The 114,946-nt window shown below is 63.6% G+C and carries 97 protein-coding genes, 4 pseudogenes and 1 riboswitch; of the genes and pseudogenes, 52 read left to right on the top strand and 49 right to left on the bottom strand.

From position 1 onward, the window contains the following. Positions 1-459 precede the first annotated feature (459 nt). The 7 genes from AC0L3D_RS13920 to AC0L3D_RS13890 all read left to right on the top strand — a co-directional run bounded on the left by AC0L3D_RS13920 (position 460) and on the right by AC0L3D_RS13890 (position 9,355). Positions 460-3,627, top strand: coding sequence for a hypothetical protein (locus AC0L3D_RS13920; RefSeq protein ID WP_473644686.1), 3,168 nt, complete (start codon positions 460-462; stop codon positions 3,625-3,627). Between the two features lie 326 nt (positions 3,628-3,953). Next, a riboswitch (guanidine-I (ykkC/yxkD leader) is annotated at positions 3,954-4,068 on the top strand. 100 nt (positions 4,069-4,168) lie between these two features. Beyond that, a complete protein-coding gene (locus AC0L3D_RS13915) occupies positions 4,169-5,233 on the top strand; it encodes a putative urea ABC transporter substrate-binding protein (protein ID WP_473644684.1) in 1,065 nt (354 codons plus the stop codon). Between the two features lie 105 nt (positions 5,234-5,338). Beyond that, a complete protein-coding gene (locus tag AC0L3D_RS13910; protein ID WP_473644682.1) occupies positions 5,339-6,151 on the top strand; it encodes an ABC transporter permease in 813 nt (270 codons plus the stop codon). Continuing rightward, the gene (locus tag AC0L3D_RS13905; protein ID WP_473644680.1) at positions 6,148-6,957 is read left to right on the top strand and encodes an ATP-binding cassette domain-containing protein; all 810 of its coding nucleotides are present in this window, start codon (positions 6,148-6,150) and stop codon (positions 6,955-6,957) included. The genes AC0L3D_RS13910 and AC0L3D_RS13905 overlap by 4 nt, the downstream gene beginning before the upstream one ends. Before the next feature lie 13 nt (positions 6,958-6,970). Beyond that, positions 6,971-8,179 (top strand): agmatinase family protein, encoded by a 1,209-nt coding sequence (locus AC0L3D_RS13900; protein WP_473644678.1) that lies wholly within the window; start codon positions 6,971-6,973, stop codon positions 8,177-8,179. Between the two features lie 2 nt (positions 8,180-8,181). Further along, positions 8,182-8,715, top strand: coding sequence for a hypothetical protein (locus AC0L3D_RS13895; RefSeq protein ID WP_128171905.1), 534 nt, complete (start codon positions 8,182-8,184; stop codon positions 8,713-8,715). 37 nt (positions 8,716-8,752) lie between these two features. After that, entirely contained in the window at positions 8,753-9,355 is a 603-nt protein-coding gene (locus AC0L3D_RS13890) for a HupE/UreJ family protein (RefSeq protein WP_473644676.1), read from the top strand. Positions 9,356-9,512: 157 nt separating this feature from the next. Here the strand turns inward: AC0L3D_RS13890 and AC0L3D_RS13885 are convergent, their stop codons facing one another. After that, positions 9,513-10,226: a GntR family transcriptional regulator gene (locus AC0L3D_RS13885; protein WP_023800160.1), complete on the bottom strand. Its 714-nt coding sequence runs from the start codon at positions 10,224-10,226 to the stop codon at positions 9,513-9,515. Between the two features lie 261 nt (positions 10,227-10,487). On the opposite strand from AC0L3D_RS13885, the gene AC0L3D_RS13880 reads away from it, so the two are divergent. The 7 genes from AC0L3D_RS13880 to AC0L3D_RS13850 all read left to right on the top strand — a co-directional run bounded on the left by AC0L3D_RS13880 (position 10,488) and on the right by AC0L3D_RS13850 (position 17,702). Continuing rightward, positions 10,488-11,576, top strand: coding sequence for an ABC transporter ATP-binding protein (locus tag AC0L3D_RS13880; protein WP_128171907.1), 1,089 nt, complete (start codon positions 10,488-10,490; stop codon positions 11,574-11,576). 33 nt (positions 11,577-11,609) lie between these two features. Further along, the gene (locus AC0L3D_RS13875) at positions 11,610-12,899 is read left to right on the top strand and encodes an ABC transporter substrate-binding protein (protein WP_473644674.1); all 1,290 of its coding nucleotides are present in this window, start codon (positions 11,610-11,612) and stop codon (positions 12,897-12,899) included. A 223-nt stretch (positions 12,900-13,122) separates the two neighbouring features. Continuing rightward, positions 13,123-14,007, top strand: coding sequence for an ABC transporter permease (locus tag AC0L3D_RS13870; RefSeq protein WP_287171755.1), 885 nt, complete (start codon positions 13,123-13,125; stop codon positions 14,005-14,007). 4 nt (positions 14,008-14,011) lie between these two features. Then, complete coding sequence (locus tag AC0L3D_RS13865) at positions 14,012-14,830, top strand: ABC transporter permease (RefSeq protein ID WP_128171910.1); 819 nt, start codon at positions 14,012-14,014, stop codon at positions 14,828-14,830. Positions 14,831-14,839: 9 nt separating this feature from the next. Then, a complete protein-coding gene (locus tag AC0L3D_RS13860; protein WP_128171911.1) occupies positions 14,840-15,586 on the top strand; it encodes an aspartate/glutamate racemase family protein in 747 nt (248 codons plus the stop codon). A gap of 4 nt (positions 15,587-15,590) precedes the next feature. Beyond that, positions 15,591-16,421: a GNAT family N-acetyltransferase gene (locus AC0L3D_RS13855; RefSeq protein WP_128171912.1), complete on the top strand. Its 831-nt coding sequence runs from the start codon at positions 15,591-15,593 to the stop codon at positions 16,419-16,421. A gap of 354 nt (positions 16,422-16,775) precedes the next feature. Beyond that, the gene (locus AC0L3D_RS13850; protein ID WP_473644672.1) at positions 16,776-17,702 is read left to right on the top strand and encodes a manganese catalase family protein; all 927 of its coding nucleotides are present in this window, start codon (positions 16,776-16,778) and stop codon (positions 17,700-17,702) included. Positions 17,703-17,796: 94 nt separating this feature from the next. On the opposite strand, the gene AC0L3D_RS13845 is transcribed toward AC0L3D_RS13850, so the two are convergent. Continuing rightward, complete coding sequence (locus tag AC0L3D_RS13845) at positions 17,797-18,336, bottom strand: Lrp/AsnC family transcriptional regulator (protein WP_123146884.1); 540 nt, start codon at positions 18,334-18,336, stop codon at positions 17,797-17,799. Between the two features lie 48 nt (positions 18,337-18,384). Here AC0L3D_RS13845 and AC0L3D_RS13840 point away from each other — a divergent pair, with 48 nt between their 5' ends. Both AC0L3D_RS13840 and AC0L3D_RS13835 read left to right on the top strand, forming a co-directional pair. Then, a complete protein-coding gene (locus AC0L3D_RS13840) occupies positions 18,385-19,563 on the top strand; it encodes an MFS transporter (protein ID WP_128171914.1) in 1,179 nt (392 codons plus the stop codon). A gap of 125 nt (positions 19,564-19,688) precedes the next feature. Beyond that, positions 19,689-20,114: a GNAT family N-acetyltransferase gene (locus tag AC0L3D_RS13835; protein ID WP_128171915.1), complete on the top strand. Its 426-nt coding sequence runs from the start codon at positions 19,689-19,691 to the stop codon at positions 20,112-20,114. On the opposite strand, the gene AC0L3D_RS13830 is transcribed toward AC0L3D_RS13835, so the two are convergent. The 3 genes and pseudogenes from AC0L3D_RS13830 to murQ all read right to left on the bottom strand — a co-directional run bounded on the left by AC0L3D_RS13830 (position 20,115) and on the right by murQ (position 22,337). Continuing rightward, complete coding sequence (locus tag AC0L3D_RS13830) at positions 20,115-21,245, bottom strand: anhydro-N-acetylmuramic acid kinase (RefSeq protein ID WP_473644698.1); 1,131 nt, start codon at positions 21,243-21,245, stop codon at positions 20,115-20,117. Positions 21,246-21,251: 6 nt separating this feature from the next. After that, a pseudogene (locus tag AC0L3D_RS13825) lies at positions 21,252-21,379 on the bottom strand (esterase); the annotation flags it as partial. Between the two features lie 34 nt (positions 21,380-21,413). Further along, positions 21,414-22,337 (bottom strand): N-acetylmuramic acid 6-phosphate etherase, encoded by a 924-nt coding sequence (murQ, locus tag AC0L3D_RS13820; protein WP_287171727.1) that lies wholly within the window; start codon positions 22,335-22,337, stop codon positions 21,414-21,416. A 197-nt stretch (positions 22,338-22,534) separates the two neighbouring features. Between murQ and AC0L3D_RS13815 the strand changes: the two genes are divergently transcribed. Then, entirely contained in the window at positions 22,535-23,644 is a 1,110-nt protein-coding gene (locus tag AC0L3D_RS13815; RefSeq protein WP_473644670.1) for a carbohydrate kinase, read from the top strand. Positions 23,645-23,691: 47 nt separating this feature from the next. Then, positions 23,692-24,618, top strand: coding sequence for a pseudouridine-5'-phosphate glycosidase (locus AC0L3D_RS13810; protein WP_128171917.1), 927 nt, complete (start codon positions 23,692-23,694; stop codon positions 24,616-24,618). An 83-nt stretch (positions 24,619-24,701) separates the two neighbouring features. On the opposite strand, the gene AC0L3D_RS13805 is transcribed toward AC0L3D_RS13810, so the two are convergent. From AC0L3D_RS13805 to AC0L3D_RS13780, 6 genes are read right to left on the bottom strand one after another with little or no spacing between them, the layout of a single operon-like run. Beyond that, on the bottom strand, positions 24,702-25,943 hold the full coding sequence (locus tag AC0L3D_RS13805; protein WP_128171918.1) for a VWA domain-containing protein: 1,242 nt from the start codon (positions 25,941-25,943) through the stop codon (positions 24,702-24,704). Continuing rightward, entirely contained in the window at positions 25,936-28,194 is a 2,259-nt protein-coding gene (locus AC0L3D_RS13800) for a DUF5682 family protein (RefSeq protein ID WP_128171919.1), read from the bottom strand. Before AC0L3D_RS13800 ends, AC0L3D_RS13805 begins: the two co-directional genes overlap by 8 nt. Positions 28,195-28,200: 6 nt before the next feature. Further along, the gene (locus tag AC0L3D_RS13795) at positions 28,201-29,280 is read right to left on the bottom strand and encodes an ATP-binding protein (protein ID WP_077381511.1); all 1,080 of its coding nucleotides are present in this window, start codon (positions 29,278-29,280) and stop codon (positions 28,201-28,203) included. Positions 29,281-29,298: 18 nt separating this feature from the next. Further along, entirely contained in the window at positions 29,299-30,744 is a 1,446-nt protein-coding gene (locus tag AC0L3D_RS13790) for a DUF5691 domain-containing protein (protein ID WP_473626271.1), read from the bottom strand. After that, positions 30,741-32,129 (bottom strand): SWIM zinc finger family protein, encoded by a 1,389-nt coding sequence (locus tag AC0L3D_RS13785; RefSeq protein ID WP_287171730.1) that lies wholly within the window; start codon positions 32,127-32,129, stop codon positions 30,741-30,743. The genes AC0L3D_RS13790 and AC0L3D_RS13785 overlap by 4 nt, the downstream gene beginning before the upstream one ends. Continuing rightward, complete coding sequence (locus tag AC0L3D_RS13780) at positions 32,116-32,565, bottom strand: hypothetical protein (protein ID WP_473644667.1); 450 nt, start codon at positions 32,563-32,565, stop codon at positions 32,116-32,118. The genes AC0L3D_RS13785 and AC0L3D_RS13780 overlap by 14 nt, the downstream gene beginning before the upstream one ends. A 25-nt stretch (positions 32,566-32,590) precedes the next feature. Between AC0L3D_RS13780 and AC0L3D_RS13775 the strand changes: the two genes are divergently transcribed. From AC0L3D_RS13775 to AC0L3D_RS13730, 10 genes are all read left to right on the top strand, one after another. Further along, the gene (locus AC0L3D_RS13775) at positions 32,591-33,565 is read left to right on the top strand and encodes a sugar-binding transcriptional regulator (RefSeq protein ID WP_027152561.1); all 975 of its coding nucleotides are present in this window, start codon (positions 32,591-32,593) and stop codon (positions 33,563-33,565) included. Between the two features lie 44 nt (positions 33,566-33,609). Next, the gene (locus AC0L3D_RS13770) at positions 33,610-35,055 is read left to right on the top strand and encodes an ABC transporter substrate-binding protein (protein WP_128167495.1); all 1,446 of its coding nucleotides are present in this window, start codon (positions 33,610-33,612) and stop codon (positions 35,053-35,055) included. Positions 35,056-35,239: 184 nt separating this feature from the next. Then, a complete protein-coding gene (locus tag AC0L3D_RS13765) occupies positions 35,240-36,163 on the top strand; it encodes a carbohydrate ABC transporter permease (RefSeq protein ID WP_091599904.1) in 924 nt (307 codons plus the stop codon). Positions 36,164-36,172: 9 nt separating this feature from the next. Next, entirely contained in the window at positions 36,173-37,030 is an 858-nt protein-coding gene (locus tag AC0L3D_RS13760) for a carbohydrate ABC transporter permease (protein ID WP_023800184.1), read from the top strand. Between the two features lie 6 nt (positions 37,031-37,036). After that, on the top strand, positions 37,037-38,155 hold the full coding sequence (locus AC0L3D_RS13755) for an ABC transporter ATP-binding protein (RefSeq protein WP_473626274.1): 1,119 nt from the start codon (positions 37,037-37,039) through the stop codon (positions 38,153-38,155). Continuing rightward, positions 38,152-39,276, top strand: a complete 1,125-nt coding sequence (locus AC0L3D_RS13750; protein ID WP_473626275.1) for an ABC transporter ATP-binding protein — start codon at positions 38,152-38,154, stop codon at positions 39,274-39,276. Before AC0L3D_RS13755 ends, AC0L3D_RS13750 begins: the two co-directional genes overlap by 4 nt. After that, positions 39,276-40,829 (top strand): FGGY family carbohydrate kinase, encoded by a 1,554-nt coding sequence (locus AC0L3D_RS13745; protein ID WP_473626277.1) that lies wholly within the window; start codon positions 39,276-39,278, stop codon positions 40,827-40,829. Before AC0L3D_RS13750 ends, AC0L3D_RS13745 begins: the two co-directional genes overlap by 1 nt. Before the next feature lie 10 nt (positions 40,830-40,839). Continuing rightward, positions 40,840-41,880: a 2-hydroxyacid dehydrogenase gene (locus AC0L3D_RS13740; protein ID WP_473626278.1), complete on the top strand. Its 1,041-nt coding sequence runs from the start codon at positions 40,840-40,842 to the stop codon at positions 41,878-41,880. A gap of 49 nt (positions 41,881-41,929) precedes the next feature. After that, positions 41,930-43,447, top strand: a complete 1,518-nt coding sequence (locus AC0L3D_RS13735) for a glycerol-3-phosphate dehydrogenase (protein WP_473626279.1) — start codon at positions 41,930-41,932, stop codon at positions 43,445-43,447. Then, complete coding sequence (locus AC0L3D_RS13730) at positions 43,447-44,388, top strand: sugar phosphate isomerase/epimerase family protein (RefSeq protein WP_473644665.1); 942 nt, start codon at positions 43,447-43,449, stop codon at positions 44,386-44,388. Before AC0L3D_RS13735 ends, AC0L3D_RS13730 begins: the two co-directional genes overlap by 1 nt. 43 nt (positions 44,389-44,431) lie before the next feature. Here AC0L3D_RS13730 and fba read toward each other — a convergent pair whose 3' ends face one another. Next, on the bottom strand, positions 44,432-45,496 hold the full coding sequence (gene fba / locus AC0L3D_RS13725; RefSeq protein ID WP_473626282.1) for a class II fructose-bisphosphate aldolase: 1,065 nt from the start codon (positions 45,494-45,496) through the stop codon (positions 44,432-44,434). 289 nt (positions 45,497-45,785) lie between these two features. Here fba and AC0L3D_RS13720 point away from each other — a divergent pair, with 289 nt between their 5' ends. From AC0L3D_RS13720 to derI, 3 genes are all read left to right on the top strand, one after another. Then, positions 45,786-46,553, top strand: coding sequence for a DeoR/GlpR family DNA-binding transcription regulator (locus AC0L3D_RS13720; RefSeq protein WP_473626284.1), 768 nt, complete (start codon positions 45,786-45,788; stop codon positions 46,551-46,553). A gap of 80 nt (positions 46,554-46,633) precedes the next feature. Next, positions 46,634-47,419: a triose-phosphate isomerase gene (locus tag AC0L3D_RS13715; protein WP_473626286.1), complete on the top strand. Its 786-nt coding sequence runs from the start codon at positions 46,634-46,636 to the stop codon at positions 47,417-47,419. 188 nt (positions 47,420-47,607) lie between these two features. Beyond that, positions 47,608-48,051, top strand: a complete 444-nt coding sequence (gene derI / locus AC0L3D_RS13710) for a D-erythrulose-4-phosphate isomerase (RefSeq protein ID WP_027152577.1) — start codon at positions 47,608-47,610, stop codon at positions 48,049-48,051. A gap of 112 nt (positions 48,052-48,163) precedes the next feature. On the opposite strand, the gene dhaL is transcribed toward derI, so the two are convergent. From dhaL to oiaX, 8 genes are all read right to left on the bottom strand, one after another. Further along, positions 48,164-48,802, bottom strand: a complete 639-nt coding sequence (dhaL, locus tag AC0L3D_RS13705; protein ID WP_473626289.1) for a dihydroxyacetone kinase subunit DhaL — start codon at positions 48,800-48,802, stop codon at positions 48,164-48,166. Positions 48,803-48,814: 12 nt separating this feature from the next. Continuing rightward, positions 48,815-49,822: a dihydroxyacetone kinase subunit DhaK gene (locus AC0L3D_RS13700; protein WP_091599882.1), complete on the bottom strand. Its 1,008-nt coding sequence runs from the start codon at positions 49,820-49,822 to the stop codon at positions 48,815-48,817. A gap of 173 nt (positions 49,823-49,995) precedes the next feature. Beyond that, complete coding sequence (locus AC0L3D_RS13695) at positions 49,996-52,281, bottom strand: xanthine dehydrogenase family protein molybdopterin-binding subunit (RefSeq protein ID WP_473644696.1); 2,286 nt, start codon at positions 52,279-52,281, stop codon at positions 49,996-49,998. 9 nt (positions 52,282-52,290) lie between these two features. Beyond that, a complete protein-coding gene (locus AC0L3D_RS13690) occupies positions 52,291-53,277 on the bottom strand; it encodes an FAD binding domain-containing protein (protein ID WP_473626290.1) in 987 nt (328 codons plus the stop codon). Positions 53,278-53,280: 3 nt separating this feature from the next. Beyond that, the gene (locus tag AC0L3D_RS13685) at positions 53,281-53,934 is read right to left on the bottom strand and encodes a 2Fe-2S iron-sulfur cluster-binding protein (protein WP_473626292.1); all 654 of its coding nucleotides are present in this window, start codon (positions 53,932-53,934) and stop codon (positions 53,281-53,283) included. A 90-nt stretch (positions 53,935-54,024) separates the two neighbouring features. After that, positions 54,025-54,909 carry a helix-turn-helix domain-containing protein gene (locus tag AC0L3D_RS13680; RefSeq protein WP_473626293.1) on the bottom strand — a complete coding sequence of 295 codons (885 nt, stop codon included), beginning with the start codon at positions 54,907-54,909 and terminating at the stop codon, positions 54,025-54,027. Between the two features lie 168 nt (positions 54,910-55,077). After that, complete coding sequence (locus AC0L3D_RS13675; RefSeq protein ID WP_473626294.1) at positions 55,078-56,409, bottom strand: four-carbon acid sugar kinase family protein; 1,332 nt, start codon at positions 56,407-56,409, stop codon at positions 55,078-55,080. Positions 56,410-56,413: 4 nt separating this feature from the next. Further along, complete coding sequence (oiaX, locus tag AC0L3D_RS13670; RefSeq protein WP_473644663.1) at positions 56,414-57,664, bottom strand: 3-oxo-isoapionate-4-phosphate decarboxylase OiaX; 1,251 nt, start codon at positions 57,662-57,664, stop codon at positions 56,414-56,416. 141 nt (positions 57,665-57,805) lie between these two features. On the opposite strand from oiaX, the gene AC0L3D_RS13665 reads away from it, so the two are divergent. Then, positions 57,806-58,519: a transcriptional regulator NanR gene (locus AC0L3D_RS13665; protein WP_419696137.1), complete on the top strand. Its 714-nt coding sequence runs from the start codon at positions 57,806-57,808 to the stop codon at positions 58,517-58,519. 1 nt (position 58,520) lies between these two features. Here AC0L3D_RS13665 and apnL read toward each other — a convergent pair. The 6 genes and pseudogenes from apnL to AC0L3D_RS13635 form a co-directional block, all read right to left on the bottom strand. Next, positions 58,521-60,357, bottom strand: a pseudogene (gene apnL, locus AC0L3D_RS13660) (D-apionate lactonase). After that, on the bottom strand, positions 60,354-61,388 hold the full coding sequence (locus AC0L3D_RS13655) for a Gfo/Idh/MocA family protein (RefSeq protein ID WP_473626296.1): 1,035 nt from the start codon (positions 61,386-61,388) through the stop codon (positions 60,354-60,356). Before AC0L3D_RS13655 ends, apnL begins: the two are co-directional and overlap by 4 nt. 3 nt (positions 61,389-61,391) lie before the next feature. Then, entirely contained in the window at positions 61,392-62,456 is a 1,065-nt protein-coding gene (locus AC0L3D_RS13650) for an ABC transporter permease (RefSeq protein ID WP_023800208.1), read from the bottom strand. Further along, complete coding sequence (locus AC0L3D_RS13645) at positions 62,449-64,005, bottom strand: sugar ABC transporter ATP-binding protein (RefSeq protein WP_473626297.1); 1,557 nt, start codon at positions 64,003-64,005, stop codon at positions 62,449-62,451. The genes AC0L3D_RS13650 and AC0L3D_RS13645 overlap by 8 nt, the downstream gene beginning before the upstream one ends. Continuing rightward, the gene (locus tag AC0L3D_RS13640) at positions 64,002-64,646 is read right to left on the bottom strand and encodes a DUF2291 family protein (protein WP_473626298.1); all 645 of its coding nucleotides are present in this window, start codon (positions 64,644-64,646) and stop codon (positions 64,002-64,004) included. Before AC0L3D_RS13640 ends, AC0L3D_RS13645 begins: the two co-directional genes overlap by 4 nt. Positions 64,647-64,739: 93 nt before the next feature. Next, the gene (locus AC0L3D_RS13635) at positions 64,740-65,681 is read right to left on the bottom strand and encodes a D-ribose ABC transporter substrate-binding protein (RefSeq protein WP_031255363.1); all 942 of its coding nucleotides are present in this window, start codon (positions 65,679-65,681) and stop codon (positions 64,740-64,742) included. Positions 65,682-66,359: 678 nt separating this feature from the next. On the opposite strand from AC0L3D_RS13635, the gene AC0L3D_RS13630 reads away from it, so the two are divergent. The 3 genes from AC0L3D_RS13630 to AC0L3D_RS13620 all read left to right on the top strand — a co-directional run bounded on the left by AC0L3D_RS13630 (position 66,360) and on the right by AC0L3D_RS13620 (position 68,861). Further along, positions 66,360-66,902 (top strand): polysaccharide biosynthesis/export family protein, encoded by a 543-nt coding sequence (locus tag AC0L3D_RS13630; RefSeq protein WP_473644661.1) that lies wholly within the window; start codon positions 66,360-66,362, stop codon positions 66,900-66,902. A 301-nt stretch (positions 66,903-67,203) separates the two neighbouring features. Beyond that, entirely contained in the window at positions 67,204-68,040 is an 837-nt protein-coding gene (locus AC0L3D_RS13625; protein WP_473626638.1) for a hypothetical protein, read from the top strand. A gap of 62 nt (positions 68,041-68,102) precedes the next feature. Then, entirely contained in the window at positions 68,103-68,861 is a 759-nt protein-coding gene (locus AC0L3D_RS13620; RefSeq protein WP_473626301.1) for a hypothetical protein, read from the top strand. Positions 68,862-68,913: 52 nt separating this feature from the next. On the opposite strand, the gene AC0L3D_RS13615 is transcribed toward AC0L3D_RS13620, so the two are convergent. The 3 genes from AC0L3D_RS13615 to mtnK form a co-directional block, all read right to left on the bottom strand. Continuing rightward, complete coding sequence (locus AC0L3D_RS13615; protein ID WP_287119751.1) at positions 68,914-69,741, bottom strand: phosphogluconate dehydrogenase C-terminal domain-containing protein; 828 nt, start codon at positions 69,739-69,741, stop codon at positions 68,914-68,916. Positions 69,742-69,968: 227 nt separating this feature from the next. Continuing rightward, a complete protein-coding gene (gene mtnA, locus AC0L3D_RS13610; RefSeq protein ID WP_473644659.1) occupies positions 69,969-71,063 on the bottom strand; it encodes an S-methyl-5-thioribose-1-phosphate isomerase in 1,095 nt (364 codons plus the stop codon). Further along, a complete protein-coding gene (gene mtnK, locus AC0L3D_RS13605; RefSeq protein WP_473508876.1) occupies positions 71,060-72,331 on the bottom strand; it encodes an S-methyl-5-thioribose kinase in 1,272 nt (423 codons plus the stop codon). The genes mtnA and mtnK overlap by 4 nt, the downstream gene beginning before the upstream one ends. A gap of 135 nt (positions 72,332-72,466) precedes the next feature. Here mtnK and AC0L3D_RS13600 point away from each other — a divergent pair, with 135 nt between their 5' ends. The 3 genes from AC0L3D_RS13600 (at position 72,467) to AC0L3D_RS13590 (ending at position 76,165) form a co-directional block, all read left to right on the top strand. After that, entirely contained in the window at positions 72,467-73,993 is a 1,527-nt protein-coding gene (locus AC0L3D_RS13600; RefSeq protein WP_473644657.1) for a sugar ABC transporter ATP-binding protein, read from the top strand. Positions 73,994-74,027: 34 nt separating this feature from the next. Continuing rightward, complete coding sequence (locus AC0L3D_RS13595) at positions 74,028-75,047, top strand: ABC transporter permease (RefSeq protein WP_287171745.1); 1,020 nt, start codon at positions 74,028-74,030, stop codon at positions 75,045-75,047. A gap of 62 nt (positions 75,048-75,109) precedes the next feature. Continuing rightward, on the top strand, positions 75,110-76,165 hold the full coding sequence (locus tag AC0L3D_RS13590; RefSeq protein WP_473626304.1) for a substrate-binding domain-containing protein: 1,056 nt from the start codon (positions 75,110-75,112) through the stop codon (positions 76,163-76,165). A gap of 84 nt (positions 76,166-76,249) precedes the next feature. Here the strand turns inward: AC0L3D_RS13590 and AC0L3D_RS13585 are convergent. The 5 genes and pseudogenes from AC0L3D_RS13585 to AC0L3D_RS13565 all read right to left on the bottom strand — a co-directional run bounded on the left by AC0L3D_RS13585 (position 76,250) and on the right by AC0L3D_RS13565 (position 80,357). After that, positions 76,250-76,511 (bottom strand): annotated as a pseudogene (locus tag AC0L3D_RS13585) (type II toxin-antitoxin system ParD family antitoxin). 104 nt (positions 76,512-76,615) lie between these two features. Continuing rightward, a complete protein-coding gene (locus tag AC0L3D_RS13580; protein WP_023800221.1) occupies positions 76,616-76,888 on the bottom strand; it encodes a type II toxin-antitoxin system RelE/ParE family toxin in 273 nt (90 codons plus the stop codon). A gap of 1 nt (position 76,889) precedes the next feature. Continuing rightward, positions 76,890-77,147 carry a type II toxin-antitoxin system RelB/DinJ family antitoxin gene (locus AC0L3D_RS13575; RefSeq protein ID WP_023800222.1) on the bottom strand — a complete coding sequence of 86 codons (258 nt, stop codon included), beginning with the start codon at positions 77,145-77,147 and terminating at the stop codon, positions 76,890-76,892. A gap of 109 nt (positions 77,148-77,256) precedes the next feature. Beyond that, positions 77,257-79,311: a bifunctional aldolase/short-chain dehydrogenase gene (locus tag AC0L3D_RS13570; RefSeq protein ID WP_473644655.1), complete on the bottom strand. Its 2,055-nt coding sequence runs from the start codon at positions 79,309-79,311 to the stop codon at positions 77,257-77,259. 80 nt (positions 79,312-79,391) lie between these two features. Next, on the bottom strand, positions 79,392-80,357 hold the full coding sequence (locus AC0L3D_RS13565) for a sugar-binding transcriptional regulator (protein ID WP_128171948.1): 966 nt from the start codon (positions 80,355-80,357) through the stop codon (positions 79,392-79,394). A 181-nt stretch (positions 80,358-80,538) separates the two neighbouring features. Here AC0L3D_RS13565 and AC0L3D_RS13560 point away from each other — a divergent pair, with 181 nt between their 5' ends. Then, positions 80,539-82,176 carry an acyl-CoA synthetase gene (locus AC0L3D_RS13560; RefSeq protein ID WP_473644653.1) on the top strand — a complete coding sequence of 546 codons (1,638 nt, stop codon included), beginning with the start codon at positions 80,539-80,541 and terminating at the stop codon, positions 82,174-82,176. A gap of 303 nt (positions 82,177-82,479) precedes the next feature. Here AC0L3D_RS13560 and AC0L3D_RS13555 read toward each other — a convergent pair. Next, positions 82,480-82,670 (bottom strand): annotated as a pseudogene (locus AC0L3D_RS13555) (VOC family protein); the annotation flags it as partial. 134 nt (positions 82,671-82,804) lie between these two features. Here AC0L3D_RS13555 and AC0L3D_RS13550 point away from each other — a divergent pair. From AC0L3D_RS13550 to AC0L3D_RS13540, 3 genes are all read left to right on the top strand, one after another. After that, positions 82,805-84,328: an MFS transporter gene (locus tag AC0L3D_RS13550; protein WP_128245527.1), complete on the top strand. Its 1,524-nt coding sequence runs from the start codon at positions 82,805-82,807 to the stop codon at positions 84,326-84,328. Positions 84,329-84,410: 82 nt separating this feature from the next. After that, a complete protein-coding gene (locus AC0L3D_RS13545; protein WP_473644651.1) occupies positions 84,411-84,740 on the top strand; it encodes a hypothetical protein in 330 nt (109 codons plus the stop codon). Then, positions 84,728-84,913, top strand: coding sequence for a DUF417 family protein (locus AC0L3D_RS13540; RefSeq protein WP_473644649.1), 186 nt, complete (start codon positions 84,728-84,730; stop codon positions 84,911-84,913). Before AC0L3D_RS13545 ends, AC0L3D_RS13540 begins: the two co-directional genes overlap by 13 nt. Before the next feature lie 133 nt (positions 84,914-85,046). Here AC0L3D_RS13540 and AC0L3D_RS13535 read toward each other — a convergent pair whose 3' ends face one another. Continuing rightward, a complete protein-coding gene (locus AC0L3D_RS13535; protein ID WP_473644647.1) occupies positions 85,047-85,940 on the bottom strand; it encodes a PhzF family phenazine biosynthesis protein in 894 nt (297 codons plus the stop codon). A 69-nt stretch (positions 85,941-86,009) separates the two neighbouring features. Then, entirely contained in the window at positions 86,010-86,363 is a 354-nt protein-coding gene (locus tag AC0L3D_RS13530) for a VOC family protein (RefSeq protein ID WP_473644645.1), read from the bottom strand. 302 nt (positions 86,364-86,665) lie between these two features. Here AC0L3D_RS13530 and AC0L3D_RS13525 point away from each other — a divergent pair, with 302 nt between their 5' ends. The 4 genes from AC0L3D_RS13525 to AC0L3D_RS13510 all read left to right on the top strand — a co-directional run bounded on the left by AC0L3D_RS13525 (position 86,666) and on the right by AC0L3D_RS13510 (position 93,455). Continuing rightward, positions 86,666-87,274: a TetR/AcrR family transcriptional regulator gene (locus AC0L3D_RS13525; protein WP_473644643.1), complete on the top strand. Its 609-nt coding sequence runs from the start codon at positions 86,666-86,668 to the stop codon at positions 87,272-87,274. A 74-nt stretch (positions 87,275-87,348) separates the two neighbouring features. Further along, positions 87,349-88,488, top strand: a complete 1,140-nt coding sequence (locus AC0L3D_RS13520) for an efflux RND transporter periplasmic adaptor subunit (RefSeq protein WP_473644694.1) — start codon at positions 87,349-87,351, stop codon at positions 88,486-88,488. 249 nt (positions 88,489-88,737) lie between these two features. Then, positions 88,738-91,893 carry an efflux RND transporter permease subunit gene (locus AC0L3D_RS13515; RefSeq protein ID WP_473644641.1) on the top strand — a complete coding sequence of 1,052 codons (3,156 nt, stop codon included), beginning with the start codon at positions 88,738-88,740 and terminating at the stop codon, positions 91,891-91,893. A 68-nt stretch (positions 91,894-91,961) separates the two neighbouring features. Continuing rightward, positions 91,962-93,455: an aldehyde dehydrogenase family protein gene (locus AC0L3D_RS13510; protein ID WP_287136867.1), complete on the top strand. Its 1,494-nt coding sequence runs from the start codon at positions 91,962-91,964 to the stop codon at positions 93,453-93,455. Positions 93,456-93,568: 113 nt separating this feature from the next. Here AC0L3D_RS13510 and AC0L3D_RS13505 read toward each other — a convergent pair whose 3' ends face one another. The 4 genes from AC0L3D_RS13505 to AC0L3D_RS13490 form a co-directional block, all read right to left on the bottom strand. After that, a complete protein-coding gene (locus AC0L3D_RS13505; protein WP_473644639.1) occupies positions 93,569-95,278 on the bottom strand; it encodes an APC family permease in 1,710 nt (569 codons plus the stop codon). Between the two features lie 363 nt (positions 95,279-95,641). Beyond that, complete coding sequence (locus tag AC0L3D_RS13500; protein ID WP_473644692.1) at positions 95,642-98,011, bottom strand: DUF1989 domain-containing protein; 2,370 nt, start codon at positions 98,009-98,011, stop codon at positions 95,642-95,644. A gap of 264 nt (positions 98,012-98,275) precedes the next feature. Next, complete coding sequence (locus AC0L3D_RS13495; protein ID WP_128167458.1) at positions 98,276-98,905, bottom strand: sarcosine oxidase subunit gamma; 630 nt, start codon at positions 98,903-98,905, stop codon at positions 98,276-98,278. Next, entirely contained in the window at positions 98,898-101,876 is a 2,979-nt protein-coding gene (locus AC0L3D_RS13490; protein WP_473644690.1) for a sarcosine oxidase subunit alpha, read from the bottom strand. The genes AC0L3D_RS13495 and AC0L3D_RS13490 overlap by 8 nt, the downstream gene beginning before the upstream one ends. Before the next feature lie 82 nt (positions 101,877-101,958). Here AC0L3D_RS13490 and AC0L3D_RS13485 point away from each other — a divergent pair, with 82 nt between their 5' ends. Further along, entirely contained in the window at positions 101,959-102,165 is a 207-nt protein-coding gene (locus tag AC0L3D_RS13485) for a hypothetical protein (RefSeq protein ID WP_473644637.1), read from the top strand. Between the two features lie 44 nt (positions 102,166-102,209). On the opposite strand, the gene AC0L3D_RS13480 is transcribed toward AC0L3D_RS13485, so the two are convergent. The 8 genes from AC0L3D_RS13480 to AC0L3D_RS13445 form a co-directional block, all read right to left on the bottom strand. After that, complete coding sequence (locus tag AC0L3D_RS13480; RefSeq protein ID WP_473644635.1) at positions 102,210-102,485, bottom strand: sarcosine oxidase subunit delta; 276 nt, start codon at positions 102,483-102,485, stop codon at positions 102,210-102,212. Between the two features lie 16 nt (positions 102,486-102,501). Next, positions 102,502-103,755 carry a sarcosine oxidase subunit beta family protein gene (locus AC0L3D_RS13475; RefSeq protein ID WP_287341445.1) on the bottom strand — a complete coding sequence of 418 codons (1,254 nt, stop codon included), beginning with the start codon at positions 103,753-103,755 and terminating at the stop codon, positions 102,502-102,504. A gap of 92 nt (positions 103,756-103,847) precedes the next feature. Beyond that, a complete protein-coding gene (gene glnT / locus AC0L3D_RS13470) occupies positions 103,848-105,155 on the bottom strand; it encodes a type III glutamate--ammonia ligase (RefSeq protein WP_023799483.1) in 1,308 nt (435 codons plus the stop codon). 37 nt (positions 105,156-105,192) lie between these two features. Next, positions 105,193-106,521, bottom strand: coding sequence for an FMN-binding glutamate synthase family protein (locus AC0L3D_RS13465; RefSeq protein WP_473644632.1), 1,329 nt, complete (start codon positions 106,519-106,521; stop codon positions 105,193-105,195). Positions 106,522-106,527: 6 nt separating this feature from the next. Then, complete coding sequence (locus AC0L3D_RS13460) at positions 106,528-107,274, bottom strand: protein GlxC (protein ID WP_473644631.1); 747 nt, start codon at positions 107,272-107,274, stop codon at positions 106,528-106,530. A 4-nt stretch (positions 107,275-107,278) separates the two neighbouring features. Continuing rightward, positions 107,279-108,175, bottom strand: a complete 897-nt coding sequence (locus AC0L3D_RS13455; RefSeq protein WP_287182912.1) for a class II glutamine amidotransferase — start codon at positions 108,173-108,175, stop codon at positions 107,279-107,281. Positions 108,176-108,309: 134 nt separating this feature from the next. Continuing rightward, on the bottom strand, positions 108,310-108,528 hold the full coding sequence (locus tag AC0L3D_RS13450) for a hypothetical protein (protein WP_128245540.1): 219 nt from the start codon (positions 108,526-108,528) through the stop codon (positions 108,310-108,312). Positions 108,529-108,565: 37 nt separating this feature from the next. Continuing rightward, positions 108,566-109,963 (bottom strand): ammonium transporter, encoded by a 1,398-nt coding sequence (locus AC0L3D_RS13445; RefSeq protein WP_287182909.1) that lies wholly within the window; start codon positions 109,961-109,963, stop codon positions 108,566-108,568. Between the two features lie 165 nt (positions 109,964-110,128). On the opposite strand from AC0L3D_RS13445, the gene AC0L3D_RS13440 reads away from it, so the two are divergent. The 5 genes from AC0L3D_RS13440 (at position 110,129) to AC0L3D_RS13420 (ending at position 114,765) form a co-directional block, all read left to right on the top strand. Further along, positions 110,129-111,262, top strand: coding sequence for an aminomethyl transferase family protein (locus tag AC0L3D_RS13440; RefSeq protein WP_473644628.1), 1,134 nt, complete (start codon positions 110,129-110,131; stop codon positions 111,260-111,262). A gap of 14 nt (positions 111,263-111,276) precedes the next feature. Next, entirely contained in the window at positions 111,277-111,873 is a 597-nt protein-coding gene (locus tag AC0L3D_RS13435; RefSeq protein WP_473644626.1) for a dimethylamine monooxygenase subunit DmmA family protein, read from the top strand. Beyond that, entirely contained in the window at positions 111,870-112,835 is a 966-nt protein-coding gene (locus AC0L3D_RS13430) for a PDR/VanB family oxidoreductase (RefSeq protein WP_473644624.1), read from the top strand. The genes AC0L3D_RS13435 and AC0L3D_RS13430 overlap by 4 nt, the downstream gene beginning before the upstream one ends. A gap of 9 nt (positions 112,836-112,844) precedes the next feature. Further along, on the top strand, positions 112,845-113,885 hold the full coding sequence (locus AC0L3D_RS13425; RefSeq protein ID WP_473644688.1) for a heme-dependent oxidative N-demethylase family protein: 1,041 nt from the start codon (positions 112,845-112,847) through the stop codon (positions 113,883-113,885). Between the two features lie 133 nt (positions 113,886-114,018). Then, positions 114,019-114,765, top strand: a complete 747-nt coding sequence (locus tag AC0L3D_RS13420) for an SDR family oxidoreductase (RefSeq protein WP_128167759.1) — start codon at positions 114,019-114,021, stop codon at positions 114,763-114,765. Positions 114,766-114,946 lie beyond the last annotated feature (181 nt).

The raw sequence follows: 114,946 nt of genomic DNA, 5'->3' as shown, positions 1-114,946 counted from the left end.
GATGGCTACATATCCAGGTTGACGTTTTCGCGCGGGAATACCTGGGTTCGGCCGCCGGAGGGGCAGGTGATGCTGGAAATACGGGTGGAGCACGGAATGCGCGGCGGCCGGCTCACCTGGCTCGCCGACGGGACGGAATTGGACCGTGTGATGCCATGAGCTGCGGTCAGTAATCTCTCATCGTGTGATGACAACGGTCACGCCGAGCAGGCCATGGAGAGCGTCGAATCTGCAGGCTGAATCGTGCGGGTGAAACCCGCTTATTGTTCACGACCGACTTTTTAGTAGGGTCAGCACGGCTGGCTCACCCGAAAGTCCGATATCCGGCATAAGATGAGCTCGGGAAGGTCCGACGACTGTCACAAGTACTGGTTCCGGCCAATGTCGGCTTGCGCTTCTGACGATGGGGACAATCCCGCAAGGAATCCCGGAGGGTGTGAGCCATGTGGAGGATAGGCCATGAAGTGGAAGTCGCTTCGATCAACTGCGCTCGCCGGCCTCACCGTGGCCGCGATTCTCCTGGAGGCGCGGGCTGGGTTCGCCCTCGACGAAGAACCGTTGAACCTGCTGCGGCTCACGTCGGCGAAGGTCGAATCGACCACTTCTCCCGCCGACGTGACTGCGATCGCGCGGTTGACAGACGGCGACGCGAAGACGGTCGCGGAGATCAACGCGACGGAAGCCACACCGCTGGACGTCACGTTCACGTTCGGTGGAGGCGTTGTGGCGCCGGAGGGGATCAGGGTCACGCTGCCGGAGGGCTCGGGCGGCGCGGCAGCTCGCGTGGAGATCCTCGTCTCGACGGCGTCGGCGCACGCCGGGTTCCGGTCCCTTCGCACTGACCCGCTTGCGGCGGAGGGCAAGCCGCAGACGTTCGAGTTCCCCACCACCGCGGCGCGCTGGATCATCGTGCGGCTCGCGCCGCAGCCCGGGGCGCGCAAGGTAGCGGCGGCGGAAGTGGAGGTCATCGGTCGGGAGGGTGAGCCGAAGAGCCACTACGCGTTCGCCGAGTCTCCGGCGAAGGCCTTGGACGTGCTCACGCGCCTCGAGAAGACGACATCGCTCAAGTTGGCGGTCTCTGACGACGAGAAGGCGATGTTCGCGAAGGCGAAGGCGGGGCGCTTGACGCCCGTGGAGTTCGCCGAGGCCGCGCTGCTGGCGTCGGGCGTAGTCGACGCGGGGAAAAGGAAGGAGTACCTGAAGCGCCTGGACGCGTTGGAGCAGCAGGCCCGCGCGGCGGTGGCGAACACGCGCACTCCCGCGGCCAAGGGCGAGGCGCTCCTCGAGTGGCTCCACAAGGGCCCGATTTCGAAAGGCTACGTGGCGCGCCAGACCGGCCTCTCGGTGATCTTGGATACGGGTACGTTCAATTGCGTGTCGTCCGCCGTGCTCTACAACGTGCTCGCGCTGCGGCTCGGGCTGGACGTGCGCGCGATCGAGGTGCCCGACCACGCGTTCTCGATCCTCTACGACGGCACGCGGCACATGGACGTGGAGACAACGAACGCCAAGGGGTTCAACCCCGCTAGGGACAAGGCCGCCATCGCCAAGTTCGAGCAGATGACGGGCTTCCGCTACATCCCCGACGCGCACCGCGACCAGCGCCGAGAGGTCGAGGAGGCGGGGCTGGCGGCGATCATCTACTACAACCAGGGCGTGTTGCTCTCGGAGGCGAAGCGCTACCACGAGGCGCTCGTGGCGAATTTCCGGGCGATGAGCCTCGACCCCGAGTTCGGCTCGGCGGTGAAGAACGCGCTGGCCGTGCTCGCGAACTGGGGAGCGGAGCTTTCGCGCGACGGCAAGTTCCAGGAGGCCCTGGAAGTCGTGACGACCGGCCTCGCGCTGGCGCCGAAGGACGCGGCGCTCGTCAATAACCATTCGGCTGTTTGGAGCCAGTGGGCGCTCAGCGCGGTGGACGCCGGCAAGCCGTCCGAGGCGCTCGCCATCCTCGAGCGAGCGGCCGCCGCGGTGCCCAGCGGGGGGTTCGAGGGGATGCAATCGCTCGTGTACATCCGGCCGGCGGACATACGGATGCGGGAGGGCCGGTGGGAGGACGCGCTCGCGGCGGCCGTGCCGGGCTTCGAGGCGCTCGCGGGCGAGCCGCGCAAGGAGCTCGAGAAGTGGCTCGGCTACTTCGGGCAGGAGTGGTCCGCCGCGCTGGCCAAGAAGGAGGGTGAGGCGAGGGCCCTTGGGGCACTGCGCGGTTTCGTGGCGCGCTTCCCCGGCAACGAGCACGTGACTTCGGCGGCGGACAGCCACGTACGCCGGATGGCGTTCGGGTTGGCCGACGCGGGGAAGTTCGAGGAGGCGCTCGCGGCGATCCAGGGGGCCAAGGATTTGATGAAAGACACAGCGGGCGTCCGCGAGGCGTCGCTTTACGTCTACGACGACTGGGCGAAACGCCACATGAAGGACGGTCGGTGGGAAATGGCGGCGGATGTGTACGTGAAGGGGTTGGCGGCGTACCCGGGCGAGGGGCTGTTCAAGGGCAACGTGGCGTATCTTGCGCAGGAGTGGACGAAAGCCGCCTACGCGAAGGGCGGCGCGAACGCGGCGGCCGAGGTGATGAAGTCAATGGCGGAGCGGTTTCCGGGGCTGACGGGCCTGTCGAAGAGTGGCGGGAATGAACTGCAACGGGCCGTAAACGCGCGCGTCGAGGAGGGGAAGTACGAGGAGGCGCTCGCGGCCTTGGAGAAGGGGCGGCAGCTGCTGGAGGATAGCGACGCGGAGCAGACGTACCTGTACGTGTACGACTTCTGGGCGAGGAACCGCATGGAGGCCGGCGCGTGGGAGGAGGCCGCGGACGTGTACCTGAAGGCGCTCGCGCGATTTCCAGAGGCGGGCATGCTCAAGCAGAACGTCGCGTACCTGGGCCAGGAGTGGACGAAAGCCGCCTATGCGAAGGGCGGAGCCCCGGCGGCCGCCGCGGTCGCGAAGGCCCTCGCGGCGAAGTTCCCTGGAGTCGAGTCCATCGGGAAGTCCGGCGGCCAAGGGGTGGCCCGTGTAGTCCATGACTCGATTGGAAACGGGAAGTTCGAGGCCGCGCTCGCGGCCGTGGACCAAGGGAAGGAGTTCCTGCCGGGAAACGAGGCGCAGGAGCTCTACTTCGCGGCGTACGACGGCTGGGCCAAGCGTTACATGCAGGACGGCCAGTGGGAGAAGGCGGCAGACGTCTACGAGGCGGGTCTCGGGCGGTTCCCCGCGATGGAAAAGCTTCAGGGGAACATCGGGTGGTTCGCGCAAGAATGGGCGAAGGAAGTGGCCGCTGGGCAGGGGTCGGACAAGGCCGTGGAGGTTCTGCGAGCGTTGAAGCAGAGGTTCCCGGGCCTGCAGGACGTGGCGCGATCGTCGAAGAACTACCTGAACAACGATGTGAACGCTCTCGTGCGGGACAACAAACACGAGGAGGCGCTCGCTGTGATCGAGAGGCTGAAGGACCTCGCGGAAGGGGAGGCGGACGTGGAGAGACTCGCAGTGTTCGCGTACGACCGGTGGGCGAGGAGGTTCATAGACAAGAAGGACTGGGATGGGGCGATTGCGATCTACGACAAGGGCCTCGCGCGGTATCCGGACCAACGATTGTTCGAGCAGAACAAGGCGTATTGCATCGAGCAAAAGAGCAGGTAGGAGCGGGCTGTCCGCTCACGGGTGGATCCGGCGCCCGTATGCCTCCCAGAGAGGACCCGGGTGTAGGGGGCAGGGACGGGGAGTTGCTAATGGCATCAAGTCCAGTCCCGCACAAACTGGACGAGAAAACCAAGCAATCTCGGGGCCGTGTGTTTTGGGGGAATGACGTGAGGTGACCCCTAGCAGCAATCAGGCAAACTGCCCAATCCGTCGGCGATGCGATGATTTTCGCGTCACTCGGGCGAACGCTCGAAGCCGCACAGTTCCACAAATGCCGGCCTTTTTGGCCTATTCGGCATTGGCATGCTCCTTGCTTAGTTGGTGATGTGCAGAGCGTCTAGGGTTCCGGCCGCAACACAGCGGTGCTGGTCCAAGAGATGCGACCGCCAGGGATGCACTGAGGCATCCGGCGGAACACGGCGGGCCAAAATCCCGGGAGAACCCTGCACGGGTTTGCTGGCGCGAACCTCTCCCGGATGCGCGCTCGCAAAACCCCAACATCAAGTCCGGTCGCAATCCGGATCGCGAACAGGGGTACGCAATGCTTCGCAAGCTGGCCGCAATCATCCTAGCCGCATCACTCGGCCTTCCCATCGCTTCCGCCGCCGACGCGGCGCCCAAGAAAGACTTCAAGATATGCTGGTCGATCTATGTCGGCTGGATGCCGTGGGGCTATCTCGCCGACAGCGGCATCATGAAGAAATGGGCCGACAAAAACGGCATCAATGTCGAGATCACCCGCATCAACGACTATGTCGAAAGCATCAACCAGTACACCGCCGGCGGTTTCGACGGCTGTTCGATGACCAACATGGACGCGCTGTCGATCCCCGCAGGCGGCGGCGTTGACACCACCGCCTTGATCATCGGCGACTTCTCCAACGGCAACGATGCGGTGATCCTCAAGGACAAGGCCGCGCTCGCCGACATTGCCGGCCAGAAGGTCAATCTCGTCGAGCTCTCCGTCTCGCATTACCTGCTGGCGCGGGCACTGGACACGGTCAAGCTCGCCGAGAAGGACATCACCGTCGTCAACACGTCCGACGCCGACATGGTCGCCGCCTACGGCACCAGCGACGTCACCTCGGTCGTTACCTGGAACCCGCTGGTTTCCGAGATCGTCGCCATGCCGGGTGCGCACAACGTGTTCGATTCCGCGCAGGTTCCCGGTGAGATCATCGACATGATGGTCGTCAACACCGAGACGCTGAAGGACAATCCGGCATTGGGCAAGGCGCTTGTCGGTGCGTGGTACGAGGTGATGGACCTGATGATCTCCGACACGCCGGAAGGAAAGGCAGCCAAGGAGGAGATGGCCAAGGCGTCCGGCACCGACCTCGCCGGCTTCGACGCGCAGCTTGCCTCGACGGCAATGTTCTACGACCCCGCCAAGGCGGTCGAGTTTACCGAAGGCAGCGAATTGCCGAAGACGATGGATCTGGTCCGCAACTTCCTGTTCAGCCACGGCATTCTCGGCACCAATGCGACGAGCGTCGACGTCGTCGGCATGAGCTTTGCCGACGGATCGACGCTGGGCGACGCCAAGAACGTCAAGCTGCGTTTCGATCCAGCGTTCATGGCCGAGGCGGCAACCGCAACGCCCTGACCCGACATGCTGGCCAAGGGAATGAGTGCCAGGGATGAAGCCTCCGCGACGGGCGGTGAGGGCACCACGCGCCCTTCCCGGCCAAAGCCGAGGGTGCGCCTTCGCATGATCAATGCGAAAGTTTCGCGCGGCGGCGCCTTGTTCCTCGGCGGCTTGCCGTTCCTGTTCGTGGCGATCGCCTATCTGATCGCTTCGGCGCAACGACTGGCGGTCAATCCCAGCGACAAGCTGCTGCCTTCGCCGGTACAGATGTGGTCGGCCTTTCTTGACCTTGCCACGGTGCCGGACAAGCGCTCGGGCGACCTCATCCTGTGGGTCGACACCTATGCCAGTCTCCTCAGGCTGTTCGCGGGCGTGGGCGTTGCCACGGTCGCCGCGCTTTCGCTCGGCATTGCCATCGGCTTCATCCCGCGGGTGCGGGCGTTCCTGCTGCCCTTTGTCACCGTCGTTTGCGTCATCCCTCCGCTGGCGCTGCTGCCGATCCTGTTCATCGCGCTCGGCCTCGGCGAAACGGCCAAGATCACGCTGATCGCCGTCGGCGTCGCGCCGGTGATGGTGCGCGACATCGCCAACCGGGTGATGGAGTTGCCACCAGAACTGGTGGCCAAGGCGCAAACGCTTGGCGGCAACAGCTGGACCACGGTCTTGCGGCTGGTGCTGCCGCAGATCATGCCACGCCTCATCACTTGCGTGCGGCTGGCGCTCGGGCCGGCCTGGCTGTTCCTGATCGCCGCCGAAGCCATCGCCTCGACCGAAGGGCTCGGTTACCGCATCTTCCTCGTCCGCCGCTATCTCTCGATGGACGTCATCCTGCCCTATGTCGCCTGGATCACGCTGCTTGCCGTGATCACCGACTGGCTGCTGGTGCGGCTGTCGCGGGGAATTTCCCCTTGGGCGCATCCGGTGGAGGCCAGATGAGCCGCATCGTCGTTCACGGGCTGGAAAAGTCTTATGGCGATGCCCGCGTTCTCGAGCGGGTCAACGTCACCGCCGAAGCCGGCGAATTCCTGTCGCTGGTCGGCGCCAGCGGCTGCGGAAAATCGACGTTCCTGCGCATCCTGCTCGGCCAGGAGCAGCAGAGCAGCGGCGTCGTCATCGTCGGCGATGGCCCGATCGTGCCCGAGCCGACGCCGCAGCGCGGCATCGTCTTCCAGCGCTATTCGGTGTTTCCGCATCTGACCGCCATGCAGAACCTGCTGCTGGTCGAAGACTTTCGCTCGGGTGGGCCGTTTGGCCGCGTCTTCGGCGCCAGGCGCAGAAACGCCAGGCAAAAGGCCGAAGCCATGCTGGCGCGGGTTGGCCTTGCCCATGCGCGCGACCTCTATCCGGCATCGCTCTCCGGCGGCATGCAGCAGCGGCTGGCGATTGCGCAGACCTTGCTCGGCCGCCCGAAAATCCTGCTTCTCGACGAGCCGTTCGGGGCGCTCGATCCTGGCATCCGCGTCGAGATGCACGACCTGCTGACCGAGCTCTGGACCGAGCACGGCATGACGGTGGTGCTGGTCACCCACGATATCGGCGAGGCCTTCAAGCTCGGCACCCGTGTGCTGGTGTTCGACAAGGTGCGCCACGATCCGCAGTTCCCGTCGGCTTACGGCGCGACGATCACCTACGATTTGAAGCTCGATCGCAAGACCCGGGCTTCCTCTCATCACTTGGCCAAGGTGGCCGCGATGGTCGGGACGACCCGGCCGGATACAGCAATGGCGACGACGGCGTCGTAACGGAGAACCGTGAATGTCCAGAAATATCCCCGAACGCAGCCACCGCCGGGCAGGGCTCGTCCCCCGGGCGGCCAGGGAACGCTTTCACCACCCCGATTTCGACGCCCGCGGCACGCAGGGCTGGAAATCCATCGAGGCTGAGGGCAAGCTGCCGGAAAGCGGCTGGCGCAAGGAGCAGCAATGGGCGCTCGACATGGGCCTGCCAGGGTCGGAGTCGATCGTCGACAAGTCGATCCCGACATTCGCGCGCGGCGAGCTGCCGCATTTCGCCGGCATCAACACCTTTCTCAAGGCGCCCTATGTCGAGAACGTCCGCGACGTCGGCAAATATGATGCTGCCGTCATCGGCATTCCTTTCGACAGCGGCACCACCTACCGGCCGGGAACCCGCTTCGGCCCGCAAGGCATACGCCGCATCTCGGCGCTGTACACGCCGTACAATTACGAGCTCGGCGTCGATCTGCGCGAGCAGATGACGCTGTGCGACGCCGGCGACGTCTTCACCATTCCCGCCAACCTCGAAAAGAGTTTTGACCAGATCACCAAGGGCGTCAGCCATGTCGCTTCGTCCGGCGCGCTTCCGATCATGCTGGGCGGCGACCACTCGATCGGTTTCCCTTGCGTGCGCGGCATCGCCGATGTGACCTCGAAGCGCATCGGCATCATCCATTTCGACCGCCATATCGACATCCAGGAAAAGGATCTCGACGAGCGCATGCACACCACGCCCTGGTATTGGGCGACCAACCTGCCGAACGTCTCGGCGACCAATCTCGTGCAGCTCGGCATCGGCGGCTGGCAGGTCCCGCGCTACGGCGTCGCCGAGGCGAGAAAACGCGGCACCAACGTGCTGACCATTGCCGACATCGAGCAGATGGGACTTGAGAAGGCGGCGGAAATCGCGCTCGAGCTCGCATGGAAGGACACCGACGCCGTCTACATCTCTTTCGACGTCGACAGCCTCGATTGCGGTTTCGTGCCCGGCACGGGCTGGCCTGAGCCGGGCGGCTTCCTGCCGCGCGAGGCGCTCAAGCTGCTTGGGCTGGTGACGGCACCCGGCATTTGCGGACTGGAAGTGGTCGAGGTCTCGCCGCCCTACGACACGTCGGACATCACCGCGCTGTTCGGCGTGCGCGTCGTCGTCGAGGCGCTTGGCTCGATGGTCGCCCACGGCAATCTCGGCAAGCACAAATCGATCATCGACAAACCGGTGAGTTTTTGACCATGCACGACGATCATCACCACAGTCATGGCCATGACGGCGGCCACAATCATCACGGGCCGAACGGTCATCATGACCATCCGCACGCCCCCGGCCACAATGGGCCCGCTGGCAAGCCGCTGCAATGGCAGACGCCGCATCTGCCGGAGCAGGCTCACGAGCTGCCGGTTGATCCCGCATCGGTCGATCTCGACCTGGTCGAAACCGCCTTCCTCGAAGGCTTTGCGCGGGCGCCGGACCCATCCAGCTTTCTGCGTCTGGCCGGCATACCCTTTGTCGGCGAGAGGGCCGACGGCGTGCGGCTTCATCTCTTGCGCGTCGAGACTGAGGATCTGGTCGACGTCGGCGCGGTCATGCCGCTCGTCGGCGGCACCGGCGTTGCCTATCACCCGCTGCCGGCGCGCCTGACATCGCACCGCCGCCGCCTCGCTTTCATCTATCACGATGGCAGCGAGCAAAAGCCGCTCGGCTTCGCCGCCGCGCGCTCCCTAGCAGACCGTTCCGCCGCTTCGCAATTCCCCGTTCCCGGGCACTGAAACCAGAACCCGTCATTCTCATCAAACAGGTGCAACCATGAAAACTTTCGCAAGCATGAAGACATTTGCAAGACTTGGCATCCTTTCAGCTCTCGCCGCCGTCACACCGTCGCTGGCGTTTGCCCATAGCGGCGGCGCTCACGTCCACGGCTTTTTCGCCGGCCTCGAACATCCGCTGTTCGGCATGGATCATCTGCTCGCAATGGTTGCAGTCGGCATGATCGGCGCCCGTGCCGGCGGGCGCAGCATTGTCCTTGTGCCGCTGTTCTTTGTCTCGGCCATGGTCGCAGGGGCCTTGCTCGGCATGGCCGGCATCGGCCTGCCTTCGCTTGAAACCGGCATCGCGCTGTCGCTTGTGGTCTTCGGCGCGATGGTCGGCCTCGCCAAGCCACTGCCGCTGGCCGCCGCGGCGGCACTGACGGCCCTGTTCGGCCTCTTCCACGGCAACGCCCACGGCCTTGAGAGTCCCGAGAGCGCCGGCGGCCTCGCCTACGCCGCTGGCTTCATGCTCGCCACGTCGATGCTGCATGCGATCGGCATTCTGTCCGCTGTCAAGCTGGCTCGTTGGCCGACGACGGTCCGCACCGCTGGAATCGCCACCTCGCTGGTTGGAATGGCCATGGCGGCCCAAGCTTTTTGAGACGTAGGCAGTCGGCGAACAGAACTGGAAAGCAGATGAGCCAGAAATGGTCGATGAGGCTGCGGCGCGTCCGCGATTTGCTGTACCAGATCCTGAAGGTCCGAGCCCAACGGCTTTGAGGGGTGCGGTATTCGCGTCCCTCCGGTCGAAATGAGCGTCAGAACTCGAGCGCCTGCCTGAGCGCCGGACCGCTCCTGACACGCAGATCGAGGTCGGCCTCGATATGGTCGATGTGGTGCAGCATCAGGGCGCTGGCGCGTTCGGAATTGCCATTTTCCAGCGCCTCCAGGATATTCATGTGCTCGCTATGGCCACAGCTCGAGACGCCCGAGCGGCCGTAGAGCGCGATCACCAGCGATGACCGCGCCACCAGTTCTTCCATGAAGCGCTGGAGGATGGCGTTTCCGGCAACCGAAGCCAGCAGCAGGTGAAAATCGCCCGAAGCCTTGATTTCCGAGCGTCTTGCATTTGGTCCGCGTTCGGCAATGAAGCGGCCCTCTTCATCGAGCTGCGCCTTGAAGGCAGCGACATGGTCCGGCGTCATCCGCCCGGCTGCGGCAATCGCTATGCCGGGCTCGATCAGCCGGCGCGAAGCGAAGACCTGGCGCGCTTCCTCCGGCGACGGGTTGGCGACGAAGGCGCCACGATTGCGCTCGGTCCGCACCAGGCCTTCGAAGGAGAGCATCTGCAGCGCCGCGCGCGCCACGGTGCGGCTGACGTCGAATAAAGTGCCGACCTCGCCTTCCGACAGCTTGGTTCCGGGCGCCAGCCGGCGGTCGACGATCGCGTCGCGCAACTGGTCGCGGATCGCCTGGGCGCGATCCTCGTTGGCACTGTCGACAGCAGGGAAAGTCTGGTCGGCTATATTCATGATGGTGGTCCCTGCGCCTTTCTACCCTGAATCGGGTCGCTTGCACGAGGGCCAAAGTGGATACGATGCCGGAAAAGATTGCATACGATTTTTTGCGAGAATCGCTGCCGATCGCCTATAATTTGTGCATTCTCAGGCATGCCGTTTCGAGGGGCAGCCGGAGGCAATTCTGATTTTCCCAAGGAATCAATCGTTTGAGGCCGATCTAGGGCAACTGGCATGCATGATGCTTTGCTTAAGTTGATTTAGAGAGGAAGCCGGATGTCCAAAGCCGCCGAAATCGACATCGTGTCCGTTTCGAAGATCTATGGCGCAACGACTGCCGTCGAAGACATCAGCTTGAAAATCCCCGCGGGAACCTATTGCTGCCTGCTCGGGCCGTCCGGCTGCGGCAAGACCTCGACGCTGCGCATGATTGCCGGGCACGAAAGCATATCGAGCGGCGACGTGCGTCTCGGCAACACGGTGGTCACAGACTTGCCGCCGGCCAGGCGCGGCACCGCCATGATGTTCCAGTCCTACGCACTGTTTCCGCATCTCGACCTGGTCGACAATGTTGCGTTCAGCCTCAAGATGAAGGGCGTCGGCAAGGAAGAGCGCCGCGCCAGGGCGCTCGATATGCTGAAGCTGATGCAGATGGAGGGCTACGCCAGCCGCCGCCCGGCGCAGCTTTCGGGCGGACAGCAGCAACGCGTCGCTCTGGCCCGCGCGCTGATCACCGACCCCGAAGCGCTGCTGCTCGACGAGCCGCTATCGGCACTCGATCCATTCCTGAAGGTCCGCATGCGGGCGGAACTGAAGAAGCTGCAGACGTCGCTCGGCATCACTTTCGTCCACGTCACCCACAGCCAGGAGGAGGCGATGGCGCTCGCCGACCTGATCGTGGTCATGAATGACGGCCGTATCGAGCAGGCGGCGCATCCGCGCATCGTCTTCGAGCGGCCGGCCACCGCGTTCGTCGCCCGCTTCATGGGCGATCACAACGTCGTCTCCGGCCGCGTCAGCGGCAGCCGCGACGGCATGGTTGTCTTCGATGTGCCGGGTGGCGCCTCGCTTGCTGCCAGCGGGCAGGGCAGGGCGATCGGCGAGCCAATCGATATCGCCATTCGCACCGACCACGTGCGGATCGGCGACCCGCCGGCCACCGGGCTCGGCTTCACCGGCATCGCCTCCAACATCGAGTATCGCGGCTCGACCGTAAAACTCTCGGTCAATGGCGCCGGCATCGAGGATTTTACCGTCATCGTCGACGACACCAGCTTCTTCGCCAAGCCGGTCGCCGTCGGCGACGCGGTGCCGATCGCCTGGGACGCCGAGGACGCGATCGTCCTTGGCGGTCTCGATTCCTGAACCAGAACCACCAATCAAAACAGGGGAACTGACATGACCAACACCACCGACAACAAGACAGGAATTTCCCGCCGCTCGCTGCTCAAGACCGGTGCTGCCGCCGTCGGTCTTGCCGCCGGTTCGGGTACCATCACCGGGTTCCCGACGATCTGGGCGCAGAACCCGATCACGCTGCGCCAGTTCGGCACCGGCGTGTCGAACCTCAACGCCATTGCCGACAAGTGCAAGGCCGACCTCGGCATCACGCTGGAAATGACTGCGACCGATTCCGACGCCGCCGCCCAGCGCGCGGTGACCCAGCCGGACAGCTACGACATCGCCGACATCGAATACTGGATCGCCAAGAAGGTCTATCCGTCCGGCGTGATGCAGCCGATGGATGTCAAGAAGCTGAAATATTACGACAAGATCGTACCGCTGTTCATCACCGGCAAGCTGACGCCCGACAGCGTCATCGCCCAGGGCACCGCGCCGCATACGGTCGGCTTCGTCGAGGCGCAGGACGCCAAGACCTTCGCCAAGCAGCCGACCCAGTGGATGACGATGGTTCCGACCATCTACAACGCCGATACGCTCGGCATCCGCCCCGACCTTGTCGGCCGCGACATCACCACCTGGGCCGACATCATGGATCCGGCCTTCAAGGGCAAGGCCGCCATCCTCAACATCCCGTCAATCGGCATCATGGATGCGGCGATGATCATGGAAGCCATGGCCAACATCAAATATGCCGACAAGGGCAACATGACCAAGGAGGAGATCGACAAGACCATCGACTTCCTGATCAAGGCCAAGCAGGACGGCCAGTTCCGGGCGTTCTGGAAATCGTTCGATGAGAGCGTCAATTTGATGGCTTCGGGCGAAGTGGTCATCCAGTCGATGTGGTCGCCGGCCGTCGCTGCGGTGCGCTCCAAGGGCATCGCCTGCAAGTACCAGCCGCTCAAGGAAGGCTATCGCTCGTGGGGCGGCGGCCTTGGCCTGGCGGCGCACCTCAAGGGCGCCGAACTCGACGCCGCCTACGAATACATCAACTGGTACCTGTCCGGCTGGGTCGGCGCCTACCTCAACCGCCAGGGCTACTACTCGGCCGCCATGGATACGGCCAAGCAGTTCATGTCCGAGGACGAATGGGGCTACTGGGTCGACGGCAAGCCGGCCAAGGGCGACATCATGGCGCCGGACGGCAAGATCATGGAGAAGGCAGGCGCGGTGCGTGACGGCGGCTCCTTCGTCGAGCGCATGGGCAAGGTCGCCTGCTGGAACTCGGTCATGGACGAGGACCGCTACATGGTGAGGCGCTGGAACGAATTCATCGCGGCGTAGTGCCTTCTTGCCTTCTCCCCTTGTGGGAGAAGGTGGCCGAGCGAAGCTCGGTCGGATGAGGGGTGTTGGACGGATCGCCAACGCTGAGTTTCTTCCAACACCCCTCATCCGTCTTGCCGCTGCGCGCCAATCCACCTTCTCCCACAAGGGGAGAAGGGACGCAGCTCCGGCCGCCTCGCAGCCTACCGAGATATTGATGACAGCAGTGCTCGAACGTCCTGGAATGATCAAGGCCAAACCGGCCAAACGCCGCCGCGTCTCGGTCGCCCGCTTCGTCCCCTACCTCCAGGCGGCGCCGCTGGCGCTGATCCTTGGCGCATTCCTTTTGCTGCCGATCCTGATGATCGCCGTGGTCTCCTTCTGGGATTACGATTTCGCAGCGATGTACCCGGATTTCCTGACCATCAACTACGCCGACACGCTCGGCTCGTGGGTCACCTGGAAAACCTATCTGAACACTCTGAAATACGCCGCCATCGTCTGGGCGCTGACGCTGTTCATCGGCTTCTGGGTCGCCTATTTCCTCGCCTTCCATATCAGGACCTCAGCCATGCAGATGGTGCTGTTCCTGGTCTGCACCGTGCCGTTCCTGACCTCCAACATCATACGCATGATCTCGTGGATTCCGGTGCTTGGCCGCAACGGGCTGGTCAATTCGACGCTGGTTGAGATCGGGCTGATCCCGAGGCCGATCGAATGGCTGCTCTATTCCGAATTCGCCGTGGTGCTGGCCATGGTGCATCTCTACACGCTGTTCATGGTGACGCCGATCTTCAACACGCTGATGCGCATCGACAAATCGCTGATTGAGGCCGCGCGTGACGCCGGCGCGTCCGGCTGGCAGGTGTTGTGGAACGTCGTCATCCCGCTTGCCAAGCCCGGCATGGCGATCGGCACCATCTTTGTCGTCACGCTGGTGATGGCCGACTTTTCGACGGTGCAGGTGATGTCCGGCGGACAGAGCGCCTCCGTCGCGCTGATGATGAAGAACCAGATGTCGCTGCTGCAATATCCGGCAGCCGCCGCCAACGCGGTCGTGCTGCTGGTGCTGGTGCTGCTGATGGTCGCCGGCATCCTGCGCATCGTCGACATTCGCAAGGAGCTATGAGGCGATGAGCCGGGACAAGCGCACCCTTGAATTCTACGTGCTGGCGGCATTCTTCGCCCTTTTCGTGCTGTTTCTCTACGGCCCGCTCTCGGCGATCCTGATCCTGTCCTTCCAGGGCGAGAATGGCGGGCTGACCTTTCCGCTGAACGGCGTTTCGCTGCACTGGTTCGCCAATCTGTTCGAACGCCAGGCGGTCGGTGATTTCGGCGGCAGCTTCAAACGCTCCTTTATCCTTGGCCTGATGGTGATGATCGTCACCGTTGTCGTGTCGCTGCTCGCCGGCCTGGCATTCCGGCAAAAATTTCGCGGCGCCACCGCTCTGTTCTATCTGGCCGTCGCCAGCCTGGTCGTGCCGTCGATCATCATCTCGCTCGGCATCGGCGTCGTCTTCCAGCAGATCGGCTTTCGTCCCGCCTGGTACACGTCTGCCTTCGGGGCGCATCTGACCTGGACCTTGCCTTTCGGCGTGCTGATCATGTTCGCCGTCTTCAACCGGTTTTCGCCGGCCTATGAGGAAGCCGCGCGGGACTTGGGCGCGACCTCCTGGCAGACCTTCGCGCATGTCGTCCTGCCGATGATCGCGCCCAGCCTGATCGGCGTCGGCCTGTTCGGCTTCACCCTGTCCTATGACGAGTTCGCCCGCACGCTGATGACCTCGGGCACCTTCAACACGCTGCCGCTCGAAATCTACGGCATGACGACGAATGTGACGACGCCGGTGCTCTATGCACTGGGCACCGTGACGACGGTATTTTCCTTCCTGGTGATTTTGGCGACGCTCGGCGCAATCGCCTATGTCGGCGGCCGTCGGCCGCGAGCTTGAGAGAACGCAGTGCAGATCCTCGTCGTTAATCCGAACACCACCGCCAGCATGACCGAAACCATTGCAGCGGCGGCGCGGCTCGTGGCCGGCGCCGGAACGGAGATCGCCGCCGTCACCTCGTCGATGGGACCTGTGTCGATCGAAGGCTATTACGACGAGGCGCTTGCCGTGCCTGGCCTGCTGGTCGAGATCGCCGCCGGCGAACGCTCGGGCGCGCAGGCCGCAATCGTCGCCTGTTTCGACGACACCGGCCTCGATGCGGCGCGCGCCATGGCCAACATTCCGGTCATCGGCATCTGCGAGGCAGCGCTCAGCACGGCCTCGTTCATCGCCCAGCGCTTCACCGTCGTCACCACGACCGAGCGCTCGCGCGTGCCGGTCGAAGCGCTGGTGCAGCGCTATGGCATGGCAGGACGGGCACGCGTGCGCGCGGCCGACATTCCGGTTCTTGCGCTCGAAGACCCAGCCTCCGATGCGATCCTGAAGCTGCGCGGCGAGATCGCGCGCGCGCTCGACGAGGATCGCGCCGAGGCCATCGTGCTTGGCTGCGCCGGCATGGCCGATCTCGCCGCCGCGCTGCGGCGGGAGTTCGGCGTTCCGGTCATCGACGGCGTCGGCGCCGCGGTCAAGCAGGCCGAGGCACTGATCGCGCTTGGCCTGTCGACGTCCAAGCGTGGCGCCTATGCAAACCCGCTGGCAAAGCCCTATCTTGGCGCATTGAAGTCCTTCGCCCCCGGTACCGTAGCCGCCGAGTGAGGCAATGCGCCGAACGATCAGAACGCTCGCACTTGAAGACGTAAATATCCTTGTCGACTGGGCGGCAGCGGAGGGCTGGAATCCCGGCCTCGGCGATGCCGTGGCGTTTCAGGCGGCGGATCCAGAGGGCTTCATCGGCGCCTTTGTCGATGGCGAGATGGTGGCCGGTATTTCGGCCGTCGCCTATGGCGAGGATTTCGGCTTCATCGGCCTCTACATCTGTCGGCCGGACAGGCGCGGTGAGGGCTATGGCAAGGCGGTGTGGGATGCCGGCATGGCGCGGCTCGGCGACCGCACGATCGGCCTCGATGGTGTCGTCGAACAGCAGGCCAACTACCGCAGCATGGGTTTTGCGCCGGTCTACCGGACGATCCGCTTCGTCGGTACGCCGAACGCTCCGGCAGCTGCCGACAGCGATATTTGCGTCATAGGCCCGGAAGCCGATGTCCTGGACTACGACAGCCGGTTCTTTCCCGCTCCGCGGCGATCCTTCCTGGAACACTGGCTGCGCCCGCCGCACGTCGCGCTTGCGATCGTCAGGGATGGCGCCATCAAGGGGTACGGCGTCGCCCGCCGCTGCCGGGACGGCTGCAAGATCGGTCCGCTCTTTGCCAACAGCCTGGACGCGGCAAGCCGCCTGTTCGCGGCGCTCGCCAACGCCTCGGGACCCGGAAATATCCATCTCGACGTCCCCGAGACCAGTGGAAGCTTTGCGGCTTTCCTGTCGTTCGCCGGCCTTCAACCGGGCTTCGAAACGGCTCGAATGTACAAGGGAAAAGCGCCGCAGCTCGCGCAGTTCGGCGTCTTTGCGATCACGACTTTGGAGCTTGGTTGAGACGGCGTCAGCTTTTTGTGCGCAGATCATCGATGCGAAGTTCCACGCCTTTTGGCTGGTCTCCTCGCGAAAAAACGTAAATGCCCAAGGCGATGGACTGCGACAACCAGAGCGCCGACGGCGAGGTACAGATTGTTCTGCCTCATCCAGTCGGTCGCGTGTCATGTGCCATAGGGATGATGGCACCGCCATGTTCCCGCATGAGCTAAAAAGTTAGCCCGCCTGCATGTGCAGCGTTCAGGTCGCCAACGCATCAATTGGGAAAGCCCGGTCGACGGGAGAAATACTCCTCTGAGAGGCGGGAACAATACCGTCGAAGTGCTGTTAGGTCCGTTCCTCTAACGGAGATAGACCATGTTTTTGCGCGTCGACAAGCTTCAGATCGAATTACCGGCACCGGCCCAACAGGATGTCAATGCCGCTTCAGCGCTCCAGGAGTTGCTTGGCGGGAAATACGGAGAAATGTCCACACTCGGTAACTACCTCTTCCAAAGCTTCAATTTCCGATCAAAGAGCAAGTTGAGGCCGTTCTACAGCCTGGTCGCGGCCATCACCGCCGAAGAGCTTGGCCATGTCGAATTGGTCAGCAATGGGGTGTCGATGCTTGCGAACGGTCCTGATGAACCCGGCGCTGACACGGTAGGTCCGACAGATATCACCGGCGCGCCGTTCGATATGATGAAGGACGCAAGACTGGCTGCCGGATTTTTGTCGCATGGTGGTGGCGCCGTGCCGATCGATTCAAATGGCCTGAGCTGGAACAAGGATTTCGTTACAACGACCGGCAACGTCATTTTTGACCTCCTCCACAATTTCCACCTCGAATGCGGAGCCCGCCTTCACAAACTGCGGGTCTACGAAACCTTGTCGGACCCGACCGGACGGGAGGTCTGCGGATATCTGTTGGTAAGGGGATCGGTGCATGCCCACGCCTATGCCCTCGCGCTCAAACAAATAACGGGTGTCGAAATCGAAAAGATGCTTCCAACGCCCAACATTCCGCTGGCAAACATCCCGGAGAGCCAGAAATATCTTGAGGAAGGCTCGCACCGACGCCTTTATACATTCAGTCCCGAAGATTACCGTGAGATAGCTGGGATCTGGGGCAATGGCGAAATGGCTCTCCCGGACGATCCTCCAGGTGAATTGGAGGTTGTCGAAGGAATGCCGGATGGCGGAAAGATCCAGGAGTTGGTGGGAGAGCCATCAGCTTTCACACCGGATTACGCGCCTGAGGAAATGAACGAGATTGCATCCAAGCTTTACAACGCGTCTCGGTAACGAGCCTCGATCGGTTAATGACGATGCCGTCGTTGCAGGCAAAGCCCGCGATCAGGCCGGGCCCAGCCGGACACCGTCCCGACTCGCGCTCCGGCTAATACAGCGGCTTGGCCATGTGCCGGGGCGCCGGCCATTCCGTCGTGATCCCGGGCTGCACCGGCCGCTCGAGATAGGTCGACAGAACCACATAGCTTCGCGTCGAGGTCACGCCAGGCGTTTCGTAAAGCCGCGACAGCAGGCCTTCGAGCGCCCTTGTGTCCTCGGTGCGGACCTTGATCAGCATGCATGTGTCGCCGGCCACCGAATGGATCTCCTCGACTTCGGGATGCTCGGAAATCGCCATCAGTTCGGGGGTCTTTCCCCAGCCCTTGGTGTCGATGTGCACGAAGGCAAGCAGCGGCTTGCGCACCGCCTTGGGATCGATGATCGCCGCAGTGTTGCGAATGGCGCCGCTGCGCCGAAGCCGCTTCACCCGTTCATGCGCGGCCGGCGGCGACAGGCCGACGCGATCACCGAGCTCGGCATAGCTGACCGTGGCGTCGTCGACCAGAACGCCTAATATTTTTCGGTCGGTTGCGTCGACGTCCCGGGCAGCGGGCCTGTTCTGCAGAATGCCATCTGTTTCTTCATCCATGGCGAAATTCCTTGTTGATACAGAACTTAGTACGGCCATTATCGCCTTATGACGAACAGTGATCAAGTCGCAACATTGACGGCAAGGCCGCCTATCCCGGCGCTCGCCTATCTCCTCACCGGATGCATCGCGGTGATCGGCTCGAACTCGCTGGTTCTCGGTCCGATAGCACCGGCGGTGGCGGCGTCGTTTGCGACGAGCGTGCCGGCCGTCATGATCGCGTCCGCTGCCTTCGGCCTCGGCACATCGGCAAGCGCCTTGTTCCTGGCCCGCTATATCGATCGGCTCGGCGCCCGCCGCATGCTGCAAGGGGCCTTGCTGCTGCTGGCGGTCGCGCTCCTCGCCAGCGCCGCCGCGCCGACGGTAACGGCGCTGGTTGCAGCCCAGCTTGTCGCCGGCATCGCCGCCGGCGTTGCCATGCCGGCAATCTATGCCAGCGCCGCTGCGATCGCGCCGCCTGGCCGCGAAAGCGGAACCATCGGCGTCGTGCTGACCGGTTGGACCCTGAGCATGGTCGCCGGCGTCTCATTGTCGGCGGTGCTTGCCGACCTCGTCCATTGGCGCGCCGTTTTCGCGGCGGTCGCGGTGCTTGCGGCGCTCGCGTTGACCGGCCTTACGCTGACCTCGCTCGGCGATGTCAGGAAAAGCGGCCCGGCGCCGACGCCGCTCGGCGCTTTGGCCGTTCCCGGCATAGTGCCGCTCCTGGTCGCCTGCGGCGCCTTCATGACCGCCTTCTACGGCGTCTATGGTTATCTTGGCGATCACCTTCACAATGGCTTGGGACGGCCGGTCAGCGCCAACGGCTTGGCGGCGCTCGCTTATGGCGCCGGCTTCGGCATGGCGGCACTGCTTGACGGCGTGATCGATCGGCTTGGCGCGCGACGTGTCATGCCGTTCGCCTATCTGCTCGTCGCGGCCGTCTATGTCGCGCTGGCCGCGGCAGGCAGCAGTTTCCATCTGACCATCGCGATGGTCGCAGTCTGGGGCCTTGCCAATCATTTCGGGCTGAACGTCCTGGTGATGCGCCTCTCGGCGCTCGATCCTGCGCGGCGCGGCACGATCATGGGCTTGAACAGCGCGGTGACCTATCTCGCGGTGTTTGTCGGCACCACGGCCTTCGGACCGCTTTATTCCAGCTTCGGCTTTGCGGCATCTGCAATGGTCGCCGCGCTGCTCATGCTGGTTGCCGCTTCGGCGGCGGCGTGGCATTCGCCGCGGCCCGTGTAGTCGCGGAGCCACGCGGCGGCAGCGCTTGCGCTCCCCGCCTTTCCTTCGGTAAATGCAAATGAAAGTGCCACGCGTCCGGAAGCGCTGTATACGGGTATCCGGCTGTGAGCCTGTCTGGACAAGCGATGAACATGACGCTTGAAACCACCGCCGACCCTTCGCCGAAAGAACTCGCTTTTCTCGGGGAGCGGCTCAGCGCGTTCAACGACAGCGAAGTCGGTCCGGCCAACAGGAAGGTGCTCGCCGTGTTCGTGCGCGATGAGCACCGTGCGGTTGTCGGCGGCATCTCGGGATATACCGCCTGGGGCTGGCTCTATGTGCAATGGCTCTGGGTTGATGAGCGACTGCGCGGCCAGCGCATGGCCGGCAGGATGCTGGACGCAGCCGAACAGGAAGCCGTCGCACGCGGCTGTCATGGCGCCTTGATCGACACGTTCAATCCCCAGGCGGTCAACGCCTATGAGCGTCAGGGGTATCGGCTGTTCGGCGCGCTTCCCGATTTTCCCGTCGGCCGCAGCCGCGTCTTCCTGCAGAAGAAACTGCTGGCTTGATCAGCCGGCAAGGCGTCCGCCGCGCATCGGCTGTGGCACACCGGTGGTGGTTGGAAAACTGATCGGCAGGCCCCTGAGCACGCGGACCGCAAGGAAGGCAAAGCACTCCGCCTCGACCGCGTCACCCTTCCAGCCGAGCGCCTCCGCCGGCACCGCTTCGACGCCGGCGCGGCTGGCGAGCATGGCCATGATCGTCGGGTTGTGGCGGCCGCCGCCGCTGACCACCAGCCGCTTCGGCCGGTGCGGCAGGAGGTCGAGCGCCTTGCCGACGGCTGCGGCGGTGAAGGCCGTCAGCAGTGCGGCGCCATCCTCAGCGTTCATCCCATCCGCCATGGCTGCGCCGAAATCGAAGCGGTCCAGTGACTTTGGATAGGGCTTGGCCAGGTAGGGATGTTGCAGGAGCTTGGCCAGCCGCGCCTCGTCCACAGTTCCGGCACGGGCAATCGCGCCGTCGCGGTCCATCTCACCCAAACCGTTCGACTTGATGAAATCGTTCAGCGGCGCATTGGCCGGTCCGGTGTCGAAGGCGATGACATTGTCCTTGCCGTCCCACCAGGTGATGTTGGCGACGCCGCCGAGATTGAGCACCGCCGTGTCGCCGCTGATATCGGCATCGCGCAGCAGCGCAGCGTGATAGGCGGCCGACAGCGGCGCCCCTTGCCCGCCGGCGCGCATGTCGGCCGACCGGAAATCATAGGCGACCTTGGTCCCCAGTATGGCATGCATCAATGCCCCATCGCCGAGCTGGCGGGTCTGGCCGAGTCGGCCGTTTTGCGGGGCGCGATGCAGCACGGTCTGGCCATGGAAGCCGACGACGCCGATATCGGCCATCGTCAGCCCGTAGCTTTCGACCAGGTCCTTGACGGCTGCCGACTGGGCGCGCGTCAGCGCTTCTTCAGCTTCGCAAAAGATCGCCGGTTCCGGCCCGGCAAAATTCCACGCCCTGGCCTGATCCAGCGTCTCCTCCAGCAGCGTCCGGATCGATCCGGGGTAAGGCGCCAGCGTGTAGGTGCCGAAATCCTCGATCCGCTCGCCGTCGGTCTTGATCAGCGCAACATCGATATTGCCGTCCAGCACGGTGCCGGTCATCAGGCCGACGGCCCAGATTGGTTCGCCACTTTTCGCAATCATCATTTGTTAGGCTCCGTTGGCGAGATCGCCGACCGATGGGCGAATCTCGATAATCCCGCTGTCGAAATGATGTGTCGGATGGATCCGTTTGGTGAGCAAGGTCCCCATGCCCTGCCTTTGTCGAAGTCGGTCCATCCTGGATACTGGTATACCGGTATCCAGACAGCTTCACAGCGTCTTTTCGCCGATCGCCTTTCGCAAAAAACCGCCCGCATCGTCGAGCGCCTTGCGCGCCTCTTCGATGCCCATCCCGGTGATTGTCACCAGTATCGCCAGCTTGACGTCTTTGCCGGTCTGGTCGAGCGCCCGTCGTGCCTGCTGCGCTGTGCAGCCGGTGGTCTGCATCACGATCCCGACCGCCCTGGCGACCAGCTTCTTGTTGCTGGGATTGAGGTCGACCATCAGGTTCTGGTAGCTCTTGCCGCTCCGGATCATGCTGGCTGTCGTCAGCATGTTGAGAACCAGCTTTTGCGCGGTTCCCGACTTCAACCGGGTCGAGCCGGCGAGAACCTCGGGGCCGACAAGCGGAGAGATGGCAATGTCGGCAATGCCGGCAATGACTGACCTGGGGTTGCAGGAAAGTGCCACCGTCGTTGCTCCGACCTGCCTTGCATAGGTCAAGCCGCCAATGACGTAGGGTGTGCGGCCGCTGACCGCGATGCCGACCACCACATCGTCGGCGGTCAACTTGATGCCCTGCAGTGCCTTGATGCCTTGTTGCGGATCATCCTCGGCGCCTTCCACAGCCCGCACCAGCGCATTCGGGCCGCCGGCGATCAGGCCGAGCACCATGCCCTCGGGCACGCCAAATGTCGGCGGACACTCCGAGGCGTCGAGAACCCCCAGCCGGCCGCTCGTGCCGGCGCCCATATAGACAAGCCGCGCGCCTTTTTGAAACGCACCAACGATCCGGTCTACCGCGGCAGCAATTTCCGGAATGACCTTCTCGACGGCGGCCGGAACGCCGCTGTCCTCGTCATTGATCATGCGCAGGATATCGATGGTCGGCAGCAGGTCGATATCCATCGTCCTCGGGTTCCGATCCTCGGAAACCAGCCGCTCCAGTTCCCCCATCAACTCCTGTTCGTTCATCCGCCTGCTTTCAAACTTCTTGCCATCGGCAACAAGTTCAAACTTCTTGCCATCGGCAACAAGTAATGTGATGCGGCGCCAGATGTTGACCAGTACCAGCGACTGGCATTGATAAGCTCGCCAGCCAAACAAATGTTGACAACATCATCTGTTGTTGATCAAAGTTCAGCATGAATTGCGCGGACCGGGGTGAGGCGATGGACGACCTTGGAGCACAGGAACAGGCAGTGCTGGATCTGATCGCGGCGAACCCGTTCGCCGGCCAGCAGGATATAGCGACCGCGCTCGGCATTGCCCGCTCGACCGTCGCGGCCCACATCGTGCAGCTCGTCAACAAGGGCTACATTCTTGGCCGCGGCTATGTCTTGCCGGCGTCCAAGCGCATGATCTGCATCGGCGGCGCCGTCCTCGACCGCAAGTACCACGCCAGGAAGGATCTGATCTTCGGGACGTCGAACCCGGTCGACGGCTATCGCAGCTTCGGCGGCGTCGCCCGCAACGTCGCCGAGAACCTTGTCCGCCTCGGCGTCGACGTGAGCTTCGTTTCGATCGTCGGCGACGACGAGACCGGCCGCTCGCTGGTGCGGCACCTGCGCGACCTGGGCGCCGACGTCAGCCAGGTCATCACCACCACGGAGCGGCCGACGGCGGAATATGCGGCGATCCTCGACCTCAACAACGATCTCGTGCTCGGCATCGCCGACATGGAGATCTTCGATCTGTTTTCGCCCTCCTGTCTCGACCGTTTCTGGCCGCATCTGGCTTCGGCGAATTGGGTGATCATCGACTGCAACCTGCCGGCCGCGACGATCGCAGCGCTGATGTCACGAAAGCAGGGCGCGCGCTTCAAGCTCGCCCTCGACACGGTGTCGTCGCCGAAATCGGCGCGCCTGCCGAAGGACCTGACCGGCATCGACCTTTTGTTCACCAACCATGACGAGGCCAATACGATGCTTGGCATCACCGATGCCGACAAGCGGCTAAGGCCGAAAGAGGCTGCGGCGGCGCTGCGCGCGGCCGGCGCCAGCGAGGTGATCGTGACCATGGGCGCGCATGGATTTGCGGTCGCGACCGAAGGCGGCGTGGCAACGATGCGTTCCGTCCCGGCCCGCGCCGTCGACATCACCGGCGCCGGCGACGCGATGATTGCCGGCACCATGTACAAGGTGCTTTCGGGCGATCCCGTGCTCGATGCAGTGCGCACCGGCGCGCTGCTCGCCACGCTGACCACCGAGAGCGAATCCAGCGTCCATCCCGACCTGTCGCCGCGCTTCCTCACCGCCGGCATGTACCGCATTCCCGCCTGAAGCCAGACGACCCTGAACGCGAGCCGAACCCTGAAAGCGAAATAACGATGAAACCTTCCCTTCTCCATCTGAACGACGAAGTCGCGGCAGCACTTCGTGAAGGCCGCGCGGTGGTGGCGCTGGAATCGACGATCATCACCCACGGCATGCCCTATCCAGCCAATCTGGAGACTGCCCGCGGCGTCGAGACCGTGGTGCGCGAGAATGGCGCCGTGCCCGCCACCATCGCGGTGGTCGCCGGCAAGATCAAGGTCGGGCTCGACGACCGCGAGCTGGAGCAGCTGGCAGCGGCAAAGGACGTGGTCAAGGCGTCCGGGCGCGACCTCGCCGCCATTATGGTGGGCGGCGGCTCGGCCGGAACCACGGTTTCGGCGACGATGCGGATCGCTGCATTGGCGGGCATCGGTATTTTCGCGACCGGCGGCGTCGGCGGCGTGCATCGCGGCGCCGAAGCCAGTTTCGATATCTCGGCCGACCTGACCGAACTCGGCCAGACCGGCACGACCGTCGTCTGCGCCGGCGTGAAATCGATCCTCGATATTGCAAAAACGCTGGAATATCTGGAGACCCAGCGCGTGCCGGTGATTGCCTACCAGAGCGACGACTTTCCGGCTTTTTATACGCGCTCCAGCGGACTTAAAGCCGATCACCGCCTCGATACGCCGCAGGACATTGCGCAGGCCATGCTGCTGCACGAGCAGATCGGCTCGGGCACAGGCATCCTCGTCGCCAATCCAATTCCGCAACTGGATGCGCTCGATCCAGCCTTCATCGATGGCACGATCGCCGCGGCGGTGGCGGAAGCCGAAAAACGCGGCATCGGTCGCAAGGAACTGACGCCGTTCCTGCTCGCCCGCATCAACGAGCTTTCGCAGGGCCGCAGCCTGAAGGCCAACATCGCGCTGGTCCGCAACAACGCGGCGCTCGCTGCCCGCATTGCCGTGGCGCATGCGGGATTGAAGGACATTAAATAGCGGAACTGCCGGCCACAATCGCTGACCTGTCCAGCCGCTTTCCAGCCGCGACAGGAGTTCGGCAACCCTCTGGAACATGGGGCTCAGTCGTCCGCCCTGGGCGCCTCGGTCTCGGCGCGAACCAGCTTGATGTCGGCTCCCGCCGCCCAGGCGCCGATCTCCTCGCGGCGCAATGCCGCCGCCATCATGTCCGGAAACAGATCCGGCGTGCAGGCGAAGACCGGAATGCCAAGTGCGGCAACCGAACCTGCCATTGCCGGATCATAGCCGGGCCGGCCTTGGTCGGTCAGTGCCAGAAGCACGACGACATTGACGCCGGATCGAACCAGCGCCGCCAGCCGCCGCAGCAATTCCTGGCCATTGCCGCCCTCGTAGAGGTCGGTGACCAGCACCAGATGCGACTTGGTTGGCCGCTCGATACGGTCGGCGCAATAGGCGACGGCCTGGTTGATGTCGGTGCCGCCGCCAAGCTGCACGCCGAACAGCACTTCGACGGGATCGCTGAGTTCTTCGGTAAGGTCGACGATGGCCGTATCGAAACAGACGAGCTTGGTGCGCACGACCGGCAGCGAGGCCATCACTGCCGCGAAGATCGAGGCGTAGACGACCGAGCTTGCCATCGAGCCGGACTGGTCGACGCAGAGAACGACTTCGTCAAGGTCGACTAGCCGACGCTGCTTGCGCATGAAACCAACCAGCTTCTCCGGCACGATAGTTTTGTGCTCGGGCTGGTAGTGGCGAAGGTTCGCCGAGATGGTGCGCTGCCAGTCGATATCGCGCGCACGCGGACGTTTGGTGCGCTTCGATCGGTCGAGCGCGCCGCGTATCGCCTCGGCGGTCTTCTGCTCCAGCTTCTGCATCAGCTTGGCGACGATGTCGGCGATGATCGTGCGGGCGATGTCCTTGGTCTTGGCCGGCATGACTGAACGCAGTGAAATCAGGTCGGCGACCAGGTTGACGTCCGCCTCGATCGCCTTGAGGAACTCCGGCTCCATCAGCATCTGCTTCAGGTCCAGCCGTTCGAAAGCGTCCTTCTGGACGATCTGAACGACCTGCGCGGGAAAGAAGGAGCGAATGTCCCCCATCCATTGCGCAACGCGCGGTGCCGAGCGGCCAAGTCCGCCACGCCGCTTGCGCGGGTCACTGGCCGCCGCGCTGGCACCATCGCCGTAGAGAGCATCGAGTGCCGCCGAAAGTCGTTTGTCGTCGCTGGAAAGTGCCCCCGACGCCTCGTCATCGGCGCCGATCGCCAGGCGCCAGCGGCGCTCCCCTCCGGCATCTGCAGTGAGTCGGCCGAGCCCGTTCATTTCGCCCTCGTCATCCATTGCCGCTTCCTCCCCTCAGCAATGGTCCAAGCCGTTCCAGGTGTCGGCGCCATGCCTCGCCGCCATCCGGCGTCGGCGTCAGGCCAGCCGGCAAGCGCGCGGCACGGCCGAGAACCGCTTCGATCAGTCGCCGGCGCTCCATGCTGTCCAGATTGGAAAAGACGCGGCGCAGCAACGGCAGGTGCGCGATGAAAGCATCTTCGTCGAGAGATTTGAGCCAGGAATCGACCGCGCTGCGGAGACCTTCGTCATAGATCAGCCGTTGACCCGCTGTGCTGAAGAAGCCCTCGAAGAACCCCGCCGCCTCGGCGACTGGCGTGCCCGGCGACAGGCGTCGCCCGAGCAGCTCGGCTGCGGCTTCGGCGGACAGGCGGCCGGCCTCGTAGAGCAGGTGCGCGGCGCATCCGGCCAATAGCGCCGTCGCCCGCGACCCCTCGAGAACGGCAGCCAGCCCGTTGCGCCATCCGTTCAGCACGTCTTCCCCCGGCTCCACCAGCCTGATCGCCTCATCGGCCTTGCGCATCGCTCTTACCAGCGTCGCGGCGGCCTGCTCATCCAGGTCGCGTGCCGCATAGGGAAGCGCGATCGCACCTTCGACGATCAGCCGCTCCATGAGGCCGGAAAGCCGGTTCGTCTCGGTTTTGCGCGCCTCGCCGTAGCGGATGATGTCGGCGAGCGGCGGCACCGAGGCCAGAATCTCCAGGCATTCGCTGCTGCGCGCCGCGCGCGCCTCCAGGGCCGCGAGACCGGCGGTCGATGCTTCCGACAGGCCTGCCGTGATGGCGCCCTGGACCAGTGCCGCAAGCGTATCGAGGGTTGCTGCGGCTTCGATCATCTGTATCAGGCGGCCGTTGGCAGCCTTTTCGATGGTCGGCCCGTAGATCAGGTTCTCCACCAGGCGAACGGCATATTCCGGCTCCCAGGCCAGGGTCCACCGCTCGCGGAACGTGCCACGGCTGCGACCGGCGTCCGTCAACTTGCCCCAATGCACACCAAGCACGTTCAGCCGATGCAGCAATGTCGAACGAAACAGCCCGCTGTCGCTTCGCAGGTCGACGGATAGTTCCCGCTCCAGCGCTTCAGGTTTCAGCCGCGCCGCCTTCTGGTTGCGCTGCAGATCCTCGATCAACGGCGCCAACGGCGTGTCGGGTGGAATTTCGCCGACGTCCGCACCTAGAAGCAGTTCGGCCTCGACCACGGCCCACAGCAACGCTTCGCCGTTGAACAGAGCCGCAATTGCGGCGTCGCGCAATTCCTCAAACCCGGGTTTCGGCCGCTCGCGAATCGCGGCGAGCGTGCGGGCGAGCCGCTCCGCTTCGATCAGCGAAGCGGTCGAGACCAGGTGACCCTTCACCCGCAGCACCGCTGCAATCATTGCAAGCCACAAGGTTGCTGCATCGCGCCGGCCGCGCGTGCGCCAGAGATGCTTGCACCAGCCGGGTGCGACGACGCCCGCGCCATAGCCGTAGCCCAGCGCCAGACGCGGTCCCGTCCACGGCGCCCATGTCATCGTGCTCTTGCGCCTCGCAATCCCCTTAAGCAGGGCTTGATCGTTTTTCTGCATGTGTGTCGCCTGCAGTGCCGGCACATGCCACGCCCCGCAGACGACGGCGATAGGTCCGTCGAATTCCTTGCGCGCCGCAGCGATTTCGAGCCGCATATGCGCTTCGCGCTGGGCCTCGAACTGCGCGATCGAGCCTTCACCATCCCTCAGCGTTATCATCGCGTCGGAGATGGCGGCGAATATGGGGCCTGGTTCCGGATTCTGCTCGATGATGTCCGACCACCAGCTTTCGCCATCCTCATAGCCGGCGGCGCGGGCCAGCGTGCCTATCGGATCACGCCGATGCGGAGCCACATCATCACGCTTGCTTGACTCCTTCGCATCGTCAGCATCGACTTTTTCCGCGCCGTCGACCGCCGCTTCCGAGAAGCGCGCCGACGACGGCAGGTCGATGAAGCGCAACGCCGCCTTGTTGTCCACGGCCCAAAGGACCGCCTGATATTCCGGCGAGAACTCGGCGAATGGCCAGAAGCTTGTCGAAGCCGGATCCTCCTCCGGATAGCAAAGCAGTGCTACCGGCGGCTGCATCTCCGGGCGGGCCAGCAACGGCAGCAGCGCGGAGGCATCGATAGGCCCCTCGATCAGCACGGCGACCGGCTGCAAATCCTGCAATGCCTGCACAAGGCTGTCGGCGGAACCCGGCCCGTGATGGCGTATGCCGAAATAGGCGACCTCGCTGTGCCCCATGGCGCGTCAGATCGCTGCGTTCAAGGCCGCATAGTAGCCGGCGTAGTCAGGCCGCTTCTTGAGCACTGTTTCCAGATATTCTTCCAGCACTGCCTTGTCCTGGACCGGGTCTTTCACGATCGCCCCGACAAGGCTGGCGGCGAGACCTTCGGCGCCGAGCTTGCCGCTGTCGAACCACGCCGCCTGGCTCAGACCGCCAACCATCGTCGCGATCGCCTCGGCGGTCGACAGCGAGCCCGAGGGCGTTTTCAGCGTCACCTTGCCGTCGGCGGTCGCACCGGACCGCAATTCACGGAAGATGGTCAATACCCGGGCTATCTCCTCGCCGACATTTTTCGGCACCGGCAGGTCGAGCCCGCCGGCCATCTCGTCGACCCGCTTGGAGACGATCGCCACCTCTTCAGCCATGTCTTCCGGCAATGGCAGCACCACGACATTGAAGCGACGCTTGAGTGCCGAGGAGAGTTCATTCACACCCTTGTCCCGATTGTTTGCCGTGGCAATGATGTTGAAGCCGCGCTGGGCATAGATCGATGTGTTCAATTCCGGGATCGGCATCATCTTTTCGGAAAGTACGGTGATCAGCGTGTCCTGCACATCCGAGCCCATGCGCGTCAGTTCCTCGAGCCGGCAGAGCTTGCCGGTCTGCATGGCGCGGTACAGCGGCGTCGGCACCAATGCTTCCTGGCTCGGGCCCTTTGCCAGAAGTTGCGCATAGTTCCAGCCATAGCGGATCTGGTTCTCGTCGGTACCGGCCGTGCACTGCACGATCAGCGTCGAGTCGCCCATGATGGCGGCGGCCAGATGTTCCGACACCCAGGACTTGGCCGTTCCGGGAACGCCGAGCAGCAGCAGTGCGCGGTCGGTGGCGAGCGTTGCCACCGCGGTCTCCATCAGTCGGCGGCGACCGACATATTTTGGCGTTACCGGCGTGCCGTCACCGGCCTTCCCGCCCAGCAGATAAGTCAGCACAGCTTGTGGCGAGAGGCTCCAGCCGGCAGGCTTTTGCCTGTCGTCACCGCGCGCCAGCGCCTGCAATTCAGAGGCATAGGCCTGCTCGACCGGGAGACGGATGGCAGCGTTCATATGAATTCTCCGGATTGATCATGTGTCGGTTCTAGACTGATGTTCGGCCAGCGCCGCGTTGAGACGCAGGACACTGAGTGATGGGGCTGCGGGCGGCATGCCGGCTGCGACGACCTCGTCGATCAATTTTGCTGCCGTGGTCGCCGTGGCAAGGAAGCAGATCGTTTCCAGTATATCGTCGGCGCCTCGGCGCATGGCGTCGTCGGTTCCCGCAACGGCGGAACGCAGCGCCGCAACAGCCGACCCATTCGAAAGATCGTCCCATTCCAGCCAGCCAGCATCAATGCCTTCCGCCAGATTGATCGCGTTGAGGTAATTCGCTTGCTTGAGGATCAGCCGGACGAGGGCTCGTTTTCTGCGACTGTCCAGGCGCGGCGTGAGGTGCAGTACGAACAGCGCTGGCTTGCCGCCATCGGCGACAAGTGCGTCGGCCATATGCGTCACCGCGGCGTCGCTCCCCGAAGCGGCGACCATTCGTGCGATCAGGATGTCGGCATTGTTGTCGGCGCCGAATTGCCAGGCGCCTATGAACTCAGGTTCGGTAGCACTGAACCGCGCGGCCAGGTCGACGAGATTGCAGGTCTCGAACAATTCGGCGCGACGCGTTTCCTGCGCCGGCGATTTCAACTTCGCCGGCGTGTAGATGCTGCGGCGGCGGATGAAGCCGGATTTGCCTTCGCTGATGAAAGCGGCGAGTTCAGCTGCGGGATCACCCGGTCCGCCATCGTCTGAACGGCCGTGCTCTCCCAACCTTGCCAGCAGCCGGCCAGCCAGTTCGCGCACCTTGCCGGACCTGTCGGCGGAGAGGCTTTTAAGGAACGGCGCGTCCTCAGGATTCAGGCCGAAGCGCATGAGTTCGACGAGCGCAAGCCTGACCTCGGCGGGCTCGCCCGACGCCTTGGTCTCGATCAGCAGTCGAGCCGAAGCCGGTTCACTGCGGCGCATGTCTGCCAGCGCGATGCGTCGCGCGGCGGGATAGAACTCATCCCAATTTTCCGACGTCAGTTTCTCTTGCGGGGCATGTCTCTCCCCGTCCACGCTTGCTTGCCAGTCGATCCAGGGGGCGTAGACGTCCGGACTGTTCTGATCCGACGCGACGGGCATCCAGTCCATCGGATGGAGCACAAAGCCGCGGCTGGCGACAAGCGTCACCACGCGCGTCTTGCGTCGCGCGTCGACGGCATGTTTCAGAGCGGCTCTCAACAGCGGCCGCAACCGCTCCGGCAGCATCGGGAGCGCAAGCCTGGGCAGCGGCGGCCGGCGCTTGAGCGTCTTCGGCGCCGCCGGCCGCAGGGCGACGTCGAGCGCTTGTGCTGCGATTGCTAGGAGCCGGCGCTCCTGCTCGTCGGGACTTGCACCGCCGGCGATCGTCTTCCAGGCGGTCGGAGCCAGATCGAAGGTGGCTCCGCCGGTGATCCAGCAATCGCGCATTGTCGCCAGGCCTGTTTGCTCGCCCTCGTTCACGACAGGTCAAGCCTCCCGAATCCGCTTTGAGCCGCCAGAAGGTCAAGCCGGGCGCCATCCCAGAGCGCTGCCGTGGCCGCAAGGTCGAGGCCGAGCAATGTTTGATTGACAGCGCCTGCGATCGGCAAGGCGATCCCTTGCGGATCATCCGCGGCCTGCCACCAGCCTGTGCCGCGGTCATCGACCAGGATCGCACCAGGCGGCAGTATGAGAGGACAATCGGTAATCCAAGGCGCAGCATCCTGATAGGAAGCATGCGTGGCGAGTGGGTCCTTTGCAGCGCCAAAGCTGAAATCAGGCCACGCGCCGGACGTCACTTCACCCATGCGTTCTGCCACCAGTGCGCGCAGCGGCTTGCGTGATGGATAGAAGACCAGCCGGGCATCGAAACGATCGCCCGGCGCAAAAGCGTTGGACCGGCGTCCGGCAGAAGCCGGAAAATAATCAAGCAGCACGGCAAATTGCGGGGTAGCGCACTTCAGATCGAGCAGCCAGGTCGAATGGCTGACGAGACCGTCACGGCGGCTCTCGATCTTCTCGCCCAGAACCTCCCAGAAGCTTTCGACCTGTCTTGCATCCGGATTGGCCAGAACCTGTTCGCGGGTTTCAGAGGTCGATACGAGGCGCTTCAGCTCTGGGTCGTCGGGCGACGCCCGCCATGCCTTGGCCAGCAGCACAAGCTTGCCAAGCTCACGGATCGCCGCATCCGGTTTTTCTTCGCTGCGCAGCGCCATCAGCCGCGAAGGGATCTCGTCGATGCGACCGGCAAGCGCGGTTGCCTTCATGTCGACCAGCCGCGCGGCAATCCGGCGGCAACGGTCGCTGCTGCCGTCGACAAACCCGGAAAGACCAAGCCGCAACTGGTCGGCGATCCATTGATCGAGTTCATCGAGCGCCGCCGACACTGCTTGTCGTGTGTCTTCCGCCCGCTTGCGCTGCGCAGCCTCACGACGCTCCACCGCCGCACCGTCTTCGACGGCGGCGCTGTCGTCCGTCCGTGCAGCCTCATCAATGCTTTTGGCTGCCACACCTTCTATCGGTTGCGCTGGCGGTGGCGTCGTCTTCCTGCGCCGGCCAAGCCAGTCATTCACCCATTCAGGCGAGGATTCAGCGGCTGCAAAACTGGCTGGCGCGGTGGCGGCAATCCACATCAGCGCCAGCGTGTGCTTGCACGGGAATTTTCGCGACGGGCAGGTGCATTTGTAGCCGTGATCGCCGGTGTCGACCACCACCCGATATGGATTGGAGCCGGAGCCCTGGCATTCACCCCAGATGAGCGCCTGGGGCTCATGCTTTTCGAGCCGCGGCCAGTTCGATCGTTTGGTCAGCTTGGAGGCGGCGCTCAGCGACGCCTGATCGGGAGCAAGCGCCTCAATGGTCTTCAAATCGAATTCCAAGCCGCGCCCCTCGTGACTCGAACCAAACACCTGTCGGAAGGATAGATAGCCGTTCGTGAAGAATTATTGTAGCTCTCGCAATGTGAAGATCGATACTTCTCGGCCCCCTGTCCTCCTTGCCCGAATTCGCCTGATCCGCAAGCGAGCTCCACCGCCATTCGGCGGGCAGAGCATTTTCAGCAAATCGGCGGTTGGCGTCGGTCAGCCCAGTTATGCGCTCATTGAACGGGAGCAGGCCTTTGCGGCCATGCAACTGGTTCGCTTGGAGCGAGCCGTTCAGCCCTTCAGGTCGACAGGCATGGGATTTCAGACTGGCACCGCCCTGCACGATGGCTGCTTCAGCAGGCCTTTTTTGCCCTCTCAAGGTGATTTGAACGCTGCGACGCTTGACTCCTGCGACACCTTGTGAAAAATTTTGCATCACCTGATAAAAATATCTTAGGGCGGAAATGGTTGGTTTTGGAAACGGCCTCCTGCGCGACGATGAAACCAGTATGGCGACGCGCGCCGCCTGGCTCCATTATGCTGGCGGGCTGACCCAGTCGGAGGTTGCCAAGCGGCTTGGCCTGACCAGCCTCAAGGCGCATCGCCTTATCACCAAGGCCAATCAGGAAGGGCTGGTCAAAGTCTATATCGACGGCGAAGTGTCGGAATGCGTCGCGCTTGAAGACGATTTGTCCAGCCGCTACGGCCTCGATTATTGCGAGGTCGTTCCCGACTTCGATGGCGAGGACTTGCCGCTCAAGGCGCTCGGCATCGCCGGCGCGCAGTTCCTCAAGCGTGAGATCGAACGCGGCGAGGATACGCTGATCGGCGTCGGCCATGGCCGCACGCTCGCCGCCTGCGTCGAATATCTGCCGCGCATATCGGCCGAAAAGACCCGATTCGTCTCATTGCTCGGCGGCCTGACGCGCAAGTTCTCGGCCAATCCGCACGACGTCATTCACCGCCTGGCCGAACGGACCGGCGCCGAAGCCTATGTGATGCCGGTGCCGATGTTCGCCAACACGGTCGAGGATCGAACCGTGCTGCTTGGGCAGAAGGGCATCAGCGAGGTTTTTGATCTCGGCAAGGCCGCCGACCTGCTCATCGCCGGCATCGGCACTGCCGAGCGCGAGGCGTCGCTGGTCGCTACCGGAATGATCGAGAAGGGCGAAATGGAGGAGATCCGACGCAACGGCGGTGTCGGCGAACTGCTCGGCCATTTCTTCGACGATGCTGGAAAGGCGGTCGAGACGACGCTTTCCAACCGCGCGCTGGCGCTGGCGCGCGAAGACATCAGCAATCGCAGGATTGTCGCCGTTGCCGGCGGCAAGGTGAAGGTTCGTGCCATCAAATCGGTGTTGGAGGGCCGCTATCTCAAGGGCCTGGTCACCGATGAGCGGACGGCGCGAAAACTCGTGGAGCAGACGCCGGTCGGGTAGCCGGCAGCCATTCGATTGAAACTACCCTGTGGAGGAGAAGACAAATGCATGAGAAAGAAAAAGACCTGATCGACGCGTTCCTGCGCGGACAAGTCGATCGTCGTGGGCTGATCAAGGGCCTTGGCGCGATGGGCCTTGCCGCCGGCACCGCCGGAACGCTGCTCAACCTGGGGCAGACCCGTGCGCTGGCGGCGGATTTCGACTGGCAGGCGCACAAGGGCAAGACCATCAAGCTCTTGCTCAACAAGCATCCTTACGCGGATGCGATGATCGCCAACCTTGAAAACTTCAAGAAGTTGACCGGCATGGAAGTCGTCTACGACGTCTTCCCGGAGGATGTCTATTTCGACAAGGTCACCGCTGCGCTGTCGGCCAGCTCGCCTGAATACGATGCCTTCATGACCGGCGCCTACATGACCTGGACCTATGGCCCGGCCGGCTGGATCACCGACCTTAACGAGTGGATCAAGGATCCGACCAAGACCAACGTGAACTATGCCTGGGACGACTTCCTGCCCGGTGTCAGGAAGTCCTGTGCCTGGAACGGTCAGCCCGGCGGCGTGCTCGGTTCCGACGACGCCAAGCAGTGGTGCATTCCGTGGGGCTTCGAACAGAACAACATCACCTACAACAAGGGCATGTTCGACAAGGTCGGGGTCAGCGTTCCCGGCAATATGGACGAGATGGTCGCTACGGCGGCCAAGCTCACCAAGGATGTCGGCGGCGGCGTCTACGGCATCGGCGTGCGCGGCTCGCGCTCCTGGGCGACGATCCATCCCGGCTTCCTGTCGGCCTATGCCAACTTTGACCAGAAGGACCTGAACGTCTCGGCTGACGGCAAATTGTCGGCCGCGATGAACACCGCCGAATCCAAGGCCTTCCACAAGCAGTGGGTCCAGATGATCCAGGAGAGCGGCCCCAAGGACTGGTCGACCTACACCTGGTATCAGGTCGGCACCGACCTTGGCGCCGGCGCCTCGGCGATGATCTTCGACGCCGACATCCTCGGCTACTTCATGAACGGCGGCGACAACAAGATGGCCGGCAAGCTCGCCTTCTCTGCCTTCAAGGCCAATCCCGCCGCCAAGGCTCCGACGCCCAACATCTGGATCTGGTCGCTGTCGATGTCCAATTTCTCGAAGGACAAGGACGCCACTTGGTACTTCATGCAATGGGCATCAGGGCCCGAGCATGCACTGTTCGGTGCGACTGAGATGGACTTCGTCAATCCGGTGCGTCAGTCGGTCTGGAACGACCAGATGTTCCGCGAGAAGCTGAACAAGAGCTATCCGGGTTATGTCGAGATGTTCGACGTTTCGGCGCCCGGCGCCAGCATCAAGTTCACCCCGCAGCCGCTGTTCTTCGATCTGACCACCGAATGGGCGGCGACGCTGCAGAAGATGGTGGCCAAGGAAGTGCCGGTCGACGAAGGCCTCGACATGCTGGCCAGCAGCGTCGACGGCCAGCTCAAGGAAGCCGGGCTCGGCTGAGTCCTGGCGGCCGGCCGGCCCGCTGCTGCGGGCCAGCCGGCCATTCCACTGCGAAGCGGCGCCTGGAGCATCGGACCCAAATTCCGATGTTCAAACAACGGCGGTGCCGCCACTCGCCCAACCGGCCGCCTAGCTCCCTGGGCGGCCGGCAGGGCGAAGCAACAGAGATGACGGGTGAGCCGCGATGACTACGGCGACAATGCAAAGAAACAGGCCTTCCGGCTTCAGGATCAGCAAGAAAGTGCTGCCCTATGTGCTCAGCCTGCCGGCCTTGCTCGTCTGCATCGGCATCCTGATCCCGTTCTTCACGTCGGTCGTCTACTCGTTCCAGCGCTACCGGCTGAGCCAGCCCTGGGCGCGGCAGTTCAACTGGGGCGACAACTACATCTCGTTTTTCACCGACCCGAGATTCTGGAACACGCTGGAGATATCGCTGCTCTATGCCGGCATCACCGTGCTGCTTGAACTGCTTCTCGGTCTCGGCATCGCCATGCTGCTGCAGAAGCGCTCGACGCTGAACAACTTCATCTCGATCATGCTGTTGATGCCGCTGATGACGGCGCCGGCGCTTGCCGCGCTGATGTGGAAGCTGATGACCAATCCCGGCTTTGGCGTGCTGAGCTACCTCGCCAGCCTGATCGGATTGCAGGATTTCCGCTGGGCTTCGTCGCCGTCGACCGCGCTTTTCACGGTGGTGCTTGTCGATATCTGGGTCTACACGCCCTTCATCATGATCCTGCTGCTTGCCGGCCTGCGCAGCCTGCCGACGCAGCCCTTCGAGGCGGCGGCACTTGACGGCGTGCCGCGGAGTTTTGTGTTCTTCCGCATCACCTTGCCGATGCTGACGCCCTACATCCTGACGGCGACGCTGTTTCGCCTGCTGGATTCCATCCAGCAGTTCGACATCATCTATGCCATGACCCAGGGCGGTCCGGGCGACACGCTGACCGTCTTCCAGGTCGAGGCCTATCTCAATTTCTTCCAGTCGACCAATGTCGGCCGCTCGGCGGCGCTGATGATCATCCTGTGGGCGATCACCTATTTCCTCTCCAACATCTTCATCAAGAACTGGCTGCGGCTGCGCGAACGCGCCCGCGGCCTGGCATAGGAGGCCGGGATGGAACACACCTCGCTTCTCGAACGCATCCTGCGTGGCATAGCCCTGACGTTGGTCGTGATCTTCTTCATGTTCCCGATCGTCTGGATCCTCATGATGTCCTTCCAGACCAACGAGACCATCCTGCGGATTCCGCCGCAGCTTGTCTTCAAGCCGACTCTGGCCAACTACACCGCGCTGATCACCGGCAAGCTGACCACGGCGGCCGGCACACTCGACATCGCCTTCATGCGCAACCTGTGGAATTCGGTATTCCTGTCGGTCACCTCGGTCGCCGTCGCGCTGCTGCTCGGCGTCCCCGCCGCTTACGCCTTTGCCCGGCACAAATTCCGCGGCTCGGAGGACATCGCCTTCACGCTGCTGTCGTTCCGGTTCGCGCCGGCGCTGCTGGTGCTGCTGCCGCTCACCCTCTATTTCCAGAAGCTTGGACTGGCCAACACCTATATCGGGCTGATCTGGGTCTATCAGCTGATCTGCCTGCCGCTGATCCTGTGGATCGTGCGCGGCTATTTCGAGGACATCCCGGCCGATATCGAATACGCCTATCGCATTGCCGGCCATTCCTGGTTCGCCACCTTCCGCAAGATCGCGCTGCCGCTCGCCGGCCCCGGCATCGCGGCTGCCGGCCTGCTCGCCTTCATCTTCGCCTGGAACAATTTCATCTTCGCGCTCGTGCTCGCTTCGGCCGACAAGCAGCCGGTGACGGTCGGCGCGCTCGCCTTCATCACCTCCTCCGGCATCCAGTACGGCCAGATCTCGGCAGCGATCGTGCTGTCGATCACCCCGACGCTGGCGCTCGCCCTTTACGCGCAGCGCTATCTCGTCGAAGGCCTGTCGCTCGGTGCGGTGAAAGGATAGCTCCCGATGGCCAGCCTCGAATTGCGAAATGTCGTCAAGCGCTACAAGAGCCAGACTGTGCTCGACAATCTGTCGTTGAGCGTCGCCGACGGCGAAACCCTGGTCCTGTTCGGACCGTCCGGCGCCGGCAAGACGGTGCTGCTGCGGCTCGTCGCCGGCGTCATCGACCCTGATGAGGGAAAAATCTTCATCGGCGGCGAGGACATGACCGATCTTGACGCCGAGTTCCGCGGCGTCGGCATGGCATTCCAGAATTTCGCGCTGTTTCCGCACATGACCGCCTTCGACAACATCGCCACGCCGCTTCAGGCCAAGCGATCGTCGCAAAGCGCGATGAAGGCGGGTGTCGAGAGCGTCGCCAAGCTGCTGAAGATCGGCCACGTGCTCAGCCACAAGCCACGGGCGCTGTCCAACGGCCAGAAGCAGCGCACCGCGCTCGCCCGCGCTCTGGTCGGCTCGCCGCCGGTGCTGCTGCTCGACGATCCGCTGCGCAACGTCGATGCCAAACTGCGCTTCGAGATGCGGCTCGAACTGCCGAGGCTGCTGGCAGATCGCGGTGCGACCGTCGTCTACGTCACCCAGGACTACAAGGAGGCCATGGCGCTCGGCGATCGCATCGCGGTGATGTCGCAAGGCGTCATCAAGCAGCTCGGCACGCCCGAGCAGATCTATCGCGAGCCGGCCAACATCGAGATCGCGCGGCTGTTCGGCGATCCGACAATCAACCTGCTCGACGTCAAGCCGTCGCGCGATGCCAAGGGCATCTATGTCGGTCTGTCGAATGTCCAAGTCCATTTGACCGGCGCCTATGACGCCACGGTCGGCCGCGATTGCGTGATCGGCTTGCGGCCCGAAGCGCTGCGCTTCGTCGACGAAGGAACACCCGCGGCCATTCCGGTGACCGTCGAGGCGGAGACGCCGCTCAACGAAAAGGTCGTCACGCTGGTGCGCACCGCGCGCGGTCGCGAAATCCTGGTCTCCCGGCCGGCCGGAACAGCGGGTCAAACCGAGGGCAGGGCCCATATCGCCGTCGACGGCAAAAGCGCCCTGCTGTTCGATCGTGCCAGTGGCGACCGTATCGGCTCGAAAAACGTCGTCAATTTGCGCAGCGGAGAAGCGGCATGAGCCAGAGCGCACTCACCATTTCCGGCGTCGACAAATTCTACGGCCCGATCGACCGAGGTGTGCACGCCGTTCAGAATCTGACGATGGAAATCGACAAGGGCGAGATCGTCGCACTGCTCGGCTCGTCCGGCTGCGGCAAAACTTCGACATTGCGCATGATCGCCGGCTTCGAAGAGGTCTCGCGCGGCAGCATTTCGGTTGCCGGCCGCAAGGTGCACACGCTGCCGCCGGTCAAGCGCAATGTGGCGATGGCGTTCGAGGGCTATTCGCTGTATCCGCCGCTGACCGTGCGCGAGAACATGGCGTTCGCGCTGAAGGCGGCCAGGCTGCCGAAAAGTCAGGTCGACGCGAAAGTTGCCAGCATCGCCAAGCTGCTCGAGATCGAGGACATTCTTGAGCGCTATCCGAGTTCCATCTCCGGCGGCCAGCAGCAGCGCGCCAGCCTCGGCCGGGCGCTGATCCGCGAGGCCGACCTGCATCTGCTGGACGAACCGATGGGCCAGCTCGAGCCGCAGCTTCGCGCGGTGCTGCGCGGCCGCATCAAGCACTTCATCAAGGAGCGCGGCTTGACCGCGATCTTGGTCACCCACGACCAGACCGAGGCCAACGCGTTGGCCGACCGGATCGCGGTGATGGAAGGCGGCGTGCTGCAGCAGTTCGATACGCCCGATATGCTCAAGCAGCGGCCGGCCAACCTGTTCACCGGCACGTTCGTCGGCGAGCCCCCGATGAATGTCTTCGAGGCCTATGTCGGCACGGCCGCCGACAAGATCAATCTGCGGCTGCCCGACGGGCTTTCACTCGACTATGACAAGGACGCGTTCAGCGGCTCGGTTCGCGACGAATTGCTCAAACGGCAGCGGGTCGTCATCGGTGTCAGGCCCTATGCGGTTCGCCGCTCGAAGGACGGCGTGCCGGCGACGGTTTCGGCCAACCAATGGCTCGGCGACCAGACCCATATCGCCGCGGATTTCGCCGGCAGCTCGCTGGTCCTGGTCGAACACGACCGGACCCGGCTGGAGCTTGGCGCGCCGATCAACATCAGCATCGATCCGAAAAATCTGCACGTCTTCGATCAGTCCAGCGGCATGGCCATTTCGCACGGCATGGAGCTTGCCTGATGCGGGATGTGCTGATCGGCATCGACGCCGGCACGTCTGTCATCAAATCCGTCGCCTTCGACACGGCGGGCCGGCAGCTCGCGGCCGCGGCAGTGCCGAACCGGTACGAGACCTTGCCGGGCGGCGGCGCCGAGCAGGATCTGGCACGCACCTGGACCGATACCGCGACCACATTGCGCCAGCTTGCCGACAAGGTGCCGGACCTCGCCAGCCGCATCATTGCGATCGCCGTGACCGGGCAGGGCGACGGCACCTGGCTGATCGACAAGGACGGTGAGCCGGTCGCCAAGGGCTGGCTGTGGCTCGACGCGCGCGCTGCCGCCATCGTCGAGGAGATCCGCGCGCGCCCCGATGACCGGCTTCGTTTCGAAAAGACCGGCAGCGGGCTCGCCGCCTGCCAGCAGGGGCCGCAGCTTGCCTTCATGAAGCGCAACGCGCCTGACAGGCTTGCCGGCGCCGCGACAGCGTTCCATTGCAAGGACTGGCTCTATTTCAACCTGACCGGCGAACGCGCCACCGATCCTTCCGAGGGCACCTTCACCTTTGGCGACTTTCGCACCCGCGGCTATTGCGACGAGGTGCTTGAGGTGCTCGGCGTCGCCGACCTCAGGCATCTGCTGCCGCCGATCGTCGACGGCACCAGGCATAGCGCCGGCCTGTCGGCGGCGGCTGCCAAAGCGACCGGGCTGCTTTCCGGTACGCCGGCGGTACTGGCCTATGTCGACGTGGCCTGCACCGCGCTCGGCGCCGGCCTGCTCGACCGCGAGCGCAAGCCTGGCTGCTCGATCATCGGCTCCACCGGCATGCATATGCGGCTTGCTCAGACGCCGGACGAGGTGCTGCTCAACGAGGCCAGGACCGGCTACACGATGACGATGCCGGCGCCCGGCGTCTTTGCGCAGATGCAGTCGAACATGGCAGCGACGCTCAACATCGATTGGATCCTTAGCCTCGCCTCCGGCATACTCGCCTCGCAAGGCATCACCCGCAGCAATGGCGAGATGATCGCGCTGGTCGACGAATGGATATCGTCATCGGAGCCGGCCTCGCTGCTCTATCAGCCCTATGTGTCGGAGGCCGGCGAGCGCGGGCCGTTCGTCGATGCCAATGCCAGGGCCGGTTTCGTCGGCATTTCGTCGCGGCACGGTTATGCCGATATGGTTCGCGCTGTTTTTGAGGGGCTGGCATTCGCGTCGCGCGATTGCTACGCCGCCATGGGGCCGCTGCCGAGCGAAATCCGGCTGACCGGCGGCGCCGCCAGAAGCCCGGCTCTGCGCAAGATCCTCGGCGCTGTCGTCGGCGCCGACATTCGCGCCAGCCAACGCGAGGAAGCCGGTGCGGCGGGCGCCGCGATGATCGCTGCGGTCTGCGTCGGCCAATACAATTCGATGGACGAATGCGTCGGCGAATGGGTCACGCCGCTGCTGGGCGCGGCGGAACCGAGCGACCGAAAACTTGCCGCGATCTATGAGCGGGCGGTTCCGTCCTACACATTGGCGCATGAGGCGCTGCGGCCGGTCTGGCGGTCGATGGCCGCATCCAGGGCAAACTGAGAAGTCGAGCATGCGTAAGAAGATTGCAATCATTGGCGACCGCTTCATGCTTCCCGAGGTCTTTCGCGAGAAAATCGAGAAGGCCTGCGGCGACAATCTCGACATCCGCACCCTTGAGGCGGCCTGGCCCGACGAGCCGATGGAATTCGGCAATGCGGCGCTCGGCCTCGACAAGGTGAAGGAGTATTTTGGCGATCCGGACGAGGTGGTCGATTTCATTGGCGACGCCGAGATCTTCGTCACCCAGCTTGCGCCGCTGTCCGAGACCATGATGCAGCGTCTGCCTGCGCTGAAGCTGGTTGCGGTCTCGCGCGGCGGCCCGATCAACATCGACATGGTTGCCGCCAGGGCCCACGGCATCACCGTCGTCAATGTGCCCGGCCGCAATGCAAGTGCTGTGGCCGAGTTCACCATCGGCGCGATCCTTGCCGAGACGCGGCTGATCCGGGTCGGGCACGAGGCCTTGCGCAAAGGGGAATGGCGCGGCGATCTCTACCGGGCCGACCGTACCGGCCGCGAGCTCAACGAAATGACCGTCGGCGTCATCGGCTACGGCAATATCGGCACCAAGGTTGTCCGCCTGCTGCGCGCCTTCGGCTGCCGCATCCTGGTCACCGATCCCTATGTGCAATTGAGCGCCGAAGACCGCAATGCCGGCGCCGAACTGGTCGCACTCGACGATCTCCTGTCCCGCTCCGACGTGGTGACGCTTCATCCCCGGGTGACCGAAGAGACACGCAGCCTGATCAACAAGGACACCATCGCCCGGATGAAGCCGGGGGTGATTTTCGTCAACACCGCGCGCGGGCCGCTGGTCGACTACGACGCGCTCTACGATGCGCTGGTCTCTGGCCATATCGGCAGCGCCATGCTGGAGACGTTTGCGGTCGAGCCGGTGCCTGCCGACTGGCCGCTGCTGCAGCTTCCGAATGTCACCTTGACGCCGCATATCGCCGGCGCGTCCGTGCGCACGGTGACCTATGCGGCCGAGCAAGCGGCCGAAGAGGTGCGCCGCTTCATCGTCGGGCTCCCGCCGGTCAACCCGTGCTGAAGGTCGCGGCAGCCATGAAACGCAATCCAGGCATAGAGGATCCGGCGAGATGAGTGGCGCCACTGAAATCGTCGATCTGTTCGTCATCGGCGGTGGCGTCAATGGCGCCGGCATCGCGCGCGACGCAGTCGGCCGCGGGCTTTCCGTCATCCTGTGCGAAAAAGACGATCTTGCCGAAGGCACCAGTTCGCGATCGGGAAAGCTCGTCCATGGCGGCCTGCGCTATCTCGAATACTACGAATTCCGGCTGGTGCGCGAGGCGCTGATCGAACGCGAAGTGCTGCTTGAATCGGCGCCGCATATCATCTGGCCGATGCGCTTCGTGCTGCCGCACAGCCCGGACGACCGGCCGGCCTGGCTGGTCCGGCTCGGCCTGTTCCTCTACGATCATCTTGGCGGCCGCAAGCGGCTGCCGGGCACCCGCACGCTCAACCTGCGCACCGCGCCCGAAGGCGCGCCGATCAAGGATGCGTTCAAGCGCGGTTTCGAATATTCCGATTGCTGGGTCGACGACGCCCGTCTCGTCGTCATCAATGCGCTCGACGCTGCGGAACGGGGAGCCAGGATCTTTACCCGGACCGCCTGCACCGCCGCCCGCCGTGAAAACGGCCTGTGGTCGGTCGAGATGCGCGACAGCCGAACCGGCGTCAGGACCATGGTTCGGGCGCGTGCGCTGATCAACGCCGCCGGTCCCTGGGTCAACGACATCATCAACCGCGTGGCTGGCCAGAACTCCAAGCGGAATGTCCGGCTGGTCAAGGGCAGCCACATCGTCGTGCCGAAATTCTGGGAAGGGCGGCAGGCCTATCTGGTCCAGAACAGCGACAAGCGCGTGATCTTCATCAATCCCTACCAGAACGATCTGGCCCTGATCGGCACCACCGATATTCCCTACGAGGGGCGGCCGGAAGACGTGGCGGCGGATGCCAGCGAGGTCGACTACCTGATCAAGGTGGTCAACCGCTACTTCAAGCGCGAACTTGCCCGCGACGATGTCATCTACTCGTTCTCGGGCGTCAGGCCGCTCTATGACGACAACGCCGACAATCCGAGCGCGGTGACGCGCGACTATATTTTCGAACTCGACGCGTCATCCGGGCAGGCGCCGCTGCTCTCCGTCTTCGGCGGTAAGATCACCACCTTCCGCAAGCTGGCCGAGCATGCGCTGGACCGGATCGCGCCGTTCTTTCCGAAAATGGGCAAGCCGTGGACGTCGAAAGGACATCTGCCGGGCGGCGATATCGCCAACGCCGACTTCGAGCAGTTTCTCGGCGACCTCGGCCGCGAATATCCCTGGATGCCGGCATCGCTGGTCAAGCAGTATGGCCGGCTCTACGGCACCAGGACGCGCGTTCTGGTCGGTGCGTCCAGGTCGCTCACCGAACTGGGCCGGTGCTTCGGCAAGGATTTTTTCGAACGCGAAGCCAGTTATTTGTTCGAGCATGAATGGGCGCTGACCGCTGCCGATATTCTCGAACGGCGCACCAAGCACGGCCTGCATCTGTCCGCCGCGGAAAGAGCCGCCTTCGAGGACTGGTGCGTTGGCCGACTGGTGAGGGCGGGCTGATGACTTTTACGCTTTCCCTCAACACCAATCCGCTGGTCAACCGTTTTGCCGAACCGGACGATCTGATCGACGCGATCGCCTACGACATCGGCATCCGCGACGTGCAGCTCACGCATGAATTCGTCAATCCCGGCTGGCCGGCGGCGACGATCTCGAAATTCGTCCGCCTGTTCCGCACGGCGCTCGACCGCACCGGCGTGCGCGTGACGTCCGGGATGACCGGCCCTTACGGGCGGCTCAACCATTTCGGCCATCCCGACGCCGACGTGCGCCGCTACTACGTCGATTGGTTCAAGACCTTTGCCGACATTTCGGCCGAGCTCGGCGCCAGCGGCATGGGCACGCAGTTCGCGATCTTCACGCACCGGGATTTTGACGATCCCGAGCGTCGCGCGCGGCTTTTCGAGATCGCGCTGGAATGCTGGCGCGACGTCGCCGAGCATGCCAGGGCGGCGGGTTTGACCTACCTTTTCTGGGAGCCGATGTCGGTCGGCCGCGAATTCGGCCATACGATCGAGTGCTGCCGGGCCCTGCACAACGAGATCAAAGCGGCCAGCATGGCCATTCCGTTGAAGATGATGGTCGATATCGACCATGGCGACGTCACCTCGAGCAACCCGGCCGACATCGATCCCTATGCCTGGGCCGAAGCCTTTCCCACGGTATCGCCGATCATCCACATCAAACAGTCGTCGATGAACAAGGGCGGCCATTGGCCGTTCATCGCCGCCTACAACAAGGACGGCCGCATCACGCCGGAAAAGCTTCTGGAGACGGTTCGGCGCGGCGGCGGCGTCGACAACGAGATCTGCCTCGAACTGTCGTTTCGCGAACGCGAGCCGGTCGACCACCAGGTCGTCGCCATGATCCGCGAGTCGGTCGACTACTGGGCGCCGTTTATCGAGACCGGCAGGGCGGCGATTTTGCCGCGAACAGGATAGATGAACAGGAGCCGATGCGGCTCCTGTTCCGAACCAGAATACGTCAGCCGAATTTCGGGTCGAGACTGCCCGACTTGTAGCGCTTGGCCATTTCCGAGACCGGCAGCGGCTTGATCTTGGGGGCGTTGCCGGCGGTGCCGAACTGCTCGAAGCGCTCTTTGCACAGCCTCCTCATGGCGGCCATTGCCGGCGTCAGATATTTGCGCGGGTCGAACTCGCTCGGGTTCTCGGTCAGCACCTTGCGGATCGCGCCGGTCAGCGCCATGCGGTTGTCGGTGTCGATGTTGATCTTGCGCACGCCGTGCTTGATGCCGCGCTGGATCTCCTCGACCGGCACGCCCCATGTCGGCTTCATCTGGCCGCCATACTTGTTGATGATCTCCTGCAGCTCTTCCGGCACCGAGGATGAGCCGTGCATGACCAGGTGCATGTTCGGCAGGCGGCGGTGGATCTCCTCGATCACGTTCATGGCGAGCACCGCGCCGTCCGGCTTGCGCGAGAACTTGTAGGCGCCGTGGCTGGTGCCCATTGCGACGGCCAGCGCATCGACATGCGTGTCCTTGACGAACTGCACCGCCTGCTCCGGATCGGTCAGCAGTTGGTCGTGGCTGACGGTGCCCTCGACGCCGTGGCCGTCTTCCTGTTCGCCGCCCCCCATCTCCAGGGATCCGAGAACGCCGATCTCGCCTTCCACCGACACGCCGCCCCAATGCGCCATGTCGACGACGCGCCGCGTGATGCCGGAATTATAGTCGTAATCGGCCGGCGACTTGCCGTCCTCCTTCAGCGATCCGTCCATCATCACCGAGGTGAAGCCGTGCTGGATCGCGGTCACGCAGGTGGCTTCGTTGTTGCCATGGTCGAGATGCATGCAGACCGGGATATCGGGATGGATCTCGACCAGCGCGTCGATCAGCTTGGCCAGCACGACGTCGTTGGCATAGGCGCGGGCGCCGCGGCTCGCCTGCAGGATGACAGGCGATTTGGTCTCCTCGGCCGCCTCCATGATGGCAAGGCCCTGTTCCATATTGTTCATGTTGAAGGCAGGCACGCCATAGCCGTGTTCGGCGGCATGGTCGAGCAATTGTCTCAATGTGATGCGAGCCACCCAATGGTCTCCCGTATTTGGTTTCAAGCTATGGTTTGCGAGCTGTCCGTTCGTCGTTCAGCCCATTGATGCTTCTGGCCGGATTTCCGGAGAACCGCAACCTTTGGCCATGCCGCCGAGAGCAATTCTTGTTACAAGGCAGCGATCAGAAGCAAGGAATATCCCAAGGAAACATAACACCATCACAAAAGATTTGGCATGCATGCGATTTTATCTGTTATAATGGTTCTAACGCGCCGTTCTGCCACGGCGGACGCGGCGATGCGAATTAAAGGAAACAGGCTGGACGATGAAGAGCGACGGCCGGCGGCAAGGCATCATGGATTTTCTGATGGACACCGGCACGGCCAGTGTCGATGACCTTGCCTCGCGCTTCGGCGTGTCGAAGATGACCGTCCATCGCGACCTCGACGAGCTCGAGGAAAGCGGCTTCCTGCGCAAGATACGCGGCGGCGCCTCGATTCAGCCGAGCGGCCTGTTCGAAAGTGATTTCCGCTACCGTCAGAATCAGGCCGCAGAGGAGAAGCAGCGCCTGGCGGTTGCCGCCGTGGCTGTCATCGAACCGGGCCAGACGGTGATCATCGACGACGGCTCGACGGCGGGCGGCATTGCGCGCCACCTTGCGGATCTGCGCCCGCTGACCGTGATCTCCAACAATCTGGCCGTGATACAGGATCTGGCCGGCGTTGCCGGTATCACCCTGATCGCGCTCGGCGGCCAGTACAGCAAGAAATTCCACGGTTTCTTCGGCCTGCTTGCCGAGGACACGCTGAGATCGTTGCGCGCCGATGTCGCCTTCCTGTCGTCGTCCGCCATCCACGGCGTTTCCGCCTTCCACCAGGACCAGGAAGTGGTCCATACCAAGCGGTTGATGATGGCCGCGGCCGCCCGCAAATATCTGCTGGTCGATCACGGCAAGTTCGGCCGCACCGCCCTGCATTTCCTGACCGATCTCAAGGCGTTCGACGCCGTCTTCACCGGTCGAGAACTGGGACCGCAGATGCGCGAGGCGCTGGATGGCGCCGGCGTTTCGCTGACACTGGTCGAGAAGGACTAGACCATGATCCCGAAAAGTGGGAACCGGTTTTCGGAAAAGATCATGGTCAAAGAAGATAGAGCCCCATCCCGCCTCGCGGGATGGAACAGGCTCTAGAAGGAGGACGCGTGGCTTACTGGGTCGGCACAAGCTGGAAAATGAACAAGACGCTTGCAGAAGCGACTGACTTTGCCAGGGCGCTGGCGGGGTTCGTCCCCGGTTTCGACGACCGTATCCAGCCCTTCGTCATCCCGCCCTTCACGGCGGTCCGCGAGGTCAAGAAAGCGCTGGCATCGACGCGGATCAAGGTCGGTGCCCAGAACATGCACTGGGCCCACGCCGGCGCCTGGACCGGCGAGATCTCGCCGGTGATGCTGACGGACTGCGGGCTCGATCTCGTCGAGCTCGGCCATAGCGAACGGCGCGAGCATTTCGGCGAGACCGACAATACGGTTGGTCTCAAGACCGCAGCGGCGGTGAAGCACGGGTTGGTGCCGCTCATTTGCGTCGGCGAGACATTGGCGCAACGCAACAGCGGCCAGGCCGATGCGGTGCTGGCCTTGCAGGTGCACGGCGCGCTGCAATACCTCGAAGGCCAGGCCAAGGCGGCGACGATCCTGTTTGCTTACGAACCGGTCTGGGCGATCGGCGACAAGGGCATTCCGGCAAGTGCCGACTACGCCGACAGGCAGCAGGCGCTGATCAAGAAGATCGCCGGCGATCTTCTGCCGGCCATGCCGGCGGTGCTTTATGGCGGCAGCGTCAATCCGCAAAATGCCGCCGAGCTGATCGGCCAGCCTCATATCGACGGGCTGTTCATCGGCCGCTCCGCCTGGCAGGCGGAAGGCTATATCGACATCCTCGAACGCGCCTCGGCGGCGATCTAGAGCATGATCCCGAAAAGTGGAATCCGGTTTTTCGGAAAAGATCATGCTCAAACAAAAAGATAGCATGATCCCGAAAAGTGGAATCCGGTTTTCGGAAAAGATCATGCCCAACAAAAGTTAGAGCCCCATCCCGATGCCATCGGGATGGAACAGGCTCCAGAGCAATCGAACAGGAAAGGACAGAAAAAATGAAAATAGCCATTGGGGCCGACAGCGCCGGCAAGCCGCTGCTCGACGTCATTGCCGCTCACCTGGCCACCAAGCCCGGCCTCTCCGTCAGCGACGTCAGTCAGGCCGGCTACTATGCCGACCTGTCGCAGAAGCTCGCCCAGACCATCCTCGACGGCGAAAACGATCGCGGCATCTTGTTTTGCGGCACCGGCATCGGCGTTTCCATCTCGGCCAACAAGGTGCCCGGCATTCGCGCCGCACTCACCCATGACACCTATTCGGCGGAGCGCGCGGCGAAATCCAACAATGCCCAGATCATCACCATGGGCGCCCGCGTCATCGGCCCGGAACTGGCCAAGTCGATCGTCGATGCCTGGCTCGCATCGGAGTTCGACGAAAACGGGCCATCGGCCGGCAATGTCCAGGCGATCGACAGGCTCGACGCGGCGAAGCTGGGCTAATGCATGTCGCCCAAAAGCATGCCCTCGGGCGTGAACCGAGGGTGCGCAGCGGTTTTGAGATAACGACATGTATAAAACAGGAGCTTAAGCGCGTCGCATTGATGCGATGCGCTTAAGCCAGGCTTTTTCGCATCGCGCCGATAACGGTGACCGCCGACGCCGCGCCGGGGTCGACGTGTCCGAGCGACCGCTCGCCGAGCCGCGACGAGCGGCCCTTCGCGGCGATCATATCCTTGGTCGCCTCGGCGCCCCGTTCGGCTGCTTCGAGGGCGGCTGCCAGGCTTTCGGACAGGGTCTTGCCGGCGGCATGGGCAGCGGCCGCGGCTTGCGCCGCCGGCAGCCAGGCGTCGACCATCGTCTTCTCGCCGATCTCCGCCTTGCCGCGATCCTGGATGCCTTGCGCCATCGCCTGGAACAGGGCGACGACATCGGCGCCCGCCAAGGTCGCCTTGCCCTTGACGGCAGCCGCACCACGCATGAAGGCCGTCGCGTAGAGCGGCCCCGACGAGGCGCCGACGGCGTTGAGGAACGACTTCGCCGCAGTGTTGAGGAGAACAGTCGGCTCGGTTGCCGTGAGCTCCAGCGGCGCCAGCGCATCGCGCACCGCCCCAAAGCCGAGCGCCATGGCGATGCCATGATCGGCGTCGCCGATGACCCCGTCGAGCTGACAGAGCCTGTCCTTGTCGGCTTCGATCGCCACCGCGATCGCATCGAACATTCTTTTCAGATCGGCTGCATCGATGGATGTCATGGATGCACCCTTTCAGCCGGCGCGGAACATGGCGCAGTCGCAAGGATGGTCGAGCATCGTCTGCAATTCGGCGTCGAGATGCATCAGCGTCACCGAGGCGCCGGCCATTTCGAGTGAGGTGCAATAATTGCCGACCCAGGTCGCGTGAACTGACACGCCGATGTCATCGAGCCGCTGCTTGACGCGCCGGTTCATGATGTAGAGCTCCATCAGCGGCGTCGAGCCGAGCGAATTGATGAGCACGGCGACCTTGTCGCCGCGTGCCGGCGCCATCTCGTCGACGATCTTGTCCAGCATCTCGTCGGTGATCTCGTCGGCGGTTTTCAATTTTCCGCGGGCGATGCCCGGCTCGCCATGGATGCCCATGCCGATCTCCATCTCATCCGGTCCGATCTCAAAATTCGGCCGGCGGGTCTGCGGCAGCGAACAGGGCGACAGCGCCACGCCCATGGTGAAGGTGTGATCATTGGCCTTCCTGGCGATACGCTCGCATTCGTCGAATGACAGCATCCGCTCGCAGGCGGCACCAGCGGCCTTGAAGATGAAGAAATTGCCGGCGACACCACGGCGCTTTTGCCTCTGGTCGCGCGGCGCCGATGCCACGTCGTCGGTGGTCAACACGGTGCGCACTTCGATGTCATCCATCGCCGCCATCTCTGCGGCCATGTCGAAGTTCATCACGTCGCCGGCATAGTTGCCATACATGAACAGCACGCCGGCGCCGCCGCTGGCCGCCTTGGCGCATTCAAGGATCGGGTCCGGCGGCGGCGAGGCAAAGACATTGCCGATCGCCGCCGCGTCGGCCAGCCCCTTGCCGACGAAACCGAGGAAGGTCGGCTCGTGGCCGGAGCCGCCGCCGATGACGAGGCCGACCTTGCCCTGGCGAGGTCCATCGCGGGCGATGATCGAGCGTGGGCTGCCCTCCATGCTTTTGAGATGGCGGGGATGCGCGGCCAGAATGCCTTCCAGCATCTCGTCGACAGTGCGGTTGCCGTCGTTGATGATCTTCTTGGTCTGCACCGGCAGCCTCCCGATTTCGGTAATTTCGCAGATAGTACAGCGTGTTACCGGAATTTCCACCCGGGGAGGGAGATTTCACGCGGCAATATGTTCCGGCGCGGCCAGTATCTGCACGCAGGGATTGGCAGCCGCTTTGTCCTTGAGCTTGAAATGCCCGAAGAAGACTTGCCGCGTCAAATGGCGATCACCGGCAAGGCAGGCAGCAGCTTGTCCAGGGTGATGGGAAAGTCACGCACCCGCACGCCGGTCGCGTTGTAGATGGCGTTGGCAACAGCTGCCCCCGCACCGCAGACGCCGAGTTCGCCGATCCCCTTCGCGCCGAATGGATTGGCCTTGTCATCATGTTCCTCGAGGAAGACGACCTCCATCTCCGGGACGTCGCCGTTGATCGGGACGTGATACTCGGCAAGATCGTGATTGACGAAGTGGCCGTAGCGCCGGTCGAGCACCGTCTGTTCCATCAGCGCCGCACCGATTCCCCAGGTCATGCCGCCGATGATTTGCGAGCGCGCGGTCTTGGGGTTGAGGATACGGCCGGCGCCCATCACCGCCAGCATCCGGCGCATGCGGATCTCACCGGTGTCGCAATCGACGGCGACCTCGGCGAAATGCGCGCCATAGGAATGCTGCGAGTAAGCCTTGTATGACGGGGTGGCAGCGCCGGCGGCCACGGAACCCTCGGCCTCGAACCCGTCGGGAGCGATCCGTCGGACGAGGTCGGCCAGGCTTGCCGAACGCTGGCCGAGCCTGACCTCGCCGTCGGCAAAGCTCGCTTCGGTGGCGCCAGCGCCGCGCAACGGCGAGGCTTCGCTCGACCGCGCCGCCTGCAATATCCGTTCCCTAAGGGCGTTGCAGGCGTCGTGCAGCGCCGACCCTGCACTTGCCGCGCCCCAGGACCCGCCGGAGCCGGCAGTACGCGGGAAGCGGCTGTCGCCAAGCTCCACTTTGACGGACGAGATCGGCACGCCGAGGCTGTCCGCGGCGATCTGGGTCAGGATCGTATAGGTGCCGGTCCCGATATCGGTCATGTCGAGCCGCGCCGTCACCCGACCGTCGCCGTCGATCGCAACCCGCGCCGTCGCCGCGCCGATGTAGTTCGGACGGATCGCCGCCGCCATGCCGTAGCCGATGAGCTTGCGGCCCTCTCGGGCGCGGCCCGGCGTCGGGTTTCTTCGCTGCCAACCGAAACGGCGGGCGCCTTCCTCCATGCAGGCGACGAGGTTGCGGGTGGAGAACGGCACGCGGCGCTCGGGATCCTGGGCCGGTTCATTGCGGATTCTGAGTTCGATCGGGTCCAGTCCTAGCTGCTCGGCGAGTTCATCCATGGCGCATTCGAAGGCCAGCATGCCGGGGGCTTCGCCGGGCGAGCGCATCCATTCGCCGCGGTTGATATCCAGCGGGACCAGGCGATGGCGGGTGACACGGTTCGGCGCCGCATAGAGCGAGCGGGCAAAAACTGCCGTTTGCTCGCAGTACTCCTCGAAGCCGGACGTTGCCGACCAGACGTCGTGCGCGATCCCGGTGAGCCGCCCGTCGGTGCCCGTGCTGAGACGTACCTGTTGGATCATCTCTGCGCGATGACCGGCATTGGCGAACATCTGTTGTCGCGTCAGCGCGATCTTGACGGGACGCTGCAGGACCTTTGCAGCAAGCGCGGCCAGGATCGTATCGGCATGGGCAATCAGCTTGGAGCCGAAGCCGCCGCCGATGAACGGGCTGATGATGCGCACACGCTCGGGCGGGATGCGAAGCGTGCTGGCGACCCCTGCCCGGAAATTCGCCAAGGTCTGCGCCGATGTATGGATCGTCAGCTCGTTGCCTGACCAGGCGGCGAGCGTCGCATGGGGCTCCATCGGATTGTGATGTTCGAAGGGCGTCCGGTAAGTGGCATCGACCTTGACCGGAGCCGCGGCAAAGGCGCTCTCGAAGTCGCCGATCACGCTGTCGGTCTCGAAGCCGGCATTGGTCCGCTTTGGTGCGTAGGCGTCGGCCACATGTCCCGACAGATTGTAGAGGCCCGCCTCCTCGTCGTAGCGCACTTTGATGAGGCCGGCGGCAGCACGTGCCGCCTCGAACGTCTCCGCAACGACCAGCGCGACGGGCTCGTCGTAATAGCGCACCCGCTCGCTGTTGAGCGCGGGCCGGGCGCGCGTGAAGACCTCCGGCACCGTCGGCGTGACCGCCGGGCCGAAATCCGGCTGGGCCGGCGCATTCCGGTGCGTCATGACGAGCAGCACTGCCGGCGCCCGTTCGGCTTCGGCCGTGTCGATCTCGGCAATGCGCCCCTTGGCGACGGCAGCGCCGAGAATATAGCCAAAGGATGTACCCTCCAGCGTATTCTCGTAGGCGTAGGTGGCATCGCCTCTCACCTTGAGCGGACCATCGATGCGATCGAATGGACGCCCGATGATGCCGCTGCGTGTTTCGCGAGGACGGTTTGAGATCTTCGTCTCTGTCATCATGTCACCTCATGCACTCTCGGCGGCAGCAGCGAGCGTGTGGCGCATCGTCCGTTTCGCCAGCGGGATCTTGAAATCATTGCCGCCATATCCGACGGCTCCGGCGAGCGTGGCTTCGGCCGCGTCGGTAAAGGCGCCGTCGGACGCCGCCGCTCCAGCGAGCATGCGCTCTGCCTCCGTCGCGCGCCAGGGTTTGGCGGCCACGCCGCCCATGGCGATCCGAGCGCTTTGGATACGATCGCCGCTTTTCTCGACGACTGCCGCCACCGATACCAGCGCGAAGGCGTAGGAGGCACGGTCGCGCACCTTGCGGTAAACCTGCCGGCCGGGCGGTGGCGGCGGCAGGGTGACCGCGGCGATCATCTCGCCGTGGTCGAGCACGGTCTCCACATGCGGCGTCGCCTCGGGCAATCGATGGAGATCGCCGATCGGGATCGTGCGGGTCCCGCCGCCGGGCGATATGGTCTCGATCCTGGCGTCGAGCCCCGCCATGGCGACCGCCATGTCGGAGGGATGGACCGCGATGCAGGCCTGGCTGGCGCCGAGCACGGCGTGCATGCGATTGAAGCCCTGCAGCGCCGCGCAGCCCGAACCCGGCTCGCGCTTGTTGCAAGGCATGCTGCGGTCGTAGAAATAGGGGCAGCGCGTGCGCTGCAGGAGATTGCCGCTGGTCGAGGCCTTGTTGCGTATCTGGCCGGATGCTCCCGCCAGCAGCGCTTGCGTGAGCATCGGATAGCGCGATCTCACCCGCGGATCGGCGGCAAGATCGCTGTTGCGGACCTGGGCGCCGACCCGAAGCCCGCCCGCCGCCGTCTCCTCGATCCGATCGAGCGGCAGCCGGCTGATGTCGACGAGATGGGCTGGGCGCTCGATCTCGAGCTTCATCAGGTCGAGCAGGTTGGTGCCGCCGCTGATGAACTTGGCGTCCGGCCGCGCCGCGACCGCGGCGGCTGCCTGCTCGGCACTTGCCGCACGTTCATAAGTGAAGGACTGCATTGCTCACGCCCCCTCTGCCGCGTCGCGGATTGCTGCGACGATGTTCGAATAAGCGGCACAACGGCAGATGTTGCCGCTCATCCGCTCGCGGATCTCGGCATCGGTGAGAGCGACGGAAACCGCAGCCACGTCGGCGCTCGCATGGCTCGGCCAGCCGGCCTTGGCCTCGCCAAGCATAGCGACCGCCGAGCAGATCTGGCCCGGCGTGCAGTAGCCGCACTGGAAGCCGTCGCGGGCGACGAAGGCGGCCTGCACCGGATGCAGCCGGTCGCCCTCGGCCAGACCCTCGACCGTGGTGATCTCGTCGCCTTCATGCATTGCCGCAAGCGTCAGGCAGGAATTGATCCGGCGCCCATCGACCAGCACCGTGCATGCGCCGCACTGGCCGTGGTCGCAGCCTTTCTTCGAGCCGGTGAGGCCGAGATGATTGCGCAGCGCGTCGAGCAGCGTCGTCCGCGGATCGAGTTCGACGGCAAAATCCTTCGCGTTGATCCGCAGGGATATCGGCATCGTCGGCGCAGGCGATGCGGCCGCCGCAACGGCGCCGGCCGGCTCCACGTATACCGGTATACCGGTAGCCAGGAGCACGCCGGTCGCCACGCCGCCCTCCAGAACCGTTCGACGAGTCGGCCCGCTCCTTGTGTCTGTTTTGGCCATGCATGATCTCCCTGTCGCAGTTCTGTCACCCATCGACCTTGGAGGTGGGGAGGCGCGCGGTGGTTTTCTTTCAAGAAACCGGCAGCAATATCAGGATTCCGGAGAAGAATTCACCCGATAGGCCCGAGGCGTCATGCCCCTGAGACGCCGGAATGTCGTGGTGAAGTGGCTCTGGCTTGAAAAGCCGAGCCGAAAGGCAATGCTGCCGATCGACAAGCCCGTTTCGCGCAGCAGTACCTCGGCTCGCCCCACGCGTTCCTCGATCACATAGGCATAGGGTGCAAGCCCGGTCGTCGCCTTGAATCGGCGCGCAAAACTGTCGACGGCCATATCAGCGACGGCTGCCAACTCGCTTAGCGAAATGTCTGCATTCATATGGGCGTCGATGTAAGCCCGAACTCGACCAAGCGCGCGACGGCTGAGACAGCCGTGGCGCACCGACGGGTGTTGCTCCCGGTTCAGGGCGGCCACGCGGAGGCTGACCAGGGCGACCAGATGCTCGATATAGGCAGTGTCCGGCTGGTGGCCGAGTGCCATCTCGTCGCGAAGCGAACTCAGCAGCGTGGCGATCACCACGTCTTTCCTGTTCACCAGGATCGGCAGCTCTCTCAGGCGTTCGCAGCCAGGAAGCCTGATATCGGGATCGATCCACAGGGCTGAGTAGGAGAGGTCTACATCGCGATAGAAGCCGTGCCGCTCGGCGCCTGCGGGGACGAAGGTGAGGGCTCCGGGACGGTCCATTCCGTCGTACAGCGATTTTGCCTCGTGCCGGATAGATGTATGGGAAGTTCCGCCTTCTTCGGTCAGCACGATCAGATGATGAGGGGCTGTCCAGCGCAGTTCCGCCTCGCGGCACGCCCACCGCCGGTTGTCGAAAACGATCGAAGAGCTGGCCCATGACGCGGTTTGCAGGGGCTCCGACTTCTCCTCCTGGCTCCGAACCCGTCCGTCACCAAGCAATGGTCTGAATGACATCGCGGCATCCCGCTGGTTCATTCGCGGAGCCGTGATCCAGCCCCGCTTGAGCGTTTACGCCGCCCCGCCGCTGCGCGTACGGCGCCTTATGTGGGGCAGCTATCGTGTGTTGGTAACCGCGCCGTGTTCAAGAAGTCGTGAGATCAGGCAAATCCAGCGCGCCTGCTGTCAGCCGCCGAGCCCATCGCGGATGGCGCAGAAATAGCGATCGGTACCGACTTGCCCGCCCTTGAGCGCAATCTCCAGTCCGTCGATCGCCTTGACGCGCGAGTGGGCGACGCAAAGCGGCGAGCCCGGCGAGGCGGGCAGCGGCATCCTGACCGTCAGCGCATCGACGCCCATCTGGCCGAGCGCATGGCTTGACGTATCGCCGCCGGCAATGACCACGCGCTGCAATTTCTGTTCGATCGTCAGCTCGCGAAGAAGTTCGCCGAGGCCGCGGCCAAGCTTGTGGCGGGCGCCTTCCTGCCGATCGATTTCGGCGCCCCGGTCGGCTGCGGGACCGAGGGCGGTGTAGAGGACGACGCTGCGACCGGCTTCGAGGCTGGCACGTCCGCTTGCTGCCGCGCGCGCAATCGCATCGCTGGAGGCCTCGGAAACCAGTTCGACAGGGTCCACCGCGACGCCGTCGAAACCGTCCGTCAAAGCATGCCGGATCTGTCGTTCCGTCGTCGGCGAGCAGCTGCCCGAGACCACTGCGATCCGGTCAGCCGCACCCGGCGGCGAAAAACTGGGCTCGGCACGGACGGTCCGGTTGGCGGCCCATTCGGCCAGCAGCGCATATTCGATGCCCGAAGAGCCGACGACGAATGCGCCCGGCCGGCGAACGCGCCATATCTCCTTGCCGGCAAGCGCCTGACTTTCCAGGCTGGCGACATCCAAAAGCACGATGTTGGTGCCATCGGCGAGCAAGCGATCGAACGCTTCCGAGCGCGATGCCGACTGCAGCGTCGCCAAGTCAACCAGCCCCGAGGTGAGGTCCGTCTGGCGCGACAGATGGATCAGCAGGTCGGATTCATCCATTGGCGTGGTCGGGTGTCGGCTCATCACCGGGTGGCGGTCGATACGGAAATATTTGTCGCGGTAAGCAGCAAACAGATGGCCGAAGGCGGTGTAGCGCTTGAGCTGCGGCGCGCCGACCACCAGCGGCACGTTGTCCTGGCTAAAAACCGAGCGGCCGATCTCGATAGCCCGGCCGATGCTGCCGATCGCCGGGCTGGAATCGAAGGTCGAGCAGACCTTGTAGTGGCAGATCTCGGCGTTCAGGGTCTTCAGCCAGGCGAAGGCGCGGTTGAGGTGCATGTCCATCCACTGCGGCGTCTCGCTTCGGCTGGTGCCGGCCAGGCCGATGGCACGGCAATGCCCGAACTGCGAAAGCATGGCCTCGTCCGGCTGACGCATGAACAGCACGGTCGGCACGCCGCCGAGCTCGAGCGCCTCCATGACGTCGGTCGAGCCGGTGAGATCATCGCCATAATAGCTCAGAAGCAGGCTTTGCATGGCGTCAGGCCGCTTTGCCGTCGCCGAATTTCTCGATCGACCGCGCCAGTTCCGGGTGGCTCAGGGCGAAGTCCGCCAACGGTATGCCATCGACGGCCGCTTGCCAGGCTTGCTGCACGGCGCGTACGCCGGCGCCCGGTCCGTCAGGATGGCTGACGATGCCGCCGCCGCAGAGATAGAGAAGATCGACCGTTCGGCCGGTTCGCCGGTAGGTTTCGGGGGCTTGTCCACCCCATTGGCCGGAGCCGGCGACCGGCAGCGCGCAATCCTCCGGCGAAAAGATCGGCGTGGTCACCGCCTCGAAGGAACTGATGAAGGACCAGTCCGGCTCCCAGTATTTCGAGGCGATGCCGTTGATCTGGAACTGGTCGACGCCGAGCAGCCGCCAGAACTGCTGCCAGACCTTGAAGTCCATGCCCAGACCGGGGTGGCGGGTGAGGATATCCCAGCCGTTGCGGTGGGCATGGAGCACCAGGCTGGAGCGCATTCTCAGGTAAGCCATGCCGCCGAAGCCGACGGAATTGATGTTGACCACGGCGCAATTGCCGCCGGCCTTCGCCACCAGATCATGGTTGCGCATCATCTCGTCCGGGTCGGCGTGCGAGATGCCAAAGGCATACATCACCTTTTTGCCGGTCTTCTGCTCATGGTCGAGGACGAGCGGCATGATCGCCTTCACCCGTTCCGACAGCGGCGAATAGGCCGGGCTCATCAGCTTCTCGTCGTCCTTGATGAAATCGACGCCGGCGTCGATCAGCTCACCGACCATTTCGGCCGTCTCGTGCGGGCGCAGCCCAAGCGCCGGCTTGACGATCGTTCCGATGATCGGGCGATCCCTGACGCCGGTCAGCCTGCGACTGCCGGCGACACCGAATTGCGGACCCGGATGCGCACCCCGGTATTCCTCCGGCAGCTTCATATCGACGACGCGAATGCCGGACAGGCCCTTGATCGAAAAGGCGCCGCCAATGGCGATGGTCATCAATGCCGAAAGATCGGTGCCGATGGCATCAAGCGGAAATGCGATGTCGACATCCGCCCGCTTGAAGGGCCCGTCGCCGGCTTCGGGAAGGGACGGGCGATCGGCGTCCGGCAGAGGCCGTATCGCCAATACGCGCGCCGCCACCCGGGCCTTGAGCTCCTCGGTCTCGCCGGCCAGCGCGACGAAGGTTCCGGTCGACTGGTCGCTGGCGATCTTGGCCGCCAGCGCCTCGATGCTGCCTGGGGTTTCGATGCGATAGGTGAGGGTGATCATAGTCCGAAAAAAGTTCCCTGATCTTCGAAATCTGGTATAATGAGTACATAAGTATTGCAAGCGATATCCTGCTCGGCCGAGCATTCCGAGATTCGTGATGACGATGCTAAACAGAACCGGTCAAGGGAGTGATTCGCGACGATGAACCGTTCGGAGCCGATCGTCCGGCGCAAACTTTCCGACGAAGTGTTTTTGCGACTGAAGCGCTTGATCACCAGCGGCGAATTGCAGCCGGGCGACGACATGCCGTCGGAGCGCGAGCTGATGGAGCGCTTCGCGGTCGGCAGGCCGGCGATCCGCGAGGCGATGCAGGCGTTGAGCAATATGGGCCTTGTCGCGATCTCGCATGGCGAGCGGGCGAAGGTGCTTCAGCTGACCGCCAAGTCGATCATCAAGCAGGTCGACGGCGCCGCCAAGATCATCCTGTCGTCGTCGAAGGACACGCTGGAGCACCTCAAGAATGCGCGCATCTTCTTCGAACGCGGCATGGTCAGGGAAGCCGCCGAAAAGGCCACCGCCGAGGACGTGCAGCGGTTGCGGGCAACCGTTGCCGAACAGCGGAGCTTTCGCGGCGATTCCGAAGCCTTCATATCCGCCGATATGAAGTTTCATACCCAGATCGCGGCGATATCCGGCAACCCGATCTATGTCGCAGTCAGCGAAGCGATGCTTGGCTGGCTGAAGGAGTATCACACCGAGATGCTGATCTGGACCGGCAAGGAAAATTTTACGCTGACCGAGCACGAAGAGATCATCGGCCGCATCGAGCAGAAGGATGCGGACGGCGCCGAGAAGGCGATGATCAAGCACCTCGAGCGCTCGCGCGCGCTCTATGTGATGAATTCCGGCAGCTGATTCACCCGATCCGGGTGATCGCGTAAGGCGTCATCACAAGGCGGCCTCGTTCGAACCCGAAAATATCAACCGTCACTTCGCTCGCCGTCAGGTTCGCCAGCCACATGATGGTCTGGCCCGCGGCAGAACGGCCGGCCAGCGTGAGCACCCGCGTCTCATCGCTCGTCCTCGCCGCCACTTGTCTGAAGCCGGCCAGTTCGCAAAGCCCCTGCACGGCCTGGAAGATCGGCCGGGGTTCACCTTCGCCGACAGGTTCCCCGGATGCCGCCAGCACGCCGAACGGTCCGCTGAAGCTGGACAGCGTGAGCATCTCCAGCCCGGCCGGCGCGACCCGCGCGCCATAGCCGATCGTCCATGCTGCCGCGAACAGCCCGGCATTGCGCGGATCCCGGTCGGCCATGGCGATGCGCTGATTGTGCGGATTGGCCTTGGTTGCGCCGCCATAGGGGTTCTGCCGCATGGCGATGGTCGATGGGCCGATCCGGTAGGGTTTTGCTCCGAAGATCGCCCGCGCCGATTGGGTGATGAAAGGCAGTGCCTCCAGCGATTGCATGACGCTGAGATCGTCGGCGGCGTGCACGATCGGGCAGGTGCAGTGGCTGACGAAATCGAGCAGATCGGCGGGAACGCGCTTGCGGTTGAGTTCGGTGAAATAGCTGAACATGCCGCCGCCGAGGCGGATGTCGGGAAAGGCGCGGCGCGCCGCGGCATAGACATCTTCAAGCGGCGGACATTCAGGCCATGCGCTGCCCGGCGGCGTCGACTGCCGGTCGACCGAAGGCGAGACGGCAATAGCCGAGAGTTTCAGCCCGGCCTGACGCACCATGCCGGCGACGCCTGAGAGCTCGGCATCGAGATCGCCAACGCAGGAAACGACGCATTCGAGCGTCGTCTCGACCGGGTAGTCTGCGGCGAGCCGGGCAAAGGACTGCAAGGCGTCGAGGCCATGGCCCCGCGTTGGATCGTAATGGAACATCAGCTGCTGCGGGCCGAGCGCGGACAGTGTCGGCAGGTTTGCCAGCGCCGTCTCGACCTCGTCCGGATAGATGATCACGCCGATATCCGGCAGCAGCGGTCCGGTTTCGCCGAGTTCGACTCGGACCGGCTCGGCGGTTGCTGCGGCAGCCGGCACCCTGCCGCCGCCGGTCACACGCAGCCTTCGTCTGGCGCACAGTCTGGCCGGCGGGCAGCATGTAGGGCCAAGGCAGCGCCAGCGGCCGGACATAGGTCTTGTAGGACGCGTCCGACCAATTGCGCTGGTCCTCCATCTCGAACGCATCGCCTTCCATCCGGCATTCCGCGGTGACGCCGGGCCGGACCTCATGCGTGATCGCCCGCAGATCCTTGAAAGGCTGCCAGGGGTCGATCAGCTCAGGAAGTTTCGTTGCGACGACGCTGCCGTCGGTGTGCTCGACAGTGACCGGGCTGCCGGCCAGGCCGGCGATCGGATGCAGGATGCAGAAGCCGCAGCGATTGGTCTCGAAAGCGTTTTCGGGAAGCGCGCTCACGTCGAAAATCAGCTGGCCGTCGGCGGAACCTTTGATCGTCGCGCGAAAGTCGAGCCGGCTTCCTCCCGGCCCGACACAGCTTGCCGAATAGCTGACGAAGAAAGTGTCGGCATCTTGGTCGATAGTCAGGTCCGCAAGCGTCGGCTCGTAAGTGCCCCAGTCGCGATCCCTGACGATATAGGCTATGGCGCGCAGCACTTCGATGCCGCCATGGCGGATGGTGCGCAGATTGCCGTTGACGAAGTCGGCGCTGAGTGCGCCGGCGCGCAGCCTGACCGGCTCGGCCTCGACCGCGCGCGTGCCATAGAGGAGGAAGGCGTCGGCGGTCATCTCAGCAGCGTGTCGATCTGCACCGGCTCACGGCTCGCAGCACTCGCATAGGCGGCCTCGACAAGCGCCAAGGTCTTGAGATTGTCGGCGCCCGAGGTTGCCGGCTCGGTTTTGCTCGCCAAGCAAGCGACCCAGTGCTTTTGGATGGCGACGACGCTTTCCTGGATGTTGTGCCACGGCCGCGATGCCCAGGGCAGCAGCGGCGGCGAGACGTCGCTGACCGCCGTTCCGTTCCTGCCGGTGACGGTGAGCCGGTAATCCTGCTCGAGCCGGATCGTGCCGTCGCTGCCGTCGATCTCGACCAGCGTCTGCGGAAACGGCTCGATGGCGAGCTTGGTCGCATAGCTGCAGTCGACCACGGACGTTGCACCGCTCTTGTGGTCCATCAGCATGGTAGCGACGTCCTCGCCGGCAATGTTGGGGTTGATGCGAGCGGTTCGGGTCGTGATCGTCGAAACGTCGCCCAGCAGGAAGCGGGCTATGTCGAGACTGTGGATGCCGAGGTCTTCGATGATGAAGCGCTTTCCCGTCGCCAGATAGGGCTGCCCGGAAAACACATCATAGGCCGAGCGGAACGAGATCCGGCCGAAGAAGGGCGTGCCGATGTCGCCGCTGTCGAGCACGGCGCGCACCGCCTGGATAGGCGACTGCCAGCGAAAATTCTCATGCACCATCAACGCCACGCCGGCATCGCTGCATGCCTTCACCATGGCCTTGGCGTCGGCAAGCGACGGCGCGAATGGTTTTTGGCAGATCGCCGGAACGCGGTTCTGTGCAGCCATCTCGACAAGCGAACGATGGCTCGGCGCGGTGGTGGCGATATCGACGAAATCCAGGCTTTCGCCGGCAAACAGTGCCGCCGCGTCTGTGTAGCGTCGCTCAATGCCGAACTGGTCGCCGACCACCTTGAGCCGTTCCGGGTCGCGGTCGCAGATGGCGACGATCGAGGCGCTGTCGATGTCGCGCCAGGCATGCATCTGGTTGACGGCAAAGAAGCCGCAGCCGATCAGCGCTCCTCGCAGTTCCGCCACGGGTCAGCCCGCCTTTGCCATCTGCATCAGCGTCACCCGGCTCTGCAGCCGGCGCTGCGCCTGGTCGACGACGACGGCGACGATGATGACCAGGCCCTTGATCACCATCTGCCAGAACGAGCTCACCCCCATCATCACCAGCCCGTCGGAAAGGATGCCGATGACGAAGGCGCCGACGATGGTGCCGCCGATCGTGCCGCGGCCACCCGACATCGAGGTGCCGCCGAGCACCGCCGCGGCGATGGCGTTGAGCTCGAAGCTTTCGCCGGTCGCCGGATGCGAGGCCATCAGTTCGGACGAGATGATCAGCCCGACGACCGCCGCGCAGAAGCCGGAGAACATGTAGACGAACATCTTCACCATATTGACCCTGACGCCCGAAATCCGCGCCGCCCGTTCGTTGCCGCCGACGGCGAAGATGTGGCGGCCGAGCGGGGTGTATTTGGCCAGATAGGCCGCCCCAACTGCTACGACGACAAGAATCCATATCGAGACCGGCAGGCCGAGCAGCCGGCCGGCGCCGAGGAAGCCGAACCCCGTCGTGCCCAGATCGGGCTTGCCGACGAGGTTCGGAAAGGTGCGGCCATCCGACGACAGCAGCGCCAGGCCGCGTGCGACATAGAGCACGCCGAGCGTGGCGATGAACGGCGCGACATTCAGCCTGGTGATCAGCAATCCGTTGACGGCGCCGATCAATATACCGACCGCCAGCGTGATCAGTGCGATCTCGAAGACGTTGAAATAGATCGTGTAGCCGACCTGCAGGTCGATGCCGTTGAGCACGAGATAGCCGGCGACCATGCCGCACAGGCCGACAATCGAGCCGACCGAGAGGTCGATGCCGCCGGTGATGATGACGAAGGTCATGCCCATGGCGAGGAAGGCGTTCAGCGCGACGTGCTTCGACATCAGGATCAGGTTGGCGGCCGACAGGAAATTCGGCGCCGCGATCGAGAAGAAGATCAGGACGGCGATCAACGCAATGAACGTCCTCGCCTTCATCAGCGTCAGCAGCACGGAGCCGCTCGAGGCGGAGGCAACCGAAGCCTTGGCCGGGATGTCAGTCATGGGCGTGGCTCTCCAAGTGCGGGACCGGCCCGTGGCCAAGCGCCGATGCGGCGACAAGTGCCGCCTCCGTCGCCTCGGCGCGATCGAACATGCCGGTCAGTTTTCCATTGCTCATCACCGCGATGCGGTCGGACAGCGCCATCACCTCGTCGAGATCGGAGGTGGCGAACAGAATGCCCAGCCCGTCGCGGGACAGTTTGCGCATGGTGCGAAAGACGTCGGCCTTGGCGCCGACATCGATGCCGCGGCTTGGTTCGTCCATCAACAGCACCTTCGGTCCGGTGAGCAGCGCCTTACCGATCACCACCTTCTGCTGGTTGCCGCCCGACAGCGACGAGACCTCCTGCGCCGGATCGGCGACCTTGATCGCCAGTTCCCGCACCATCTGCGTCACCGCCTGGTTTTCCTTGGCGCCGCTGATATGGAACAGGCGCACAAACCGCGACAGGCTGGCCAGCGTCAGATTGCTGGCGACCGAGAGGATCGACACCAGACCTTCGCGCTGGCGGTCCTCGGGGATCAGCGCCAGCCCGCGTCGGATGCGCCGCGTGGTGTCGCGTTCTCTGACCTTCTTGCCGGCTATGAAAATCGTTCCGGTGGCATGGCCGTGGCGCCCCATGATGCAGTCGAACAGCTCGCTGCGACCGGCGCCCATCAGGCCGTATATGCCGAGGATCTCGCCGGCACGCAGCGACAGCGAGACATGATCGACCGCAAGCCCGCCGGTCACGCGCGGCAGGCAGATGTCCTCGGCGCGGAAGATCTCATCGCCCGGAACATGGCCGTCGGCCTTGGCGAAGTCCTTGGCGTCGGAGCCGATCATCTGCCGCACGATCCATTGCGTGTCGACGTTTTTCATCTTCTCCTGGCCGGTGATGCGGCCGTCGCGCAGCACGGTGATGTAGTCGCCGATGCGGATCAGTTCCTCGAGTCGGTGCGAGATGTAGACGATCGCCACGCCGCGCGCCTTGAGGTCGGCGATCACCTTGAACAGAATCTCGACTTCCGCCGCACTCAGCGCCGAGGTCGGTTCGTCCATGATCAGGATGCGCGCATCGAGCGAAACCGCCTTGGCGATCTCGACCAGTTGCTGCTGGCCGATGCGCAAATCCTCGACCAGCATGTCCGGCCGGATGCCGGCTTGCAGGCGCTCGAGAAATTCCGCCGCGCGGCGCTCCTGTTCCCGGCTGTCGATCTTGCGGAACCGGTTGGTGATCTCGCGGGTGGCGAAAATATTCTCGGCCACCGTCAGGTTGCCGAACAGGTTCAACTCCTGGAACACCATGCCGATGCCGCGGTTCACCGCGTCGCCGGATGAGGAGAAGGAGACCTCTTCGCCCTCCAGGAGGATGCGGCCGAGCGTCGGCTGTTCGACGCCGGCGATGATCTTCATCAGCGTCGATTTGCCGGCGCCGTTTTCGCCGACCAGCACGTTGACCGCGCCCTTGCGCACTTCGAAATTCGCGCGCTTGACCGCGACTGTCCCCGAATAGACCTTGGAGACGTCTTCCAGCTTCAGGATGACATCATGATCGCCGGCGGCAGTCATGGCTTCGGCCCCACCTCTGCCTCCGCCGGGGTCACCAGCGGCAAGTCCTGGCCGCTGCCCATGACATAAGCGCCGACAACCCTGGCGCTGCGGCCCTCCAGCGCTTCGCGCGGCAGCTTCGAGAGCACCGTCTTGTCGGCATGGATGTTGAACGCCTTGCCGAACTGGGCGAAGTCGATCTGATTGGTGAAATCGTTGAACTGGATGAAGTCGAGGCTGTCGCGCAGCGCGGTGCCACGCATCGCGGGTCCGATCTGCACCCGTGCATCCGCCTTGCCGTCACCGTCGGCATCGACATCCATGGTTGCCGCGCGTGACTGTGTGTTCGCCGCAACAATCTTGCCTTGGAGGCGAACCGCGAAGGTCCACGGCGAATTCGCCTGCTTCTTCGGATTGCCATACTTGGCGCCGGCAGCCGCAGGATCGGCTTTCGCCAGGGCGTGAACCTCGGGAAACGATCCGGCCTTCTGCTGGAGATAGGGCAGCATTTTGGCAGCCCAGATATCGCCGACCATCTTGTCCGCATTGAAGGCCGGTGCATTGCCGCCATCTTCCGCGGACGGTGTCGGCAGGATCTTGCAGGCAGTCAGGCTGATGCCAAATATCGCGGCAACGGTCGCCCAAGTCAGCTTGTTCAACATGTCGGCTTGTTCGGCATGGCGGTCAGGGCACCCGGGAAATGGAAGCAAGGGACGAGCCGGAAGCTCGTCCCTTGCGATTGATGTCACACCGGCTCAGTTGGTCAGCGCGAAGGTTTCCAGCTTGGCGGCATTGTCGCCATTGATCAGGACGCAGTCCATCAGCTGCTTTTCCTCGGCCGGAGACTTCTTGTTCTTGATGAAGTCGTTGGCCTGCTCGACCGCCATCTGCGCCTGCGCATAGGCCGGTTGCAGGACCGTGGCCTTGATGCCGCCAGAGGCGATCGAGTCGCGCACGTCATTCGATCCGTCGAAGCCGACGACGATGACGTCCTTGCGGCCGGCGGCGGCAAGGGCGGCATGGGCGCCCATCGCCATCGTATCGTTGCCGGAGATCACGCCCTTGATGTCCGGGTTGGCCTGGAGGATCGATTCCATCTTGGCATAGGCCTCGGTCTGGCTCCAGTTGGCCGATTGCTGCGCCACCATCTTCAGGTCCGGATAGTCGTCGATGACGTCGTGATAGCCCTTGGAGCGGATGCCGGCATTGGTGTCGGATTCCTTGCCGACCAGCTCGACGTAATTGCCTTTCTCGCCCATCAGCTTGACGAACTCCTGCGCGCCAAGCTGGGCGCCCTGGTAGTTGTTGGAGACGATCTGCGCGACGGCGACGCCGGTGGCGTTGATCTCGCGATCGATCAGGAACGACGGAACGCCCGCGTCCTTGGCCTTCTGCACGGCGGCGACCGAGGCGTCGGCGCCGGCATTGTCGAGGATGATCGCCTTGGCGCCGCGGCCGATCGCCGTGTCGATCAGCTCGGACTGCTTGTTGGCGTCGTCGTCATGGACTAGCACCAGCGTTTCATAGCCGAGTTCCTTGGCCTTGGCTTCCGCGCCGACGGCTTCTGCCTTGAAGAATGGGTTGTCGTGCGAGGGCGTGATGATGGCAATGAGATCCGCCGCATAGGCGGGTGCCGCAGTGCCCAGCGCCAGCATGCCGGCAAAAGCCGCAAATGTCATTCTGCGAGTGAGTTTCATGATTTCCTCCCATTTGAAAAAGCCTGTGCTTCCGCGGCCCAGGCTGAAATGCATTCCAGTTTGTCAGGCGGATCGCGTCCGGTGTCGCGGATCGGGTCATTTGCCGGCTCACCCGGGCGGATCATCCGGCTCGGTTCCGTCTTCAGCCTGCCCCTCCACCTGCCGCCTGCCGAATATTCAGCCCGGCCTCGGCTGGCCAAAGCCAATCCAACAGCTAAGCCAACTGGTATAATGAGTCAACCACAAATTCAGATGATATGTATCTGATGAGCAGCAAGCGCCACCGGAGAGTCATCCCACCAAGAGCGATACTTCGTTCCCTACGATGCGCCTGCATCTGGCCAGGTCGGAGAACCACCACCTTAAGGAGTATGATACGCGGGTGAGGGCGCAATAATTTAAGTAAGGAGTAGACACTCCTAAGCCTTATTCGGTGCTCAGCGGGTACGAGCAGGCTTTGCTAGTGTCGCGTCGTGGTTGTGGAATTTCTCCCTACCCCAGCCTGCGCACTGTTTTTCTAATGAAATCCGTTCGCGGCAAGGGTCGCGTTGCCGGTGAGGTTCAGCTATGTCTTTTGTGCAGCGTTTCAGGCCGCCATCCTGCAGCCCCGCGCCAAGCTTTGCTGACCGACGGCATTCAGCTTCATTGCGTGGCATGCGCGGCAGGAGCTGCAGCGCCATGCTGTGCCTCATTTCGTTGTGTATCATCCTGCTGCTGGGATCTGCGGCACACGGTCGGCCGAAGGCTGACGACAGACTTGCTCCGCGAGACACGATCGAACTGCACGTTTGGCAGTGGACTGCCTTGCGCGACGGCGTTCTGGAAGCGTTGCAGCTCAACCATAGTTTCATCATCGACTCGACTGGCACGCTTGACCTTCCCTTGATCGGCAGCATTGCCGCCGCAGGTCTGCGTGAGGAGGAGCTGGCAAAGCTGATTTCCGATCGCTTGCAAGCCAGGAGCGGCCGTCAGGAACGGGCTGACATAACCGTCAAACTGATACAAAGTTCGCCTTCGGACCTCACAGCTTCGGTGGAGGTCAAACAAGAAGCGCCCGAACCGCCGGCTGACGCAGCCAGCGACGGCTCTTCGGCCGTGGCTTCGCAACGCGCCAGTGTCGAGAACGGCCAGGCCGAGGCGCAAGGGCGTGCACGGTTCCCACACATCTCGGCAGCCTGCTGCGGAGCAGCAGCAAACTCTGCAAGGGGCATTGCTGAATAAGCTAGCCGCCGCTCGCATGGAAATTGCGGCAGCGCGCGCGGAAGCACTTGCGGCTCGCCAGACTGGTCGCAACGATGCCGCGCGACACAATCAGAACCTTGCGACGGCGCGTCAACGGGCTGACGCCTTGGTGCGGGAACTCGATGCGATGCGGACTGACCGCGGTACGCTGGAACAAAAGCTCTTTGCGGCGCTAAGGGAAGTCGACGCGCTCAGGAAGAGCGTGCAGCCGGCTCGCGGTGACCCGGCTCGCGCTGACCATGACGGCCGCGATTTGGCGGCGGCGCGAGCCGAACTGGCCGTGATGCAGCGCGGCGCCCGCGATGCCAGTGCGCAGGCGCGTGCGGTAGCCGACATGATGGCTGAACAAGCACAGGCGCTAAAACAGCAGCGGCGATGGGCCGAAGAGCTCGCGCTCGATCTGGAAGTGGCGCAAAGCCAAGTGAAAGGCTTGAAGGCCAAAGCCACTCTCGCCGATCACGAGAAGGCCGCTATGCTTGAAGCGCGTCACTCCATGGCGGCCTCTGTGGCAGAGGCGCAGCGAGCGCTGGATGAGGAGCGGCACAAGGCTGAGCGCTTCGAACGCGAACTCACCGCGGCGCGCCAGACCATCGACGCGCTTAAGACAAGCGCGGATCTGGCTGCGGCTGCGCGCACCGACGCCATCAGGGAACGACAGGTGGCCGAGGCGGCTTTGAAGCGAGCTGGCGACGCACTCGAAGTGGAGCGCGAACGGGCAGATTCAGCTGCTCGTGATCGCGACAGCGCCCGGCGGGAACGCGACGCGGCAAGGCAGGAAGCGAGCCGCGTCTCGATGGAGCTGAGCGTGGCGTTGGAGCAGGAGCGCAACAAGGCCATCGGCCTGGCCCGCGAGCTCAGCGCCGCTCGAAAGGCGGTTGACGTTGAAAAGGCCCGGGAAGAGCGTCGCAGCGAGCGTATCAACCGCGTTCCGAAAGCGCGTGCCGTCGCAACTTCGCGTGCAGATGTGTCCGTGCGCTCGCGACCAGCCCGTCAATCGGGGTTGCGGGAAAACCACAAAGTGAAGGCCAAAAAACCATCGCGACCTATTCTGGTGGCGACCATCGCGCTTCCCGACGCGTTGCTCCCGACGCGACCGCCGAAGCTCGGCGCTCCCTAGCGAGGGGTGATCGTGAAGGGCATTTCCGTGGGCCGAATACATGCCGCAGGAGGAATATGGTGATGAACAAATACGTCGCAGCCGCATTGACCGTCGCGATCGCAATTTGCCCTGCCTCGGCTCTTGAGGCGGGGCTTGGCGGCAAACTTGGCGGTGTCGGGGTCGGTGCTGGCCTTAGCGCCGGCCCGAAAGGCGCCTCGGTGGCGGGCGGCTCGAGCGTCGATGGAGTAGGGGGAGCAAGCCTTGGCGGATCGCTCGGCGCGGGCAAGGGATCGTTCGGTGCCGGACTTGGCGTCAGCGGCAACCTCGGCGGCGCAAGCGGCGGCCTGTCAACAGGTGTCGGGGTGGGCGACCGTTCGTCCGCATCGGGCACCGCCCCAGGAGGTAAGCCAGGCAACCCGGCGCTGGGCGCTGGGCAAGCCGCGAGCAGCAATGCCGGCATCACGCCAGCCACCACCAAGGCCAAGGCTGCGAGTCAATTCGCCATCCTGCCCCGCAAGCTCAGGCCTTCCGGAACTGGTCGCAACGCGTCGGCGCGGATCACCTATGGCTATCCGTTTATGGCGCCACTGAAAGCCAAACCCGGTATCCCACCAGCTGTGGTGCGCGCCTGCCGCACGGCGATCGCGTCGGCCGCGACGCCGCTTGGCGCCGTGCTTGTTCACGCGGTAAGCGCGGGCCCGTTGCAGCAACGTCGGGGCGCGCTCACGGCGCCGATCGAGGTGCGCATACACTATGCAAGACAAGGCGGCGTCGAGGTTCGGCAGGCGCGAGTCGGCTGTCGCCTCGATGAGGCGGGCAGGGTCACCGCGGTGACATAGGACGCGCCTGTACCTTCTTCTACGAGAGGAGAAGGAAAGGCGGCTTCCGCCTTCAGGTGATGCGCTGGATGCTCGCTGCAATCTCTTCCGGCTCGAAGACCCGCTTCCAGTCGTCGCGCATCAGCACCGGCTTGCCGAACTCGATTGCCTTGTTGCAGGCGTCGGAGAACACGCCCTTGGTCTCGCCGAAGATGACGGCGCCGAGCACATTCATGTGGCCAAGCAGGAAGTCGAGCGCGGCCTGCTGGTCGACTCCGCGCGCGACGACCTCGTCGACCGCTTCCTTCATCACGACCAGCAGCGAAGCGCAGACGGTCTCCGAAAGGCCCGGCTCGAGCAGCGCCATCTGGTCGACCGTGACTCGATGCGACCGCATCACCGGTGCCCAGATGATCTTGGCGATCGCTTCGCCCTTGGCGAAATCCTCCTCCGGTCCCTGCATCAGCGCGCTGACCATATGCTGCTTGGCCTTGACGCCGCCGAAATAGTCCTTCTTGGCCGCCATGTCGGTCTCGTCGTTGAAGATAGGCGGATGGCAGGGATGGGTGACGAAATAGGTCAGGTCCGGCCGCTTCGGCAAATGACCGGCGAAAGGCGCTGCGGCGTCGAGCACGACCACCATGGTGCCGGACGCAAGCTTGCCCTCGATGCTGGCCGCGACCTTGCCGATATGGGTGTCGGGAACCGCCAGGATAACCACCTCGGCGCCGTTCAGGGCTTCATCGGCGCTGACCGCGTCGATGCCCAGCCCGGTCTTTAGCCGCTCGCGGCCGGCGTCGCTGACCTCGACATGGCGTAGGATGTAAGGAGAGCCGCGAAAATTGGTCGACAGGCGGTAACCCATTTTGCCGCCGGCACCAAACAGCGCAATCGTTGTCATCCAGCCGTGCTCCTGATCTCCAACGATGGCCCTGCCGATCGTCACCTTAGTAACTGGTATAATCACACTACCATGGCTTGGCAACCCGTTTGGGACGAACGCGTTCACGAGAGCCAATTCCGTAGTCCCGCGCCGTCGGCTGCGCTAGCTGGTGGCGGCCCGGCGAGCCGTCAGTCTTGATGTTTAGGGTCCGCTGCCAACCGTTTCAGCAGTATTCGGGAGCAGGATTATCCCCGTCCGGGAAACATCGCCTTCAAGCCCTCCCGCGAAGCCCTGGCGACGCCGCGTTCGGTGATCAATCCGGTGACCAGTCGCGCCGGCGTCACGTCGAAGGCCGGGTTTGCCGCGGGCGTCGTCTCCGGCGAGATGCGGACCTGCGCAATCTCGCCACTCGCGGTCTTGCCCCAGACCAGTGAGACCTCGTCGCTGGAACGCTGTTCGATCGGGATTTCGGCCAGCCCGTCACCCACCGTCCAGTCGATGGTTGGCGACGGCAGCGCGACATAGAACGGCACGTCGTTGTCGGCGGCGGCCAGCGCCTTCAGATAGGTGCCGATCTTGTTGCAGACATCGCCGTCGGCGGTGGTGCGGTCGGTGCCGACGATGACCATGTCGATCTGGCCGCGCTGCATCAGATGGCCGCCGGCATTGTCGACGATCAGCGTATGCGGCACGCCGTGGCCGGCCATCTCCCATGCGGTCAACTGGGCGCCCTGGTTGCGCGGGCGGGTTTCATCGACATAGACATGAACGGGAATGCTGGCTTCCGTTGCCAGATAGATCGGCGCCGTGGCGGTGCCGTAGTCGACGGTGGCCAGCCAGCCGGCATTGCAGTGGGTCAGGATGTTGACCGGCTCGCCCGGTTTTTTTCGCGCTGCGATTTCCCTGATGATTTCAAGCCCGTTGACGCCGATGGCGCGGTTGAGGCCGACATCCTCGTCGGCGATTTCGCCTGCGCGCCGGTAAGCCGCCTCGGCGCGCTGTCCAGATGGAAGCGGCCGCAAGAAATTGCGCATCTCATCGAGCGCCCAGCGCAGATTGATCGCGGTCGGGCGGGTTTCGTGCAAGACCTCCCAGACGCCGTCGAGTGCCGCATCGGATGGGTCGTCGGCCATCTGCATGGCGACGCCATAGGCCGCGGTGACGCCGATCAGCGGCGCGCCGCGCACCCACATGTCGCGGATCGCCGTGGCAATGCCGGCAACGGTGCCGACTTTTTCGACGCGGAAATCATGCGGCAGCCAGCGCTGGTCGATGATCTCCACCGAACGGCCGTCGCCGCTCAGCCAGATGGTGCGATAGTGGCGGTCGCCGACGTTCAAATCCTGTTCTCCCGTTCGATCAGTGCGGCCAATTTGTTGACCTCGTCGATGCTGTGGATCTGGCGCCGGTTGACGGCGATGTGACGGCCGAATTTCAGCGCCTTTGCCTCACATGTGGCGCGCAGATCGGCGTCGGCAATGGTCTCGAAATCGGCGTTGTGCGCGAGGCCCAGAATGCGCCTGTGCACCTCGACGCCGGCAAAGCCCAGCATGTCGGTCCACACCTGGTGCAGCATGTGGTCGAGCGCCTGTTCGGCGCCAAGCCTGTCGCCTTGATCCTCGAAGAGGCTCTTCTGGTAGAGCATGCCGGTGCGCTCGGTTCGCCACAGATGCGAGAACTCGCTGCGGAACACCGACCATGTGTCGACCGTGACGTCGAGCAGATAGGCGCGCATGGTGTCGCGCTTCCCGTTCTGCTCGTGGCCACGCTGCGAGAAGAACGCCATCCAGAAATTGGCGAGCAGCATGCCGACGTCGAAGGCGATCGGGCCGTAGAAGGCGAATTCGGGATCGATCATCCGCGTTTCTGTCTCGGTGACCATGATCGAGCCGGAATGCAGGTCGCCGTGCAGCAGCGTCTCTGCATTTGCCGCAAAAATGTGCTTCAGCCGCTGCGCCTCGACCTTGAGGTCGCGGTCGGCGCGCAATTCTGCAACGATGCTGTCGAGCTGCGGGCTCGTATGCCGGTTCATCTTGGCATCGAAATACGGGTCCGAGAACACCAGGTTCTCGGTGATGTCGCAAAGCTCGACATTGTCGGCGAACAGCGCCAGATCGGCCTTGCGATCCCTGGTCGCCATATGCAGGTCGGAGCCGCGAAACAGGGTGCGGGCCATGAACAGGCCGATGTCCCTGGCGATGTTGGGCAGTTGCCGGCCCTCGATCAGCGCCCGCCGCAGGATGATGTGCGGCGACAGGTACTCCATGATGATCAGCGCCTGGCCTTCGTCGAAGTGATGGATCGCCGGCACCGAACCGGGCGCTCTCGCCTGCTGCCGGGTCAGCGCGTGATATTCAAAGAAGGAGCGTTTTAGCGGCAGCGGCCAGCTGTCGCCGACCAGGCGGACATAGGGCAGGGCCTGCTTGACGACGGCCGCACCCTGCGCACCCTCGACGATGAACACCAGGTTCAGATTGCCGTCGCCGACCTCGCGAACCTTCCAGCGGCTCGTGTCCTTGCCGATATGCGAGCACAGCGCCGCGTTGGCGCCGAGGCGTGCCGCCAGTGTTTCGACCGACAGTGCTTCGAACGGCAATTTCCCAGTCATCCTCACCTCCCGTTTACGTGCTCTCATCTTAGTGGAGCCATCACGGTTGGTCCAAGCTAGGAAGCCCTCTGGCAATTGTCAATCGTGTTGACAATTGCCGGAACAGCCCATAGCGTCGTCGCCAGGGAGGAACGAATGGGCAATGATGCCGTGTTCCGCGTGCACGGCCTGAGGAAATCCTTCGGCCCTATCGAGGTGCTTGGCGGCGTCTCGCTCGATTTGCATGCCGGTGAAGTGACCGTGCTGATGGGCGCCAACGGCGCCGGCAAGTCCACCCTGGTCAAGATCATCAGCGGCGTCTACCCGCGCGACGGCGGCACGATGAGCCTTGCCGGCCAAAACTTCGCGCCGCACGACTTCGCGCCAAACACGCCGGCGGCGGCGATCCGCGCCGGCGTCGTCACCGTCCATCAGAACATCAATGACGGTGTCGTCACCGATCTCGACGTCGCCACCAATTTGACGCTCGACAGGCTGAGCGGCAGCGGCGCGCCGACCCTGTTCAATCCGGGCCGGGTGCGCCGCGAGGCAAAGGCGGTTGCCGACCGCATGGGGCTGATGATCGACCTGAAGGCCCGGATCAGCGATCTCTCGCTGGCCGATCGCCAGATGGTGGCGATTGCCCGCGCCATGGCGCATCAGCCGAAGGTGCTGATCCTCGACGAGCCGACCTCGTCCTTGTCCAGCGCCGAGGCCGACCGGCTTTTCGCGCTGCTCGACAGGCTGCGCGAGCAGGGCGTCGCCATCCTCTACATCTCGCACCGCATGTCCGACATCAGGCGGCTTGCCGACCGGATCGTCTCGATGCGCGACGGCGTCGTCTCAGGCGTCTTCGACGGCAAGCCGCTCGATTATGAAGGCGCGGTCAACGCCATGCTCGGCCGCAAGATCCACCTCGAGCGGATCGTCGCCAGGAATTCGGCCAGGCCAGTCCTGACGATCGACGGGTTGCGCATTGCCGAAGGTTCCAGGCCGATCTCGTTGACGCTCGGCGACGGCGAGGTCGTTGCCATCACCGGCCTCGTCGGCGTCGGCAAGACAGCGCTCGCCGAGACGCTGTTTGGCGTCCGCAAGCCGCTGTCCGGCACCATGGTGCTGAACGGCAAAGCCTATGCACCGGGGTCGACAGGCGAGGCGATCGCCGCCGGCGTCTTTCTCGTCGCCAAGGACCGGAGCGAAAACGGGATCGTCGGCGACTTCAACATCCAGGAAAATATCAGCCTGCCGTTCCACAGGCGGATGTCGCGTTTGGGCGTCCTCAAGCGCCGCGTCGAGCGCGCCATCGCCCGCCGGCAAATCCAGGAATTGGGCATCGTCTGCCGCTCGGAGAAGGACGAAATGTCGGCGCTTTCGGGCGGCAACCAGCAGAAGGTGATGGTCGCCCGCTGGATGTCGCAGGCGGCAAGACTGTTCATCCTGGACGAGCCGTTTCAGGGCGTCGACATTTCAGCCAGGCGCGATATCGCGGCCAAGCTGCGGGCGAGCGCCAACGGCCGTGCGACGCTGCTGTTCGTCACCGAGCTCGATGAGGCGCTGGAGACCGCCGACCGCATCCTGGTGATGTCGGAGCAGACAATCGTCGGCGAACATCGCAATGCCGACATCGACCTCGAGCGGCTGCTGGCCGAAGTGGCGGGCGGGCCGCTGCACAGTGCAGCGTGAGGCGGGCAGTAATGGGACGTGGAATGGAGAGGGCATGAGTTCGGGTTGGGTAAGGATGGCAGCCGCGCGCGACCATGCCATCCGCTATGGCTTCATCGTTCTGCTGTTCGGGTTGATCGCCTATTTCGCCATCGCCGCCGATGGCTTCGTCTCGCCGCAGAGCGCCGTCTTCATCTTCCAGTCGGTCGCCATCACCGGCGTGCTGGCGCTCGGCGTCACCGCCACCCTGGTCGTCGGCGGCTTCGACCTGTCGATCGGCTCGGTCGCTACCAGCGCCATGATGGCAGCCGCCTATGTCATGGTGGTGCTGGAGCAGAACGCCATCGTTGCGGTCGTCGCCTGTCTCCTGATCGGCGTCGTCGTCGGCCTCATCAATGGCTGGCTGATCGTCTATATGCGCGTGCCGGATCTGCTGGCGACGCTCGGCATGATGTTCCTGCTCGTCGGCTTGCAGCGCATCCCGACCGAGGGCCGCTCGATCGCCACCGGCATGACGATGCCCGACGGCTCGGTCGCCAACGGCACGTTCGGCCGCGCCTTCCTGGCGCTCGGCCGCCACCGCTTCGATTTCTTCATCCCCAACCTCATCCCGGTTTCGGTCGTCGTCCTGCTCGTGCTTGCGGTGCTGATCTGGTTCTTTCTCGAATACACCCGTTTCGGCCGCATGATGTATGCGGTCGGCAGCAACCAACGGGCTGCCGAGCTCGCCGGCGCGCCTGTCAAGGCATACAAGATCTGGGCCTACGTTATTTCGGGGGTTTTTGCCTCGATCGGCGGCATTTTGCTCGCTGCCCGGCTTGGACGTGGCGATATCGCCTCGGGTAATAATCTCCTGCTCGACGCAGTGGCTGCGGCGCTCATCGGCTACGCGGTTCTTGGCGCCGCCAAGCCGAACGCCTTCGGCACGGCTGTCGGCGCGGTGTTTGTCGGCGTGCTGCTGCAGGGCCTGACGATGATGAACGCGCCCTATTACACGCAGGATTTCATCAAGGGCGTGGTTCTCGTGGTTGCCCTGGTCTTCACCTTCGCCCTTTCCGGCAGGGGCAACAGGTAGGATTTCGACGGATAGGATTTTCGACCGGCTGAAATTTGAATTCAACAAGAGGAGGAGACACCATGAAGATCACAAGAAGACTTTTGACGAAGGCAGCACTCGGGCTTGCCGGTGCTGCGCTGCTGATGCAGGTCCCGGCAATGGCGCAGGACAGGCCGGCGCCGTTCGACAAGCCCGGCGCGGTCAAGATCGCGCTGGTCCGCTATCTCTCGACCGGCGACTTCTTCCAGGCCTATCTGTCCGGCGTCGAAGCGCAGGCCAAGGCGCTTGGCGTTGATCTGCGCGTCCTCGACAGCCGCCAGGACGCCGCCCTTCAGGCGGACATGGTCGACCAGGCCATCGCGCTTGGCGTCCAGGGCATCATCATCCAGCATGGCTTGACGGAATCGATGAAGGACGCCGCCCAGCGCGCGGTCGACGCCGGCATCAAGGTCGTCGCCTTCGACGTCAATGTCGAAAACCCCAAGATACCGCAGATCGAGCAGTCCGACCGCGACCTTGCACGCCTCGCGCTCGAGCAGGCAATCAAGGACAATGGCGAGAGCTGGAAGGCCGGCTACGTCTATGTCGCCGGCATTGCGCCGCTCGACCGCCGCAACGAGACCTGGGTCGAGTTCAAGAAGAAATATCCGGGCATCAACGAGGCGGCGATGTTCGGCACGCTCGACAATCCGATCGCCAATTCCGTCGCCAACCAGGCCCGTTCGGTGCTGTCGGCCAATCCCGACATCAAGGTGATGTTCGCGCCCTATGACGAATTCGCCAAGGGCGTGAAGATCGCCGTCGACGAGGCCGGCCTGTCGCAGGACATCAAGATCTATTCGGCCGACATCTCGACCTCCGACATCGCCGCGATGCGCGAGCCCGACAGCGCCTGGGCGGCAACCGCTGCCACCAACCCGGCCGTCGTCGGCCAGGTTTCGGTGCGCGCGCTGGCTCAGCTTTTGGCCGGCGAAGACCCCGGCCAAAACGTCATCGTGCCGCCGACGCTGATCACCCAGAAGGACCTGATCGACAAGGACATCAAGAACATGGAAGACCTCTCGGCCAAGCTGCCGCAGTTCGCCCATGCCGATGTCGCGATGCCGGCCTGGATGCCGAACCCCAACGCGAAATAGCGTTCCGCAGGCGTAAGGGACGAGCGGCTTTCGGGCCGCTCTTTTCCAGGTCTGAATGCCTGCTTCGTCGGCGTGAGCCGATATCTAGCCACGGGCGCGGCATTCTGCCTTCAGACCGCGTATGAACTCGGCGGGTTCGACGTTCACCGGCTTGCCGCTGGTCATGCCGTCGGCATAGGCTCCGTTTCAAATGTTCCAACTCCAATGCGCGCAATTCCTCGCGCTGTTCCCACAGGCGCAGGGCGTCGCGGACAATCTCGCTGTTAGAGGCATATCCCCCGCCTTCGACAGCGCTTTGCAGGCGGGCAGCCTGCTGCGGGGTGAGGGATATGGTAAGGGTGCGCATGGGTTGGGTTTTCATGCTTAGCCTGCAGTCCAATAGTCCCGCGGTGAGGATGGCAAGTTTCCAGCCCGCAGCGCAAAAAATCCTAAGTTGCGTGCCCGCCTCGGCTACTCATTGAACAGATCGGAATGGGACCCGGTGCGAGCAAGCTGTAGCTCATCGCCGGCGACACGATAGATCAAGAGCCAGTCCGGTTCGATGTGAGCGTCACGATAGCCTTTCCAGTCGCCCTTCAGTGGATGATCCTTATAACTCGCTGGGAGTTCATCGCCGGCGAGCAGGAGGCCCAACAGCTCGCGCAGCTTGCCAAGATCTTTGCCACGCTTCTCGGCACGTTTCACATCACGGCGGAATTGTCCGGATCGAACAGGCGCCAGCACATCAGATTTCCAAGTCCTTGAACAACTCGTCGGCCGAGGCGAAACGCTTGCCCTTGCCCTGCTCCAATTCGAACATGGCCTTTCGAGTGGTTGCGTTCGGCACCTTCACCGGAAAGGGGAACTCCTTGTCGGCGGCGACGCGGACCAGCAGCAGGCGAATGGCGTCGGAAACGGACAATCCCATTGCCGCCAAGGCTTCCGTCGCCTGTGCCTTTGTCGCCGCATCGATCCGAGCGCGGACCACAGTTTCCGTTGCCATATTACTGCTCCTTGAAGAGAGCTACAATGTAGCTACGAAAGACCGAATTCGCAAGCCGTCCGGTCCAGTTCGTACCGTTCGAAAATGTGCGGCTTTTGAGCGACATGCATTACCGCAGCGCCGCCGCGATGTTGCCGCCGTCCACCGTCGTCACATTGGCGGTGGTGCGCTCTGCCAGCGCCTGATGCAGGAAGGCCTGGGCGACGTCTTCGGCCGTCACTTCCTGCCCGAGCAGATTGCCCGCCATATATTCCTTTTCCGAGACCCCGCGGGCGCTCGAACGGCTGGCGATCATCGCGTCGGTCAACAGCCCGGAACGGATGCGGTCGGCGTTGACGGCATTGGAGCGGATGCCGTGGGCGCCGTAGTCGACAGCATATTGCCTGGACAGGAAAAGCGTCGCCGCCTTTGGCATGCCATAGGCGCCGAACTTCGGACCCGGATTGATCGCCTGCTTGGAGGTGTTGAACAAAAGCACGCCGCCGGTGCCCTGCTCGAGCATGATGCGCACTGCGTTCTGCGCCGCCGACTGGTGGGCGAAGAAATTGAGTTCGAAGCTCTTGCGCAAAGTGGCGTCGTCGAGTTCGCCGATCCTGCCTTCCCAAGCCGCACCGGCATTCGAGACGAGGATGTCGAGGCCACCGTAGACGGCAATGGCCTTGTCGAAGGCAGCGCGCATCTGCGCCGGGTCGGTGATGTCGGCGCCGACGCCGATCGAACCGTTGCCAGCTTTTTTTGCCGCCTCCGTCGCCCTCGCCGCGTCGAGATCGACGACGACCGCATGAGCGCCATTGTCGGCGAACAGCTTTGCCGTGGCGGCACCGATCGCGCCGGCACCGCCGGTGACCAGCACAATTTGGCCGGTCAGCGGCTTCGGCTTGTTGGCGGCGAGCTTGGCCTGTTCCAGCGACCAGTATTCGAGCGGAAAAAGGTCGGCCTTGGACAGTGGATGGAAATCGCCGATTGCTTCGGCGCCGCGCACCGCCTCGATCCACATTTCACCGACGTCGGATGCAATCTTCGCATCCTTCAGGGTGCGGCCATGGCCGAACATGCCGAGCCCCGGCACCAGCGTCAGGCGCGGCATCTGGTCGAGCATAGTGCGCTTCACATCGTCGAGCGCGTCGTTGGTCTCGAAGTAGGCGCGATAGTCCCTGGCGAATTTTTCGACATGCTGGCGAATGACGGATTTGTAGTCGCCGATCTTGTCCGCGTCGGGCGCCGGCAACGCCATCGGTCCGGTCTTGATGCGAATCGACAGGTCGGGCGTCGACACACCGCGCCCGGCATAGTCGGCAATGTCAGCCGAATTGATGAAATCGACGATCGCGTCCGAGGTGCGGAAATCGCTGATCATACGGTCGAAGCGGCCTTCGCCGCGCGCCACCGCCACCGCGCCGCGCAGCATCGGCGCAATCTCCGCAGGCTTCGCCAGCCTGGCCGGCAAGGCGGTTTTTTCGCTGCGCGGCTTGCCGTGACTGGCGATGAAATCCTCGGCGAGGTTCACATAATGGATCATCCGGTCGTAAGCCTGCTTGGCATCGTCGCCGAAGGTGAAAATGCCATGCTTGTCGAGGATCAGGCCTTCGACCGTCGGGTCGGCGTCAAAGACATCGGCAGCCGCCTTCGCCAGGTCGAAGCCCGGCATGATGTAGGTCACGAACCCCATCTTGTTGCCGAAGACCTTCTTGCTCAGCGCCTCGCTATCGTCCTGGTCGACAATGGCGAGGATGGCGGTCGAGTGCGTATGGTCGACGAATTTATGCGGCAGGAAGGCGTGCAGCAGTGTCTCGACTGAAGGGTTGGGCGAAGACGGATCGATCAGGTTCACCCGCTGCAGCGCCACCATGTCTTCGTCGGAGAGTTTTTTGAGCGACCGCGCCTTGAGCAGCGCGCCGAGCTTGACCGCCGGCAGGCCCTGCGGCTCGATGATGCCCATGTCCCAGCCGCTGCCCTTGACGCAGAGCACGTCCCATTCGTCGCCGACGAGATCGATGGCCTTTGTCTTGCACGATGTGTTGCCGCCGCCATGCAGGACAAGCCGCGGTTCGCCGCCCAGAAGCCTGGTCGTGTAGACGCGCAGCGCCAGGTCGCGGGCCACACCCTTTGTTGCATAGTCGGCAACCAGCTTCTCCGCGTCGCCGTCATTCCACAGGTTCTTCATGTTCGCTTCGTCCGGTTGTTTTGTTGTGAAACAGGAATGCCGCGACGCCTTGATGACAATGCGTCCGCGGCTTGTGTTCTCTAGGCGACCTTTTCTACTGCCGGTCCGGCATGGTCGAGCAGCCGTCGCGCCATCCGGGCGCCGACCACCAGATGCGTGCATAGCCCACCCGCGATCGCCGCCACCAGCGGTCCGAACTTGCTGTCCTCCTGCACCACCACGAGGCGCTTCTCGATCTTGCGCAGCGATGACAGCTCCGCCGAAATGATCCGCCTGTTGTAGCTGCAGTCGAGCGCCTTGCCTTGCGCATCGATGATCTGACCGGCGATGACGCCGGCAGCCCCGGCACGACGCAGCACCTCCATTTCGCTGGCAGTCAGCGCGCCGCATTTGACGACATGGCTGTCGGCGTCGACGGTGCCGACTGAGTAAAGCGCCAGATTGCACGCACTGATGCCCGACAACTGCTCGCGGATCACCGGCTCGTCGCGCAGGCCGCGCGCCAGTTCCTCTGTCGTCAGCACCAGCGGCGCATAGAAATTGAGTCCCTTGGCATTGAGCCGGCGGGCGATTTCCATGGTGCATTGGTCGGGGCGGTAGGAATAGGGGGCTCCCAGATTGCCGCAGAGCTGCACCACCGTGACATCCTGCAGATCGGCATAGGACATGATGTCGGCGATCGTATAGATGGTCCTTCCCCAGGCGACGCCGATGCGATCGCCCTTCTTGATCAGCTCGAGAAAGACGCTGGCCGCCAGCACCGCGATGTCGGTCGACGGATCGGCGACATGGCCGTTTTCCGGCGCTATCCAGACGGCATCGAGCTTCAATGCGTCTTCGAGTTTGCGCGCCATGACGTCGTCGGTGAAAAGCTGGGTCGAGGTCGAGATGTTGACGATGCCGGTCTCGCGCGCTTTGCGCAGATACATGGCGACCGAGGCTCGGGAAATCTTGAGCTGGCTGGCGACCTGGTCCTGGCGCAAGCCGTGGGCATAGTAGAGCCAGGCGGCCTTATGGATAAGCTGTTCTGCCGGTCGGATCGCCATGCCATCTCCTTGCTGACATTATTCACGGCTGTCGACAAAAGTCAAACTGGGCAAAGGCAAGGATGCCTTTCGCCCGCTGAATCTACATCATATCTTGTGCCAAATGCGCTCTATCGTGGCATGGTGACGGGCCGGAAGCCTGTGGGTAGAAGGTTTCGATCAGACATTAGCGGAGGACGGGATGGGCAATCCCTACGAACAGGATCTCGGCAGGAATCCAGCCAACGACCAGCCGCTGACGCCGCTCAGCTATCTGGAGCGGGCGGCAAGGACCTTTCCCGACCATGTCGCCATCATCCATGGTCGCCAGCGCACGACCTATCGCGATTTCTGGCGGCGGTCGCTGAAACTTGCCTCGGCGCTGCAGAGGCGCGGCATCGGCAAGGGCGACACCGTAACCGTCATGCTGTCCAACACCCCGCCGATGCTGGAAGCGCATTTCGGGGTGCCGATGACCAAGGCGGTGCTGCATTCGCTCAACACCCGTCTCGATGCCGCCGTCATCGCCTTCCAGCTCGACCATGCCGAAACCAAGGTGCTGGTCGTCGATCGCGAGTTTGCAAATGTCGTCAGCGAGGCGCTGGCGCTGGCCAGGGTAAAACCGCTGGTCATCGACTATGACGATCCCGAATACGCCACTGATGCCCCTTATCCCAAGGGCGAGCGGATCGGCTCGCTCGACTACGAGACCTTCGTCGCGAGCGGCGACGAGGATTTCGCCTGGTCGATGCCGGACGATGAATGGGATGCGATCTCGCTCAACTACACCTCCGGCACGACAGGCAATCCCAAGGGCGTCGTCTATCACCATCGCGGTGCAGCGCTGATGGCCTATGCCAACACCATCCATGCTGGCATGGGCAAGCATGCGGTCTATCTGTGGACGCTGCCGATGTTCCACTGCAACGGCTGGTGCTTTCCGTGGACGCTGGCCGTGCAGGCCGGCACCCATGTCTGCCTGCGCTGGGTGCGGCCGAAGCCGATCTACGACGCCATCGCCGACCACGGCGTCACCCATTTGTGCGGTGCGCCGGTGGTGATGTCGGTGCTGATCAACGCCAGCGACGAGGACAAGCGGCAATTTCCGCAGACGGTCACCTTCAACACCGCCGCGGCACCGCCGCCGGAAGCGGTGCTGTCGGGCATGGCCGATGCGGGTTTTGCCGTCACCCACCTCTATGGCCTGACCGAGACCTATGGCCCGGCGGTCGTCAACGAATGGCAGGGCGAGTGGGATGGGCTGGAGAAGGGACAGAAGGCGGCGAGGAAGGCCAGGCAAGGTGTGCGCTATGCCGCGCTCGAGGATCTGACGGTGATGGACCCCGAGACGATGGAGGAGACGCCGGCCGACGGCGAGACGATCGGCGAGGTCATGTTCCGCGGCAACATCGTCATGAAGGGCTATCTGAAGAACCGCAAGGCGAGCGACGAGGCCTTCGCCGGCGGCTGGTTCCACTCGGGCGACCTCGGCGTCATGCATCCCGACGGCTACATCCAGCTCAAGGACCGCTCCAAGGACATCATCATTTCCGGCGGCGAGAACATCTCCTCGATCGAAGTCGAGGAGGCGCTCTACAAGCATACCGCCGTCGCCTCCTGCGGCGTCGTCGCGAGGCCCGACGACAAATGGGGCGAGGTGCCGATCGCCTATGTCGAGCTGAAGCCGGGCAGGACGGCGACCGAGGCCGAGATCATCGATCACTGCCGCGCGCTGCTCGCCCGCTTCAAAATGCCGAAAGCGGTGATCTTCGCCGAAATCCCGAAGACCTCGACCGGCAAGGTCCAGAAGTTCCGGCTCAGGGAGATGGCCAAGGGGTAGGTGGATCAGGACCGTCGGCGTCACGACGGTGCAGAGCGTTTGATGGCAGCGGGACAGCCCCCCTCTGTCCTGCCGGACATCTCCCCACTTGGGGGGAGATTGGCTGTCATCGCCGCTTTCGCCAACTTTCAACATTGCAGGACTAGCTGGGCGCTAAAACCGCCAATCTCCCCCCTCGTGGGGGAGATGTCCGGCAGGACAGAGGGGGGCGCGAAGGATCACGACAGATCAGAATTTAGCCTGAGCCGCCGCTCATGCCGGGAACCGGCAATTGGGCCCGTTCAGTATTGCGAACAATTTTTTTTATCGAAGATGCGAGAGCACGTTGAGCAGCTTGCCGGTCGGGTCGGCAATGAAGAAGCGTCTTACCCCCACGGTTCGTCGGTCAAATCATAGACCACTCTGCAACCGATCTCGTTCGCGCGCAGATAAACCGCGTCGACATTGTCGACCTCGATCGACAGATCAGCCACCGGGGTGCCTGAGCCGCACTCAACAACGTGCCTTGCAGCAGCTGGATCGGCTGAACGGAGCAAAAAGATCGCTCTGTGTCGGATCGAGCGCCTCGCGATCGTCCTCGATAAAGAACCGACTCGACGAAAGAAGATCTAGCAGGAGGAGCATTCTAATGGAGAACGCGGAGCCGAGCCCCAGGGCTACACGGCGCGAATGGATGGGGCTCTCGGTTATCGCGCTGCCTTGCCTGCTCTATTCCATGGACCTGACGGTCTTGAATTTGGCTGTGCCGCGGTTGAGCGCAGACTTGAGGCCTTCGAGTTCGCAACTTCTGTGGATCGTGGACATTTATGGCTTTCTGCTTGCCGGATGCCTGATCACGATGGGCACGCTGGGCGACCGCATCGGCCGCCGCAGACTGCTTTTGATCGGCGCGGTAACATTTGCAATCGCTTCGGTCTTCGCGGCGTTCTCCACAGGCGCCGAAATGTTGATTGTTTCGCGTGCGCTGCTCGGGATTGCCGCGGCCACGCTTGCGCCGTCCACCCTCTCGTTGATCCGCAACATGTTCCTCGACCCGAGGGAGCGCACGGTTGCCATCGGAGTCTGGATCGCCAGCTTCTCAGCGGGCGCTGCCATCGGCCCGTTGGTCGGGGGCATCCTGCTGAGCTATTTCTGGTGGGGTTCCGTGTTCCTCGTGGCCGTACCGGTCATGGTCGCGTTGCTGGTGTTCGGTCCAATGGTCCTGCCCGAATATCGCGATCCCGAAGCGGGTCGGCTCGACATCTTGAGCGCCGCGCTGTCACTTGTCGCGGTGCTTTCGGTGATTTACGGCATCAAGGAAATCGCCGAACATGGATTCGGCCTGGAGCCGGCCTTCGCCATTGTCTTCGGCGCGGCTGTCGGCGCGGTTTTCGTCTTGCGTCAACCACGGCTGAAAAATCCCTTGGTCGATCTGCGGCTCTTTCGCTCGCGCGCCTTCAGCGCTTCATTGGCGGTCAACGTTCTCGGCTTCTTCGTCGCGTTCGGCTCGTTTCTCTTCATCGCGCAATATCTGCAGCTGGTGCTCGGGATGGGACCCTTTGTAGCGGGCCTGTGGACGGTGCCTTCCGCCATCGCTTTCATCGCCGGTTCGATGCTGACGCCGATCGCGGTCGGTAAGGCTCGCCCGGGCTATGTGATGGCTGCCGGCCTTGCGCTCGCGGCAGTGGGATTCCTTATTCTCACCCGCAGTGGCGGCCGAGCCGATCTCGCGGTGATCGTCACAGGCTACAGCGTCTTCTCCCTGGGCCTTGCACCGGTGTTCACTTTGGCCACCGACCTCATCGTGGGCACCGTTGAACCCGGGCAAGCCGGTGCGGCCTCGGGCCTCGCGGAAACCAGCAGTGAGTTGGGCGGCGCGCTCGGCATCGCGATCCTTGGCAGCATCGTCACCGCCATCTATCGCAGCGGCGTGACCGGGATGGTCGCGGATGGGGTGTCCGCACAAGAAATCAGAGTTGCCAAGGACACGCTTGGAGGCGCCGTCGCAGTTGCAATCGCCTTACCGGAGACGCTCGGTTCCGATCTACTCGGCAAAGCGCGGGAGGCGTTCACTCAGGCGTTCCAGATGACGGCCGGTATCTGCGCGTTGGTGGCGCTGGCTGCGGCCATCCTTGCGGGGGTCCTGTTGCAAAAAGTACGGGGACAGGTCTGAGGCTGGGCAGCAGCCAGCAAAAGCTGCGACACCAACCGACCCCTGAGGGATAAGCACGACACGGAACATGAGGAGGAGACACATGCCGATTTTCGGACTATCGCCTGGAGGTCAAGACGAGACCCTTTCTCGGCCATGGGCGCGAAAGGCCGCCGCGGTCGGCAGAGCCGGGTCGATCGTCGCCCTGACTGGGGTCATACTGCCGCTTCTCATGAAATTCACGGCAGTTGAGATCGAGGCGTTGAGGCCGCTGATCGGCGGCACGCCTTGGCTCGCCTGGATGTATCCGGTATTTGGTGAAGCCGGTGCCTCTTATGCGCTTGGTGTCGTCGAGATCGCGACCGGGCTTCTCCTGATTGCCTGCCCTTGGTCGGCGCGCGCCGGTGTCGCCGGCGGGGCTTGGCCGCCCTGATTTTCCTGGTCACCTGTTCGATCATGGTTGCCCTGCCGATCTGGGAGCCAACGCTGGGCTTTCCCGCGCTCGGTCCCGCCGGCCAGTTCCTGATCAAGGAGATTGCGCTGCTCGGCATCGCGCTTGTCAGACTGGGCGAAAGCCTGAACAGATTAAACAAATCGGCTACCTAAGCGGATCCAAGTCGAAGCGAGTGGCAGAACCACGTCATCCCGCCTACCCGCGCCAAAGGCGGGGCTCCACCTGCTGCGAACTTGTGGGACGGGCATAAGTTCGGTGCCTGCGCGCCATCTGACTCACCTTCGACTATATCGAAAACGCCCCGCTCGCCACCACGATGCCGCGTCCAGACACGCTCACCGAGCCGGCATCGACATCCACCTCGATGATGCTGGTACGTCCGAGAGCCGTGCCTTGCTCGACTCTGACTACGCCGGGCTGCGCAACATTGTGTGCAACCAGATGTGCAGCGAGCGGACCAGCCGCCGTACCGGTTGCCGGATCCTCGGAAATGCCGACAGTCGGGTTGAAAAACCGTGCATACGCTGTGCTTCCCCGCAGTGGCGGATCAAGTGAGAAGACGTAGCAGCCTTCCCCGCCGACCTCGTTGAGCAGGTCGAAAAGCTGTTTGGCGTCAGGCGAAATCCGGTCGACGGCTTGGCGATCGCGGATTGGCACCAGGAGATGGGCAGCACCGGTCGAGACCACCTGGCAAGGCACGACGTCCGTTATTTCTTCAGTATTTAGGCCAAGTGCCGCGGCAAGGGCGCCAGGATTTGAGATCTGCCGGCCGGCCACTGGGGCTTCTTGCCGCATAATGATCTTTTCGAGTTTTCCCTGGCTTTGCCAGATGGCCAATGGATATACCAAGTCGCCGATCTGTTGATGAAACCATGTCGGGCCATCGCCCAACTCGAGCCGCCCCGCGGCAGCGAGCCACCACCAGGCCCCTAGCGTGTTGTGGCCGCCTGCGCCGAAAACCTCCACGCCTTTCGGCGTGAAAGAGCGCAATTTCCAATCGGCGTCCGCCCGGGTCGCCGGTAGGACAAAAGTGGTCTCGGACTGGTTGAACTCACGGGCAATGTTCTGCATCAGCTCGAGCGCCAACTCGTCACCGCCATCGACCACCGCGAGGGAATTGCCAGTCAGCGGCTCTACCGCGAAGACATCGACGAAATGAAATGGAATTGTTCTGTTCATGGTTTTCCTCCGAGAACCGCAATTGGGCCCGTTCAGTTTGCAGAACAATCTCTACCGAAAGAACAATCTCTACCGAAGATGCGAGAGCACGTTGACCAGCTTGCCGGTCGGGTCGGCAATGAAGAAGCGTCTTACGCCCCACGGTTCGTTGGTCAAATCATAGACCACTCTGCAACCGATCTCGTTCGCGCGAAGATAAACCGCATCGACATTGTCGACCTCGATCGACAGATCAGGCACCGGGGTGCCTGAGCCGCCCTCGCTGGCGATGCTGATCTGGGGGACGGTGGTTTCGCTGGACGCCAGCGTGACGAGCCACCCGTGATCCATCACGGCATCGAGCCCGAACAGATCGGTATAGAACTCCCGAACATCCGGAATGCTGTCTGTTGCGATATTCGAGACGATGCGCAGCACGGTCATTCCATGTCTCCTCCACAGCTTGCCATATCTCCACAGCTTGCATGGTATCGCATGGCTGCGCGCTGCGGAGCACGTCTCGAATAAAATACGCTGATCACCTGAGCCGCAGAGTGCCGCCGGAGGACCTTGAAGGACCGGCGGGATGCCCAGCAGGCTTCGTTAACGCTGTTCACGCCTAGGTTGTATAAGCAGGTGTCACCGGTCGCCCAGACGAGTAACATTCACCTGTTGACAGGCGGGCGATTTCGAATTACGAGTGACGAAATTCAAAATTCGTCACTCGTAATGAGCTAATGATAAAGATGCATGACACCCTCGACACGACGGCTGACCTGGTCCGACAGGAGAATGTTGCGCGCATCCTCGATTGCGCAGAGCGACTGTTCCGCCACTACGGCTACGGCAAGACCAATGTCGCCGACATAGCCCGTGAACTCGGCATGTCGACGGCCAACATCTACCGTTTCTTCGCCTCCAAGGTCGAAATCCACCAGGCCGTTTGCGGCCGCATGCTCGCTACCTGCTATCAACTGACCTACGACGCCTGCCATAGTTCCGGAACGGCCAGCGAAAGGCTGCGCCGCTACGTGCAAACGCATTATCAGTGGACCCGCGACACCATGCTCGACCAGGAGAAGGTGCACGAAATGGTCGTCGTCGCCATCGAGCGCGATTGGCATGTCATCGAGAAGCATATCGACAGGATCCGCGGCTTGGTCGAGGAGGTGATCCGCGAGGGAATCGCGGCCGGCGAGTTTGCCGACCAGGACCCGGAAGTCGCTTCGCGGTGTTTCGGCGCCTCTATCATCACCCTGTGTCACCCGCAGATGGTCGCCCAGTGCCTTGCCAAGAACAACCGGGCGATGCCGGACGAGCTTATCGAGTTTGCCATCAGGGCCTTGAAGAAATGACCGGCGGCGTCCGCCGGGGGTCGACAATCCATCTCCAGTTCGGGAGTACGCAAGTGTCTTTGTCCAAATCCATCATGAACAGGCTGCCGGCCATTGGTCCGGCTCTGGTCGTCGTCGCGGCGCTTGGGCTCGCCGGTTGCTCGCAAGAAAAAGTGGAAGTCAAGGACATCGTCCGGCCGGTCAAGGTCGTCGAGATCGCCAAGGCGAACAATACCCGTGAGCTCTCCTACTCCGGATCGGTGCGTGCCCGCACCGAGATGAATCTCGGCTTCCGCATCAACGGCAAGATCACGGAGCGCCTGGTCGACATCGGCCAGCGCGTCAAGCCGGGCGACGTTCTGGCCCGCATCGATCCCGCCGACTACGACCTTTCGGTCAACAGCGCCGAGGCCAGCCTCGAGGCCGCCGAGCGGCAGGTCGAGACAACGGGCCTTGCCCGCCGTCGTGCCGAACAGCTGTTTGCCAAGAAGTTCGCCTCGAAATCGCAGCTCGAACAGGCGACGCTCAGCCATGATCAGGCGGTCGCCACCCGCAATTCCGCCCGCTCAGCGCTTGACCAGGCGAAGAACCAGGTCCGCTACACCGACCTCAAGTCGGACAGGAGCGGCATCGTCACCTCAGTCACCGCCGATGTCGGTCAGGTGGTCGGCTCAGGCACGCCGGTTGTGACCGTTGCCGTCGACGGCGAAAAGGAAGTGCTGATCGCCGTGCCCGAAACCGATATCGCCCAGTTCAAGCCGGGCAAGGACGTCAAGGCAAGCTTCTGGGCCGACGAAGCGCTGACGCTCGACGGCAAGGTCCGTGAAGTCGCCGGCAGCGCCGATCAGCAGTCGCGTACCTTTGCCGTTCGCGTCAGCCTGCCCAACGATCCGCGCGTGCTTCTCGGCATGACCGCGAATATCGAGGCTTCGGCCGCCAACAACAGCCTGCAAAGCGTATCGATCCCGTTGAGCGCGCTGGCGCAAAAGGACGGCCAGCAGATCGTCTGGACCGTGGACCGCAGCGGCGAGACCGTCCATGCGCGTCCGATCAAGGTCGCCGAGTTCACCGCCGACGGCGTGCATGTTGCCGAAGGGTTAAAACCCGGCGATGTCGTCGTTGCGGCGGGCACGCAATTCATGACCGAAAATCTGAAGGTCAAGCTGGCCGGCGATGCGGTGCAGCAGTCCGCATCGGCGGACGATGATGGCGGGGCCATGAAGCGCGTGCGCTGACGGCCAGGCATAAAACGGCTTTTCCTCGCATCGGCGCAAGCCGCGAGGTCAAGCGGTTCACGGTTTCCGGGCGGCAGGTGCCCGATTGTCGAGACGTCAGGTCGATGTACCCCCCCGACATCGGTCCTGGCGCCCCACGGCGATGAGTGTCTCTCCGCTCGGAAAGCCTCGCCGCCCGGAAGCCACCATAAGAAGCTCCGTGGGCATGCCATGTGCGTGCGCTGACGATCAGACAGATGGACTGGCGCTATGACCACCGACACCACCGACACCCATGAAAAAAGGCCCTTCAATCTTTCGCGCTGGGCGATCGGGCACCCGAGCATTGCGCGGTTCCTGTTCGGCCTGATCATCGTTGCCGGCGCGCTCGGCCTGATGCGCATGGGCCAGAAGGAAGACCCGGATTTCACCTTCCGCGTCATGGTTGTCCAGGCGGTCTGGCCCGGTGCCTCGATCCAGGAGATGGAGGACCAGGTCGTCAACAAGATCGAGCGCAAGCTGCAGGAAACGCCGCATCTCGATTTCGTCCGCTCCTACACGCGCGCCGGCAGCGCCATCATCACCCTGCAGGTGGAAGGCGACACCAATCCGACTGAGGTCGCGGATGCCTTTTACCAGGTTCGCAAGAAGGTCGGCGATATCGCCAATGAGCTGCCCCAGGGGCTGCTTGGGCCTTACTTCAACGACGAATTCGGCGACACTTTCATCACCCTGCATTCGATCAGCGGCGATGGCTACAGCTATCCCGAACTGAAGAAATTGGCCATCCAGGCGCGTGACATGCTGCTGACCACGCCCGGCGTCGAGAAGGCCGTGATCATCGGCGACCAGCCGGAAAAACTCTATATAGATGTTTCGTCCAAAGTGCTTGCCGAGCGCGGCCTGACACTCACCGATCTGCAGAACGCGATCAAGGGCCAGAACAATGTCGATCCGGCAGGCTCGGTCGACACCGGCCAGCGCTCTGTGCGCATCTCGGTCGAAGGCAGCGTGACGGAGGCGGCCGACATCCGCGAACTTCGCCTGCGCGCCGGCAACCAGGTGACGCGCCTCGGCGACATCGCAACCGTGACCACAGGTCTCGAGGATCCCTATCAGCGCAAATACCGCTTCAACGGCCACGACAGCGTCCAGGTCGGCGTCGTCATGGCCAAGGGTTTTAACGTCACCGATGTCGGCAAGGAGGTCGAGGCTACCTATCACCGCTTCGAAGAGGCCTTGCCTTACGGGGTTTCGGTCGATCAGATCGCCGACCAGCCGGAAGTCGTGCGGGACGCGGTGGGCGAGTTCATGACGGCGCTCGGCGAGGCGCTGCTGATCGTGCTTGTCGTTTCGTTCCTGACAATCGGCTGGCGTTCGGGCCTGGTGATCGCGATCACCATTCCGCTCGTTCTGGCCGCGACCTTCGCCATCATGTACGAGATCGGCATCGATCTGCAGCGCATTTCGCTTGGCGCGCTGATCATCGCGCTCGGCCTGCTTGTCGACGATGCGATGATCGTCGTCGAAATGATGGAACGCAAGCTCGAGGAAGGGATGGTCAAGATCGAGGCGGCGAGCTTCGCTTACACCTCGACGGCCTTCCCGATGCTGACCGGCACGCTGATCACCACCGCCGGCTTCATCCCGGTCGGCTTCGCGGCTTCGACGGCCGGCGAATATGTGCGCACGCTGTTCTACGTTGTCGGCATCGCGCTGGTCGTCTCCTGGTTCGTGGCGGTCTATTTCACGCCGTGGCTTGGTCACATGATCCTCAAGCAGCGAAAACACGCCGGCAGCCATCACGATGTCTTCGACACGCGCTTTTATCGCCGGCTTCGCGCCACCGTCAGCTGGTCCGTGCGCCACCGCATCATCGTGCTGGTCATGACGCTGGTGACCTTCGTCACCAGCCTGTGGGCGTTCCAGTTCATCCCGCAGAATTTCTTCCCGCAGTCGTCGCGTCCGGAAATCCTTGTCGACCTCTGGCTGCCGGAAGGCACCAGCATCAAGGAAGTCGAGACGCAGGCCAAGGCGCTCGAAACCAGGATGATGGACGACAAGGACAAGCGCTTCATCGCCACCTATATCGGCGAGGGCGCGCCGCGCTTCTTCCTGCCGCTCGACCAGCAGCTTCGCAATCCGAACTTTGCCCAGCTTCTGGTGATGGCCAATGACGAACCGGCCCGCGAGCGGCTGATCGTCAAGCTGCGCACCATTCTGGCCGAGGATTTCCCGTCGGTCCGCGCCAAGGTCGACCGCCTGTTCCTTGGGCCGCCCACCGGCTGGCCGGTGCAGATGCGCGTCATGGGCCCGGATCGCCAGGAGGTGCGCCGCATCGCCGACGAGGTGAAGGCGAAGTTCCAGGCAAATCCGCTGCTCGGCGCCGTCCACGACGACTGGCTGGAGCCGGTGCCGGAGATGAAGCTGGTGATCGACCAGGATCGCGCCCGTGCGCTCGGCGTCACCTCGCAGCGCATCCGCCAGATGCTGCAGGCGACCATGTCGGGAGCGCCGCTCGATGATTTCCGTGATGGCGAGGAGACGGTTTCGATCGTCGCTCGCGAGCCGGAGGCAAGCCGCCACCTGCTGTCGGCGGTCGACTCGATCTCTGTCCCGACGGATTTCGGTGGCTTCGTGCCGCTGTCGCAGGTCGCCAAGGTCGTCCCGGTGCTGGAGCAAGGTGTCGAATGGCGGCGCGACCGCCTGCCGACCATCAGCGTGCGCGCCACGCTGCCGGACGGCGTGCAGTCGAACGATGTCGTCATGAAGATGTACAGCGAGATGCAGGGCCTGCGCGACGGCCTGGCGCCTGGCTACGCCGTCGAGATCCAGGGCGGCGCCGAGGATTCGGCCGAAAGCCAGGCCTCGATTGCTGCGAAAGCTCCAATCATGCTGGCCGTCATCGTCGTGCTGCTGATGATCCAGCTGCAGCATTTCGGCAAGGCGATGCTGGTGCTGGCGACCGGTCCGCTCGGCATCATCGGTGCTGCGGCGGCACTTTTGATCAGTGGCGCGCCGTTCGGTTTCGTCGCCATTCTCGGCGTCATCGCGCTGCTTGGCATCATCATGCGCAACTCGATCATCCTGGTCGATCAGATCGACCAGGACATCGCAGCCGGCATGGAACGCTCGGAGGCCATCATCGGCTCGGCAGTCCGCCGTTTCCGGCCGATCATGCTGACGGCGCTGACGGCGGTCCTGGCGCTGATCCCGATCTCGCGCGGCGTCTTCTGGGGGCCGCTCGCCTATGCCATGATGGGCGGCATCCTCGTTGCCACGGTGCTGACCATCCTCGTCCTTCCGGCAGGCTATGCCTTGTTCTTCGGCCGGGAGCGCAAGAAGGTCGAGGACGCGGCGCCGGCCGCCGAGCCGAAACGGGCGGAAAACGATGACCAGCCGCAACTGCCCCTGGCGGCCGAATAGGGCTGTTGGCAGATGTGACGTCCAGGGGTTAAATCCGCCCACCGGCAGGAGCGCCGGAGGAGGACGTCATGACCATAGCTCAGGCACCGGTGGCGCTGCGCCGGCCGATCGACGGACGCCACCGCCAGATGTTCATCGATGGCGCCTGGGTCGACGCCCGCTCGGCCCTCACCATGGAAACTCGCAATCCGGCCACCGGCGCGGTCATTGCCACGGTGCCGCGCGGCGACCGCCAGGACATCGAGCTGGCAGTGGCGGCGGCGCGCAGGGCCTTCGACGGGCCGTGGAGCCGGTACAAGCCCTATGAGCGGCAGGTGCTGCTGCTCAGGATCGCCGATCTCTTCGAAAAGCACTGGGAGGAGATCAGCCGCTCGGACACGACCGACATGGGCATGCCGATCGTGCGCACCCTGGCCAACCGCAACCGCGTCATCGGCATGCTGCGCTATTACGCCGGCATGGCGACGTCCCTGCACGGCGAGACGATCGAGAACTCGCTGCCGGGCGAAATCGTCTCCTTCACGCGCAAGGAGCCGGTCGGCGTCGTCGGCGCCATCATCCCGTGGAACGCCCCGACGGCGGCTTCGATCTGGAAGATCGGACCGGCGCTGGCGACCGGCTGCACGGTGGTGCTGAAACCGTCGGAAGAGGCGCCGCTGACGCCGCTTCTGATCGCAGACCTCATGAACGAGGCCGGCGTTCCCCCAGGCGTCGTCAACATCGTGACCGGCACCGGCGCCGAGGCAGGCGCCGCACTTGCCGAGCATATGGGCGTCGACAAGATCGTCTTCACCGGCTCGACGGCAACCGGCCAGTCGATCGTCCGCGCCTCGGCCGGCAACCTCAAGCGCGTCTCGCTGGAGCTTGGCGGCAAGTCGCCGGTCATCGTCTGCGCCGACGCCGATCTCGACAAGGCGGTGCCGGTGGCGGCGATGTCGGTGTTCGCCAATTCCGGCCAGATCTGCATCGCCGGCTCGCGCCTGTTCGTCGAACGCTCCGTCCATGATGAATTCGTCGAGCGGCTGGCGGCCTATGCCAAGGGTCTTAGGATCGGCGACGGCATCGATCCGGCGACCGAGATCGGCCCGCTCGTCTCCGAAAAGCAGCTGCAACGGGTCGCCTCGTATCTCCAGGCCGGCACGGCGGAGGGCGCGACCCTCGTCACCGGCGGTGAACGCCTCATGGAAGGTGCGCTGGCCGCCGGCAATTTCGTCGCGCCGACCGTCTTTGCCGGCGTTTCGGACGACATGAGGATCGCGCGCGAGGAGATCTTCGGGCCGGTGATTTCGGCGCTGCCGTTCGATACGCTCGATGAGGCGGTCGAGCGCGCCAACAACACGCCCTACGGTCTTGCTGCCGGGGTCTTCACCCGCAACATCGCCACCGCCCACCAGCTATCGCGAAAAATCCGTGCCGGCTCAGTCTGGGTGAACACCTATCACGCCATCGATCCGGCCGTGCCCTTCGGCGGCTACAAGATGAGCGGCTACGGCCGCGAGGGCGGTGCCGAGCACCTCGACGAGTATCTCAACACCAAGGGCGTGTTCATCAAGATCGACTGAGCGATCCGCCGAATAGGCCCTGAAACGAAAAACCCGCCTCGGCGGCGGGTAATCATCGGCACGAACATGCGGGGATCAAGCGCGCATCGCGCGCTTGATCCCTTCAGGCGGGGTCAGATGACGAACAGCCAGTTGGCGAGCAGCATCACCACGACGCCGGCGATCAGCGTCAGGTAGGGCAGGATTCCCGCCTTTCTGACGGCGAGATCGGACGAATTCATGCCGAGATCAGTCAGCATATGGTTGGGGAATTTGCCCTTGTCCTGGATGTAATGCCGGAAGCAGAACACCGGGATGATGAGGGCAGCCGTGATCAGCCCTGCCCACAGCGCCATCGGATTCCAGACCTTGGCGCCGGCGCCCATGAAGATCATGTTGACGTAGGAAAAGATGGCGCCGATGCCGAGCAGCCAGCTCGGCGCGCGCCATGGCCGCGCGATATGGCCATTGTCGATGCGGTGGATCCAGCCGGCGTTGAGGTTGAGGAAGTTGAAGATGATGTAGCCGCAATTCGACACGGCGAGGATGAAGAAGAAACTCGTCGCGTCGGCCGAAGCGATGGCCAGCACGAACAGATTGAAGATCAGGTCGGTCCACATGGCGCGGGTCGGGGCGCCGTGCTCGTTGACATGGCTGAGATAGCGGGGCAGCCAGCCATCGACGGAGCCTTGGTAAAGCGTGCGCGAGGACCCCGCCATCGCCGTCATGATGCACAGCACCAGTGCCAGGATCATCAGCATCACCAGCAGGCTATGGATGAGCTGTCCGCCGCCGACCATGCCGGCCAAGGCATCGGCAACACCGGAGCCGTCGACGATCGGGGTGGCCAGCATGCCGTTCAAGCCGAGCACGCCCTGGAAGGTGAACGGCACCAGGATGAACAGCAGCATGCACAGCAGGCCGGAATAGAAGATCGCCTTGAAGGTGTCGGTGCCGGGATTCTTGAACTCGGACGTGTAACAGACGGCTGTCTCGAAACCGTAGGTCGACCAGGCGGCGATGAACATGCCGCCGAGAACGAGCGTCCAGCCGGCGATGTTCCACGCCCCGGGCTCCGGCGCGTAGGCGGCCGCCAGCGGCACCAGTGGCGAAAAATTCGCCCAGTCGATCTGGCCGGTGACGATCGGCACGACGCCGACGATCAGCATCGGGATGATCACGAACAGGCCGATATATTTCTGCACGTTGGCCGTGCCCAGGATGCCGCGATGCTGGATCGAGAAGATGATCAGCATCAGCACCGCGCCGATGAAGAAGGTGGCGTTGAAGGTGAAAGAGACCGGCCCCAACGTGTGACTGTAGAGCGTCCAGTTGCGGATCGCCGGCGTCGCGGCCGCGCTCACCGCCGTGATGGCGTCGGCGGCACTCGTTCCGGCATTAGCCGCGATATAGGCAAGGACTTCCGGCGAGGTGTCGGTAAACAGCGGCACCGGCGCCAGCGCGTTGAGGATATAGGCGGCGGCGATAGAGCAGCCGAGCGACAGCACCGGCGACCAGGCGAACCAGTTGCACCACACTGAAAGCGGCGCGATGAACTTGGAATAACGCAGCCAGGCGGTGGCGCCATAGATCGAGGCGCCGCCGGACTTGTTCGGGAACAGGCCAGCGATTTCCGCATAGGTGAAGGATTGCAGGAAGCCCATGATCATGGACACGGTCCAGATCAGGAAGGCCAGCTTCCCGGTCGTGCCGGCAATGCCGCCGATCGAAAACAGCACAAGGGCGGGAACGCCGCTTGCCACCCAGAAGGCACCGCGCCAATCGATGTTCCGGTGCAGCTTCCCTTCGGCAGCCGGCACCAGGGCAGAGACTATCGTGCTCATTTGCGTGAATTCCCCATTTTGATGTTCCCCATCGGCGACAGTCGACATTTCGCGATGCGTCACCGACGCACGCGTTGAACGACCTCAGGCGTTTTCCGCTCAGTAGTATTTTTTTCTTGGGAGTGAAGATCGACGCGTCACGCTTTCACGTCAAGCGTTTTTGTGAAGCTGTGCACATCGCAGATGTGGGACACGCTCTTGCCTTCTCCCCTTGTGGGAGAAGGTGGCCTCGCGAAGCGAGGTCGGATGAGGGGTGATCCAGCTTGGCACCGACAGCATTCCGTCCAACACCACTCTTCCGTCTCGGCGCTGCGCGCCGATCCACCCTCTTCCACAGGGGGGAGAAGGCAAGGGATGCTGCCGTCAGGAGCGCGGTCTGGTCTTTTGCGGGTCGTAGTGCGCGAAGGCGACGACGCGCGCCGGCAGCCGCTTGCTGTGGCCGTCGAGCTTGCCGATCTCGACCTCGGTACCAATGGCGGAATGGGTGACGTCAAGCCTGGCCAACGCGATGTTCTTGTTGAGCAGCGGTGAGCGCATGGCGGAAGTGACCTCGCCGATCTGGGCGCGGCCGACATGGACGCAATCGCCATGGCCGACCGCGACATTGGCGTCGATGTCGAGGCCGACCAGTTTCCTCTGCGGGTTTTCCCTGCGCCGGATCAGCGCCTCGCGGCCGATGAAATCGTCGGTCTTGCTCTTCAGCGGCACGGTGAAGCCGATGCCGGCCTCGAACGGATCGGTCTGGTCGGAAAATTCATAGCCGGCAAAGATCAGCCCGGCCTCGATGCGCACCATGTCGAGCGCCTGCAGCCCCATCGGCTTCAAGCCGTGCGGCTGGCCGGCCGCCCAGATGGCGTCGAACACCTTTTCGGCGTCGCGCGGGTGGCACCAGATCTCGTAGCCGAGTTCGCCGGTGTAGCCGGTGCGCGAGACGACGATTGGAATGCCGTTGCCGCCGCCGATGCGGGCGACGGCGAAACGGAACCATTCGAGCTCCTCGATCGACGGCTGCAGCGGCGAGGTCCAGATGATCTCCTTCAGGATGTCGCGGCTCTTCGGTCCCTGCACGGCGACATTGTGCATCTGGTCGGTCGACGAGCGCACCAGCACGTTGAGGCCGAGGCCCGTCGCCGTGTCGCGCAGCCATTCGCCGGACAGATCGTCGCCGCCGACCCAGCGGAAATTATCCTTGCCGAGTCTGAGCAGCGTGCCGTCGTCGATCATGCCGCCATGCTCGTAGCACATGGCGGAATAGACCACCTGGCCGACCCCGAGTTTTTTCACGTCGCGGGTCACCGTGTATTGCAGCAGCGCTTCGGAATCCGGGCCGGTGACCTCGAACTTGCGCAGCGGCGACAGGTCCATGATCACGGCGGTCTGCCGGCAGGCCCAGTACTCGTCGATGGGGCCTTGCCTGGCGAAGGAATTAGCCAGCCAATACCCCCTGTACTCGACGAAGTTGCGGGTGTGCTTGGCAAAGCTCGAATGAAATGATGTCTCGCGGGTCATTTTCGGTTCCGAATCGGGCGTCATGCGTCTGGCGATCGCTCGCGAGAATTTGTGCTGGCCGGAATAGGTCCGCACATGGATGTCGGTCAGGTTCCAGCCATTGGCCGGCGTCGTGTCGTCGGGACAGGCGGACGAGACGCAAACGATGTCGGTAACCGCCCGCAGCAGCACATAGTCGCCCGGCCGCGACCATGGCTCGTCCGACACCATGACGCCATGCGCGTCGATCGCCGTATTGAAGAAGAAATTGATCGCCATCCAGCCGGCGCGAGGAGTTACACCCTGATCGGCGAGCGCTCGGTTGAAATTCTCCGAGCAGTTGGGATGACCGGGATAGCCGATGTCGTCGTAATATTTGGCGGCGCAAGCGAGCGCGAATGCATCGTGCCGGCCGCAGGTGTCCTGCACCACCTCGACCAGCGGCTCCATGTCCTGGTCGTAATATTTCGAATGCAGGCCTGGCACCGGATAGCTCGAACCCATCAGCGTGCGGGTCGTCGTCACGTCGAGCGGATGGTCGCGTCCCTTGTCGAGCTTGCGCGCCGAAAAGCACTGGAAGTCGGTGCATTGCCGCCCGTCGACATCGATGATCTGCAGATAGTCACCCGCCCTGACGAAGTAGGCTTCCGCGGTCGCCGAATGGACGCGCAAATCGAGCACCGGGTCGGCCAGCGGGTCGCCAAGCCTGGACTTCGCCGCCGGACGGATCGTGGCACGGCGCACGATGACGCCGAGCGGCGTTGCAGTGTCGTGGCCGTCGACCGGCATCGGCCCGCCCGGGGCGGCGATCAGCATCGAGGCGTCGCGCGCGACGGCAAAACCCTGTTCGGTGCCGGCAGGGGTGGCGCCGCCGAAGATGCGAGCCGCCTTTGGCTGATCGAGCTGCACCTGGCGTCGCTCGAGCCCCCGGCGCAAGGACGCGAGGCTGTCGTCGCCATTGGCCAGCAACGCCTTGATGCCGGCGGCATTGCTGTTCGATTTCTCGCCGAAAATGCCGGCATCAGTCACGCCGCTCTTGTCCCATGCCAAGAGCTCGCAGGCTTGGCCGCCTTCGACGTTGCGTACGATGATGGTATCGCCGGCCTCGACATCGATGAGCACCGCGCCATTGCCTTGAACGGAATAGCGCTCCATGCCGGCGGGCAGCGCGATCTCGCCGGGCCGCAGGATCAGGCTCGGTCGAGGCGGTCCGGCAGCGACGGCGGGGTAGGGCGACTGGCTCATCTCGACCCGGGTCTCAAGAAACAAGTTTGCCTGTCCGTAAAATTATTTTATCAGCAAGAATAGCAGTGCGTGTCGGTTTGGCAAGGCGAAGGTGGTGGGGCTCCCCCTTCTCCCCTTGTGGGAGAAGGTGGCCGAGCGAAGCTCGGTCGGATGAGGGGTGCTCCAGCTTGGCATCGGCCGCACTCCGTCCAACACCCCTCAACCGTCTTGGCGCTGCGCGCCAATCCACCTTCTCCCACAAGGGGAGAAGGGAAGAGGCAACCGCTACCCCAACTCCTCGGAATACCCGATGTCGACGCCATACTCGGCGGCTGCGTCGAGCATCGTGTGCCACAGGCTTTCGGCGAAACTTGCAAACACCAGAAGATTGAACACCGGCTGCCCGTCCGGCCGATCATTGCCACGCCAGAGATTGACGCCGGTGTGGTCGATCGATGTGGTGGCAGCGGCGTCGATCGGAAACGCCGTCGGGTGCAGATCGATCGATGACAATTTCGCCAGCATGGCGCGCGCCTTGGCTCCCGAGACGCTGATCAGGGCGCGCGCATGCGATTGGTCCGACAGCGAGGCGGATTGCGAGAACGCCTGTCTCAAAATGTCCATCACGTGCTTGCCGCCTTTGGACAGGACGAGGAACTGGTCCGGTCCCGACCAGATGAGCGCAGCGTCCGCAGCTTGCACCGCCTTGGGCGCGTCCGGAGCCGCCATGCCGAAGCGGGCTTTGGCGGCGTTTGCCAGTTCCGCCCCTTTGCCGCGCCGCGCCATCACCTGGATCAGGTCGAAATTGCGAACTTCACTGAGGGAAATGCCCGACGCGACGTCGCGCGCGCCATGGGCGCCCACGACAAGTGCGTGCTCCAGCGGACTGCGAGAAAGCCACGAAAACTCAGCCACGCTGGCGCCCTCCATCCGGATCGTAGAAGACGGGATTGCACAGCTCGACATCATAGTCTTCACCGCGCAGCGGGTCATGCGCATGGACGATCTCGCCGATGCGCTCGCGGCCGCGCTCGACAAGCGCCAGCCCGATCCACTGGTCAAGCGTCGGCGAGAAACAGACCGAGGTGACATAGCCCTGGTCGTTGGCGGAACCCGGTACCTCGGCCTTCGGAATGATATGCGCGCCGGAGCGCAGGCGGCGCGCTCTGTCCGTCGGCTTGATGCCGACCACGACCTGCCGGTCCGGTGCGACCAGCGCCTCGCGTCCGGCCATGACGCGGCCGATAAAATCCTTTTTGGTCGACATCATCTTGCCCAAGCCGAGATCGGCCGCGGTCGTCGTGCCGTTCAGCTCGGGCCCGGCGACATGGCCCTTTTCGATGCGCATGACGCCAAGCGCCTCGGTGCCATAGGGTGTGGCGCCGAATTGTTTGCCGGCTATCATCAGGTTGCGCACCAGCGCGTCGCCGTAGCGGGTCGGAACGGAGATCTCGAACGCCATCTCGCCGGAGAACGAAATGCGGAACAGCCGCGCCCCGATGCCGCCGCGAAGGGATACCTCCCGCGCGCCCATGAATGGAAAGCCCTCGTTCGAAAGGTCCTCTGAATCATCAACGATCTGTTTCAGCAACTCCCGTGCGCTCGGCCCGGCGATCGAGAATTGCGCCCACTGGTCGGAGACTGACGTAAGTTGCACGTCGAATTGAGGAAACAGCACCTGCCGGCAGAATTCGAGATGCTGCATCACCGGCCCGGCCTTGGCGGTCGTGGTGGTCAGGAAATAGTGGTCCTCGGCCAACCGCGACGTGGTGCCGTCGTCGTAGACCATGCCGTCCTCGCGCAGCATCAGCCCGTAGCGGGCTTTTCCCACAGCAAGGTTGGAGAAAGTGTTGATGTAGACGCGGTCGAGGAAGGCGCCGGCATCCGGTCCGTGCACGTCGATTTTGCCGAGCGTCGAGACGTCGCAAAAACCGACACCGCCGCGCACCGCCTTGACCTCGCGGGTGACCGTTTCCAGCCAGTCCTTCTCGCCGGCGCGCGGATACCATTGCGCGCGCTTCCACAAGCCGGTGTCGACGAACACCGCGCCCTGTTCGGCTGCCCAGTGATGCGACGGCGTCAGCCTTGTCGCATGGAAGTTTTCGTCGCGATGATGGCCGGCAAACGCGCCGATGGCGACCGGCACATAGGGCGGACGGTAGATCGTCGTGCCGGTCTCGGGAAGGGATTTTCCTGACAGCGCCGCCATGATCGCGAGGCCGGCGACATTCGAGGTCTTGCCCTGGTCGGTCGCCATGCCGAGCGTCGTATAGCGCTTGAGGTGCTCGACCGACTCAAAGCCTTCGCGCTGCGCCAGTTCGATGTCCGCAGCGGTGACGTCATGCTGGTAGTCGACAAAGGCTTTGCCTCTGCCGGCAACATGCCAGAGCGGGGTCAGCGAAAAAGCTTCGTCTTCGGCGACTGGCGGAGCGCCGGCATTGCCGCTGTGTCCGGCACTCTGCGCTGCCGCCGCACCGGCGGCGAATCCCTGGCGCAGGCAGGCGCCGAGCCCAAAAGCGCCGTTGGCGGCACCGGCGGCCACCATGCCGGGAGGCGCGCCGTCCGGCACGAAGGCGGATATGTCGTCCCGCCATTTCGGCCGGCCGCGATGGTAGGAAGTCAGCCCGACCGCCGGGTTCCAGCCGCCGGAAACGGCAAGCCCGTCGGCTTCGACCTCGGCGCGTGCGCCGCCGGCGAGCGCCACCGAGATTTTCCTGACACCGTCCTTGCCGCCGTCCACCCCGCTGACGAAACCGTTCAAAACGGCAAAGCCGGCCTTGGCGGCAAGCGCGCGATGCGCGGCCGATACGTCCGGACGCGCATCGACAACGGCAGCGATCTGCAATCCGGCGTCGAGTGCCGCCTCGACCGTGCGCCAGCCATCCTCATTGTTGGTGAACAGCGCAATCCTCTTCGCCGGGGTTGCCGCATAGCGCGCGATATAGGTCCGCATCGCCGAAGCCATCATCACGCCGGGCGTGTCGTTGCCGGCAAAAACGATCGGCCGTTCGATGGCGCCGGCGGCAACAATCGAGCGCTTTGCCACGATCCGCCACAGCCGCTGGCGCACCTGATGCTCTGGCGGGGAGGGCAGGTGGTCGTTGACCCGCTCGATCGCGCCATAGGTGCCGCCATCATAGACGCCGAACAGCGTCGTGCGGGTCATGATGCGGACGTCCGGCAGCGAGGCGAGCTCGGCCAGCGTGCGCGAAATCCATTTGGCTGCGGGCACCCCGTCGATCGTGCCGCCGTCGGCAAGCAGGCGGCCGCCAAGCGCAAAATCTTCCTCGCACAGGATGACGCGGGCACCAGATCGGCCGGTGGCAAGTGCTGCCGCCAGCCCGGCTGGGCCGGAACCGGCGATCAGCACGTCGCAATGCGCCCACGTCTTGTCGTAATGATCAGGATCGGCAACACCCGCGGCGCAGCCGAGACCCGCGGCGCGGCGGATCGCCGGCTCGTAGACCGCTTCCCAGAATTTTGCCGGCCACATGAAGGTCTTGTAGTAGAAGCCGGCGACGAAGATCGGTGAGAACAGCTGGTTGACCGCCATCAGATCGTGGCGCAGCGACGGCCAGCGGTTCTGGCTGGCGGCTTCCAGACCGTCATAAAGTTCGGCGGTGGTCGCCTTGGTGTTGGGCTCGCGCCGGGCTCCGGTGCGCAGCTCGACCAGTGCGTTGGGTTCTTCCGAGCCCGCGGTCAGGATGCCGCGCGGCCGGTGGTATTTGAACGAGCGGCCGACCAGCTTGACGCCATTGGCGATCAGCGCCGAGGCAAGCGTGTCGCCCTGGAAGCCGGCAAAGGTTTTGCTGTCGAAGCGAAAGTTCAGCGGCGCCGAGCGGTCGATGAGACCGCCCGATGTGAGACGATGGGGCTGGCTGGTGATCACGGTTGCCGGCCTTCATGCAGGAGCGTCGCGCTGCCCCTAACCCTCCCCCTTGTGGGGAGGGTCGCTGCGAAGCAGCGGGGTGGGGGTGCGGCGCCGCCCCCCCCCCCCCCCCCCCCCCGCCCGCCCCCCCCCCCCCCCCCCCGCGGCCCCGCCCCCCCCCCCCCCCCCCCCCCCCCCCCCCCCCCCCCGGGGGGGGGGGGCGCCGGGCGCGGGGGGGGGGGGGGGCCCCCGCGGCGCCGACCCCCACCCGGACCTGCGGTCCGACCTCCCCACAAGGGGGAGGTAGGGGCCTCGCGTTCTTCGCGGCAGCGCTGAGCTGGCTAAGAATACTCATTTTGCCACCTGCCTTGCACGCACGCCCGCCGCCGGCTCGACCGAGGAGATCTCGTGCGTCAGCGTGTTGCGGGTGATCTTCAGCCAGGCCCGGCAGCCGCCGCCATGGTACCAATGTTCGCTGGTCTCGCCGGCAATGTTGTCGCGTAAATAGACATAGTCGAAGACCTCGTCTTCCGAGGCGCCGGCAGCCGGCCGCAGCGGCTTGGCGTCGCCGAGACAGGTGAACTCGCCGAGTTCGCGTTCGCCGCAGAAGGGACAGACAATACGCATGCTTTTCGGACCGTCCTCAGTGCAGGTTCGGTTGGGCGCCGACGCCCTTTTCGTCGATCATCGCACCCCGCCGGAACCGGTCGAGGCGGAAGCGCGCCGCCTCCTTGTGCAGTTCGTCGCGGGCCAGAAGATGAGCAAAGACAAGGCCGGAGCCGGGCGTCGCCTTGAAGCCGCCATAGCACCAGCCGGCATTGAGATAGAGCCCGTCCACCGGCGTCTTGTCGATGATCGGCGAGCCGTCCATTGACATGTCCATGATGCCGCCCCATTGGCGCAAGAGGCGCACGCGACCGATCATCGGCATCAGCGCCATGCCGCCCTCGCAGACGTCTTCCATCACAGGCATGTTGCCGCGCTGCGCATAGGAATTGTAGCCGTCTATATCGCCGCCGAAGACCAGCCCGCCCTTGTCCGACTGGCTGACATAGAAATGGCCGGCGCCGAAGGTCATGACATTGGGGATCAGCGGCTTGATCGCCTCGGAAACGAAGGCCTGCAGCACATGGCTCTCGATCGGCAGCCGCAGGCCAGCCATCGCCGCGACGCGCGACGAACTGCCGGCAACGGCCATGCCGACCTTGCCGGCGCCGATTGTACCGCGCGTCGTCTCGACGCCGGTCACCTTGCCGTTGGCGTCGCGCGAAAAACCTGTCACCTCGCAGTTCTGGATGATATCGACACCGAGCGCACTCGCCGCATGGGCGTAGCCCCAGACCACGGCGTCGTGGCGCGCCGTGCCACCGCGCCGCTGCAGCAGGCCGCCTTGCACGGGAAAGCGGGCATTGTCGAAGTTCAGGAACGGCATCATCTTCTTGACCGCGGCAAGATCGAGGAGCTCGGCATCGATGCCGTTGATGCGCATCGTGTTGCCGCGCCGCGCATAGGCGTCGCGCTGCGCGTCGGAATGATAGAGGTTGATGACGCCGCGCTGGCTGACCATCGTGTTGTAGTTGAGGTCCCGCTCCATCCGCTCCCACAGCTTCATCGACAGCTCGTAGAAGCCGGTATTGCCGGGCAGCCCGTAATTGGAGCGGATGATGGTGGTGTTGCGGCCGGCATTGCCGGAGCCGATCCAGCCCTTTTCGAGCACGGCGACATTCCTGATGCCGTGTTCGCTGGCGAGGAACCATGCCGTCGCCAGGCCGTGGCCGCCGCCGCCGATGATCACCACGTCGTAGCGGTCCTTCGGGCTGGCGTCGCGCCAGGTGCGCTGCCAATTCTTGTGGCCGGAAAATGCGGCGCGGGCGAGGGAGAAGATCGAGTATTTCATGACTCTATTCCGAGATCGCTCGCACCGCGCAGGACCATTCTTGACGCATCGGAAACGTCCGAAAACCGCTTCACACTTTTCGGTCCGATGCTCTAGATATCCAGCGTGTGGTCGCGCTCCCACTGGGTGAAGTGGGAAGCATAGGAATTCCATTCCTGATGCTTCAGCTTTAGATAAGCCGACGAGAATTCCTCACCCAGCGCCGCCTTGAGCGATTTGTCGTTGTCGAACTCGCGCAATGCATCGAGCAGGTTGAGCGGCAGCTTCGGCGCGCCCTCCACCGTATGCCCGAACTGGTACATGTCGATGTCGTAGCGCTTGCCGGGATCGGCCTTCGAGCGGATGCCGTCGAGGCCGGCGGCGATGATGACCGCCTGCAGCAGATAAGGGTTTGCCGCGCCGTCGGGCAGGCGCAGCTCGAAGCGTCCGGGGCCGGGCACGCGCACCATATGGGTGCGGTTGTTGCCGGTCCAGGTCACCGAGTTCGGCGCCCAGGTGGCGCCCGAAATGGTACGCGGCGCATTGATGCGCTTGTAGGAATTGACCGTCGGGTTGGTGATCGCGGCAAGTGCCGAGGCATGCTTCATGATGCCGCCGAGAAAATTCCTGCCCTTCGCCGACAGGCCGAGCTCCATGGCGTTGTCGGCAAAGACATTGGTCTTGCCGTCCTTGTCCCACACCGAGATATGGGCATGGCAGCCATTGCCGGTCAGGCCGGGGAATGGTTTTGGCATGAAGGTGGCGCGCAGGCCGTGCTTTTCCGCAACGGACCTCACCATGAACTTGAAGAAGGAATGCTTGTCGGCGGTCGCCAGCGCATCGTCGAAGGCCCAGTTCATCTCGAACTGGCCGTTGGCGTCCTCATGGTCGTTCTGGTAGGCGCCCCAGCCGAGCGCCAGCATGTGGTCGCAGATCTCGGCGATGACATCATAGCGCCGCATCACCGCCTGCTGGTCGTAGCAGGGCTTTGACGCCGTGTCGTATTCGTCGGAAATCGTCTTGCCGTCCGGCGAGATCAGGAAGAATTCGGCCTCGACGCCGGTCTTGACATGCATGCCGTCGCCCGCCGCCTCGTCAATCAGCCGCTTCAGCGTGTTGCGCGGCGCCTGGGCGACCGTTTTTTCGTCCATCATGCAATTGGCGGCAATCCAGGCGACTTCCGGCTTCCACGGCAGCTGGATGACCGAATCCGGATCAGGCACCGCCAGCATGTCTGGATGCGCCGGCGTCAGGTCGAGCCAGGTGGCAAAGCCGGCAAAGCCGGCGCCGTCCTTCTGCATGTCGGCGATGGCTTGCGCCGGCACCAGCTTGGCGCGCTGCCCACCGAACAGGTCGGTGTAGGAGATCATGAAATATTTGACGCCGTTCCCTTTGGCGAAGGCGGCGAGATCGTTCCCCATTATAGTTCCTCGCTTATTGGTATTTGGTAGTTTGGTATCAGAAGCCGTTCTTCCCCGGTATCCAGTTGGTCCCGGCCAGCGGCACGCCGGCCATGGCGGCGGCTTCGATCGTCAGCGCGACGAGATCCTCGGGCTCGAGATTGTGCAGGCTGTTCTTGCCGCAGGCGCGGGCGATCGTCTGCGCCTCCAGCGTCATCACCTTGAGGTAATTCGCCAGCCGTCTTCCTGCCGCTATCGGATCGAGCCGTTTCATCAGCTCGGGGTCCTGCGTGGTGATGCCGGCCGGATCGCGGCCCTCGTGCCAATCGTCATAGGCGCCGGCGGTGGTGCCGAGCTCGTTGTAGTCCGCTTCCCAGCACGGATCGTTGTCGCCGAGCGCGACAAGTGCGGCGGTGCCGATCGACACCGCGTCGACGCCGAGCGCCAGCGCCTTGGCGACATCGGCGCCGTTGCGGATGCCGCCCGAGATGATCAGCTGCACCTTGCGGTGCATGCCGAGATCCTGCAGCGCCTGCACCGCCGGCCTGATGCAGGCAAGCGTCGGCTGGCCGACATTCTCGATGAACACTTCCTGGGTTGCGGCGGTGCCGCCCTGCATGCCGTCGATCACGACGACATCGGCGCCTGATTTCACCGCAAGGGCTGTGTCGTAATAGGGCCGCGCGCCGCCGACCTTGACGTAGATCGGCTTTTCCCAGTCGGTGATTTCACGCAGTTCCAGGATCTTGATTTCGAGATCGTCAGGCCCGGTCCAGTCGGGATGGCGTGAGGCTGAGCGCTGGTCGATACCCTTGGGCAGCGTGCGCATGTCGGCGACACGGTCGGAGATCTTCTGGCCAAGCAGCATGCCGCCGCCACCGGGCTTGGCGCCCTGGCCGACGACGATCTCGATCGCATCCGCCCGGCGCAAGTCGCGCGGGTTCATGCCGTAGCGCGACGGCAGGTATTGGTAGACCAGCGTCTTGGAATGGCCGCGCTCTTCCTCGGTCATGCCGCCGTCGCCAGTGGTCGTCGAGGTGCCGGACAGCGTCGCGCCGCGGCCGAGTGCTTCCTTCGCCGGGCCGGACAGCGAGCCAAAACTCATGCCGGCGATGGTGATCGGGATTTTCAGCTCGATCGGCTTTTTCGCATGGCGCGAGCCCAGCACGACGCTGGTGTCGCAGCGCTCGCGATAGCCTTCGAGCGGATAGCGCGAGATCGAGGCGCCGAGGACAAGCAGGTCGTCGAAATGCGGCAGCTTGCGCTTGGCGCCGGCGCCGCGGATGTCATAGATGCCGGTCGCCGCCGCGCGGCGGATCTCGGAAAGCGTGTAGTCGTCGAAGGTCGCGGATTTGCGCGGCGTCGTCGGCGGGTTGCGATAGGTCATTGAGCCTCAATACGCGTCGGCGTTGTCGATGTTGAAATTGTAGAGCGTGCGCGCCGAGCCGTAACGCGTGAACTCCGCCGCTTTGACGCCGGTCACCCCGGCGCGGTCGAGCAGGCCTTGCAGGATTTCCAGATGCTCGGGCCGCATCTCCTTGGCGATGCAGTCGGCGCCGAGGCTGCCGACCTTGCCGCGCACGAACAGCCGCGCCTCATAGATGGAATCGCCAAGCGCATCGCCGGCATCGCCCAGCACCACCAGATTACCGGACTGCGCCATGAAGGCCGACATATGGCCGATATTGCGGTGGACGACGATGTCGATGCCCTTCATCGAGATGCCGCAGCGCGACGACGCGTTACCCTCGATGACCAGCAGCCCGCCCCTGCCGGTGGCGCCCGCATATTGGCTGGCATCGCCTTTGACTGTTATCGAGCCCGACATCATGTTTTCGCCGACGCCCGGTCCGGCCGAGCCATGCACCGTGATGGCGCTGCCGTCGTTCATGCCACCGCAATAATAGCCGACGCTGCCGCGGACATTGATGGTGATCGGCTGGTCGACGCCGACGGCGACCGAATGGCTGCCTTTCGGATGAAGCACCTCCCAGGCGGTCTCGTTCGAACCAGGGGTCAAATTGTGAAGCGCCTGATTGAGCTCGCGCAGCGGCATTTCGCTGAGGTCGAAGACCGTCGACGCCCGACTCTGCTCGTGGCCTTGCTCGCGGATCGCCTTGGAGACGTTGATTGCCGGCATGAGTTCAATGCTCCCAGAAATAGACGGTTGCGGGCTCGGGTTCCCAGACCCTCGCATTGTCTATGCCGGGCAGTTTGGTGAGCGCGCGATATTCCGAGCCGAAGGCGACATACTGGTCGGTCTCGGCCATGACGGCAGGCTTGCAGGCGATCGGATCGCGCACCACGCCGAAGCCGTTCTTGGTGCCGACGACGAAGGTGAAGAAGCCGTCGAGGTCGCTCAGCGTGCCTTCCAGCGCCTCGCCGAGATTCTTGCCATGCGCCATCTGCGAGGAGAGATAGGCGGCCGCGACTTCGGTGTCGTTCTCGGTCTCGAATTTCATGCCTTCGCGGATCAGCTCGCGGCGGACATTGTTGTGATTGGAAAGCGAGCCATTATGCACCAGGCACTGGTCGGCGCCGGTCGAGAATGGATGCGCGCCCATCGTCGTTACCGCCGATTCCGTCGCCATGCGGGTATGACCGATGCCGTGCGTGCCGGTCATGCTGCGCACGTTGAAGCGATCGACCACCGTTTCGGGCAAGCCGACTTCCTTGTAGATTTCGACGACGTCGCCGGCGCCCATGATGCGGATGTCGGGGCGCAGCGCCTGGATGGTCTCGCGCGCTTCTTCGATCTTGGCGGGCGTGGTCCTGACGACGGCATGCGTCGATTTCGCTGCGATGCTTACTGGCGCTCCGATCGCCTTGGCGAGTTCGGCGTCAAGGTTGCGGAAATCGTGCTCCGGCTTTGCCGACTGAATGGTGATCTTGGCCTCGTTGCCGGATGGCGTGCCATAGATCGCGATGCCGGCGCTGTCGGGACCGCGATCGCTGAGCGAGATCAGCATCTCCGAAAGCATCGAGCCGAGCTGGGGCTCGAGCGACTTGTCCTTCAAAAACAATCCGACGATTCCGCACATGTCAGGCTCCCGCGGTGAGGTATGATTCCGGGTGCTACCAGCTTCATAGGTTGAGTTCAACTCATATGAAAGTTTTTTTCATCTTGGACAAGTCGTCCGGCGCAAATGGACGCGCCAGACGACCTTATTCCGGTCTAATGGCGATCGATCGCCTTTCTGGTCTCCTCGCCGCTGCGATCCGCCGCCATATCGGCCTCGATCTCAGCGTTCTCCTGGCGCGTCTGGAGGACATGCCACCCGATCCAGAAGACGAGGCCGACGATCACCATCACCACTTCAGAACCCTGAAACGGGTAGATCGCGCCGACGTCCTTGAGGTCCACGGCCCAGCTTTCCATTCCATTGGTCGACATTGCGGTTCTCCCTGTCGGTTGACTACTTGTCGGTTGACTATTTGATCATGGCCTTCTCGGCGGTTCCCAGTTCGCGGACCGACGCCTCGAACGCATGGTTGAGGGCAAAGTCGACGCCCTCGAGTTCGACCTTTTTCGGCACGCGCAGGAGGTTCATGCTGTTGAGGATCTTGCAGACCACGAAGGTGGGGACGAAGCCGAGCACGAACATCAACACCGCACCTGCGAAATTGCCGAGCGGGTTGATGTGCGCGAAGCCCTCATAGGGCGAGGACGGCTGTCCCCACAGCATGAAGCCCGCCACCACGACGCCGAGAAAGCCGCCATAGCCGTGCACCGCAACGGCGCCGACCGCATCATCGATCTTGAAGCGGCGCTCGACGAAATAGTGCAGCTTGTAGCAGATGCTCGGGACGATCGCGCCGATCAGCATCGCCTGGATCGGGTGATAGAGGTCGTTGCCGGCAGACGCCGAGATGATGCCGCAAAGCCCCATCGAGAACGTCCAGAACGGGTCGCCTTTCGAGACGATGTAGCCGGCCAGCATACCGCCCGACAGCGACATCAGGAAGTTGAAGGTGACCGCCGAGAGCGTGGTCGGCGCGAGATAGATATTCGTCGCCGTCCAGGTCTCGCCGGTGATCTGGCCGGCAATCGTGGCCGGGCTGATCAGCGGAATGTTGCACGCGGCATAAAAGCCCCAGAAACCGGTGAAGATCAGGAACAGGCCGATCGTGACCAGCCAGACATTGTGGGGCGGGATGTCGCGCGGCGTGCCGTCGGGCCTGAACTTGCCGATGCGCGGACCCAGAACGATGAGAAAAGCGAGCGCCGCTCCGCCGGCGATAGCGTGCACGACCCCCGATGCATACGCATCATGATAACCCCAGAGTTTCACCATCCAGCCTTGCGGATGCCAGCCCCAGGAGGCGTCGAGGATCCACAGGACCGAGCCAATCAGTACCGCGACGATCCAGAACGCGCCAGAGCGCGCGCGCTCTATGATCGAGCCCGAGATGATCGACGCCGTCGTGATGGAAAACAGCAGAAAGGCGCCCCAGAACACGCCGTTAAGGCGATGCCACAGCGCGGCGTCGGTAGGGGTGACTCCCGTCTCGCCCGGATTGACACCGGAGAGGTGGGTGCCCATCAACGGATTCCATGGTTCGGCAAATTGTGCGGTGACAAGTCCGCCGGCGATGCCCGGCCCGTTGGGGAAGCCGAAATAGATCCACCAGCCAAAAAAATAGAAGGTGATCGTGACGAGCGGAATTGCCATCGCGTTTTTCATCAGCGTTTTCAGATGATTGCGCCGGCGCGACACGCCGACCTCGTACATGCAGAACCCGACATGGATCAGGAACATCATGACGATGGTCACCCAGTAATAGAACTCCGTGAAAATGGTCGTTAGAGCGTTGAGATTCCCTTCCATTGCATGTCCCCTCCGTTCAGTTGCGTTCCTTGCCTCTCAGTAAAACTTTTTGCATCTTAGTATTGCGCGCTTTTGGAGTTTTGAGTCAATATGGCGCGGACCGTCGCATGGCCTCAGTGCCCTTGAGCGGTGGACGCCGGCAATCTTGTGAGGAGAAGCAAGTCCATGACCGCATCTTGGAGATTTTCGACCTTGGCGGATCGCCATCGTGCGCTCGGTTCGAAGCTCGAAGACTGGAGCGGGATGGGCACCGCCTGGACCTACGACAAGGACGCCGACGAGGAGTACATCGCCATCCGCACCAAGGCCGGGCTGATGGACGTGTCGGGCCTGAAAAAGGTCCACATCACCGGGCCGCATGCCTCGCACCTGATCGACCTCGCCACGACGCGCGACGTCGAGAGAATATATCCCGGCAAGTCGGCTTATGCCTGCATGCTCAACGAGGCCGGCAAGTTCACCGACGACTGCATCCTCTACCGCACCGGCCCGAATGCCTGGATGGTCGTGCATGGTTCGGGCACCGGCCATGAGGAGTTGCAGCGCGCCGCAATGGGCCGCGATGTCTCGCTGCGCTTTGACGACAATCTGCACGATCTTTCGCTGCAGGGACCGATAGCCGTCGACTATCTGGCAAAGCATGTGCCGGGCATTCGCGACCTCAACTATTTCCACCACATGCAGACCCAATTGTTCGGTTTTCCGGTGATGATCTCGCGCACCGGCTACACCGGCGAACGCGGCTACGAGGTCTTCTGCCGTGGCCAGGATGCCGGCACGATCTGGGACACCATCCTCGATGAGGGCAAGAGCGCCGGCATCATCCCGTGCCGGTTCACCACGCTCGATATGCTGCGCGTCGAGAGCTACCTCTTGTTCTACCCCTACGACAATTCGCAGAAATATCCGTTCGAGAAGGAAGGCCCCGGCGACACGCTGTGGGAACTCGGCCTCGATTTTACCGTCAGCCCCGGCAAAACAGGGTTTCGCGGCGCCGAGGAGCACTACCGCCTCAAGGGCAAGGAACGCTTCAAGATCTTCGGCGTGCTGCTCGAAGGCAAGGAGCCGGCCGACGAGGGCGCGCCGGTCTATCGCGACGGCAACAGGGTCGGCGTGGTGACCTGCGCCATGTATTCGCCGCTGGTCCAGAAATCGATGGGCATTGCCCGGCTCGACGTCGACTGCGCCGTCAAAGGCACCAGGCTCGAGATCCGCAACCAGAGCGGCGCCATCAGCGCAACGGCCGAGCCGCTTCCATTCGACGATCCGAAGAAGACCAAGCGCACGGCAAAAGGCTGAGGCATACTGAGAGGATGGCAGCGAAAAGCATCATCAGCCGGCCGGTCTACGGAACCCTGTCGCCGCAGCCTGGCAAGCACCATCTTTTCGTGGCCGATGCAGACGGCGCGCTAGCGATAACAGAGCTGGCCGCCAAGGCGCCCGACGGTTTTTTTGCTGATGCTCATATCATTTTCATCCCCGGCAACGAGGGCCAGCATGTCGCTGCGCTCGAAGCGCTGAATCCGGCTCAGCTCTACCAGGGACCTTCCTTCGCCAGCGCCCTGCCGCGGCTCAAGCAGACGCTGGCCAACGCGCATATGGGCCTGCGCCTCTATCTCGCCGGCACCGAGGGGCTGATCGGCCAGGCGATACAGGCGGCGCTCGAAGCCGGCATCGACCACTCCTCGATCCAGACCGAGCATCGCGGCTCGCTGGCGCGCCGCGTCCAATGCGTCCATTGCAAGGGCATCACCGAAAACGTGACGACGCAGCCGGCGACCTGCTCGCATTGTGGCCTGCTTCTTCTGGTACGCGATCACTATTCCAGGCGCCTCGCCGCATTCCAGGGCGTCTGCATCAACGCGGAAGACCGCAGCGAAATTCCTCCGGCGGAGGAGATCTTTCGATGAGCACCGGCACCACCAAGCTTGACGTCGTCGTGAGCGATGTCGTCCCGGTCAACGAACTGGTAACGCGCTTCCATTTCCGCCGGCGCGACGGGCAGCTTTTGCCGACATTCTCCGGCGGCGCCCATGTTGTGGTGGAGATGCGCGACGGCGAGCGGACCAGGCTCAATCCCTATTCGCTGATGGGCTCGCCGCTCGACACGCGCGAGTACACCATCTCGGTGCGCCGCGACGATGCCGGCCGCGGCGGCTCGCTGTTCATGCACAGCACTGTCAGGCCCGGCCATGAGATGGTGATCAGCTATCCGGTCAATCTGTTCTCGCTCGACCTGCGCGCCAGGAAGCATTTGATGCTGGCCGGCGGCATCGGCATCACGCCGTTCATGGCGCAGACCGCGCAGCTGGCGGCGGATGGCGGCAATTTCGAGCTGCATTACACCTGCCGCACGGCTTCGCTCGGCACCTATGCCGATGTGCTCAAGGAGCGCTACGATCGCCGGGTCAGGCTCTATCACGACGATCGCGACGAGCGCATCGAGCTCGACCGGCTGCTGTCGTCGCAGCCGCTCGGCACGCATCTCTACGTCTGCGGCCCGTCGGGCATGATCGGCTGGGTGCGCGATCGCGCCGCTGCGCTGGGCTGGCCGGCGGAAACCGTGCATTTCGAGCATTTTGCCGCTCCGCAGCCCGGTGCCCCGTTCGAGGTGACGCTGGCGGTCAGCGGCAAGACGATCCGCGTCGACGAGCAGCAGAGCCTGCTCGAGGCGATCGAGGCGGCAGGCGTCGATCCGCCCTATCTCTGCCGCGGCGGCGTCTGCGGCCAGTGCGAGACCAATGTCATCGCGCATGACGGCTACTTCATCCACAACGACCACTGGCTGAGCGAGGAAGAGCACCGTTGCGGCAAGAAGATCATGCCCTGCGTCTCGCGCTTCGAGGGCAGGTCGCTGGTTCTGGAAAGATAGGAGGCGAGCCTGGGCATCACCTTTCGTAACGAAACGTTCCGTAACGACTTCACCTTCAGGAACAGCCCGGAGCACATCAGGCGGTTCCCGTTCCCGTTCCACGAGGACAGCTACATGTATGCGGTCAACATCGAGCCGCACGTCGTCGGACCGAAGGGCAGCGCGTTCGAAAACCTGATCGACGTCGACGAGCACTATGTCGCCGAGATGCAGGACCGCGCGCTGGTGCTGGCGGAAGACCCGCTGCGCTGCCAGTCACTGCCGCACATGACGCTGGCCGGCTGGGACCTGCTCGAACTTCTGATGGAACAGCAGGCGCTGGGCTATCCCGAGCATTTCACGCTGACGCGCGACGGCGACAAATGGCGCTGGATCAACCGGCCGCTCGGCATCGACGACAGCTTCACCTTCGGCGATGTGTCGACGCTGCCCTACGGGCCGATGGAATACATCACGCGGCAAAGCCAGGGCGATTTCTGCATCCTCGACCAGCGTGACGGCAATCTGTGGATGGATGCCGGCATGGTCACCACCCAGGCCGATTGGTCGCTCGATTTCGACATCGGCATGAACTTCTTCGAGTGGCACGCGCCGGTGCCGCTGGCGCATGAGAAGGGCATATTCGTCCGGGCGCTGAAATTCCTCACCAATATCCAGCAAGGCAGGCCGGCGCGGCGGCTGAACTGGACGATGACGATCAATCCGCGCCTCGACACCAGCCCGGAAAATTACCACAAATGGGGTCCGGACCGGGCGACGGTGACGCCCGAAAACGTCGACGACAAGGTCCATCTGCGTGTCGAATTGCAGAGCTTCTGGCGGCTGCCGCGCTCGAACGGCATCGTCTTCCCGATCCGCTGTTATCTCATCAAAATGGACGAGCTGGTGACCCAGCCGAAATGGGCGCGGCGCCTGCACCGCGTCATCCGCGACCTTCCCGAAGAGCTCGCCAATTACAAAGGCCTGACACGCTACCGCGCGACGCTGGTCGAATGGCTGTCGAAGCTGGACGACGGCAGCCCGACATCGCCCGGCTTCGGGCCGGATTAAGGAGGCTTGCACCGGCGCTTCCGATCACCTGAGAAGATTTTTGACCCCGCACCGATGATTTCAGACCGCCTGCGCTGTCCTTATCAATGGGCGTGCCTGGATGGTCCAGCTGCCCGGATAGCAAGGTGGGTCCATGAGATTGTTACAAGGTCAGAATGTCGTCGTCGTTGGAGGAAGCCGTGGTGTCGGCCGCTCGATCGTAGAAGCCGCCCTCAGCGAGGGAGCGACGGTCCTCGCAGTCGCCCGCAGCGAACAGACCCTGGCGGAATTTGCCCGGGAGACTTCGGGCGTGAAGACGTTCGCGGTCGATGCAACTGTGGACATCGCTCCCGATCAGGTCTTCGCCGCGCTGGAACCGGACGTCCTGGTGATATGCGCAGGTGCTCTTGCCCCCTCCGCGCCCCTACATGAACAGAACTGGGAGGCGTTCTCCGCAAACTGGGAAACGGACGTCAAGGCGTCGTTTCTGTTTTGCAAGGCCGCGCTTCGGCGTCCGCTCAAACCGGGCGCCCGGGTTGTTCTGATCTCCAGCGGCGCGGCTCTGACCGGGGGGCCACCGAATTCCGGCGGCTATGCCGGCGCAAAACGCATGCAGATGTTCCTGGCCGGTCATAGCCAGAAGGAATCGGATCGGCGCGGCCTCGACCTGCGCTTCATGGCGCTTGCGCCTATGCGCATCATGCCAGGGACCGGCGTGGGCGACGCCGGCATCGAGAGCATTTCGGCCTATAGGGGCGTCCGGCCCATGGAGTTCATCGCGGGCATCCTCGACATGCAGACGCCGGCCGACGTCGGACGGGCGGTGGTGGCACTCGCCACCCAACAATCGCAAGGATGTTCCTTCGCAGTGAGCGCGAGCGGACTTGCGCCGGCCGCCTGAGACGCGCGTAATGCAAACTCAAAATTGCCGGATCCGCATGACAGACTCGCAGGCACCTCTCAAGCCGGTACGTGAGCCGGGGGGGGCCCCCCGCGCGAGGCGGGGGGGGGGGCCCATCAACGCGGCCCCCCGCCCGCCGCGGCCGCGCCACAGCTTTAGGAATATGGTGGGGGGGGGCGCG

The sequence above is a fragment of the Mesorhizobium sp. WSM4837 genome, from assembly GCF_055811435.1.
Note: the sequence above shows the minus strand (reverse complement) of the source record. Positions and strands in the feature narration are given on the sequence as shown.

Coding starts and splice junctions, on each gene's coding strand:
- AC0L3D_RS13450 (WP_128245540.1), bottom strand. CDS start 108,528: ATGTCGACCAATGGAATGGAAAGCTGGGCCGTGGACCTCAAGGACGTC.
- AC0L3D_RS13650 (WP_023800208.1), bottom strand. CDS start 62,456: ATGACTGACATCCCGGCCAAGGCTTCGGTTGCCTCCGCCTCGAGCGGC.
- AC0L3D_RS13840 (WP_128171914.1), top strand. CDS start 18,385: ATGACGAACAGTGATCAAGTCGCAACATTGACGGCAAGGCCGCCTATC.
- AC0L3D_RS13550 (WP_128245527.1), top strand. CDS start 82,805: ATGGAGAACGCGGAGCCGAGCCCCAGGGCTACACGGCGCGAATGGATG.
- AC0L3D_RS13505 (WP_473644639.1), bottom strand. CDS start 95,278: ATGAGCACGATAGTCTCTGCCCTGGTGCCGGCTGCCGAAGGGAAGCTG.
- AC0L3D_RS13770 (WP_128167495.1), top strand. CDS start 33,610: ATGCATGAGAAAGAAAAAGACCTGATCGACGCGTTCCTGCGCGGACAA.
- AC0L3D_RS13465 (WP_473644632.1), bottom strand. CDS start 106,521: ATGACCTATCGCAACCCGCCGACGACGCCGCGCAAATCCGCGACCTTC.
- AC0L3D_RS13635 (WP_031255363.1), bottom strand. CDS start 65,681: ATGAAACTCACTCGCAGAATGACATTTGCGGCTTTTGCCGGCATGCTG.
- AC0L3D_RS13500 (WP_473644692.1), bottom strand. CDS start 98,011: ATGAGCCAGTCGCCCTACCCCGCCGTCGCTGCCGGACCGCCTCGACCG.
- AC0L3D_RS13645 (WP_473626297.1), bottom strand. CDS start 64,005: ATGACTGCCGCCGGCGATCATGATGTCATCCTGAAGCTGGAAGACGTC.
- AC0L3D_RS13910 (WP_473644682.1), top strand. CDS start 5,339: ATGATCAATGCGAAAGTTTCGCGCGGCGGCGCCTTGTTCCTCGGCGGC.
- AC0L3D_RS13690 (WP_473626290.1), bottom strand. CDS start 53,277: ATGCAGTCCTTCACTTATGAACGTGCGGCAAGTGCCGAGCAGGCAGCC.
- AC0L3D_RS13520 (WP_473644694.1), top strand. CDS start 87,349: ATGAACAGGCTGCCGGCCATTGGTCCGGCTCTGGTCGTCGTCGCGGCG.
- AC0L3D_RS13885 (WP_023800160.1), bottom strand. CDS start 10,226: ATGAATATAGCCGACCAGACTTTCCCTGCTGTCGACAGTGCCAACGAG.
- AC0L3D_RS13760 (WP_023800184.1), top strand. CDS start 36,173: ATGGAACACACCTCGCTTCTCGAACGCATCCTGCGTGGCATAGCCCTG.
- AC0L3D_RS13680 (WP_473626293.1), bottom strand. CDS start 54,909: ATGTCATTCAGACCATTGCTTGGTGACGGACGGGTTCGGAGCCAGGAG.
- AC0L3D_RS13905 (WP_473644680.1), top strand. CDS start 6,148: ATGAGCCGCATCGTCGTTCACGGGCTGGAAAAGTCTTATGGCGATGCC.
- mtnK (WP_473508876.1), bottom strand. CDS start 72,331: ATGACTGGGAAATTGCCGTTCGAAGCACTGTCGGTCGAAACACTGGCG.
- AC0L3D_RS13800 (WP_128171919.1), bottom strand. CDS start 28,194: ATGGGGCACAGCGAGGTCGCCTATTTCGGCATACGCCATCACGGGCCG.
- AC0L3D_RS13745 (WP_473626277.1), top strand. CDS start 39,276: ATGCGGGATGTGCTGATCGGCATCGACGCCGGCACGTCTGTCATCAAA.
- AC0L3D_RS13805 (WP_128171918.1), bottom strand. CDS start 25,943: ATGGATGACGAGGGCGAAATGAACGGGCTCGGCCGACTCACTGCAGAT.
- AC0L3D_RS13570 (WP_473644655.1), bottom strand. CDS start 79,311: ATGAAGAACCTGTGGAATGACGGCGACGCGGAGAAGCTGGTTGCCGAC.
- AC0L3D_RS13675 (WP_473626294.1), bottom strand. CDS start 56,409: ATGCAAAGCCTGCTTCTGAGCTATTATGGCGATGATCTCACCGGCTCG.
- AC0L3D_RS13685 (WP_473626292.1), bottom strand. CDS start 53,934: ATGGCCAAAACAGACACAAGGAGCGGGCCGACTCGTCGAACGGTTCTG.
- AC0L3D_RS13430 (WP_473644624.1), top strand. CDS start 111,870: ATGAGCACCGGCACCACCAAGCTTGACGTCGTCGTGAGCGATGTCGTC.
- AC0L3D_RS13765 (WP_091599904.1), top strand. CDS start 35,240: ATGACTACGGCGACAATGCAAAGAAACAGGCCTTCCGGCTTCAGGATC.
- AC0L3D_RS13755 (WP_473626274.1), top strand. CDS start 37,037: ATGGCCAGCCTCGAATTGCGAAATGTCGTCAAGCGCTACAAGAGCCAG.
- AC0L3D_RS13875 (WP_473644674.1), top strand. CDS start 11,610: ATGACCAACACCACCGACAACAAGACAGGAATTTCCCGCCGCTCGCTG.
- AC0L3D_RS13665 (WP_419696137.1), top strand. CDS start 57,806: ATGAACCGTTCGGAGCCGATCGTCCGGCGCAAACTTTCCGACGAAGTG.
- AC0L3D_RS13810 (WP_128171917.1), top strand. CDS start 23,692: ATGAAACCTTCCCTTCTCCATCTGAACGACGAAGTCGCGGCAGCACTT.
- AC0L3D_RS13920 (WP_473644686.1), top strand. CDS start 460: ATGAAGTGGAAGTCGCTTCGATCAACTGCGCTCGCCGGCCTCACCGTG.
- AC0L3D_RS13740 (WP_473626278.1), top strand. CDS start 40,840: ATGCGTAAGAAGATTGCAATCATTGGCGACCGCTTCATGCTTCCCGAG.
- AC0L3D_RS13695 (WP_473644696.1), bottom strand. CDS start 52,281: ATGACAGAGACGAAGATCTCAAACCGTCCTCGCGAAACACGCAGCGGC.
- AC0L3D_RS13440 (WP_473644628.1), top strand. CDS start 110,129: ATGACCGCATCTTGGAGATTTTCGACCTTGGCGGATCGCCATCGTGCG.
- AC0L3D_RS13530 (WP_473644645.1), bottom strand. CDS start 86,363: ATGACCGTGCTGCGCATCGTCTCGAATATCGCAACAGACAGCATTCCG.
- AC0L3D_RS13455 (WP_287182912.1), bottom strand. CDS start 108,175: ATGTGCGGAATCGTCGGATTGTTTTTGAAGGACAAGTCGCTCGAGCCC.
- AC0L3D_RS13510 (WP_287136867.1), top strand. CDS start 91,962: ATGACCATAGCTCAGGCACCGGTGGCGCTGCGCCGGCCGATCGACGGA.
- AC0L3D_RS13620 (WP_473626301.1), top strand. CDS start 68,103: ATGAACAAATACGTCGCAGCCGCATTGACCGTCGCGATCGCAATTTGC.
- AC0L3D_RS13590 (WP_473626304.1), top strand. CDS start 75,110: ATGAAGATCACAAGAAGACTTTTGACGAAGGCAGCACTCGGGCTTGCC.
- AC0L3D_RS13730 (WP_473644665.1), top strand. CDS start 43,447: ATGACTTTTACGCTTTCCCTCAACACCAATCCGCTGGTCAACCGTTTT.
- AC0L3D_RS13720 (WP_473626284.1), top strand. CDS start 45,786: ATGAAGAGCGACGGCCGGCGGCAAGGCATCATGGATTTTCTGATGGAC.
- AC0L3D_RS13600 (WP_473644657.1), top strand. CDS start 72,467: ATGGGCAATGATGCCGTGTTCCGCGTGCACGGCCTGAGGAAATCCTTC.
- AC0L3D_RS13750 (WP_473626275.1), top strand. CDS start 38,152: ATGAGCCAGAGCGCACTCACCATTTCCGGCGTCGACAAATTCTACGGC.
- AC0L3D_RS13830 (WP_473644698.1), bottom strand. CDS start 21,245: ATGATTGCGAAAAGTGGCGAACCAATCTGGGCCGTCGGCCTGATGACC.
- dhaL (WP_473626289.1), bottom strand. CDS start 48,802: ATGACATCCATCGATGCAGCCGATCTGAAAAGAATGTTCGATGCGATC.
- AC0L3D_RS13795 (WP_077381511.1), bottom strand. CDS start 29,280: ATGAACGCTGCCATCCGTCTCCCGGTCGAGCAGGCCTATGCCTCTGAA.
- AC0L3D_RS13915 (WP_473644684.1), top strand. CDS start 4,169: ATGCTTCGCAAGCTGGCCGCAATCATCCTAGCCGCATCACTCGGCCTT.
- oiaX (WP_473644663.1), bottom strand. CDS start 57,664: ATGATCACCCTCACCTATCGCATCGAAACCCCAGGCAGCATCGAGGCG.
- AC0L3D_RS13435 (WP_473644626.1), top strand. CDS start 111,277: ATGGCAGCGAAAAGCATCATCAGCCGGCCGGTCTACGGAACCCTGTCG.
- AC0L3D_RS13420 (WP_128167759.1), top strand. CDS start 114,019: ATGAGATTGTTACAAGGTCAGAATGTCGTCGTCGTTGGAGGAAGCCGT.
- AC0L3D_RS13595 (WP_287171745.1), top strand. CDS start 74,028: ATGAGTTCGGGTTGGGTAAGGATGGCAGCCGCGCGCGACCATGCCATC.
- AC0L3D_RS13615 (WP_287119751.1), bottom strand. CDS start 69,741: ATGACAACGATTGCGCTGTTTGGTGCCGGCGGCAAAATGGGTTACCGC.
- derI (WP_027152577.1), top strand. CDS start 47,608: ATGAAAATAGCCATTGGGGCCGACAGCGCCGGCAAGCCGCTGCTCGAC.
- AC0L3D_RS13560 (WP_473644653.1), top strand. CDS start 80,539: ATGGGCAATCCCTACGAACAGGATCTCGGCAGGAATCCAGCCAACGAC.
- AC0L3D_RS13880 (WP_128171907.1), top strand. CDS start 10,488: ATGTCCAAAGCCGCCGAAATCGACATCGTGTCCGTTTCGAAGATCTAT.
- AC0L3D_RS13895 (WP_128171905.1), top strand. CDS start 8,182: ATGCACGACGATCATCACCACAGTCATGGCCATGACGGCGGCCACAAT.
- AC0L3D_RS13630 (WP_473644661.1), top strand. CDS start 66,360: ATGCTGTGCCTCATTTCGTTGTGTATCATCCTGCTGCTGGGATCTGCG.
- AC0L3D_RS13850 (WP_473644672.1), top strand. CDS start 16,776: ATGTTTTTGCGCGTCGACAAGCTTCAGATCGAATTACCGGCACCGGCC.
- AC0L3D_RS13775 (WP_027152561.1), top strand. CDS start 32,591: ATGGTTGGTTTTGGAAACGGCCTCCTGCGCGACGATGAAACCAGTATG.
- AC0L3D_RS13870 (WP_287171755.1), top strand. CDS start 13,123: ATGATCAAGGCCAAACCGGCCAAACGCCGCCGCGTCTCGGTCGCCCGC.
- glnT (WP_023799483.1), bottom strand. CDS start 105,155: ATGGGGAACGATCTCGCCGCCTTCGCCAAAGGGAACGGCGTCAAATAT.
- AC0L3D_RS13545 (WP_473644651.1), top strand. CDS start 84,411: ATGCCGATTTTCGGACTATCGCCTGGAGGTCAAGACGAGACCCTTTCT.
- murQ (WP_287171727.1), bottom strand. CDS start 22,337: ATGAACGAACAGGAGTTGATGGGGGAACTGGAGCGGCTGGTTTCCGAG.
- AC0L3D_RS13640 (WP_473626298.1), bottom strand. CDS start 64,646: ATGTTGAACAAGCTGACTTGGGCGACCGTTGCCGCGATATTTGGCATC.
- AC0L3D_RS13855 (WP_128171912.1), top strand. CDS start 15,591: ATGCGCCGAACGATCAGAACGCTCGCACTTGAAGACGTAAATATCCTT.
- AC0L3D_RS13835 (WP_128171915.1), top strand. CDS start 19,689: ATGAACATGACGCTTGAAACCACCGCCGACCCTTCGCCGAAAGAACTC.
- AC0L3D_RS13475 (WP_287341445.1), bottom strand. CDS start 103,755: ATGAAATACTCGATCTTCTCCCTCGCCCGCGCCGCATTTTCCGGCCAC.
- AC0L3D_RS13445 (WP_287182909.1), bottom strand. CDS start 109,963: ATGGAAGGGAATCTCAACGCTCTAACGACCATTTTCACGGAGTTCTAT.
- AC0L3D_RS13815 (WP_473644670.1), top strand. CDS start 22,535: ATGGACGACCTTGGAGCACAGGAACAGGCAGTGCTGGATCTGATCGCG.
- AC0L3D_RS13480 (WP_473644635.1), bottom strand. CDS start 102,485: ATGCGTATTGTCTGTCCCTTCTGCGGCGAACGCGAACTCGGCGAGTTC.
- AC0L3D_RS13735 (WP_473626279.1), top strand. CDS start 41,930: ATGAGTGGCGCCACTGAAATCGTCGATCTGTTCGTCATCGGCGGTGGC.
- AC0L3D_RS13900 (WP_473644678.1), top strand. CDS start 6,971: ATGTCCAGAAATATCCCCGAACGCAGCCACCGCCGGGCAGGGCTCGTC.
- AC0L3D_RS13575 (WP_023800222.1), bottom strand. CDS start 77,147: ATGGCAACGGAAACTGTGGTCCGCGCTCGGATCGATGCGGCGACAAAG.
- AC0L3D_RS13535 (WP_473644647.1), bottom strand. CDS start 85,940: ATGAACAGAACAATTCCATTTCATTTCGTCGATGTCTTCGCGGTAGAG.
- AC0L3D_RS13460 (WP_473644631.1), bottom strand. CDS start 107,274: ATGCCGGCAATCAACGTCTCCAAGGCGATCCGCGAGCAAGGCCACGAG.
- AC0L3D_RS13715 (WP_473626286.1), top strand. CDS start 46,634: ATGGAACAGGCTCTAGAAGGAGGACGCGTGGCTTACTGGGTCGGCACA.
- AC0L3D_RS13845 (WP_123146884.1), bottom strand. CDS start 18,336: ATGGATGAAGAAACAGATGGCATTCTGCAGAACAGGCCCGCTGCCCGG.
- AC0L3D_RS13565 (WP_128171948.1), bottom strand. CDS start 80,357: ATGGCGATCCGACCGGCAGAACAGCTTATCCATAAGGCCGCCTGGCTC.
- AC0L3D_RS13865 (WP_128171910.1), top strand. CDS start 14,012: ATGAGCCGGGACAAGCGCACCCTTGAATTCTACGTGCTGGCGGCATTC.
- AC0L3D_RS13515 (WP_473644641.1), top strand. CDS start 88,738: ATGACCACCGACACCACCGACACCCATGAAAAAAGGCCCTTCAATCTT.
- AC0L3D_RS13525 (WP_473644643.1), top strand. CDS start 86,666: ATGCATGACACCCTCGACACGACGGCTGACCTGGTCCGACAGGAGAAT.
- AC0L3D_RS13890 (WP_473644676.1), top strand. CDS start 8,753: ATGAAAACTTTCGCAAGCATGAAGACATTTGCAAGACTTGGCATCCTT.